This window comes from Bradyrhizobium sp. USDA 4353 (assembly GCF_054063215.1).
The window spans coordinates 7,135,185-7,246,946 of sequence record NZ_JBSSGB010000001.1; the positions used below are offsets into that span (position 1 = coordinate 7,135,185).

The window sequence follows — 111,762 nt, forward strand, 5'->3', positions numbered from 1 at the left end:
GCCTATGCGACGTCGAAGGCGGCGCTCGCCGCGCTGACCCGCGAGATGGCCTCGGATTTCGGTCGCGTCGGCGTGCGCGTCAACTCGATCGCGCCAGGCGAGATCGACACCTCGATCCTGTCGCCGGGCACCGAGAAGATCGTGCAGGAGCAGATCCCGATGCAGCGCCTCGGCACGCCCGACGAGGTCGCCAAGATCATCTACGTGCTGTGCAGCGAGACCAGCTCCTATGTGAACGGCGCCGAGATCCACATCAACGGCGGCCAGCACGTCTGAGGGGCGATCGCCAGCGGCAAGAGGACACCGTGCCGTCTCCGCGGATTGGTTCACGCCGACTTGCGCCGTTCGACGAGTCGTCCGGGCCTCGCGCCAAGGCGGGATTAACGCCGTCTGCAGATTGATGCCAAGGGGTCGCGCGCACAAACTAACAGTATGCGAACCGAGCGCTGCTGGATGCGCTGAACGAGGCTGACGGAAGCTCGGGTTTCGAGTTGTTAGGGTTCGCCAAGACGCTCGCCCCGCACTCCGCCGTCGTCCCGGCGAAAGCCGGGACCCATACGCCGCAGCGGATGTGAGGAACGGAGGGCTTAGTCGCAGCCCGCTCGGCCGTTACGCCGGCCTGTGGTTATGGGTCCCGGCTTTCGCCGGGACGACAGTTTGGTGTGGCGCAGGCGGCTGGGCAAAATTCCAGGATTGTAAGCCTACAAAAAGAACGCCGGTTCAGCCTTCGCACACCAGGCCACGCAGGATCTGCGCCGCGCGCCAGCGCAGGCGGTCGGTTTCGACGTTGAGCGCGCTGGAGCAATCGTCCTCGCGCTCGTCGTCCTCCAGCTCTGCACCGCAATAGCTGCAGGTCCGGGGCGACAGCGCATGGGCCACGACGGTGCCGGCGCGGCCGCGCTGATAGCTGGCGAGCTCGACCACGTTGTTCGATGCCGTTATGCGTTTCTCAACCATTGCCGCCTCTTCGCCCCGGGCACGATCAACGCACCCTCCAGCTTCGCCTTGCATGCCAAGCACCGAAGCGCCCGTTGTCGGTCATGCCTACGTGCTGACTTATCGCAGAGAAGTTTCGATCAAACGTTCAGCGTTCCCGTCAAATTTTACCTGAGGAATTGAGGCGCCTTTGCAGCGGCGTTGCGGCAGACCTAACAACTATTTCCAGACATGTCTTGCCGCATGCCATGTGTGTCGGCTGAAGTGCATAGCGCCATACCAGCGACCGGGATTTCGATGAGCGAACATGTCCTGAGCTGCTAACAGCGAAGCGCTGTCGGCGCGCTCGCCGACATGTTGCCGCTCTCTCACCGAGACAAGTGCTTCATCCGCCGTTGCGTCGATACAGCTCCTGCTACAGCCACTTCTTGAGCTTGAAGATGTAGTACGGCACGATCGCGCAGATCAGCATCAGCACCAGCGCCATCGGATAGCCATGGGCCCATTCGAGCTCCGGCATCGCCTTGAAGTTCATGCCGTAGATCGATGCGATCAAGGTCGGCGGCATCAGCACCACCGCCATCACCGAGAACAGCTTGATGATGTTGTTCTGCTCGAGATTGACGACGCCGAGCATCGCATCGAGCACGAAGGTGATCTTGCCGGCGAGATAGGACGCGTGGTCCGTCAGCGAAGCGACGTCGCGCTGCATGGTCTTGAGCTGCTCGCGCATGTCCTTCGACCACTTCACGCCTTCGACGACCGCCGAGAGGAAGGTGACGAGGCGGCCGATCGAGACGAGGCTTTCCCGCACCTTCGAGGTTAGGTCGCCCTTGCGGCCGATCGCGATCAGGATCTGCGAATACTGCTTGGCGTGGCCGTGCCGCTCATTGTTCGGCTCGAAGATCTCGTGGCTGACCTGGTCGATATCGGCGCCCACCCGCTCCAGGATGTCCGCGCAGCGGTCGATCACGGCGTCGAGCAGCTCCATCAGCACCATCTCGCCGGTGATCCCCGGCGCGCAGCTGCGAGCGAGCTTGGCCTCCACCACCGCGAACGGCCGCGGCTGATCGTAGCGCACCGTCACCAGGCGGTGGCCGGTGAGGATGAAGGTCACGGCCGTGGTCCTGGGCATGTCGGTGTCGGAGTGACACATCAGCGTCGCGGTCATGTAGCGCGCGCCGTTCTCGATGTAGAGCCGGCTGGAGATTTCGATCTCCTGCATGTCCTCGCGCGTCGGCACCGCAATCCCGGCCAGTTGCTCGACCGCCCGATCCTCGGCGCTACTCGGGTTGACCAGGTCGACCCAGACCGCATTCTCCGGCAGCGCTGCGGGATCGGTGACGGCCGCCTTCTTGAGCGAGGATTCCGACGGGACGAACACCGAGAACATAGAGAAGCTCCGAATCGCGAGACGTGGTTTTCGGCGGATTTACCGGCGGGGTGCTGCCGCCTTGTGACGCAGCTTGCCGGTACGGTCCATCGGCATTTTTCGATCACGCAGCCATAGGCCTGAAACGGTGCGACCGTGCCATTCGGAGCACAGCTGTGGATGGCCGGCCGGATTCTTGCGACAAAAAAGCAACAATCACGGCGCTGCAGCGTGACTTGTGCGTGTATCGGCTGGAATCGAGATGGATTTTGACGATAATGGGACATCCGGAATCGCGATGCAGTGGTATGACCGCGGCATTGCAACGTCAGCTATCAATTGGAATTGGTGAGATGTCGCTGAAGGTGAAACTCGGACTCCTGGCCGCCGGCCTGATGCTGTCGGGCTGCATGCAGGCCACGACCTATGAGGCGACCAACACCCAGGCTTTCAAGCCGAAGGACAAGGAGCTTCTCGCGAAGATCCGCTACACCAACACCCCGGTGGCCGAGCCATATCGCCGCGCGATCGTCGACTATCACCGCAAGGAAGCCCCGGGCTCCATCGTCGTCGATTCCGACGCCCACTACCTCTATTACGTGCTCGATAACGGCAAGGCGATCCGCTACGGCATCACCGTCGGCGAAGAGGCCATGGCCTGGTCCGGCATCGCCAAGGTCGGCGCCATGACCGAGTGGCCGGCCTGGCATCCGACCAAGAGCGAGATCGAGCGCCTGGGCGTGCCGACCTTCGTGGCTGCGGGCCCGGACAATCCGATGGGCTCGCGCGCGATGTACCTCTATGCCAACGGCAAGGACACGCTGTTCCGCATCCACGGCACCAACCAGCCGGAATATATCGGCGCCTCGATATCCTCGGGCTGCATCCGCCTGACCAACGAGGATGCGATCGATCTCTATAACCGGGTCAAGGTCGGCACCATCGTCGTCGTGCTGGACCCGAAGAAGGGCGATTCGCCCTACAAGCCGCAGATGGCCCTGCAGGGCGGCGGCACCTACGCGGCGATGCAGTAAGCGTCGCCGACAGACGAGATCAAAAGCCGAGAAACGCGTTTAGCATCCTTTCAAAGGCGCCGGTCATCCGGCGCCTTTTTGTTTTGCAGCTTTGCTGAAAGCGCCCGCCGTCCGCCCATCAAGCGATCTCGCGGGCGATCGAGGGCCGATCTGCACGCTCAGGATCGGCTCTTGTGCTTCTTCTTGCCGTTCTTGGAGTGGGCTGGCGGCGACGCCGGTGCGGGCGGCGCAGGCTCCGTCTCGTCAGCCTCGGCCGCATCGCTGGGGGCCGGCTCGGCGTTATGCTTGTCCGTCTCCGCCGCACTGGATGAGCCGGTCGGGGCCTTCTCGCCCTTTCCTGCCCCATTGGCCTCCGCCGTCTCCCGCGGCGGCGCATCATCCGGCCGCACCGCCGGCATCAGCGGCGCGACCTTGGGCATGGGATCGAGCACGTCCCACTGGCAGATGCGGTAGTTGCTGCGCCGCTCGGCGAGATCGAGGTGGATGTGATCCTCGTGATACCAATCCGAATCGGGACCCAGCACGGTCGTGAAATACGTGCACACGGAATGCAGCACGGTCTCGCGCAGGTCGCGCGGCTGGGTGCGATCGGTGAGTTCGATCATGCGGCCGTCGGCGAGCTTGAAGCCGCGCACATCCAGCGCATTGGCGCGGCCATGCTCCGACATCTGCGCGCCCGCGATGTTGTTGCGGCCACGGCATTGGTACGAATCGTAATTGTCGAGCGCAGCGAGCGGGCTGCCGAGCCGGGCGGCGATCGGGACCAGATCGCTGCGGACCCAGTTCGCCACCGCGGTGGCCATCGTGCAGCGCATGGTCGCCGCCGGCGTCAGCGCCACCCGCCGCTTGTCCGGCAGCACCACGGCCTCCAGCCGCACCAGATCATCGCCGCCGCAGGCGCCGGGGCCCTTGATCGGCGGGATCGACGGCGCGATCGCGATCTCCTCGGTCAGCGCTTGCCGGCAGGCGGAAGGCTGCGGCGCAGGCGGGGCCTTCGCCTCGCGATTGGCTTCACGATTGGTCTCGCTCGGCTCCTTGCCGGGCTCGCGCGCCTCCTTCTCAGCATTGGCCGGTTTGCCGGCCCCGTCAGCCGAATCGGCCGGCGCGTTCGCCTTGGCACCGGCGCGCAGCGGCGCTGTCTCTGGCCGCGGCAGCGGCAACGGTACGACAGGATGATCGCGCCGCACGGCCGATGCGGTAGCGCCATGCGCGTGCGCCTGTCCGCCATCGCGCGACCGCGCCGCAGCCGGCGCAGCGGCCATGAGGCAGCTCAATGCGAGCGTCGCGGCAGCCACGCTAACCATCGCGCCGGGCGCGACGGTTTGGCCGCGACAAGCCCATTTGCGCTTGCTGTGGCGCGCGCTAAAATTCACAAAACCGACCAAAAGACCCTCGCTGCCTAAAGCGAAACCCACCGGAGGAACGACCTGATGCTTGGATTGATGCAAGACTGGCCCCTGCTTTGCCACCGGATCATCGAGCATGCAGCGACGATCCACGGCTCCCAGGAGGTCGTGACGCGCTCGGTCGAAGGCCCCATCGTTCGCACCACCTATCGGCAAATCCACGACCGCGCGCTCAAGGTGTCACAGAAGCTGTCGCGCGACGGCATCAAGCTCGGCGACCGCGTCGCCACCATCGCCTGGAATACCGGCCGCCATCTCGAGGTGTGGTACGGCATTATGGGAATCGGCGCGATCTGTCACACGGTCAATCCGCGGCTGTTCCCCGAGCAGATCGGCTGGATCATCAATCACGCCCAGGATCGCATCGTCATCACCGATCTGACCTTCGTGCCGCTGCTGGAGAAGCTCGCCGACAAGCTGCCGAGCGTCGAGCGCTACGTGGTGCTCACCGACGCCGCGCACATGCCGGAGACGACGCTGAAGAACGCGGTCGCCTATGAGTCGTGGATCGGCGAGGCCGACGGCGATTTCAAATGGGGGACCTTCGACGAGAACACCGCAGCGGCGATGTGCTACACCTCTGGCACCACGGGCGATCCCAAGGGCGTGTTGTATTCGCATCGGTCCAACGTGCTGCATGCGTTGATGGCCAATTCCAGGGATTCGCTCGGCACCTCGGCCGCAGACACAATGCTTCCGGTGGTTCCGCTGTTCCATGCCAACAGCTGGGGCATCGCATTCTCCGCGCCCTCGATGGGCACCAAGCTGGTGATGCCCGGCCCGAAGCTCGACGGCGCATCGGTGTACGAGCTGCTCGACACCGAGAAGGTGACCTACACCGCCGGCGTGCCGACGGTGTGGCTGATGCTGCTGCAGCACATGCAGGCGCATAAGCTGACGCTGCCGCATCTGAAGATGGTGGTGTGCGGCGGCTCGGCGATGCCGCGCTCGATGATCCAGGCGTTCCTCGACATGGGCATCGGCGTGCGCCACGCCTGGGGCATGACCGAGATGAGCCCGATCGGCACGCTCGCGACCTTGAAGCCGCCGTTCCTCGGCGCCGAGGGCGACGCCAAGCTCGACATCCTGCAGACCCAGGGCTTCCCGCCATTCGGCGTCGAGATGAAGATCACCGACGATGCCGGCAGCGAGCTGCCATGGGACGGCAAGACGTTCGGCCGGCTCAAGGTGTCCGGTCCTGCGGTGTCGAAGGCCTACTACAAAGTCGACAACAAGATCCTCGACGAGGAGGGCTTCTTCGACACCGGCGACGTCGCCACCATCGATGCCCATGGCTTCATGCGCATTACCGACCGCTCCAAGGACGTCATCAAGTCCGGCGGCGAATGGATCTCGTCGATCGATCTGGAGAACCTCGCGGTCGGCCATCCCGCCGTCGCGGAGGCTGCCGTCATCGGCGTCTACCATCCGAAGTGGGATGAGCGGCCGCTTCTGATCGTGCAGCTCAAGCAGGGCCAGAGCGCGACGCGCGAGGACATCCTGAAATACATGGAAGGCAAGATCGCCAAGTGGTGGATGCCCGACGACGTCGCCTTCGTCGACGGCATTCCGCACACCGCGACCGGCAAGATCCTCAAGACGGCGCTGCGCGACCAGTTCAAGGCGTATCGCTTCCCGAACGCAGCGGCCTGACAGGCAGCATAGGACTGCGATCCGAACGGCCCCTCCAGAGATGGCGGGGCCGTTTCCGTCTCGATCCGCCGCGCGCCGCGCCTTTGAGATGTGTCATCTCGTTCATGAACCCTGAGGATGCCGGCAAAGGCCTTGAATTTGCATCTTCAGCATGGTCTCTCAGATGGCGACGGCCATCGCCCGTGATGGTCCAACCCGGCAGCTCCTGACACGATGGCCCGCAGGTTTCACGCCCCCTATCTGTCGGAGCCGACCTCGAGCCTCGCGACATGGACCCGCAACCTCGCGGTGTTCTCGGTCGTCGCCGTGCTGGTCTCGATCCTGATCCTGCGCTTCGACTTCCTGGAGATGAAGCCGGCGCTCGCGACGTTCTTCGGCGCCCTGGGCCTCGCCGTGCTGTCGATTCTGCTCGGGCTCGCCGCCTTCGTCGCGATCTGGCGCAATGGCAGCCGCGGCATGAGCCGGGTGCTGCTCGCATTCGTGATCGACGCCGTGGTGCTGGCCTACCCGGCCTATCTCGCGCTCCAATACCGCAAGCTGCCGAAGATCTACGACATCACGACAGACCCGATCGATCCGCCGCGGTTCGAGGCGCTGGCCGCGCTGCGCAACGGCGACGGCACCAACACCGCCGTCTATGCCGGGCTGTATTCGGCCGAGCAGCAGCAGAAGTTCTATCCGGACATCGAGCCGGTGCAGATCGAGCTGCCGCCGGATCGCGCCTATGCGATCGCGCTGAAGCTGGTCAACCGGCGCAAATGGTTCGTGGTCGACGAGCGCGCGCCGCAGCCGCCGCGCCGGATCGGCCACATCGAGGCCGTCGCCCGCACGCCGATCATGGGCTTCCGCGAGGACATCTCGATCCGCATCCAGCCTGACGGCGAGGATTCCCGCATCGATGTCCGCTCCGCCTCGCGCTATTTCGATTCCGATCTCGGCAGCAACGCCGCGCGGGTGGCCAAGCTGATCGAGGATCTCTCGAACGCCGGCGAGGCCGAGGCGCAGAAGCCGGTCAAGAAGGTCACGCCGCCGCCGGTGGCCGCGAAGGGCAATGCGAACGCAAAGACGGTGAAGAAGTAAGAGGGCGAGTAGCGAATGGGGAGTAGCGAATAGCCTACTCGCTACTCCCTATTCGCCATTCGCTTACACCAACCGATAAGTCCCGCCGATCACCGGATCGCCTTCCGTCGCGACGATGCCGCGGGCAACCAGATCTTCCAGATGCGCGAGCACCGAATAACCGGCCGCCGTGGTGAGCCGCGGATCGATGCCGATATAGATCGCGCGCACCATGGTCGGGATATCGGCCTCGCCCTTGGCGAGGCGATGCAGAATCGAGGCCTCGCGCGCCTGGCGGTGCCGCATCAGGAAGCGCGTGTAGCGCGGGCCTTCGGGAATTTCGGGGCCGTGACCTGAGAAATACAATTCCTCCGGCCGCGCGGCGAGGCGCTCCAGCGAGGCCATGTAGTCGACCATCGATCCGTCGGGCGGCGCCACGATCGAGGTCGCCCAGCCCATCACGTGATCGCCGACGAAGGTCGTGCTGCGCTCGCCCCAGGCGAAGGCGAGATGGTTGGCGGTGTGCCCGGGCGTCGCGACCGCTTCGAGCTGCCAGCCCTGCCCTTCGATCACGCCGCCGTCGGCAACGGTGACGTCAGGCATGAAGTCGCGATCGACGCCGGACTCCGGGTTGTGCTTCTCGCTCTCGTAGCGCGGCCGCGACGCGCGATGCGGGCCTTCCGCATAGACCGTGGCGCCGGTTGCAGCCTTGAGCCGTCCTGTGTTCGGCGAGTGGTCGCGGTGGGTATGGGTGACGATGATATGCGTCACCGTCTCACCCCTGACAGCATCGAGCAGCGCCTGCGCATGCGCCTCGTTGTCCGGGCCGGGATCGATGATCGCGACGTTCCCTTTGCCGACGATGTAGCTGACGGTGCCGGTGAAGGTGAACGGGCTCGGATTGTTGCAGAGGACGCGGCGGATGCCCGGACGCACTTCATCAACGACGCCCGCGGCAAGCGGGAAGTTGCGGTTGAAGGGGACGTCGTCCTCGGCCATCTGCTGCCCTTACTTTCCACGGGCACGTGAACGGCCCGCTTCCTCCGCCGTCATGCCCCGCGAAGGCGGGGCATCCAGTACGCCGAGACGTCTCGGCTGATCACTGTCGTCTCGGCGTACTGGATCGTCCGCTGTCGCGGACGATGACAGTTGAGAACTCAAGACCCGTGTCCGAGAACGACCAGCCGAACTAGAAGAACGCCTGGATGCCGGTGATGGCGCGGCCGAGGATCAGCGCGTGGACGTCGTGCGCGCCCTCATAGGTGTTGACCGTCTCGAGATTGGCCGCGTGACGCATCACGTGATACTCGATCTGGATGCCGTTGCCGCCGTGCATGTCGCGAGCGACCCGGGCGATGTCGAGCGCCTTGCCGCAATTGTTGCGCTTGACGATCGAGATCATCTCCGGGGCCATCTTGCCCTCGTCCATCAGCCGGCCGACTCGAAGCGAGCCCTGCAGGCCGAGCGCGATCTCGGTCTCCATGTCGGCGAGCTTCTTCTGCACCAGCTGGGTGGCGGCGAGCGGCTTGCCGAACTGCTTGCGGTCGAGCGTGTACTGGCGGGCGCGATGCATGCAATCCTCGGCGGCGCCGAGCACGCCCCAGGAGATGCCGTAGCGGGCGCGGTTGAGGCAGCCGAACGGGCCCTTCAGGCCGGACACGTTGGGCAGCAGCGCGTCTTCCGGCACCACCACGCCGTCCATCACGACCTCGCCGGTGATCGAGGCGCGCAAGGAGAGCTTGCCGCCGATCTTCGGCGCCGACAGGCCCTTCATGCCCTTCTCGAGGATGAAGCCGCGGATCTGGTTGTCATGCGCGGCCGACTTGGCCCACACCACGAACACATCGGCGATCGGCGCGTTGGAGATCCACATCTTGCTGCCGGTCAGGCGATAGCCGTCGGCAACCTTTTCCGCGCGCGTCTTCATTCCGGCCGGATCGGAGCCGGCGTCCGGCTCGGTCAAGCCGAAGCAGCCGACCCATTCTCCGCTGGCGAGCTTCGGGAGATATTTCTTGCGCTGGTTCTCGTCGCCATAGGCGTAGATCGGATACATCACCAGCGACGACTGCACCGAGTTCATCGAGCGGTAGCCGGAATCGACCCGCTCGATCTCGCGTGCGACGAGGCCATAGGCGACGTAGCTCGCATTGGCGCAACCATATTCCTCCGGCAGCGTGATGCCGATCAGGCCGAGCTCGCCCATCTCGTTGAAGATCTCGCGATCGGTCTTCTCCTCGAGATAGGCCTTGGCGACGCGCGGCAGCAGCTTGTCCTGGGCATAGGCGCGCGCGGTGTCACGCACCATGCGCTCGTCTTCGGTCAGCTGCTCGTCCAGCAGGAAGGGATCGTCCCACTGGAAGCTCGACTGGGCCGGCTTGTCCTTTGCCTGAGGGCGCGCGCTCATGAATGGTCCTTTCGCGTCTTGCTGCGCACGGAGCACAGCCTTCTAGAGGTTAAATCCCGGGAGTTCAGCCTTCAAGCCGCTCATTGGCGACGATCTCGATGCCGAAACCCGACAGTCCTTTGTAATCATGGACCGACGAGGTCAGGTTCCGGATCGACGTCACGCCGAGATCACGCAGGATCTGCGCGCCCACGCCGACCTCGCGCCACTGGCGATGGCGATCGGCCTCCGCGGTATGCGGCTCCGTGACGGGCTCAACCGGAACACCGGCAGCGCCATCCCGCAGATAGATCAGCACGCCTCGGCCAGCATTCTTGAAGTGCTGCAGCACCGCTTGAATACGCTGCGGACCCGCAATCAGATCCTTCACGATGTTGGGCTTGTGCAGCCGGGTCAGCACGTTCCGGCCGTCGCCGATGCCATTGTAGACGAAGGCGGCGTGGGTGATCGGATCGAACGGTGAGCGATAGGCGTAACCCTGCAATGGGCCGATCGGGCTCTCGGTCGTGAACATCGAGACGCGCTCGATCAGCTTCTCGCGCGCCTGCCGATACGAGATCAGGTCGGCGATCGTGACGTGCTTGAGATTATGCGCGGCGGCGAAGCGCACGACCTGCTCGCCCTTCATCACCGTGCCGTCGTCGTTCATCAACTCCGAGATGACGCCGACCGGCGGCAGCCCCGAGAGCTTGCAGAGATCGACCGCCGCCTCGGTGTGGCCCGAGCGCAGCAGCACGCCGCCGTCGCGCGCGATCAGCGGGAAGATATGGCCGGGACGCGCGAAGTCGCTGGCGCCGGCATTGGGATTTGCGAGCGCCCGGCAGCAGGAGGCGCGCTCCTCGGCGGAGATGCCGGTGCCGCCGTCCGGCTTGTAGTCGATCGAGACCGTGAAGGCCGTCGTGTGGTTGGAGTCGTTGTGCGCGACCATCGGGTCGAGCCGCAGCCGCCGCGCGTCATCCGCCGTGATCGGCGCGCAGACGATGCCGGAGGTGTGGCGGATGATGAACGCCATCTTATCGGGCGTGCACAGCGAGGCCGCAACGATCAGATCGCCCTCGCCCTCGCGATCGTCATCGTCGGTCACGACGACCATCTCGCCCTTGGCGAAGGCGTGCAGAACGTCCTGGATCGAGTCGGCCATTGCAAAATCTCGCTGCTTTTTCCGGGGGCTGCTTTAGCCGGGATCGCAGGCGCACGCCAGAGCAGCGGAACCGCCGCTCGAAGGTCGCCTTCCCCGGGAAAAGAACCTGTCCTGTCGGGACAAGCACCCTGGTATCTGTTTAAAGTCGCGCCAATTCGAGAACAAGGGAGCCGCGCTCATGGCCGCATTCGATTTTGCACCGCTCCTGGCGGCTGGGCTTCCCGCGCCGGCCGGCCGCTGGACGGGGCTGGCCAAGTACAGCTTCGTCGGTGGCAACAATGATGCCGATGCCGTCCCCGTGGACGATCTGCGCGCCGCGGCGGATGCCGTGCTCGGCCGCGAGGGACGCTCGCTCGCCACCTATGGCCTTGCGCATGGGCCGCAAGGCTACAGGCCGTTGCGGGATTTCCTCGCTGCAAAACTGTCGCGCGACGCCGGCATGTCGGCACGCGCCGACGACATCATGATCCTCTCTGGCTCGCTTCAGGGGCTCGATCTCGTCAACCAGGCGCTGCTCGCGCGGGGCGACACCGTGATCGTCGAGCAGGACAATTACCAGGGCACGCTGACGCGGCTGGCGCGGCTCGGCGTCAGGCCGATTGGAATTCCGCTGGACGGAGACGGGATGCGAACGGATGTGCTGGCCACGGTGCTGGCCGACCTCAAGGACCGCGGCATCCGGCCGAAATACATCTATACCATTCCGACAGTGCAGAACCCGACCGGCACCATCATGCCGGAGAACCGCCGCGCCGAGCTCCTGTGGCTGTCGCGCGCCTATGGCGTGCCGGTGTTCGAGGACGATTGCTACGCCGACCTGATCTGGGACGGCAAACGGCCGCGCGCGATCTACGGCCTCTCCGACCATGGCGGCGTGATCCATCTCGGCTCGTTCTCGAAGTCGGTCGCGCCGGCGCTGCGGGTCGGCTTCCTGGTCGCGCCCTGGGAAATCATGTCGGTGCTGCTCGCGCTCAAGACCGATGCCGGATCAGGTGCGCTGGAGCAGATGGTGCTGGCGGAATACTGCAAAGCGCATTTCACAAGCCATGTGCCGCAGCTCGTGCGCGGGCTGCGCGCCAAGCTCGACACGCTGATGGAGGCGCTCAACGCCGAGTTCGGCACATCAGCCGAGTTCGAGGCGCCGAAGGGCGGCATCTTCCTGTGGGTCAAGCTGCCGGACCAGGTCGACGCGATGAAGCTGTCGCAGGCCGCGTTGAAGCGCGGCGTGTCGATCAATCCGGGGCCGGAATGGTCCACCGACGCCGCGCATGCAAAGAGCCGGCTGCGGCTGTGCTTCGCCAGCCCCTCGCACCAGGAGATCCGCGAGGGCATCGCCGTGCTGGCCGAAGTCTGTCACCAGGAGTTCGGCGTGCCCCAACGGTCGGCCAACAAGGCGCGCAGCCGCGCGGGCGAGTAATCGCGCTGGTTCAGCGCACCGAGAACGGCGACTGATAGGGCCGCCCGAACGGCACGCCGTTGATGACGGTCTGCACCGGCTTGAGCTGCAGCTTGCCCTCGCGCTTGTTGCCGCGGGTGTCGACGAAGGTCACGGGGCCCTCGACCAGATCGACGATTGCGAGATCGGCCGGCGCCCCGACCTGGAGGGTGCCGAGCTTCGGCGTGCGGCCGATGATCTTGGCCGGCGCCGTGGTCGTCATGCTGACCACCTGATCGAGCGAGAAGCCCATCGCCAGGAACTTGCCCATCACGTTGGGCAGGAACGGCATGCCCGGCGTATTGCCGGAGAACACGTGGATGTCCGAGGAGATCGTATCCGGGCCGCAGCCGCCGGGGATCGCAACCTCCGCGACCGTGAAGTCGAAGCTGCCGCCGCCATGACCGACGTCGAACAGCACGCCGCGCTGCTTCGCGGCGAGCGCTGATGGCAGCAGCTTGCCGTCCTGCACGATGTTGGTGAAGGCGCCGCCGAGGTTCGGCGCGCCGGAATAGGCATGAGTCAGGATATCACCGGGCCGCAGCAGGTCGAGGATCTGCGACATCAGCTCGCCGGTCTCGACGCCGCCGATATGCACCATCATCCGCGCCGGCCAGCCGCACAGCTCGCAGGCCTTGATGCCGCGCTTCAACGGCTCAAGACCGTGCTTGAAGATGACGTTCTCCGACATCCGCACTTTCACGCCGAGCAGGAAGTCCGGGTTTTCGGCCAGCGCCATGGCGCAGGCGTCCACCTGGGCGTTGTCGATGTTGTAGAGCTCGGCGACGGGGAATGCCGACAGGCCGTTGTTGGCGATATGGACGAAGGCGTAGATGCGCGCCCGCGACTGGCCGACGATGAAGCGGCGCAGCGCCGCGAGATTGTTCACGCCGGCGTCGCCGGCCGAGACCACCGTCGTGGTCCCTTGGAACTGCACCAGCTCATCCGGCGGAATACCGATCGCAGATCCGTAGGGGTAGACGTGGCTGTGGAGATCGATGAGACCCGGCATCACCAGCCGGCTGTTGGCGTCGATCGATCGCAGCGCACGCTCTGCCGGTATTTCGGTCTCGATCGCCTCGATGACGCCCCAGCGAATGCCGATGTCGCGCTTGCCCCGTAGCGACTGGCTGGGATCGATGACATCGCCGCCCTTGACCACCAGGTCGAACTTGTCCGCAGGACCCATCGCAGCAAGAGAAGGTACTGGCAGCGCAGCCATTGCGGCCGCTCCGGACGACAACAGGAATTTGCGGCGCGACAACGCGGGCATGGTCAGCCTCCCCTTTTGATTATTTGTAGTTACGCGGAGCATGCGCCTGGTTGCTTGAACCAGCAAGGCTGTCTCATCAAGAATGAGACTTTGTGCCAACGCGGAAAGCGCCGCTCCATCGTTGCGCCGTTGACGCAGTGCATTAAGATGGCGCGGCAGCCATCTCTGCGAGACCTGATGTCCTCGATCTCCCGCCCCCTGCTCGCGATCATCCTATGCGCATCCTTCCCCCCCGCCGCAGCGGCGGACGAAGCCGCCGACGTCGCGCGCGCCTGGGGCCTGATCGGGACCTGGGCAGCCGATTGCAGCGCGCCTGCCGTGAAGGGGCGTGGCGCCATCGTCTCCTACGAGGTCGCGCCCGACGGGAGTCTGATCTATCGCCGCGACCGCGATCCGTCCGACGTGAACGCGGTCGCAAGCGCCCGCGTGGAGTCCGATCAGACGCTGGTGCTGTCGATCATCCTGCCCAAGGCGCGGCAGACGCGCGAGAACGGAATCGCCAGGGATGCCGACGGCAGCATCCGCGCGCTGTTCAATCGCGGCGAGGACGACAGCTACAGCATTCGCGACGGCCGCTTCGTCGCCAACGGCAAGCCGACGCCGGTTCTCAGGAAGTGCGACTGATCGCGCGGCGCAGCTTCAACTGCCCTTAGGTCCAGCAGCGTCCAGCCCAAATCTTAACGTCCGTTCAGCCACTTCGCGGAAGTTCCTGCGGAACGATCTTTCACACTTCAAGTTGACCTCGCGGAATTCATCCTGGAGGACAACATGAAGAAACTGGCTCTTGCACTCGCCTCGCTGTCGGTTCTCGCACTGGCGGCGCCGTCGATCGCCAACGCCGAGACCGTGATCATCAAGCGTGGCGGCCACCACTATCATCACGGCTGGGATCGCGGCCATCGCGGCTGGGACCGCTCGCGAGCTGAATACCGCATGCATCGCGAGTTCAGGCCCTATCATCGTCATCACGACCGCACCGTGGTCATCAAGCGCTACTGATCTGCTCAGCAGACAAGGAAATGGCCCCGCGAGGGGCCATTTTTCTGCGGCAAGTTCTGGAGGAATTCTTAGCGATCCCAGTCCGGCGCAAAGCCCGGATTGACGAATCGCTTGTCCTTCGGCAGCTCTGCGATCGTCTTGCGATCCTCATCATCCAGCTGAACTTTCATCGCGTCCCAATTGGCCTGCTGGCTTTCCTTGCGGCCAGCCTTCGGGATCGCCGCGACGTTGTCCTGGTCCAGCAGCCACTTCAGCGCGACCTGCGCAGCGCTGGCGCCGTGCTTCCGGCCGATCTCGGCCAGCGTCTCGTCGGCGGCGGCGCGGCCCTGCGCGAGGGGACAATAGGCGACCAGCGGGATGGCTCTGCTCTTCATGTAGGCCATCAGCTTCGACTGGTCGAGCATGACGTGATACTCGACCTGATTGCAGGCGACCGGCGCCTGGATGTCCTCGACCGCCTGCTTCAACAGCGCAACGGTAAAATTGGCCACGCCAATGGCCCGCGTGCGCCCCTCCTCCTTCAGCTTCAGAAGCGTCTCCAGCGCAGCCGGAAGATTCATTCCCTTGGCCGGCCAATGGATGAGGTAGAGGTCGACGAAGTCGAGCCTGAGCTTCTTCAAGCTCGTGTCGAACGCGCGGCGGATCGCGTCGGGCGCGAGGTTCTCCGGCCAGACCTTTGTGGTGACATGCAATTCTTCGCGCGGCACATTCGCCGGGGCGAGCGCAGCGCCGATCGCATCCTCATTGGCATACATCTCGGCGGTGTCGATGTGGCGATAGCCGAGCGCCAGCGCGCTCTCCACCGCCTCGCGGCACACGGTGCCCTGCATGCGAAACGTGCCGAGCCCGAGCTTTGGCAGACGGATACCCTGGGTTTCGATGACGTTCATGGATTCTCCTGGGAAGCCCGGACCGCCGGCGAGCGGCGACCAGCGACAGCGTCGATCAAACAAGACCTTGGCGGACTACGCTCAGTCTGCCTGCGCCGTGCTTTCGAGTTCAAGCGAGCCGACTGCCGACCTCAATCAAGATGTCGGCAGATCGGTTCCGGACAGTGGGATGCGGTGGAGCCGCGCTCAGCGCCAATTGCAGATGCCGCCGCTGCCCGGCTTGCACGGCCAGGTCTGGATGCGCGTGTCCATCGCCTGCGCATCCAAGGGATTGCTGCGGCGCTGGGCGAGCTTGGCGCGGGCGGCACCGCGGGGCCGCTCCGCCAGCTTCGCCGCGTGGCCTCGGCGCGTCGACGCGGCATGCGGAGTCACCGAGCCCACATCGTCGCCAGGCGAACGCGAGGCGAGTGCGGGACGGTCGGTGCGGGCTTCGATCGGCACGGGCTCGAAATGCGCTTCGGGGCCGAGCGGCTCCGGCGACAACACCGCCTTGGACAGATCGAGCCGCAGGAAGTCGCCGCGCTCATACGGGGTCGCGACGGCCTGGCTGGCCGTGAGCAACACGGCGCATGTGATCGTGCCGACCAAACCTCTCGAGACCATCCTGTCCTCCCGTCGTCCCACACGATCTCAATCGCGCGCCCCTGCTGCGAGATCCCTGGCCGCGGCAGGCGAAGGCTTCAACAAGAGCCTTTCGCATTCTCATCCGCGCTCCATGATGTTCGTTGTTCGACCGTTATCAGTCTGGAGAAAAGCTCCGGATCAGCCGGCCGTTGCGACGATCATAGCCAAAGTTCCGCTGGCGTCTCTCATGTAGGACACACGGCCGCCATGTCCAGGCCCAAAACCGCGAGTCACGGTTACCGCTGTGCACGGCGCTGGGCGCAAGCCGGATAAGTCATACTTATATTAAGTCATACTAATTGGATGACTCGGCACGGATCCGGCAGTGCAGCGTCTCCGCACTGCTTGGCGCGATATGCATCAGCCCAGGCTTGGTGATGAAATCGGCATCGACATCCGCGGGGCTCGCGAAGCCCCGCCAAGGCTCGATGCACAGGAATGGCGCACCACCCGGCTTCGACCAGATGCCAAGCTGCCGGAAATTATCCCAGGATAATTCCAACGCCGGCCCCCTGGTTCCGACAAAGCGAACCGAGTGACTGGCGAGCTGATGGAGGATCATCGCATCATCGGCAAACAGACCTTCGTTCAGTGACAGAACGCGTCCCTCGATCGGTGACGCCTCGGGCTCCGCGCGCAGCAATCCGGCGGACAGCCGCCGGATCGGCGCCGGCTCCGGCTCTGCAAAGACCAGCCGGTAGCTGTCCTTCGCCTCGCCCGGGAGCAGCGGCCAGTTGAATGCCGGATGGGCGCCGAATGAGGCCGGCAGCATGTCGTCGCCGGGATTGGCGATCTCGATCTGCATGTCGAGCGCATCGGCCGTGATCCGGTAGGTCAGGGTCAGGCTGAAAGCGAAGGGATACCGTGCGCGCGTGGTCTCGTCATCGGTCAGGCGCAGCACGCAGATTTCGGCGCTGCGCTCCAGCCAAGCGAAGCGCAGGTCACGGGCAAAGCCGTGCTGGGTCATCGGATAGGTTCGGCCGCGATGCTGCAGATGGTCACCCTTGAGCCGGCCAACGATCGGAAACAGCCAAGGCGCATGGCGCGGCCAGGCGGGGCCGGCCTGCCAGATGAGCTCCAAGCCTTCGGCCGTCTTCAGCGAGCAGAGCTCGGCGCCATCAGCCTTGATGCTGGCAGTGATGCCGCCGGCGCTGATCGTATGGAGGTCGTCGCTCATGTCGCGTCACCGCTCTGCGAAGGGATTGACCGGGTGATGCCGGATTGCGCGGGCGGCGTCCAGAGCCGTCCCCGCACGCTCGGCGCTCGCCGCAAGCACCTGAACGATGGAAGCGGGTCCGCCCCTGTCATCGCAGCGCAGTCGAATGAGGCAATCCGCGCCTGATCTTCGTGCAGGGCCTCCGCTTGCCGGGACCATTCATTCGTGTACGAATGAATGCAACCGGCTTGATGCTGCGCCGCATGCAGGCGCAGACTGCCGCAAAATGCTTCGCCAGGAGAGAAGGATACCCCGATGGCTCACGACGCGCCGCAAGCGACTGGTCCCAGCAAGCTGGTCATCCGCAACATCGGCCTGACGCTGTCCGGTGCGCTGGAGCGGCCGATCCTGGATGCCGATACGATCGTCGCCGAGAACGGTAAGATCACTGCCATCGGCCGGTACAAAGACGTGGACGTCGAGGGTGCGACCACCATCGTCGATGCACACGGCACCACCGTCGCGCCCGGACTGATCGACAGCCACGTGCATCCCGTCGCCGGCGACTGGACGCCGCGGCAGAACCAGAGCAACTGGATCGACTCCTACCTGCATGGCGGCGTCACCACGATGATCTCCGCCGGCGAGGTGCACATGCCCGGCCGCCCGCGCGACGTCGTCGGCCTGAAGGCGATGGCGATCTTCGCGCAGCGCGCATTCTGGACGCTGCGTCCCGGCGGCGTGAAGGTGCATGCCGGCGCGCCTGTCATCGAATGCGAGATGGTCGAGGACGACTTCAAGGAGCTCGCGGCCGCCGGCGTGAAGCTGCTCGGCGAGGTCGGCCTCGGCGGCGTCAAGGACGGCCCGACCGCGCGCAAGATGGTCGGCTGGGCGCGCAAGTATGGCATCCAGAGCACGATCCACACCGGCGGTCCCTCGATCCCCGGCTCCGGCCTGATCGACAAGGACGTCGTGCTGGAAGCCGGCACCGACGTGATCGGGCACATCAATGGCGGCCACACCGCTTTGCCCGACGATCAGATCCGCTGCATCTGCGAGGGCTGCAAGGCGGGCCTGGAACTGGTGCACAACGGCAATGAGCGCTCGGCGCTGTTTACGCTCCGCACCGCGCGCGAGATGAACGAGCTCAACCGCGTCATCCTGGGCACCGACGCGCCGGCCGGCTCCGGCGTGCAGCCGCTCGGCATTCTCCGCATGGTGTCGCTATTGTCGTCGCTCGGCGACATCCCGGCCGAGATCGCCTTCTGCTTCGCCACCGGCAACACCGCGCGGATGCGCGAGCTCGATTGCGGCCTGATCGAAATCGGCCGCTCCGCCGATTTCGTCATCATGGACAAGGCGCAGCATTCGCCGGCCAACACCCTGCTCGACAGCATCCAGCTCGGCGATCTCCCCGGCATCGGCATGACCATCATCGACGGCATCGTCCGCACCCAGCGCAGCCGCAACACGCCGCCGGCGACGAAGATCCCGGAGATCGTGGCGAAGTAGTTGCGACGATTCAATTTCCGCCGCAACAGTTGAGCGCGGTGCTCGTGAATGCGCCCTCTCCCCTTGTGGGAGAGGGCATGTAGGACATAGCAGCAAACTCGGTTGGGTGAGGGGTCCTCTCCGCGAGCGCCACTCGCGGAGAGGACCCCTCACCCAACCGCATGCATGGATGGGCCGTCGATGCCCTCTCCCACCCTGGCGAAGCTTTGCTTCGCCTTGGGGGAGAGGGCGCTGTATCTGACAGGCGCTCCCAACGACGCGATGAGTTTGGCGAAGGACCGTAGGGTGGGCAAAGCGATGCCGTCAGGCGGCGCGTGCCCACCATTGGCAGATGTGGTCGTGAAGATGGTGGGCACGCTGCGCTTTGCCCACCCTACAGGATTTGAGCGCGTTGGACTACCGCAGTCGGCTCAACAGCGACAACAGCGTCTCGCGCTCCTTCGCGTCCAGCGGCGCTAGTGTCTCCTTGGAGATCGCGAGCGCCAGCGGCGCGGTCTTCTCCGCAAGCTGCTGCCCCGCGCGCGTCAGGCTAACGAGGAGCCGCCGACCGTCCTGTGGATCCGCGCTGGTCTCGGTCAGCCCTCGCGCGGTCAGGCGATCAATGACGCCCTTGATGGTCGCAACATCCATCGCCGTCAATCGGCCGAGCTGGTTCTGCGAGCACGGGCCGGTCTCGACGAGCTTCGACAACGCCGCCCATTGCGTCGGGGTCAGGTTGCTGCCGATGTCGCGGGCGAAGATCATGGTATGGCGCTGCCAGACCTGGCGCAGGATGAAGCCGATCTGGTCGTCCAACACGTAGGTCGACTTCGCCGGCTTGGCGGCGGTTTTCACGGCCGTCTTGGCCGGTGGCTTCGGCGTGGCCTTGGTGCCTGCCTTTGTCGGCCGCTTCAACGTAGCGGTCTTTGCCATGATCGCCCTCGCCTCAGATCGACAGATGCGCGTCGCGGATATCGGGCCGCGCGTCGAGCTCGGCCATGGTGCCGGCAAAGCAGATGCGGCCGCGCTCGATGATGTAGGCGCGATCCGAGATCAGTTTTGCGAAATGCAGGTTCTGCTCGGACACCACCAGCGACACGCCTTCCTTCTTCATCGTCAGGATCGCATCGACCATCTGCTCGACGATCTTCGGCGACAGGCCTTCCGAGGGCTCGTCGAGCAGCACCAGCGACGGATTGCCCATCAGGGTGCGTGCGATCGTCAGCATCTGCTGCTCGCCGCCGCTCATGCGCCCGCCCGGCCGGCTCTTCATCTCGCCGAGATTGGGAAACAGCTTGTACAGCTTCTCACGCGTCCATTGCGGCGCGCCCGGCCGCGGCTTCTGCCGGCCGACTTCGAGATTCTCCTCGACTGTCAGATCGGTGAAGATGCGCCGTTCTTCCGGCACGTAGCCGAGACCGGCGCGGACGATCTCATGCGTCGGCGCGCTCGAAATGTCCTTGCCCTCGAACATGATCTGCCCCTCGCGCAGCGCGACGAGGCCGACGATCGAGCGGAAGGTGGTCGACTTGCCGGCGCCGTTGCGGCCGAGCAGCGCCACCACCTCGCCCTCGCCGACCTCCAGCCCGATGTCGAACAGGATGTGCGCCGGGCCGTAATGGCTGTTCAGATTGGAAACGGACAGCTTCATGCCGAGGCTCCCTCGCGATGCCTTGCATCGTACAGCAGGCCCTCGCCGAGATAGATCGCCTGCACCTCGCGATTGGCGCGCACCTCGGCCGGCGAGCCCTGCGCGATCAGGCTGCCGCGGTTGAGGACGAGGATGCGATCGGCATGCTCGAACACGACATCCATGTCGTGCTCGGTGAACAGCACGCCGATCGACTGCTCACGTGCGATCTTTGCGGTCAGCCGCATCAGCTCGACGCGCTCGCGCGGCGCCATGCCGGCGGTGGGCTCGTCCATCAGCAACAGCTTCGGCTGATTGGCCAGCGCGATCGCGAGTTCCAGCCGCTTGAGGTCGCCATAGGCGAGCTCGCCGCAGGGCCGCTCGGCATAGCCGGCCATGCCGACGAGATCGAGCAGACGATCGGCTTCGCCGCGTTCGATGCCAATCATCGGGCTCCAGAAATCGAACAGGCGGCGATGATGCGACACCAAGGCAACCTGGATGTTCTCGCGCACCGTCATGGTCGGATACGTCGCGGTGATCTGGAAGGTGCGGCCCACGCCGAGCCGCCAGACCTCGCGCGGCTTGCGCCCGGTCGTCTCCTGCTCCATCACCGTGATGCGGCCGCTGTCCGGCACGTTCTGGCCGTTGAGCATATCGAAGCAGGTGCTTTTCCCCGCGCCGTTCGGGCCGATCAGCGCCAGGATCTCGCCGGCCTGCAGCATGAACGACACGTTGCGCACGGCATGAATGCCGCCATAGGATTTCGTGAGGCCTTCGACCGAGAGCAAGGACACACCGAGGCTCATTGCGCGCCCTCCATCTCCGCCGCCAACGCCGCCGGCTTGGGGGCCGTTGCCCGGCGCCGGTGCATGACGCTCTCGACCACGCCGACGATGCCCTTCGGGAACACCACGACGATCAGCACGATGAAGATGCCGAGCACGAGCTTGGACCAGTCGGTCTGGCTGACCAGCCAGATGTTGAGCGCCTTGTAGACGATGGCGCCGAAGATCGCGCCGGGCACCGTCTCGACGCCGCCGAGCAGCACCATGACCAGCGCGTCGACCGACAGCGAGATGCCCATGTTGTCCGGGAACACGCTGCCCTTGAGATAAGCGAACAACGCGCCGCCGATGCCGGCCGTGGTGCCGGCGATGATGAAGGCCGTCCACTGGATGCGCTTGCCGTTGATGCCGATCGACTCGCTGCGCAGCGGCGAGTCGCGCATGCCGCGCAGGGCATAGCCGAACGGCGAGAAGGTGATGAGACGCAGCGCGCTGACGACGAAGGCGGAGACGCCGAGCGCGAGCCAATAGAAGTGCGACGGCGAGGCCGCCCATTTCTCCGGCCATAGGCCGAGAATGCCGTTATCGCCGCCGGTCACGGCCACCCACTGGAACGCGATCGACCAGACGATCTGGGCGAACGCGAGCGTGAGCATCGCGAAGTACACGCCCGAGAGCTGCACGGCGAAGGCGCCGAACACGGCCGCGCCCGCCGCGCCCAACAAGGGTCCGAGCAACAGGCAGGCGATCATCGGCAATCCCGCCATCTTGGCGAGGAACGCGACACCATAGGCGCCGAGGCCGAAATAGGCGGCGTGCCCGAACGAGGCGAGGCCGCCCACCGCCATCAGGAAATGCAGCGACGCGGCGAAGATCACGAAGATCGCGATCTCCGAGCCGACGGTCAGCGCGTAGTTGCCGGCGATGAAGGGCAGCATCGCGGCAAACGCCAACGCGACGAGAGAGGCAAGACGCTCGACCGAGTTGAGGGGACGCCAGGGAATGACGGTGAGACCCGGCGTGCGGCGCGCCGGCGCCTCCTTCTTGCCGAACAGGCCCCAGGGACGGACGACCAGCACGACGGCCATCACCAGGAAGACGAGGATGAGCGAAATGGTCGGGAAGATCAGAATGCCGAAGGCGTTGAGCTCGGACACGAGAACGGCGGCGACAAAGGCGCCCAAAATGCTGCCGAGACCGCCGATCACGACCACGACGAACACCTCGACGATGATTCGCAGGTCCATCGCGTGATGGACGGCGTCACGCGGGATCTGCAGCGCGCCGCCGAGCGCGGCCAAGAAGACGCCGACGGCGAAGACCGAGGTGAACAGCCATTTCTGATTGACGCCGAGTGCCGCCACCATGTCGCGGTCCTGCGTCGCCGCGCGCACCAGGACGCCCCAGCGGGTGCGCTGGAACAGCAGCCACAGCGCGCCGAGCACGACGGGTCCGAGCACGATCAGGAACAGGTCGTCGCTCGGAATGTTCTGGCCGAAGAAATCGACGGCCCCCTTGAGGCCAGGCGCGCGGCGGCCGACCAGATCGTCCGGACCCCAGATCAGCACGACGAGGTCCTCGACCATCAAGGTGAGGCCGAACGTGCCGAGCAGCTGGAACAGCTCCGGCGCGTGATAGATCCGGCGCAGCAGCACGATCTCGACGAGGACGCCGATGACGGCGACCGCAAGCGCCGCGACGACGATGCCGCCCCAGAAGCCGAGCGGGCCGGACAGCCGCTCGGTGAGCGAGAACGCCACATAGGCGCCGAGCATGTAGAACGCGCCGTGCGCGAAATTCACGATGCGGGTGACGCCGAAGATGATCGACAGTCCCGACGCCACCAGAAACAGCGAAGCTGCACTGGCAAGGCCGGTCAGGAACTGGACGAAATAAAAGGCCATGGGCGGTCCGCGTGAGGAGATCGTCTGTGTCGAATGAGCCGCGTGGAAGCTTGCATGATGAGCCGCAAGCGTGGGGTGAGGGCCCTCGGCCTGAACCTGTAGATCAGGCGTCACAATCCCTCACCCCGCCCGCTCTCCCCCGCGGGAGGGGAGGCAGGAAGACGTAGATCAGTCTTTGGGTCGCAGCTTGGCGACTTCAGCGTCGCTCGGGAGATAGTCCGAGCCCTTGCGATAGACGCTGTCGACCATGATGCCCTTGCCGTCCTTCAGCGCAGTCTTGCCGACGAAAGCGCCGAGCGTCGACTGGTGGTCGTTCTTGCGGAAGGTGATCTCGCCGAACGGCGACGGCACGGAGAGGCCTTCGGCGGCGGCGATCAGCTTGTCGGCGTCGGTCGAGCCGGCCTTGGCAAGAATGGCGGCGGCCGACTTGATGGTCTGGTAGCCGACGATCGAGCCGAGGCGCGGGTAGTCGTTGTACTTGGCCTGATAGGCCTTCAGGAACGCGTCATGCTCGGGCGTCTTGATTGCGTACCAGGGATAGCCGGTGACGATCCAGCCTTCCGGCGTCTCGTCCTTGAGCGGATCGAGATATTCCGGCTCGCCGGTCAGGAAGCTGACCACCTTACGGTCCTTGAACAGGCCGCGGGTGTTGCCCTCGCGGACGAGCTTCACGAGGTCGGCGCCGAAGGTGACGTTGAGGATCGCCTCCGGATTGGCGGCGGCGACGGCCTGCACCACCGGGCCGGCGTCGATCTTGCCCTGCGGCGGCCACTGCTCGTCGACCCACTGGATGTCCGGACGCTTCTCGGACAGCAGCTTCTTGAACACGGCAACGGCCGACTGGCCATATTCGTAGTTCGGCGCGATCGTCGCCCAGCGCTTGGCGGGCAGCTTGGCGGCTTCCTCCACCAGCATCGCCGCCTGCATGTAGTTCGAGGGACGGAGGCGGAAGGTGTATTTGTTGCCCTTCGACCAAGTGATGGCGTCGGTCAGCGGCTCGGCCGCCAGGAAGAACACCTTCTTCTGGTTGGCGAAGTCGCTGACAGCCAAGCCGATGTTCGACAGGAAGGTGCCGGCGAGCATCGCGACGTTCTCGCTCGACACCAGCTCGTTGGCAGCGGTCTGGGCGTCGGCCGGCTTTCCGCTGTCGTCCTTGGAGACGACGACGAGCTTCTTGCCGTTGATGCCGCCCGCCGCGTTGACCTCTTCGACCGCGAGCTGCCAGCCCTTGCGATAGGGCTCGGTGAACGCCGGCAGCAGCGAATAGCTGTTGATCTCGCCGATCTTGATCACGTCCTCGGCGCGCGCCGCGCCCGTCAGTCCCGCGACGGCAAGGCCCAGGCCTGCCGCAAGCATCGTTCTCCGTCGCATCCCTTCAGCCTCCAGTTTGATTTGACTTATCGTAGACCGTCGTCGCCCTTGATCTCGGCGACGGTGAGCCCGCCGACGCGCGGCAATGGACGTCCGCTGTCAGTGACGGCGAGCGCGACCATGATCTCGTTGGCACGCGGCGCATCGTTGATCTGCACCTCCATGCCGTCGAAATGGCTGCGCACGAAGGCGGCGTCCTTGTGCCCGAGCGGAATGTCGAGCGTGCAGCCGACGCCGCCGCGCTTCTTCGACGACGGGATCAGCGCCGCGCCCTTGCCGAGCACCTTGCGCACCGGCGCCCCCATCTTCGGATGCAGGATCGCCGCCGCATGCTCCAGCTCGCCGTCGCTACCGACGGCGGCAGCCTTGCCATAGCTGTGAGCAGCCGGCCCTTCGATCCCGAGCGCAGCCACCGCGCGCTTGGCCAGCATCTCGCCCAGCTCCTCGCCGATCGCGATCAGCGGCGAGAGATCCTCGACATAGCGTCCGGCGAACGGGTTTTCGATCACCGCCACGGCGGCGGCGCGCCGCGTCGGCGGCGAGATCGTCCGGCCCATCTCCTGATGGACTTCCTCGACCACGGTCAAGATCTTGCGGATGATGGCGCTCATCGTCGGCAGTTCCTCATGTTCCAACCCGGCATGGATCAAACCTCACGCCGCCGCCGCCCGCAACCGCGACGGATTGACGATTTCGATCGGGCGCGGACCGACGACGCGGATGGCCCCGCCGAGCTGGAGGACCGCGCCTTCGATCAGGCCCGCCGCCAGCAGGGCCCGCGCAGAGCACTCGCCCGACGTCAGGGCCGTCGCTACATCAGTATCGCTGAGGTCGCCGACCTCGCGCGTGACGAGCCGCTGACCCAGATCGCTGTCGGGCTGAAGTTCGCAGGCCGGACGGCGGATGACGGCGGGATGGCCGGGCAGATCCACCGCGTTGCCGATGACGGTCGCCGCGGCGTCTGCCTGCGCGGCGGTCTTGGCCAGCACCGTGACAGCATCGGCGATGCCGAGCGAAAAGCTGCGGCCATGACGGCCGGACGTGGCAACGCCACCGATTTCATCATTGGCGCGCAACGTCATTCGGCGCATGGTTCCGGCGCTGTCCGGCCGATCCATGAGCCCGACGCTGAACGTCGCGGCGTCCCGCAGATGCAGCGCGATGTCGCCGCCATTGTTGACATAGGCGCGCGTCAGCTTCGCCGCGCGCAGCATCGCGCCAAGAATTTCTTCCGCCACCGCACCTGCGACCGCCGCCATCGGCGTGATGAACATCTCGGCCGTGAACGGCGCCACCGCTGCATGCATGCGACGGGCGACGACACCGCTCAGAGAACAAACATCCCGATCGGCGGCCTTGCGCAGCTCCCGCAGTTCCGAACAGAGCTCATCGAGCAAACCCGTGAAGCGCTCCGCGGCCCCCTGATAGGCGGCGCGGATCTCGGCCTCGGGACCATCAGCGCCGATGATCAGATCGATCGGCCCATCCTGAAGATGCAGCCGCCGGTCCGGCAACAGCGCGATCTGGGGCTGACGGCTCATACGCCCTGCCCCGGCCACGGCAGTTGGCGGATATCCTTGCTGACATCCTTGAGCGACGCCAGCGGCTGGACATAGTCCATGTGGCCGCCAAGCGCCTCATAGTCCGACAGCTTCATGGTGAATTCGATTGGCGCCACCAGCGCCGGTGTCGGCACATAGCCGAACGCTCCCGCGGGCATTTGCGTTACGTCGACCATGTAGGTGATGCCGCCGCCCGGCCAGACATAGACCGGCGCGCCGCCCGAGGTGACGCGCGTCAGCGCATCCTTGACCGAGCGCGTCAGCCGCACCGGATTATCGGTGACACCCGCGCGCAGCGAGCCGCCGGCGCCGGCCATGAAAAGCACGGTGCACAGCGCCGGCTCGCAATTCTCCTGGATGCGATCGACCGAGAACTGCAGCTCCGGCGGCATCTCGCGCTGCACCGGCTTCAACGATTCATCGAGGACGTAGTAGCCGGCATGCTCGCCGGTCGTCGACACCATCAGCAATGTCGTGCCGGGCTTCGCCGTCTTCGGGTCGAACGGCCCGAGAATGGAAAGCGGATCGGAGATGTCGGTACCGCCCCAGCCTGTACCGGGCTGCGCCACCTGGAAGTAACGGCCCGGCGTCGAACGCCGGCCCTTCATCTTGATCCCCGTCGAGGGAATGTCGAGCAGCTTGCCGGCCTGGTGCTCAGACAGCACACCGGTGATGTGGTCGTCGACCACGACGACCTCGTCGACCTTGCCCTGCCACTGCTTGGTGAACATGCCGATCGTCGCCGAGCCGCAGCCGACGCGCATGCGCTCTTCCTTGACGCCATTGACGACAGGCGGCTGCCCGGCCTGCACGATCACGCTGGCGCCGCCGTCGATGGTGAGCTCGACCGCCTTGCGGTTGCTGAGATCCATCAGCGCATCGCAGGTGACGCGCCCCTCCTTCTTCGAGCCGCCAGTGAGGTGATGCACTCCGCCGAGCGACAGCATCTGCGAGCCGTATTCGCTGGTCGTGACGTGACCGACCGCCTCGCCATCGACGCGCACGGTCGCAGCCTCGGGGCCGAGATAACGGTCAGTGTCGATCTTCACCTTGACGCCGCAATAGCTGAAGATGCCCTCTGTCACGACGGTGACCATGTCGACGCCCTCGACCTGCGACGACACGATGAACGGGGCCGGCTTGTAGTCCGGATAGGTCGTGCCGGCGCCGATCGCGGTGACGAACAGCTCCGGCTGATGCACGATCTTGCCGTCCCAGTCGCCGCTGGCCTGAAACGGCACCAGCTTGCCGCCATGCGACACCGTGCGCTCCAGCAGGATGTGCGGATCGACGCGCACCAGCACGCCGTCCTGATTGGCGTAGCGATCGCAGGCGCCGGCCGCACCCGGCTTGATGTAGCACATCACCGGACAGGCATCGCAGCGGATCTTGTCCCCTGCAGCGTCGCTCGCCGTCTCAGTCACCATGCGGAGAAGCCCATCTTGAAGCCGTGGCGGCGGCCGTCGCCAGCACGCCGCGGCAATTCGTTCGTACACGAATGATGTCGCGCCGCTTCGCCGACTGTCAAGCGCCGCCGCGAGCGAAAAGCAGGTTTGCCGGATAATCGATCAGTTTGCCCTGCACAATGACGACAAATCGTGCACACGCTGCAATGCGAAACGCGGTACTTGCATGTTAGTACACAAACGATAGGCTCCCGGCGATCGCGATCGCATCCTCGTTAACGATACCATAGCGGACGACAGAAGGGCATGACGCCAGCACCGATTCGGCTGACCGTGAACGGACAGACGCATGACGTCGCCGCCGCGCCCGACACGCCGCTGCTTTATGTGCTGCGCAACGATCTCGCCCTGAACGGTCCGAAATACGGCTGCGGCCTCGGCGAATGCGGCGCCTGCACCGTGCTGATCGACGGCCGCGCCGCACGCTCCTGCGTGATTCCGATCGAAGGCTGCGCAGGTCGCAGTGTGACCACACTGGAAGGACTCGGCTCGCGCGAAGCGCCCGATCCCGTGCAGCAGGCCTTCATCGCCGAGCAGGCCGCGCAATGCGGCTATTGTCTCAACGGCATGATCATGACGACCAAGGCGCTGCTGGCGATCAAGCCGGATCCGTCGCTCGACGAGATCAAGCAGGCGCTGCGCTACAATCTCTGCCGCTGCGGCGCCCATGTCGAAATTCTCCGCGCAGCAATGCGCGCGGCCGGCCACACGCTCGAGGCGCTTGACTGATGACCGAGCGAGCCACGGCCGATCATCTGCGCGGCATGCTGACCGTCGAGCGCCGCATCGCCGACGGCCCGTCCGAAACCTTCATCAGAATCACCGCGGCAGGCGAGGTCTCGGCCTTCAACGGGCACGTCGATCTCGGCACCGGCATTCGCACCGCCCTGGGACAGATCGTCGCAGAAGAGCTCGACGTCTCGTTCGCGCGTGTCGTCGTGGTCCTCGGCGACACCGCCGTCGTGCCCAACCAGGGCGCAACGATCGCCAGCGAGACCATCCAGATCACCGCGGTGCCGCTGCGTAACGCAGCCGCGCAGGCGCGCGCCTTTCTGTTGGCGCGCGCGGCGACGCAGCTTGGACTTGCCGTCGACGATCTGACCGTTGAGGACGGCCTGGTTCGCGGTCCCAACAATCGCGTGCTCAGCTACGGCGAGCTGATCGGCGACGACACCATCCGCCTCGAATTGGCCGACGATGTCGCCGTCAAATCCGTCGACAACTATCAGGTTGTCGGCCGCTCAGTGCCGCGCGTCGACCTGCCGGCGAAAGCGACCGGCGAGCTGACTTACGTCCATGACGTGCGCGTTCCCGGCATGCTGCATGGCCGCGTCATTCGTCCACCTTATGTCGGCGTCGATGCTGGTCCCTTTATCGGCACCAGCCTGATTGGCGTCGACAAGGAGTCGGTGCGCGATATCGCTGGCTTGGTCGACATCGTCGTGATCGGCGATTTCATCGGCGTCGTCGCCGAGCGCGAGGAGCAGGCGATCCGTGCTGCCGAGCGGCTCCAGGTGAACTGGAAACCCGTGCCGACCTTGCGCGATCTCGACGATGTCGAGAATGCGCTGCGGGCCAATCCATCCGAGCCACGCCGGCTGCTCGACAAGGGCGATGTCGACACGGCCATCGAAGGCGCCGCGACGCCGATGCGGCGGACGTATCTTTGGCCGTATCAGATGCACGGCTCGATCGGTCCCTCCTGCGCGGTCGCCGATGTTCGCGACGGCCACATTCGAATCTATTCGGGCACGCAGAACCCGCACCTCCTGCGCGCCGATCTCGCCAAGCTGATCGACTGCCCCGAGCACCAGATCGAGCTGATCCGGCTCGAGGCCGCCGGCTGCTACGGCCGCAACTGTGCCGACGACGTCACCGCCGACGCGCTGCTGCTGTCGCACGCCGTTGGTCGGCCGGTGCGCGTGCAGCTGACGCGCGAGCAGGAGCATGTCTGGGAGCCGAAGGGCACCGCGCAGCTGATGGACGTCAATGGCGGCCTGAATGCCGACGGCTCCGTGGCGGCCTACGAGTTTGCCACGCGCTATCCCTCGAACGGCGCGCCGACTCTGGCGCTGCTGCTCACCGGCCGCATCGCGCCGGAGCCGGCCGTGTTCGAGATGGGCGACCGTACGGCGATCCCGCCTTATGATTACGACCACATGCGCGTGACCGCGCATGACATGCCGCCGATCGTACGCGCGTCCTGGATCCGCGGCGTCTCGGCGCTGCCCAACACCTTTGCGCACGAATCCTATATCGACGAGCTCGCCGCCGAGGCAGGCGTCGATCCGATCGAGTACCGGCTGCGCTATCTCAAGGACGAACGCGCGCGCGATCTCGTCAACGCCGTTGCCGAACGCGCCGGCTGGACGCCGCGTCCGGTGCGAGAGGAGAAGACGCCGGAGAATGGCGTCGTTCACGGCCGTGGCTTCGCCTACGCACTCTACGTCCACAGCAAGTTTCCCGGCTATGGCGCGGCCTGGTCGGCGTGGATCGCCGATGTCGCCGTCAACACCACGACCGGTGACATCAGCGTCACACGCGTGATCGCGGGCCAGGACTCCGGCCTGATGATCAATCCGGACGGCGTGCGCCATCAGATCGAAGGCAACGTCATCCAGTCGACCAGCCGCGCGCTGATGGAAGAGGTCCCATTCGCGCGCGGCAAGGTGGCGGCACGGGAATGGGGCGCCTACCCGATCATCACCTTCCCGGACGTACCCAAGATCGACGTGCTGATGCTGCCGCGGCCGGACCAGCCGCCGCTCGGCGTCGGCGAGTCGGCCTCGGTGCCGAGCGCCGCCGCCATCGCCAACGCGATCTACGACGCCACCGGCGTTCGCTTCCGCGAGCCGCCGTTCACGCCGGAACGCATTCTGAGAGGCCTGCGCGGCGACCAGGTCGAGCCGGCAAAGCCGCAGCCGCTGCCTGCGCCAGAGAAGCCCGCGGCTACGTGGCTCAAACCGTTTGCGAAGCGTGGCGGCCTGATCGCCAGCGCGGTTGCGGCCTGCGCCGCGGCCATCGGGGTGGCGACGGCCGTGCTGCCCTGGCGCGCCATCGCGCCGATCACGCGTCCCGATCCCTCGGTCTACTCAGCGGCGACCATTGCGCGCGGCGAGGCGCTTGCTGCGCTCGGCAATTGCGCCGTCTGCCACACCTCGGATGGCGGCTTGATCAACGCCGGCGGCCGCCCGCTGGAGACGCCGTTCGGCACCATCTTCAGCACCAACATCACGCCGGACGTCGAGACCGGCATCGGCGCGTGGTCCTATCCCGCCTTCGAGCGCGCGATGCGCGACGGCGTGCACCGCGATGGCCGACAGCTCTATCCCGCGTTTCCCTACACGCATTTCGCGCGGACCAGCGATGCCGATCTGCAGGCGCTCTACGCTTATCTGATGGCGCAGCAGCCAGTGCGGCAGCACGCGGCAGACAATCAGCTACGCTTTCCGTTCAACCTGCGGCCGCTGGTCGCCGGCTGGACTGCGCTGTTTCACAGCACTGAAGCCTTCAAGCCTGATCCCACCCGATCAGAGCAGTGGAATCGCGGCTACTATCTCGTCGAAAGCCTCGGCCATTGCAGCGCCTGCCACTCGCCGCGCAACACGCTCGGCGCCGAGCAACGCAATGCTTATCTCGCCGGCGGCTTCGCCGACGGCTGGGAGGCGCCGGCGCTGACGGCGCTATCGTCATCGCCGATCCCATGGACCGAGGACGAGCTCGCCACTTATCTCCGCACCGGCCAGTCGCGCTTCTACGGCGTAGCCGCCGGTCCAATGGCGCCGATCGTCAAGGATCTCGCCAAGCTGCCCGACGCTGATATTCGCGCGATGGCAATCTATCTGGCCTCCTTCCAGCGGGCAGCGCCTGAACCTGCGAAGTTGGAAACGCTTGCCTCAGAGCTAGAAGCGCGCACCAAGGTCACCTCCGCGTCCTCCCCGGCCGCACGGCTCTATCTCGGCGCCTGCGCCGTCTGTCATGAGGTCGGCGGACTGCCGCTGTTCGGCAGCCGGCCTTCGCTCGCGCTCAACAGCAACCTGCACAGCGCCACGCCCGACAATCTGATCCAGGTGATCCTGCACGGCATCATGAAGCCGGCATCGTCCGACCTCGGCTACATGCCAGCGTTCAAGGACCATCTCAGCGACGCCCAGCTCGCCGAGCTCGTCTCCTATCTCCGCGGGCAGTTCGCCCCGGACAAGCCAGCCTGGACCGCTGTGGATGCTGCCGTCAGTCGCATCCGGTCGGCCACGCCGCATTGAGACCGACGATGCCATCGCCGCTGGCGCCAAGACCACCACCCTGACGCGCATTCGGGCAGCGTTCTGCTCCTAATTTCGCCTTGCGGCAGACGCCCTGCCGCTTCTAGAATTTGGCACTACGTTCCGAAATATGGAACTAACGGTATCATCATGAGCGCCCTGACCAACGCCATCGACATCCTTCGCTGCTTTTCGACGACGCGGCCCGACCTTTCCTTCGCCGACGTACAGGTCCTGACCGGGAAGCCGAAGAGCTCGACTTCACGCCTGCTCCGCTCGCTGCGCGACTGCGGCTTGCTCGAGCAGGACCCGCATTCCCGCCGCTATCGGCCCGGCCTGCTCACCTTCGAGCTCGGCCGCCTGCACCGCGCCCACGACGACCTGCTCGCCATCGCCGAGCGCGAGCTGCGCGACGTTTGCGCGCGCACCGGCCACACCGGCTACATCGCGGTGCTCGACGGCTATCAGCAGGTCGTGCTGCGCATCGTGCCCGGCTCCAACCCGCTGCGCGTCGTCAACCCGCCGGGCCAGCGCACGCCCGCGATCGTCACCTCCAATGGCCGCGCCATGCTGGCGCGCCTGTCGGATCAAGAGATCCGCGCGCGCGTGCCGCTCGACTATCCCAAGGTCCCGGCCAACTCGCCGCAGAACTTCAATGAGCTGATGGCGCGCCTCAACGAGATCCGGCGCACCGGCATCTCGGACGCCGCCGATGAGGCCATCGAAGGCGTGGGCTCGCAGGGCTTTGCGCTGTCGAGCGGCGAGAGCGGCGAGCTGATCGGCATCGCCGTCTCCTATTCGGTGCAGGCCACGACCGAGATCGAGCGCGCCAATGTCCGCCGCGAGCTCAACGCAATGGCCACGAAGCTGCGGCGCATGACCGGCGACCCGCTGGGCCAGACCATCGAGCAGTTGGCCGGGCTGGCTTCCTGATGCCGACGACCAGTGCGCCGCGCGTCAACAGCCTTGGGCTGTTGATCCTGCCAAGCGCGCTGCTGTTCGCGTTGTTCTTCTTCCTGCCGATCGGCCTGATGGCTGTCATGAGCGTGCTGACGGGAAATCCCGTCGTCATGCCGAATGTCGGCTTCACCACCAAGCATTATGCCCGCATGGGCAACGACAGCTACTATCTCGAGGTGATCTGGACCACGCTCCGGATCGGCCTGTGGACGACGCTGGTCGCGCTCGCGATCGGCTATCCGCTGGCGCATTGGATGGCGCGGATCAAGAGCCGCACCGGCCATGCCTTGCTGCTGATGGCGGTGCTGGCGCCGATGCTGACCGGCATCGTCGTGCGCACCTTCGCCTGGATGACGCTCTTGTCCGACAAGGGCGTGATCAACCAGACGCTGACGTCGCTCGGGCTGATCACAAAGCCCTTGCAGCTGATGTACAACGAGACCGGCATCGTCATTGGCCTCGTCCACATCTACGTGCCCTTCATGGTGCTGACCCTGACGGGCGTGATCGGCCGCATCGACGAGCGGCTGGAGCAGGCGGCCGAAAATCTCGGCGCGAGCCCCTGGCGCGCCTTCCTCGAAGTCACCCTGCCGCTCAGCCTGCCCGGCATCCTCGCCGGCTCGCTCTTGGTGTTTGCGCTCGCGATCAGCGCCTATGTCACGCCGATCCTGCTCGGCGGCTTCCAGATCATGACCCTGCCGATCCTGATCTACCAGCAGATCTCGGCGAACTTCAACGTCGGCTTCGCGGCGGCGCTCGGCATGGTGCTTCTCGTGATCTCGCTTTCGCTGGTCATCGCCTATAATCACGTGCTCGGCCTCGTCTCCGGCCAGCGCGAGCTGCAGTGAGGCGGGCGATGACGGGTCTCGTTTCCCCGCAGCAAACACCGCTGGCTCGTCCGATCGAGCTTGCGGCAGCGTCCGCCCAGCGCAGCCCAGCGACGTCGCGGCGATGGGGACGCCGATTGTATCTGGCGGCGAACATCGCGGTCCTGATCTTCCTGCTGGCGCCGATCGCGATCGTGATCGTGTTCGCTCTCAACCCCACGCCGTTCATCCAGTTTCCGCCGGTCGGCGTCTCGCTGCGCTGGTTCGAGAAGTTCTTCGCCTCGCGCGACTTCATGCACGCGCTGCTGTTCAGCCTCGAGGTCGCGGCGATGACGACGGTGGCGGCCACCGTGCTCGGCGCGTCCGCGGCGCTCGCCATTGCCCGTGGCAACCTGCCCGGCTCGCGGCTGATCGTCGCGACCATGCTGTCGCCCTTGATGCTGCCGGCGATCCTCACCGGCCTCGCTTTGTTCCAGTCCTACGTGCTGCTCGATGTCGGCCGTCCCGTCTGGGGCCTCGTCGCCGGGCACACGCTGGTGACGATCCCCTACGTCGTCCGCACCACGCTCGCCGTGTTGCATCATTTCGACGTGCGATTGGAGGAAGCCGCGCAGAACCTCGGCGCCAGCCCGACCAGGACGTTCTTCGAAGTGACGCTGCCTCTGGTCAAGCCCGGCGTGATGGCCGGCGGGATCTTCGCCTTCATCGTCTCGTTCGACCAGTTTCCGGTCTCGCTGTTCCTGGTCGCGCCCGGCAGCGAGACCCTGCCGATCACGCTGTTCAACTACCTCAAATTCGATCTCGACGGCACCATCGGCGCCGCCTCGGTCGTCTCGATCCTGCTCTCCTTCATCGTCGTCATCGCGCTCGACCGCACCGTGGGCCTGCGCTCCACCGTCAAACTCTAACGGAGATTTCTGGCATGACCGCCTCATCGCGTCGCTTCCCCCTGAGCCGCCGGCGCCTGCTGACCGCGGCGGCCTCGCTCAGTGCCGGCGTTATCGCGGCGCCCTATGTCGCGAGCGCCGAGGAGCCGGTGCTGAACATCACCGGCTGGGGCGGCAAATGGGGCGACGTGATGAAGGCCGAAATCGGCCCGGCCTTCGAGGCCGAGTTCAAGTGCAAGCTCAAGACCGACACCGCGCTGCCGTTCCTGCCGAAGCTGCAGGCGAGCTCGCGCTCGGCGCCGATCTACGACGTGCTGCACACCAACTCCAACGAGCAGTGGGCGGCCGTGGAGATGGGCCTCGTCGAGCCCAAGGTCGATCCGAAGCTCGTGCCCAACATGGCGGACGTCTATCCCTACGCCGTCAGCGACAAGATCGTCGGCGTCTGCATCTTCACCAGCGCGATCGGCCTGGGGATGCGCACCGACAAGGGCTATTCCAACATCTCCTCCTGGAAGGAGCTGTGGGACGCGAAGTACAACGGCATGCGCGGGGGCTACGTCATCCCGGTCAACAGCCTCGGCCAGGCCTTCCTGATGATGTGCGGCACGCTCTTCGGCAAGGGCCAGACCGATCTCGACGCCGCCTATGCGGCACTTGAGAAGCTGAAGCCGATCAAGCTCGTCGATTTCACCGGCGCGATGGAGAAGCTGTTCCTGTCCGGCGAGGTCGGACTGGGCGTCATCCACGACTCCGGCATCTATCGCTACGACGGCCAGAACCAGCCGATCGATTTCATCACGCCGAGCGAGGGCGTGCTGTCGCTGGAGCAGGTGCTCAGCATCACGCCCGGCAGCAAGATGAAGGAGCTCGCCAATGCCTACATCAACTACATGCTGCGGCCCGAGGTTCAAAAGCGCCTCGCCGAGACCGTGTGGTATTCGCCGGCGAACAAGAAGGTGAAGCTCGACGCCAAGTATGACGTCAAGCTTCTGACCACGCCGGAGAAAGTCAGCAAGCTGATCCAGGTCGACTGGAAGTGGTACAACGCGCAGAAGGACGAGATCGACAGCCGGGTGAACCGGATTTTCCGCGCATGAGCGCTGCCATCGAGATCGCCTCGGTCAGCAAGATCTATGACGGCGGCGTGCGCGCCGTCGACGCTGTGGCCATGGACATCCGGCCGGGCGAGTTCTTCTCGCTGCTGGGTCCCTCCGGCTGCGGCAAGACCACGACATTGCGCATGATCGCGGGCTTCGACAGCCCGAGCACCGGCGAGATCCGTCTCGACGGTGCCGATATCACCCATGTGCCCGCGCACAAGCGCGACATGGCCATGGTGTTCCAGAACTACGCGCTGTTTCCCCACCGGACGGTGGCCGAGAACGTCGCCTTCGGCCTGCGCATGCGCAAGGTCGACAAGGCCACGATCGCCGCCAAGGTGAAGGCGGCGCTGGCGATGGTCGAGCTGTCTGGGATGGAGGATCGCCGGCCGGCGCAGCTCTCTGGCGGCCAGCAGCAGCGCGTCGCGCTCGCCCGCGCCATCGTCATCTCGCCGCGCGTTCTCTTGTGCGACGAGCCGCTCGGCGCGCTCGACAAGAAGCTGCGGCAGCAGATGCAGTTCGAACTGAAGCAATTGCAGAAGAACCTCGGCGTCACGCTGGTCTTCGTCACTCACGACCAGGAAGAAGCGCTGGCGATGTCCGACCGCATCGCGGTGATGAATGCCGGCCGCGTCGAGCAGATCGGCACGCCCGTTGAGATCTACGACCAGCCGCGGACGCGCTTCGTCGCCGACTTCATCGGCGATACCAACATCTTCCGCGGCCAGCGCGTGACCATGGACCATGGCGCAGGCATCGCGGTCGGCAACAGTCTCGCGCTGGCGCTGCCCCGGCCGGTCGCCGCTGCGGAAGGCGAAGTTGTCTCGGTCGCCCTGCGCCCCGAAAAGATCACCATCGCGGCAGCCGATCAGCCGGAGAGCAGAAACAGCGGCACGTCGGCGCGCGGTACGGTCGAGAGCACCAACTTCCTCGGCGGCGCCGTGCTCTACCGCATCGTGCTCGACGGCGGCCAGCGCGTGCTGGCGCAGCAGCCGAATTCCGGAGCCGTCCCTCTCCATAGGCCAGGCCAGGCCGTCGCGCTCGGCTGGCGGCCGGCCGATCTCGTCATTCTCGAGGATTGATATTTTGAACGTCATGCTTTCAGCCCCGCCCCCAGACCACGTCACGCCACGGCGCATGGGCGTCGTCGTCATTGGACAGAGCCCGCGCCCGACAATGCAGGCCGAGATCGCCGCGGTGCTGTCGCACGGCATCATGATCGAGCTGCGCGGCGCGCTCGACGGCATGAGCCGGGCCGAGATTGATGCGATTCCGCCGGTCGATGGCGCCGACGCGCTGTTCACCTTGCTGCCGAACGGCGACGATGTGCGGCTCAGCAAGAAGGCCGTTGAAGCCCGCGCCAATGCGCAGCTCGCAAGGTTTCGACAAGAAGGCATCGACGTCGCGATGCTCGCCTGCACCGGCAAGTTTCCCAACCTCGCGCCCGAAGGCCTCGTCGTCCTGCCGTCGGCCGTTCTGCACAAGATGGTCGAGGCTGTGCTGCCGAAGGGCCGGCTCGGCGTGTTCTCGCCGCTGCAGGAGCAGACCGCCCTGATCGCCGGGAAGTGGCAGCGTGAGGGCGTCGAGGTCGTCGGTGTCACGCTGCAGCCGGGCTCGGATGACGCCGCCGTCGACGCCGCGGCGCGCGAGATGGCGGCCCAGCAGCCCGACCTCGTCGTGCTCGACTGCATGAGCTATTCCAGCGCTAACAAGGCCCGCGTGCGTCGGCATTATCCGGGCCCCGTGATCCTGTCGATCGCAGCGGCCGCGCGCGTGGTCGAGGAGCTGGTGTCGTGAGCGAAATCGAGATGAAGACGATCAGCCTCGACGACATCGAGGCGCTGGCGGTCGGCGCCTGGATTCTCGGCACCGGCGGCGGCGGCAGTCCCTATCTCGGCCTGCTCAATCTGCGTCGTTTGTATGCGGAAGGGCATCGCGTGCAGTTGATGTCGCCGCTCGATCTCGGCGACGACGACTGGGTCGCGGTGGTCTCCAACATGGGCGCGCCGCTGGTCGGCCAGGAGCGCCTCGCCGACAGCCGCAGCATCGCGCGCGCGGTGCGGATGCAGGAAGAGATCAACAACATCAAGTTTCGCGCCGTGATGTCGGTCGAGATCGGCGGCGGCAACGGCATGCAGGCGCTGATGGCGGCTGCGCATCTGAACATCCCTGTCGTCGACGCCGACTGCATGGGTCGCGCCTTTCCCGAGGCGCAGATGACGTCGGTGGCGATCGGCGACCTCAAACCGTATCCGTGCACGCTGTATGATCCGCGCGGCATCGAGGCCGTCGTGACTAAGGTGCCGTCGTGGAAGTGGATGGAGCGCGCCAGCCGCAAGATCTGCGTCGAGATGGGCTCGATCGCCTCGACCAGCAAGGCGCCGCGCACCGGGCGCGAGGTCAAGGACTGGGGCATCCATTTCACGACGACGAAGGCGATCGCGATCGGCCGCGCCGTGAACGCCGCCAACAAGAACCACCAGGATCCGATCGCGGCGATCCTGGATTGCGAGGGCGGCCAGCGCCTGTTCACCGGCAAGATCGTCGATGTCGAGCGCCGCACCACCGAGGGTTTCCTCCGCGGCTCTGCCGTCATCGAGGGCAGCGACGCCGATCGCGGCACGCAGCTCAAGCTGTCGTTCCAGAACGAGTGGATCGTGGCCTGGCGCGATGATCAGGCGATCGCGATGTCGCCCGACCTGATCTGCGTGCTCGACAGCGTCAACGGTCACGGCATCGGCACCGAGACCGTGCGCTACGGCCAGCGCGTCACCGTGATTGCCCTGCCCGCGCCCGCGGTGCTGACCAGCCCGCGCGGCCTCGATTTCGTCGGCCCCCGCGCCTTCGGTTACGACCTCGATTTCCGGTCGCTGTTTGCGATCGCTGGAGCCTAATGAATGAAGCGGATTGGTATTGACGTCGGTGGCACCAACACCGACGCCGTCTTGATTGCCGACGACAAGGTTGTTCATTCCGTCAAGGCCGCCACCACCGCCGACGTCACCTCCGGCATTCTCGCGGCGTTGAAGGCGCTGCGCGACAATCCCGCAGCGGCCGTGCCGGTCGATGCGGTCGTGATTGGCACCACGCATTTCATCAATGCGGTGGTGCAGCGGCGGCATCTGCACAAGATCGGCGCCATCAGGATCGGCATGCCCGCCTCCGCCTCGCTGCCGCCGTTCTGCGACTGGCCGGCGGATCTTGCCGAGCTCGTCAGCGGCGAGACGTTCATGCTGGAGGGCGGCCATGACTATGACGGTCGTCCCTTCATGCCGCTCGACACCGACGGCCTCAAGGCCGCCGCGCGCGCGATCAAGGACAAGGGTCTGCGCTCGGTCGCGGTCGCCTCGTCGTTCTCGCCGCTCGATCCGAGCTGCGAGATCACGGCGCGGGAGATCTTCGCCGAGATCTGCCCTGAGGTCGCGGTCACGCTGTCGCACGACCTCGGCCGCATCGGCCTGTTGGAGCGCGAGAACGCCGCGCTGCTGAACGCTGCCCTCCACGACCTCGCCGTCACCACCGTCGCTGCCTTCCGCAAGGCGATCGCGGACTCCGGCATCGATGCGCCGCTGTTCCTGACGCAGAACGACGGCACCGTGATGCAGGCGGAGATCGCGACCGCGTTTCCGGTCATGAGCTTCGCCTCCGGCGCCACCAATTCGATGCGCGGCGCCGCGTATCTCTCCGGCCTCGACGACGCCATGGTCGTCGATGTCGGCGGCACCACCTCCGACATCGGCCAGCTCCGCCACGGCTTTCCGCGCGAGGCCAATGCCGTGGTCGAGGTCGGCGGCGTGCGCACCTTGTTCCGCATGCCCGACCTGCTCTCGATCGGCCTCGGCGGCGGCAGCCACGTCGCGCGCGAGCCTATCAGCGTCGGCCCGGTCAGCGTCGGATATCGGCTGACATCCGAGGCGCTGGTGTTCGGCGGCGACCAGCTCACCGCGACCGACATCGCGGTCGCCGCCGGGCTGATCGACATCGGCGACCGCGCGCGCGTCGCGCATCTGCCGAAAGCCCTGATCGACGCCGCGCTCGCCGATGCCCATCGCCAGCTCGAAGGCGACATCGACCGCATGAAGACCGAGGCCGGCGACGTGCCGCTGCTCGCGGTTGGCGGCGGCGCCTTCCTGGTGCCGGAGCGGCTCGCCGGCATTTCGAACATCGTTCGCGTGCCGCATGGCGATTGCGCCAACGCGGTCGGCGCGGCCATCGCCCAAGTCTCAGGCGAGGCCGACCAGGTGTTCCGCGACCTGACCCGCGACGAGGCCATTGCGGCGGCCCGCGGCATCGCCGAGGACCGCGCGGTGCAGGCCGGCGCCGAGCGCGGCACGCTCAAGACGGTGGACGTCGAGGACATGCCGATCGCCTACCTCCCCGGCAACGCGCTCCGCGTCCGCGTCCGTGTCGCCGGCGCCATCGCCGAGCCCAGCATCGGCGCCGCGGCGTAGTTGGGTCGCATCGGTGTTCTGCTCTTCATGAGCACCTGAACCCCTCACCCGGATCGCATCTTGCGATGCGATCCGACCTCTCCCTTCGGGAGAGGTGGTCGTCGAACACGCTCACCGGGTCAAGCCTCACGATCCGACCTCACACAAGCTCCGCGACCCTGATCACGCCCGCCTCCGCGCCTTCGGCCTTGGCGGCGGCCATCGAGCCGCCGAGGTCGATGCCGCGGCAGGCGCTGTCGATCACGATCGCCTCGAAGCCGAGCCGGCGCGCATCGACGGCCGAATAGTGCACGCAGAAATCGGTCGCGAGCCCTGTCAGAAAAACCCGCTTCAAGCCGCGCTCGCGCAAATAGCCGGCGAGCCCGGTCGGCGTGGTCTTGTCGTTCTCGAAGAATGCCGAATAGGAATCGATGCTGCCGCGAAACCCCTTGCGGATGATCATCTGCGCCTTGTCGGTCGAAAGCCCTGGATGAAACGCCGCGCCCGGCGTGCCCTGGATGCAGTGATCCGGCCACAGGGTCTGCGGCCCATAGGGCATCGTGACGCTCTCGAACGGCGCCTTGCCGGGATGGCTGGAGGCGAACGAGCTGTGTCCCGCCGGATGCCAGTCCTGGGTCAGCACGATATGATCGAACATCGCGCTCAGCCGGTTGATCACTGGCACCACGGCGTCGCCGTCGGCGACCGCGAGCGCGCCGCCCGGACAAAAATCGTTCTGCACATCGATGATGAGGAGCACATCCTCGTTGGTCTTGATCTGCATCCCTGTTTGTACCCCTGTCACAAAGCTCCGCCCAGGATGGCCCCGGCCCGCGGTAATCTCAAGCCGCAAGCGCCGCCCCCTCTGACAGAACCCAGCCCTTCCATTTTGGAATCCCTGCCCTGCAGGCGGAGCCTGGAAACGCCGGAGGATTCATGGATTCTCCATGGCTGGAGAGAGCCGATGCCGGTCCAAACCGGCTACATAGGTGACAGAACAAACCGACGACATGGGTGACAGGTTGAGGTGATCGGCAGGAGGACTTGCCGATGGGCTGGAAGGAAACCTGCGCTGTGGACGAACGGATGCGTTTTGTGTTGGCAGTTGAAGCGGGAGAGAAGTCGTTTGCGGCACTCTGTCGGGAGTTCGGGATCAGCCGGCAGCAGGGCTACAAGTGGTGGCACCGCTACCAGGAGGAGGGTTTGGAGGGTCTGTTCGACAGGTCCCGAGCGCCTTTGCATCACCCCCAAGCAATCTCGGGGAAGATCGCCGAGCTCTGCCTCGAAGTCCGACGGGCTCATCCGACCTGGGGACCAGCGAAGGTACGCGCCTTTCTCAAGCGGAAGCGGCCCAGCACGACATGGCCCGCGGCCAGCACGATCGGAGCGCTGTTTGACCGCGAGGGTCTCACGGTGAAGCGGAAGATTCGTCGCCGCAGCCCTCCTTCGAGCTTTCCATTTGCCGATTGCGAGCAAGCCAACGATGTCTGGTGCATCGACTTCAAGGGCTGGTTTCTGACTGCGGATGGCACCCGTTGCGAACCGCTCACGCTGACGGACGCAGAGAGCCGCTGTCTGCTGCGGTGCCTGCCGTTGCAGCGTACCGACGGTGAGCATGTCTGGCCCGTGCTGGATGCGGCATTCCGCGAATTTGGCCTGCCGCTGCGGATGCGATCGGACAATGGCGCACCCTTCGCATCACAGGGTGCGGGCGGGTTGTCGCGGCTATCGGTGAAGCTGATCAAGGCCGGCGTCACACCGGAGCGCATCACGCCCGGCAAGCCGCAGCAGAACGGCCGCCACGAACGTATGCACCTGACGTTGTTGCAGGACACCGCGAAGCCGCCGGCCCGAACGTTGCGCGAGCAGATCAAGCGCTTTCAGAGCTTCCAGCGCATCTTCAACGAAGAACGGCCGCACGAGGCTCTCGACAACGCAACGCCAGCCGAGCGCTATCGTCCCTCGCCGCGCGCCTATCATGGCGTGCTGCGCTCACCCGAATACGAAGCGGACAGGGATGTCCGGCGTGTTCGCCACAATGGCGAGATCAGGTGGGGCGGCGAAACGATCTACATCAACCAGGCGCTCGCGGGTGAGCCGGTCGGCCTCTTGGAAACCGAGACGGGCTGGACTGTGAGCTATGGACCCGTCCTGCTCGGTACCATCGATCCAAAGAAGCACCTGCTCAGGCCGCCGAAGCGAAAGCGCCGTGGACTTGTGGACAACGCTACGCGTTGCCCACAGGGTCCACAGCGGCAAACGCAGCAAAAACCACAACAATTGAAGATCTGAACAAAACGAGAATTGTGTCAACTATGTCGTCGGTCAGATCTGTCACCTATGTCCCCGGTTGCTCATGCCACCTGTCCATCCGCGCCGCCAAGCGAGCCCAAATCTCGAACGCTGGGCGATCAGCATCCTGCGCGACGCCGGCGCGATCAGCGAATGCGAGGAGCATGGCTGGATGCGCGAGCGCGGCGATCCCCATGCCGTTGCCCGCGCGCGTCGCGCCGCCAGCGACGATCCGCCGCGCGGCGTCTTCAGTTCTGAGGCGCTCGCTGCGATCGAGGACGTCCTCGGCGCGATCGGCGACAGCTGTCCCGACTGTCCGACGCCAGACGAACCGGAAGATTTGCCGCGATTCAAATAAGTGATTCCGCCACGGCCCGAAGATGTCCTAGCCTGAATATTCAACCGGGAGACGTCGTCGTGCTGAAACGTCCTGCCCAATGGCTCATCCGTAAGCCTTGTCCGACCTGCGGCCGTCCGCTCGCAATCCGTGAGCGGCAGCACGATGCGATCTCGGACGGAAAGGCGGATGTCGGACTCGGCGCGACAGCCAGGCCGCGTGAGCCGATCTGTCCGGTCTGCGACGGGCCTGATCCGCTGCATTCGCCGAAGGCGCTCGGCTGGGCCAGGGGATCGCTCCGGCCGCCGCAGCGGCCGAAGCCGAACTGACGATCCTAACGCGCGAGCTTGCGCTCGACCTTCTTGCGGCTGTTGCCGACCTTCTTGACCGCCTTCTTCACGGCCGATGCCGAACGACCGGTCTTCTTGGCCTCGTAACGCACCTCGTAGTCCTGACCGCTTGCGACGCGGGCGCGATCCTGCTTGCGTCCGCGTGCCGATTTTTCCGCAGACTTGGCGGTCGAGGTCTTCTTCTTTGCTGCCATGGTGCATCTCCTTGTCAGCGCGCAACGCGCAACGCGGCGAAGCAGTTCCGCTGACAGCAAACATCGCAGCGATCACCCCAGGTCGAACTTGACGCCCTGCGCCAGCGGCAGGCTGCGTCCGTAGTTCACGGTGTTGGTGGCGCGGCGCATATAGGCCTTCCACGAATCCGAGCCTGACTCGCGGCCGCCGCCGGTCTCCTTCTCGCCGCCGAACGCACCGCCGATCTCGGCGCCGGACGGCCCGATATTGACGTTGGCGATGCCGCAATCCGAGCCGCGCGATGAGACGAACAGCTCGGCCTCGCGCAGATCGTTGGTGAAGATCGACGAGGACAGGCCCTGCGGCACCGCGTTGTGCAGCTCGATCGCGGCATCGAGGTCGCGATACGGCATCACGTAGAGAATGGGCGCGAAGGTCTCGCGCTCGACCGGCCCCGCTTGCGTGGCGATCTCGACCAGCGCCGGCCGCACGTAATAGGCCTCGTCGAGACCGCCGACGCTGATGCGCTCGCCGCCGAAAACACGGCCGCCGTGATCCTTCGCGGCGCTCAGGGCATCCTGCATGGCATCATAGGCGCCACGATCGATCAGCGGGCCGATCAAGGTGCCCTGCTCCAGCGGATTGCCGATCGCAACCGACGCGTAAGCCTGCTTCAGCCGCGGCACCAACTGCTCATAGACGTCGGCGTGCACGAACAGCCGGCGCAGGCTGGTGCAGCGCTGGCCGGCGGTGCCCATGGCCGCAAAAGCGACCGCGCGCAGGGTGAGATCGAGATCGGCCGTGGGCGTCACGATCGCAGCATTGTTGCCGCCGAGCTCGAGGATGGCGCGGGCAAAACGGCCGGCGAGGCAGGCGCCGACGACGCGGCCCATCGCGGTCGAGCCCGTCGCCGACACCAGCGGCACGCGTGCATCGTCGACCAGCATCTCGCCGACGGCCCGGCCGCCGAGCAGCAGCCCGGAAAGTCCCTCCGGCGCCTCACCGCCCTCGCGGCGGAAGCGGGCGATGGCCCGCGCCAGCAGCGCGTCGGTCGCGAGCGCCGTCAGCGGCGTCTTCTCCGACGGCTTCCAGACGACGCTGTTGCCGCACACCAGCGCGATCGCAGCGTTCCAGGCCCAGACCGCGACCGGAAAATTGAACGCCGAGATGACGCCGGTCACACCGAGGGGATGCCAGGTCTCCATCATGCGGTGCTCGGCACGCTCGGTCGCGATCGTCAGGCCATAGAGCTGACGCGACAGGCCGACGGCGAAATCACAGATGTCGATCATCTCCTGGACCTCGCCGAGGCCCTCGGAGACGATCTTGCCGGCCTCGATCGACACCAGCCGGCCGAGCGCCGCCTTGTTGGCGCGCAGCTCCTCACCGAGCAGCCGCACCAGCTCGCCGCGCTTCGGCGCCGGCAACAGCCGCCACTGCAAGAAGGCGGCATGGGCGCGGGCGATCACGGCGGTCGCGTCCGCGCTGGCGTCGTCATGGACTTGCGCCAGCACCTCGCCGGTGATCGGAGAGCGCGCGGCACGCGTCCCGCCGCGCAGTCGCTCCGGCGCAACGCCGAGCGAGGTCAGGATCCCGGTCGTTTCCGCAGCGAGGGTGAGAGGCGAGGCTTGGCTGGACATATGCAACTCCGGATTTGTCCTTCAGCGCCGGTGCGCGCGAGACGTCATGAACGGTCCATCGTGAACGCCTCCGTGTAGATCAAATCCGGCCGCGGCGCGAGCACCCGGCGCTGGGCAATCGGCCACCGGCTGCCCGCCTTTCGGATGGCGATCGGGTCTCCTGGCCTTGATCGGAAGCGGCGCTTGGCGCCGAATGCTCGCTCTGCCGTGTCGGTCGAGCTTTCGGACGCGGCAGTGTGATCCCGCGACGCCATGCGCCCGGGGGATGCAGATCGACAGCCCCTCGGAGGATCACGAGGGCGCAGGGAATGCCGGGCGCTGGCCGCAACCCATGGCCCGCCTGCAGCAAAAAAGCAGGCGGCAGTCACCACAGGTTCAGCCGAACTCCGGCATTCCCTGCGCGATGGTCTTCACGCTTATATCGTGATCTCCTCGGTGTACGGCTCTTTAGCCACCGTCGCCGTCGGGATCATCGCCCGACAGCTTGGCGCCAGCGTCGCGGCGCCAGGACCACACGACTTCGCGTCCGCCAACTGCCGTTCGTCCGCGCACGGATATGCGCTGCGGCAAGCCAGCGGCCATCGCCTCCCCGCCTCACATGTCGTGACGATCGCGATACGCCCCTCGTGGCGAAGCAGGATGGAGGCAGTAGAGCACATTTTCTGGAAAAGCGAAAGCGAAATCTTCATGATCGCCGCCATTTGCCGCCTTGGCCACCACCCGCTAGGCTTGCAGTCCGATGCCCCTGCCATGATCAGGAAATCGGCCATGTCCTTGCCCGTCGTTCGCGTGTCCATCCTGCGATGTCCGCCCGACAAGTTCGCAACCATGCAGGCCATGAACGTCGCGACGATCGCAACACGAGCCTCACCGGCTCAGCCACCTGCGTATCACCACGTGCGGCAGAGCTGCGTCTTCCAAATTCGTACCGAGAGCTGTGGGACGAACGCGAATGACTGCACCCCGGCCGTTCGACGCCATGAACGGAATCCAAGCCGCGGCTTGCACAATCTTCGATCAGACATTCATGACAGGCTGCAGCCTTCGGCGCCACGAGCGGCGAGGGACAACCCGCTCCAGCAAACGCGCTGTCAATAACGCCACCCCTCGATAACGACAAATCGCGCGCGCCTGCCGACGTGTCGTGCTAGAACGCGGTCCTCGATAACTACAGAGGTCCACGGTGGATATTAGACAAGACGATCCCACGGCGCCGTATGTTGCTCCCCTGTTGGCACATCACCTGGCAGAACTGCAGAGCGTCATGGGCGAGCATGCGCAAGCGCTCGATGCCAGCGGCCTTTCGGCAGCAAGCGTGACGTTCTGGACAGCCTGGCAGGGCCAGACACTGCTTGGATTTGGTGCGCTGAAGCAGCTCGATGAAGCACATGGCGAAGTGAAATCGATGCGCGCTGCCCCCGCTGCACGGCGCACCGGCGTCGGTCGCGCGCTTCTGCAGCATATCGTCGCCGAAGCTCGCAAGCGGAAATATGCAAGACTCAGCCTGGAGACCGGGACTGCGGAGCTGCATGCCCCTGCCGTCGCACTGTACCGCAGCGTCGGCTTCGTCTCCTGCGAGCCGTTCGCCAGCTATCAGGCCAGCCCGCACAACCAGTTCTTGACCCTCCGCCTGGCCGATTGAGCAACTTGTGCCTGCAGGCGTCTGCCATCGGCGGACGCCTGCGGCATGGGCCGGAGCCAGACCACGATGAAAGAAGACGAGGACAACCGAGCGCGATAGACAACGGTTGCCCTCGACAGCGTCAAAGGTCAGTCTTTCGTAAACGCGACGACCAACACATCACGGTAGGCGACGGATTTCTTCTTGTTGATGATCTGGATCGGGCTCACCCCATGCTTGGTGGCATTGTCATCGCCGATCACGATGTCGCCGGGCATCTCAAGCGTGACCCGGGTCAGCTCTTTCTCCTCGGCGTCAGTCACGGTTGTTACACCACCATCGACGTTACATTTCCGCACTAAGAATGAGCAAATGTAGTCGACGCCGTCGCGATGCAGCCCCTCGGGGCTAGGCTCCCCAGCGCCCTCGGTTGCGACAATACGGTAGGGATGCAGCTTGATGTTCCAAGCTCTGTGACCAGAAGCCGCACTATAGCTGCTCCCCAGCCAACGCATCAGCCCCTGGAAGAAGGCGTTCTTCAGGAACCGATCCTCGATCGGTTCGAAGTACCGCAAGAAGCCTCCATTCAGCTTATTTATCATCGCAGACTGTTCGTAGGGGGCGTGGGGGAGCAGAGTCATTTCCCCGCTATTCCCATCATAGCGAAGCTGGCTGTACCGGCGAAAGCGGTATGTGCCACCGTCGCGCATATACTCGTCGAGCAGGAGATCATCCCAACATCCGGCGAATTCGTGCCAGCTCTGCGGGTCGTAAAAGTCCCAATCTTTGAAGTTCGTTGGGCCTTGGCCCGTCCAGTAACCCGCCCCTACCAATGCATCAATAAGCGGAGAGGCAGCGGTTTTGGTGTTCATAGCAGCCAACATCAGGCGACACTTTCCACGACAGAAGGACGGTTGTTGAGTTCGAGAGAAACGTCTGAATAGTTCCGCAAGAAGTCGGCGCGGGAGCGCGTACCACGTTCCCGGGCCTTGTCGATTTCCCAAGCGTCGCGGTCCGTAATGTACAGGGGCTTTTCAGCGCGAATTGAGCTCGGCAGGCAGGACTGATAATCGACATCGAAGCGAACGGCGCCGGTTACACGTTTCGCGAGCGACACGATACCTGCTTCCGCCGCCAGTTTTACGTCCGACTTCCATCGCCCTTCCACGGCTTCGAGCGTCCAGCTCCTCTCAAGGGCCTGTTTCAGAACAATGGAGTTCGCAGACAAAGTTGCAGTTTCGAGATGCCGAAGCGCCTTCATCAAGATGAACGCCGCCGGCGCTTCGCGCACTTCAAGAACCTTTTCACCTTCGTCGAGGTGCTCCAGTCCGAGAAACCGGCCGAAGCCGTAGGATCCGACGAGCTCATTGAGCCGAGCGATTGCATCGGCAAAAGCCACCGATTGCCCGTCGATCTCGACAAGCTCGCCTTGCTCAATACCGAGAGTGATCGAGCACGGCGCGAGGCCGTCTCGACGTCGCGACCACGTGAATGCTTCTTCGGGCAACTTGAAGTTCTCGGGATTGTCCAACGGCCCCGACTCGAACTCCCTGCACCAGATGTTCGCATCGCCGCTTAACTTTCGACCGGTGTAATAGGCGAGGCCGTAACGCGCCAACGACCTCGCCTTGTCTTCGCGCGACAGAGCACTGTATTCGTAAGGACTGCCAAAGAGCCCCGAATAGGGTTCGGCCGCAATGGCCGTATTCAGACGGCGCAAGCTGTTTTGCGACTGGTTGGCCGTGTGCAACACGGCCACCGCGTCGCGTTCAAGCGCTGCGCTGACCGCACGCTGCGCGATCAAGGGACGCGCAAGCGACGAGCTCACAGGAAATATATCGAGATATTTCGCGTGCGCTTTAAGTGCAGGTTTCACGTACCGATCCGCAAACTCGACTCTACCGTCTTGGATCAGAAGCTCCGCACCAAATCGCTTGGCAGTCCTCTCTAGCGTCTCGACCTCGACTCCCTCGCCGAGATCGACACAAAGCGCAGTCACATTGGTGAATCCCGCCTCAAACATGAAGGACAGTAGATACGAGCTGTCGAGACCGCCACTAAACAAGGTTACGATTGGTGCTGCCTTGTCTGGAATGGAGCGCAGATCGTCGAAGCATCGTATCTTTCGAATTGCCATATCGATCGTCTTTCGTCTTGCCCCGGTGTGCCGCTGCCGCATATCGGGATTTCCATCTAGATTCTAAATTCGCTGATCGAGTCCTGCGAAGCTCCCTAGGCACGCATTCTCCTTCACCTCCGATAGCCTCTGGTGAGATGATGCCATGAGTGCGCGAGACAACGCCAAGAAGACCGCCGCAGGATCCTTAGGCGTCGCTCCATATCGAGTTGTAGGGCTCTCATCGGCCAATCCGCGAGCGCCGCGATCATCTACTTTAGGGTGCACCTTAACGCAAGCGCACCTCATCAAAAAAAACGACGAAGGGAATCGAATTGAAATAATTAATCGTAACACCCGACATGCGTGACAAACTCAGCAATACGCTGCACGCAGGACACACTGCAGACATATTAGTTGCTATCGACACAAACTGGTCTATAGACCGGACGGAAATAGGAACGGGTTGCAATAGTGAACCATTTCAACATCTCGATGATAAGCCGACGGTTCACGATATTGTGCGCAATGAGCAGAGATCTCATCGCGAGTATGGCGGTAACTATGCTCGTCCATGTTTTCTGTCGGACCGTGCGCGCGTGATGCTCAAGCGTAATGCTTACATTGCCGCATTCTGTGCAGCCGTTCTTTTTGGAGGCAATTTTGTTGCCGTACGAATCGCTCTTGACTACTTCGATCCATATCTGTTGACGACATTGCGCTTTGCTCTCATTGCCGCGCTGGTTCCTTTTGTCGGCTGGCCCGACGTGTCTGCGCGTACGCTGATCACGTACACGATCGGCTCTGGCATCGGACAGTACCTGCTCTCCACCTTTGCAATTCAGCTGGGCTTGTCACCCGGGCTCGCAGCGTTGCTGCTCCAATTCCAGGTCTTCATCTCTCTGGCTCTTGGCTTCCTGTTCTTGGGCGAAAAGGTGCGCGCGACCACCATTTTGGGAAGCGTGATGGGCATAGCTGGTCTTGTCGGCGTGCTGGCTGCCGGCGGAAGACAGGCGCCGATGGTTGCGAGCTTCGTATGCTTGCTATCGGCCGCGGGCTGGGCCGTGGCGAACATGACCTTGAAGCAAACGTCTGAGCGAGTTATCCGTTTGCAGAGCGCGAGCGCGTTGATCTGTCTCCCTGCCGTGTGGGCCGCCCGCACGTTGATGCTGCCGGAGGCCCCGCAGGTCGCAGAGGCGCTGACGCGAGCGCCGCTCGTTGGCTGGCTGGCCGTCGCCTATGTCGCGATTGCATCATTCGTCGTGGCACAGATATTGTGGGCACGAGCCATTGCGTCGATTGGGCTAGCGTCCACCTCCCCTGTCGCACTCTTGATCCCCGTATTCGGCGTTGCGCTGGCTGCGCTCCTACTGGGAGAGCACCTGAATGCACGCGTCCTGATGTCCGCCGCTATCGTTCTCGCGGGCGTCGGCATGCATGTGGTGCCGATCGCCTTGAGACCCTCGAAGGATCCAATCTCGCAATCATGACGCGAGCCTGGTCCGCGTATAGCGCAAGAACGTCGTTAGAGCCGCCACCGCGCTACTGTCGGATGCGTGGCAGCCTGCACCACGTCATTTTGCGACAGTCTTGAAGGCAACGCAGACCGCGGCGGCGGAGAAGAATGCCATCCCCGAGCCCTTCGCTCAGAAGCCGCTGACGGGAATGCGCCGCGGTCGAGAGGCAGCTCGTCCTGACGAACGCCCAATCATGAACTACGCGACCTTGTGGCAACTTGGGGCAGCGCAGCCTTTATCATCGCGACGATCGCAACGTGAGCCTCACCGGCTCAGGCGCTTGCGCATCACGACGTGCGGCAGGCCGGCGTCTTCGAACGACGCCCCTTCCTCATCATACCCGAGCCGCCGGTAGAATTCGCATGCCGAAAGCTGTGCGCTGAGGACGATTTCCTCGACGCCGCGTTGACGTGCGACAGCCGCAGCGAACTGCATCAACTCCCGTCCGAGCCCCTGCTTCCGCGCTGATGCCGCCACCGCCATTCGGCCGATCTTTGCGGTGGCGCCATTGGCCAGCATGCGCAAGGTCGCGATGACGCGGCCATTGCAGACAGTTGCAAGATGCAGGGCGGTCTCATCGTGAACGTCGATTTCCATATGTTCCGGAACTCCCTGTTCGACCACAAACACACTGTGGCGTAACGCATAGACCTCCGGCATCAGTGGGTCTGACGCTTGGATTTCGACAATCGTTCTCATGCCCTCTCCCGGATGTAACACGTTTATGAGCATGGGCGCGGGGCCGCTCCTCGATGTTCTCCAATGCGGTCTCACGAAGGAGAAGCGTCGGAGGATTACCGCCGTCGCGCTCATTGTCCGGCCCTTTGCTCACGGCTTCTTGCCGGACAATTGGAAATGGGCGGCGAGTGAGGGCGCGACCTCCGGACTGTGATGTTGATCCATTCGGACGGCAAGACAATGGAGCGTCGCTTGACCAAAGTCTGGACGCCGCTCTATGCTGATTTATCACATCCTGCGGTAGAGATCATCAAATCAGAGCTAAAGCGGCTGGCATGGAAGTGTCCTTGACATGCGATTGATCATGCTTTTGGCCCTGATGGGCGCAATGCTCGCTTCGACCGCGGCCGAGGCCACCGATTGGCGGAGCCGGCGCATCTGCGAGACCCTGGTTCAGCACAACTATTTCGCGGATCTCCGCGCGTGCAGGGTCGCACAGCACGAGGTGTTTCTGACAGTCTGCCGGTTGCGGCAGGAGAAGGGCTTGAAGCAGTCGAACGCCTGCCGGAGATCGCACGCCTAGAGTGGCCGACGGATAGCAAAACGACGCTGGGTCGGATACGGTCTTGATGACGTACCGTAGCGTCCGCCAGAGGCGATCACCGGCTTCGCTGCCTTGATGGGGCTCCGCTCTGGCGTCTCTCTGCGATGAGGAAAACTGACCATGTCATTGCCGGTCGTTCGCGTCTCCATCCTGCGATGCTCACCCGACAAGTTCGCGACCTTGCGGGCCATGATGATCGAGGCCGATCCGATCTTGCGGCCGGGGATCGAAGCGATGAGCGGGCTGCTCGCCTATTATGCCGGCGCCGATGAGGCGACGTCGTCATTGAGCAATGTTAGCGTCTGGACCGATCTTGCCGCCGCCAAGCAGATGGACACGTTCCGACCGATGATCGAACTTGGGCAGAAGTTCGCCGCGGCCGGCGCCGTCTTTGAACGCCCGATCATGAACTACGCGACCTTGTGGCAACTGGCGCCGGACAAGGCGTGATCGCTAGGACGTCGCCGGCAAGTCTATCGTCCCTCATCGGAGATGCGAAAATGCATCAGCGAGGTTGCCGCTCTGCGACAGGCGCTGTCAGACGAGAGCACGCCGCGATTTATGGAGTTGATCCATGACGCAAGTGGTCGTGATCAGCGGGGGCGGCACGGGGATCGGGCTTGCGACGGCGCGAAGCTTTGCGAGGCGCGGGGCTCAAATCGTGATCATTGGCCGCCGCGCAGGCGTGCTCGAAGCCGCAGCCGCGTCGATGGCCGCGGAGCAGCCGGAGGCGCCGGCGCCGCTGGCGATCACCGCCGACCTCGCCGATGTGGGCGAGGTCGAAGCCGTGCGAACGACGCTGGAGCAGCGGTTCGCAGCCGTCGACGTGCTCGTGAATGCCGCTGGCGGCCATGTGGCGCGGCGCGCCCCCGCCGGCACCTATGAGGACGGTCTGGCGGGCGTGGCGCGGCGCTGGATCGACAATCTTCGTGTCAATACGCTCACGGCCGTGCTGCTCACCGAAGCGCTCGTTCCGCGCCTGCGTGCGCCGGGCGGCCGGATCATCTTCGTCAGCTCGATCGCGGCCTATCGCGGATCGGGCGAAGGGTCTTACGGCGCATCCAAGGCCGCCCTGCACCCCTACTCCGCCGACCTTGCCAAGCTGCTTGGACCGCGCGGCATCACGGTAAACGTCGTCGCGCCCGGCTACGTCGCCGACACGGAATTCTTCGGCGCGGCGGTGAGCGAGGCGCAGTTGAAAGCGAGGATCGACGAGACAATGAATGGGCGCGCAGGCACGCCCGCCGACATCGCGGCGACGATCGGCTGGCTCGCCTCGGCGGAAGCCGCGCATGTCACGGCGCAGATCATTCAGGTGAATGGCGGAGCCGAGCGCGGGCGCTAAGATCGGAGGTTTCCTCCTTCGTCTCCGACCCGCCAAACTGCGGTCAAAGTTGCGATGCCGCCGTCACCACCCGCTCAGCAAGCTCCTCGATCGGACGTTCGCCGTCGAGGCGCAGCACAGGACATGGCAGCGTGGCCAGCCACGTCTCGTGCTTCGCCCGCGTGCGGCTGACGCTGTCGCCCTCGTCGTAAGCGGCGGCCCAGGCGACGAAGTCTTCGGTGTCGCGATGGCGTGCGCCGCCGGGTGCAACGGCGGCAGCACCGTAGCGCGTGGCTTCGCGAGCCCGGACGCGCTGCAGCCGGAGCTCCTTGGCGATGGTGATGAAGATGACGAGGTCGAACTGGGAGATCAGCGGATCACCCCAGCCCGCCAAGGATCCGCTCAGCACCCATCCGGGACGCGGCACGAACATCTCGGCCATCAGCCGCAGCCGCTCGGACGCCGGCCGCATCTCGACATAGGGCGGATCGGTGGGCTTCCAGAAGTAGTCGTCCGTGTCGTGATGCGGGATGGCGAGCACTGACGCAACGCGGCGGCCGAGCGTGGTGGTCCCGGAGCCGGAGGCGCCGGTGATGTGAATGCGACGGGGCAAGGCGATCACCGCTTAACGGCCGGTCGTGGCCAGCCGGGATTTTGATGAAGCTGCGTCCATGTTACCGTGCTCGCTCGTTGGTCGGCAACCGAGGAGCCTGATCATGGTCGCCCTCCCGAACGCGCTCAGCCGCTCGCTTTGGCAGTCGATCCTGCGCGAAGCCCGGTCGAGCGCGGCTGCCGATCCCGTGTTCGGCCGGGCCGTGTCGGCAGCAATCCTCGACCATCCCGATCTCGGCAGCATGATCGCGCACCAGATCGGCGCACGGCTGGCCAGGCATGATGCCGAGCGGACGCGTCTCGCCCGCATCGCGCGTGACGCGCAGCATGCTGCGCCGGCGCTGATCGACGCCGCGGCGGATGATCTTCGCGCGATCGCGGAGCGCGATCCCGCCACCACGGCATTGCTGCCGCCGCTGCTGAACTACAAGGGATATGTCGCGCTGCAGGCCTATCGCGTCTCGCATTGGCTGTGGACGAACGACAGGCCCGATCTGGCGCTGCTGCTGCAGGCGGAGTCCTCCACATCTCTCCAGGTGAGCATCCATCCCTCGGCCCGGCTTGGAGCCGCTGTTTTCCTCGACCATGCCACCGGCATCGTCATCGGTGCGTATGCGGATGTCGGCGATGACGTCACCATCCTGCAGAACGTCACGATCGGACGGCAGGATGCGCTGCCCGGCCGCGCGCCGCGGATCGGCCGGGGGGTGCTGATCTCCTCGGGCGCGACGATCCTGGGCGACGTCGCGATCGGCGACTCCGCCAAGATCGGCGCCGACGCGCTGGTCACCCGTGATGTGCCGGCCGGCTGCACCGCCGTCGGCACGCCGGCGCGACTGACGAACTGCCCGCAGACGCTTGCACCCGGGATCTAAGCTCCCGGCGGCGCCGATGAAAGCGATCCGCGCGACAGATCCCGGTGCTCGTCCGCCCTGGGCGGCCGTGAGCGGATGACGGAGGTTGCGGCCGTCCACCTTACACTTGGTCGGTTCCGCGAGGCAGCGTCAGACCTTTGGCGCAATCGGCACCGTATTATACCGAATTGCGCGGATGAACTGATCCGACGATTGATCTCGTGAGTTGTGGGATCGTGATGTCAGACGTGTCGAAGACCAACAATAGCCGTCTCAGCGGCAATCGGACCGATCCGCCCCCATGCCGGAGCTGCGGTCAGCCCGCGGGGCCTCTGCTGAGCATCCTGAACCCGCGCACGGGAGACGCGGAGCGCATGTTCAGATGCACCGCCTGCGGAATTCTGAACTGGATGGAACCCGGCCGATAAGCGCTGATCGCTCAGCGCGAGTCCCTTCGCCGCCCTTCACGTTTGCATGCTGTCGGAGCCGCCTCGCACGATCCGCACCGGCGGAACCCCCACGATCTCGAAGGTCGACGAGGCGATCTCGATCCGGTTGGCCTGGAGCTCGGCCAGGATCTCGCGGCTGATGGCGTCCTTCAGGCGGCGGACCGACAAGGCATCGGCCAGGAAGCGCAAGGTCAGCTCGATCCAATTGTCGGTGAGGCGGATGAAGACGACGGGATCGACCTCGGCGCTGCGGACGAAATAGCGCGCATGCATCTGCGCCAGAGCCTCCGCGCCGAGCCGCGCCTGCGTCGCCGCATGCCTCTCGGCCGCCGCGAGCAGGATCGCTTCGGCCTTGGCGCGATCGGCCTTGTAGCCGATCGGAATGCGGATCTCCTCCCAGATGAAGGGAAAGTCGCGCGTGTAGTTGTAGATCGGCTCGTCGAAGATCTTGTCGTTGGTGACGGTGACGATGCGCCCGGTGAACTGGCGGCTGCGCACCCACACCGCGGGCTCGGCCGATTGCACGTCCGGCGGCTCGCCCATCTCCATGATGGTGGTCTGGATGAAGCCGAGCGCGATGACGTCACCGCGCACGCCGCCCATGGTGATGCGGTCGCCGACCGAGAAGGTGCGCCCGCGCAGGATCACGAGATAGCCGGCAATCGAGGTGATCACCTTCTGCAGCGCGAACGCAAGGCCCGCGGTGATCAGACCCGCCGCCGTGGTCAGCCGCGCCGGATCATCGAACCACACCGACAGCACGCTGAGGATCAGCAGAACGGCAATCGCAAGACTCGTCGCCTGATGGCTCCAGAACGCGGCGCGCTCATGGTGGCGCTGCAGGAAGAGCGAGATCACAAGCGTGGCTGCGCGGCGCAGCAGCAGTGCGGCGAACACCAGTACCACGGTCAGAATGAGCTTCTTGCCGTTCTCGGCATTGAGGCCGATCAGCGGCACGCCAAGCAGATCCATGTCGTTCCGGTCCGTTCCTCACGCAATGACACTCGGCGAACACAAAATCCGCTCGCAGGCCGGCGTTCCAACGCGATACGGCGGTCGGCCCCGGAACGGCTCAGGATGCGCCGAGGTTCGACAGCGAGAACGCGACCAGCAATCCGAGCACGACGAGGCTGCCGGTGAGATTCCGGTCGCCTTTCACGGCCTCGGGGATCATGGTGTTCACCACCATCGTCAGCAGCGCGCCTGCGGCGACGGCGTTGACCGCGGCGACGAGTTGTGGCGGCGCGCCGCCGAAGGCCGCGGCGCCGATCGCGGAGGCGAGCGCAGAGAGCACGACGATCGCAGCCCACAGGCCGAAGATGTAGCTCCTGCTGCGCCCCGCGGCCTTCATGCCGAGCGCGCTCGACAGCCCCTCGGGCAGGTTCGACAGGAAGATCGCCGCGAGCATCGCGAGGCTGACGCCCTGGCCGGCGAGCAGACCGAGGCCGAGCACGATGCTTTCGGGAATGCCGTCGAGCAGCGAGCCGATCGCGATCACGAGGCCGCCGCCTTGCGCCGCGCTCTGCTGCTCGCCCTCTCCGGACTGCTTGCGATGATGCGCGCCGTTGCGCGACACCAGCCAATCGGCCAGCGCATAGGCGATCGAGCCTGTGATCGCGCCGCCGACGATCGGCCAGATGCCGCCTTCCTGAAAGCCGTCCTCGAGCAGGTCGTAGGCGACGGCCGAGATCAGCACACCGCAACCGAACGACATGATGCCTGCGGTCGCCCAGCGCGGCAGCTTGACGATGTAAGCGAGCGCCGCGCCGACGAGCAGCGAGGATGCGCCGAGCAGGCCCCACAGGCCCGCGGACAACCAGACCGGCATGGATTCCGCCTCGGATGCACGCAGATGACGCGAGGAGAACGGCGCGCACCGCGAGGCGTTCCGAGGAAGCCGCTCGACCCGAAAACACGAGAGCCGCACGAGGGCGGCTCTGATTGTCTGAGCTGTCGGCGCGATCAGGCCGCGGCGCTTGCGGGCATGGCGCTGACGCGCGGCTTGGCCTGGGCGAGATGCGCCTTCCAGGCCTCCAGCGCGACCACGAAGGAGGTGATCGCCCAGAACACTGGATACTCATAGCCCCCGGTGTTCCAGGTCCAGCCAAAGCCCTTCACGACCTGCAGCGCGTAGACGGCGAACAGCAGCAGCGCGGTGGCGCCGAGGGCGGCGAAGCGGGTGCAGATGCCGAGCACCAGCGCGATTCCGGCGGCGCTTTCGGAGGCGGCAGCGATCACAACCCAGACCTCCGGCGGGTGGAAGCCGGCCTTGGCGAAGAAGCCGGCAGTTGCAGCAGACACTGTGCCGGCGGCGAATTTTCCGGCAACGTGCGGAAACAGAAACAATCCGCAGATGATGCGAAGAATGTTCTGGCCATTCGATAAATCAAAATTGTCCGCCTTGATGCGGAAGTCGTCCTTGCTGAGCCACATGACTCGATCTCCTTTCCGTTGACGGCAATGTTCCGGAAAGGAGAGCCGCTGCCGTTGCGGCAAATCAAAATCGTCCCGCGTTCCACGCAGGACTGATTTGCAGACGCGCTTAGTTGGCCGCTGCGCGCGGCAAGGTTACGGTAAACGTCGTGCCAACGCCGGCCTCGGAGGTGAGCGAGATGCTGCCGTGCATGCGCCCGACCAGCGATTTCACATGCGCAAGCCCGATGCCGTCGCCCGGCTGGTCGCGCTTGCCGACGCGCTGAAACAGCTCGAACACCCGCGCCTGGTCCTCGGGCCGGATGCCCCTTCCATTATCGGCGACGCGAAACACCACCTCGCGGCTGCGCGCCTCGCCCGAGATCGTGATGCGGCCCGGACGCCCGGGCTCGAGATATTTGACCGCGTTGTCGAGCAGATTGCCGAAGATCTGGCCGGCCGCGAGCGGATCGGCCACCAGGCGGGGCAACGGCTGGATCGTGATCACGGCGCCGGCCGTCTCGGTCTGATGGCGGATGGAATCGGCGAGCTTCTTCACCAGCGCCTCCATGTCGAGCGGCTCGGGATGCAGCGGCTGCTGGCCATGGCGCGAGACTTTGAGGATGGCGTTGATCAGCCCGTCCATCTTCTGCGTCGCCGCGCGGATGAAGGACAGCGACTCGTCGAAGTCGCGCTCGGCCTGCTGGCGCTGCGGATCGGTCTTGGGCAGGCGGCCGGCGTCGAACATCTCGTCGCGCTGGCTTTGCAGCTCCTGGGCAAAACCCATGATGTTGACCAGCGGCGCGCGCAGATCATGGCTCACGACATGGGCGTAGCGCTTGATCTCCTCATTGGCGACCTCCAGGCTGTCATTGAGATCGCGCAGGCGCGCTTCGGCCTCCTTGCGTGCGGTGATGTCGATGGCGGTGCCGATCAGGCGCACGCAATGGCCGGCCTGATCGAACAGGCCGCGGCCCTTGGCGGCGAGCCAGCGGATTGCGCCATCGTTCCTGCCGATGGTGCGAAACTCGACGTCATAGAGCGCGCGGCGGACGGGATCGGCAGCGGCTGCAAAGGCTGCGGTCGTCGGCTCGCGATCGTCGGGATGCAGGCCTTCATAGAAGTCGGCGATCGTGACCGGCACGTCATCGGCGACGCCGAACATTGCCCTGACGAGCGGCGGCCAGATCAGCACGTCGGTCGCGGGATCGTAGTCCCAGAACCCGATCTCCGCGACTTGGGTTGCGAGGCGCAGCCGCTCCTCGGCCTCACGCAGCGACGCCTCGGCGGCGTGACGCGCATTGACATCGAGAAGGACGCCGGGGAAGCGCAGCGGCTGGCCGTCGCGCAGCTCGACGCGGCCGTTGGCCTCGATCCAGTGATAGCGACCGTCACGGCGGCGGACGCGATATTGATGCGCGTAGTCGCCGCCGCGCGCCAGGGCGTCCCGGATCGCCGCCGCGAGCCCCGCCTGGTCGTCCGGGTGCACGGTCATGGTGACCTGCTCAAGGCTCAGGCCTTCGCGTCCGAGCTCCGGATCGAGACCGAAATTGACGGCGAAATTGTCGTCGATGGTGAAGCGGTTGGCGGGGATGTCCCAGACCCACGTGCCGATGATGGCGCCGGCCGCGAGCGCGAGCTGGACGCGCTCGGCGTCGGCACGGGCCTGGGTCTCACTGTCGCGCAGCGCCTGCTCGGCCTGCATTTGCGCGGACACTTCGGTGTTCACGCCAAACCAGCGCCGGATGCGGCCCGACGCATCGCGCATCGGCTGGATGCGGGTCAGGAACGGCCGAAAGATGCCGTCGGCCCCGCGCAGCGGAAACGTCATCTCGAACGGCTCGCCGGTTAAGATCGAGGCCTGCCAGCGCTCCATCACCGAGGGAAGCTGCGCGGGGTCATGCACCGATTGCCAGCCCCAACCTTCCATCTGCGCAGGCGTGCTGCCGCAGTATTCGTGCCAGCGGCGATTGTACCAGACGATGTAGCCGTCGCCATTGGCGATCCAGCACAGCGTGGGAATGCCGTCCGCGAGCAGCCGGAAATCATGGTCCTCGAGATGGCCGGCAGCGAGGTCCGGAAGCGCGTAGTCGACGGAGGTTTGATTGCGCCAGAATGTACGCCCGAACTCGCGACTGATCATCCATCCCCCTGGCCGGCAGCGACAGTGCCACCTCATCGCGCACCAACGCGTGCAGGCGGGAGCGGACATATCGACGCAACGGCGGCATCGGGGCAAAGTTCCCGGACCGGAACAAGAATTTTGGCCCTCGCGGCCAATTCGCCTATGGTGGCTCTCGTTCGGGCGTGACGCGCGGTCTGCGTAGCATCGCGGCGCGCCCGGCCATTGGCTTTGATTGCAAAGGTTCGTTACGCATGGATACCCCGCTGTGGCGCTGGTCGGCCACGCAACTCGCTTCCGCCATCCGCAACAAGACGATCACCAGCCGCGAGGCGGTCACGGCCTGTCTCGACCGCATCGCGGCGGTCAATCCCGAGCTCAACGCCGTGGTCTCGGTGCAGGCCGAGGAGGCGCTGGCCGCAGCCGATCTGGCCGACCGCATGGTGGCCGCCGGCACCACGCTCGGGCCGCTGCACGGCGTGCCGGTGACGACCAAGATCAATGTCGACCAAAAGGGCTTGCCGACCACCAACGGCGTTGTCGCCTTCAAGGACAACATCGCCAAGGACGACGCCCCCGTCGTCGCCAATCTGCGCAAGGCCGGCGCCGTGATCATCGGCCGCACCAACACGCCGGCGTTCTCGATGCGTTGGTTCACCGACAATGAGCTGCATGGCCGCACGCTCAATCCGTGGCGGCCCGATCGCACGCCGGGCGGCTCCAGCGGCGGCGCGGCGGTGGCCGCGGCCACCGGCATGTGCGCGATCGCGCATGGCAATGATGGCGGCGGCTCGATCCGCTATCCCGCTTATTGCACCGGCACGGTCGGCCTGCGCCCGTCCTTCGGACGCGTCCCGGCGTTCAACGGCACGGCGCCATCGGAGCGGCAATTGTCGCTGCAGCTGATCTCGGTGCAGGGCGCGATCACGCGCAATGTCGAGGATGCAAGGCTGGCGCTCGCGGCCATGGCCGCGCCCGATCCGCGCGATCCCTGGCACGTCGCGATGCCGCTGGAGGGGCCGCGCCTCGATCATCCCGGCGTCGCCGTCTGTCTCGATCCCGCCGGCGTCGGCATCGCGCCGGAGGTCGAGGCCGCCGTGCGCAAGGCCGCGGAGATTCTGCATCGCGGAGGCTATGAGGTGAGCTGGCGCGATCCGCCGGATGTTGCCGCGGCGGCAAAGGGGTGGAATGATTTCGCGCAAGGCGAATCGCGCGCGACGCTGGCGGCGCAGGTCGAGCAGCATGGCGATGCGCTGGCACGGCGCGCCTTCGCGCTGATGATGAACCGCACGCCGGAGCTCGACGTGCCCGGCCTGATCAAGGCGTCGTCGGCGCGCGCGACCTATCTGCGGCGCTGGCAGGCGTTCATGCAGGACCATCCGCTGGTGCTGTGCCCGGTCGCGATGGAGACGGCCCTGCCCTATGGCGTGGATCTCGAGAGCGATGCCAGCGTCGACCGGCTGTATCGCTCGCACGTCTTCCTGTTCGCGACCGCCTATCTCGGCCTGCCGTCGATCAGCGTGCCGACCGGCGTCCATGATGGCATTCCGATCGGCGTGCAGATCGTGGGACCGCGCTTCCGCGAGGACCTCGTGCTCGATGCCGCAGCGGTGATCGAGCACGCCGCCGCGGAGGCAGCACCCTCGCTGTCCTGAGCAAACTCCGCGGAGCTCTTGATCGGTACGCTCAAGAGCTCCGCGCGCGGGACGGAACGCTTTCCGTCTTGGCGGCGTCGATGGCGGCGGCGAGCTCATCGACGCCGTAGGGCTTGGACAGGATGCGCACGCCCGCCTCCTGAGCGGCGTGAACGGCGGTCCCCGAATAGCCGCTGGTCAGAAGAATCGGCATATCACCGCGCCGCTTCTGGATCTCGCGCGCCAGCTCGACGCCGTTCATGCCGCCGGGCATCATGACATCGGAGAAGACGAGATCGACTGCGCGTCCGTCGGCCAGCGCGCCGAGCGCGGCCGCAGCGCTCGCGGCATGCGTCACCTCATAGCCGAGCTGGCGCAGCATCTCGCTCACCAGCGCGGCGACCTCCGCGTCGTCCTCGACCAGAAGAATTCGCCCCTGATCGCGGTGCCGAGCGCGGGCGTGATGGAAGTCGACGAGATGGCGCTGAGACGTCGATGCGGCGCGCTCGGATCTCGGCAGATACAACGCGATCGTGGTCCCCCGCCCGAGCTGCGACTCGATCCGCACCGTGCCGCGCGACTGCTTGGAGAATCCATAGACCTGGGCGAGGCCGAGACCGGAGCCCTTGCCGATATCCTTGGTGGTGAAGAACGGCTCGAACACGCGCAGCCGAACGTCGTCTGACATGCCGACCCCGCTGTCGATCACCGACAGGCGGACGAAATCGCCCGCGATCTCGTCATCGCGCCAGTCCGCAAGATTCTCGCCGCGCACCAGGATGCAGCCGCCGGTCGGCATGGCGTCGCGCGCATTGACGGCGAGGTTGAGCACCACGAGCTCGAGCTCGCCGGGATCGACCTCGACTGGCCAGAGCCCGTCGGGAAATTCGAACTGCACGTGGACGTCGCCGCGCAGGCTGCGGTCGAGCAGCTCGCGCATGCCGCCGATCTGGCGGGCGATGTCGACCGGCTCGGGCCGCAGCTCCTGCCGGCGTGAGAATGCGAGCAGTTGCCGCGTCAGGCTGGCGCCGCGCTGCGCCGCCTGGATCATGCCGTCCATCAGGCGCCGCCGCCTCGCTGGATCCGTCTGGCGGTCGAGCATGTCGAGGCCACCGGAGATCACCATCAGCAGATTGTTGAAGTCGTGCGCGACGCCGCCGGTCAGCCGGCCGATCGCCTCGATCTTCTGCGCCTGCCGCAGCGTCTCCTCGACCTGCGCGCGCTCGGCCATCTCGACCCGCAGATGCTCGTTGGATTCGGCGAGCGCGCGCGTCCGCTCCACCACCAGCCGCTCCAGCTCCTGGGCGGCCTGCTCGCGCGCGTGGATCAGCGCGCGGATCTCATACTGACGACGCCGCGCCCGCATCGCCGATTGCACCGCGCTGAGCAGCGTGATCGGCTGGATCGGCCGCTCGAGCAGCGAAACGTTGCGCAGCGAGGCCACGAGATCGCGTCGCCAGGCGACGACCGCCGGATGCTCCCTGTGGCTGGTGAGCACGATGAAAGGCAGGTCGGACCAGGCGGGCTGCCGTGCGACCCAGTCCGTCAACGGCGCGGGATCCCTGGCGAACAGCCCCTCCTCGGCGATCACGACGGCGCCGACGCCTGCGCTCAACTGAGTGACGAGGTCGGACAAGGAGGAGCAGACCGACGTCTCGAGCCGCGCATTGCGAAGCAGCTCGGCGGACGCAGGGCCGTCGCGCCCGATCGGCGCGAACACGAGCACACGCTGATCGCCCTCAGCGCTCATCGCGCAGTCCTATGTCTGGAAGGACGGCGCCTGAAAAGCGCGGATTGCCCAGGAAGATCCCGCTGAAATCGGTGAGCGGCGGTCCGAGGGTGATGCCGTCGCTGCCAAGGCGAAACTCCCGAATGGTGTGCTCGTGCGGACCGCTCCGCTTCTTCACCACCGATAGCGCGCGGCGCACGGTTCCCGCGACCTCGAAATAGCGCAGCATCAGCACGGCGTCGCTGAGATAGCTGATGTCCAGCGGCGTATCCATCGGGCCGACGAGACCATGCTGGGCGAGCACGAGGATGGTCAGCACGCCCTGCTGGCCGAGATAGCTCAAGAGCTCGTGCATCTGCAGGATGAGAAAGCGCTCGTCGGGCATCGCATTGAGATAGCCGTTCAGACTGTCGATGACGATGACCCGGGCATTGTGGCGCTCGACGCTGCGGCGAACGATTGCGCCGAACTCGCCGGGCGACAGCTCGGCGGGATCGACCTGCTGAAAGCGGATCAGGCCGGAGTCGAGGTGCTGCTGCAACGGCAGGCCGAGCGTTCGCGCCCTCGCCTCGACCGTGCCCCGGCCCTCGTCGAAGGCGAAGAAGACGGCGTGCTCGCCACGCTGCGCAGCCGCAATCACATAGCTCAGCGCGACCGACGACTTGCCGACGCCGGCGGCCCCGATCAGCAACGCATTGGTGCCGCGCTCCAGTCCGCCGCCCAGGAGCTGGTCGAGCTCGGCATTGCCGCTGGAGAGAACCTCGCCCTGGAAGGAGCGGTGATGCTCCGAGGCAACCAGGCGCGGGAAGATCCGCAAGCCGCCCTCGGCAATGGTGAAATCGTGAAAGCCGCCGCGAAACGCGATGCCGCGCATCTTGATGACGCGCAGCCGTCGACGTTCGGCGCCATAGTCGATGGCCAGTTGCTCCAGCATGACGACGCCATGGGCCACCGAATGCAGTTGCAGATCGTCCTGCGACGACGAGAGGTCGTCGAGCAGCACGACGGTGCAGTTGCGCTTGGCGAAGAAGTGCTTCAGCGCCAGCACCTGGCGGCGATAACGCAGCGGGCTTTGCGCCAGCAGCCTTAGCTCCGACAGGCTGTCGATCACGACCCGGGTCGGATCGATCCGCTCGACCTCCTTGAACATCAGGCCGGTGGTCTCGCTGAGCTCCACCTCGGCCGGATGGAACACCGTCAGCTCGCGCTCGGGATCGAGCGTCGTCTCCGGCGGCACCAGCTCGAACACATCGACGCCCGCCAGCGACCAGCCGTGGCGCTCGGCGACGACCTCCAGCTCCCGCTTGGTCTCGGACAGCGTGATGTAGAGCACCCGCTCGCCGAGGCTCTTGCCCTTGAGAAGGAACTGGAGCGCGATCGTGGTCTTTCCGGTGCCGGGCCGTCCTTCATAGAGATACAGCCGGTTGGCATCCAGGCCGCCGCCGAGAATGTCATCGAGGCCGTCGCTTCCGGTGGAAATGCGGGAGAGACCCTCGCGCTGACGCGCGCCGCCAGCAAGCTCCTCCGTCATTCAAAGCTCCCTCTTGAGTATGGACGCAACGGCAATGGTCGGCCGGGCCGCGGCCCTGCAGCCCGGCACAGTCCAACGAATGGAGGAACACGGTCGAACCGCCTTGGGTTCCCAGGAACCCAAGTCTGAACTCTCCGAGCGAGGAGTTTCCTGCGGCGCCGTCAGGTCGAACGACCGACGGTGTCGGCCATGGTGGCGCCGCGCGTGCCGAGCGGCCTCTCATGGCCGGTGGTGGTGTCGCGCAGCGTCTGATGCTCCAGCTCGGCATCGAGCTCCGCGCCGATCAGGATGACGATCGCCGAGATCCAGATCCAGGTCATGAAGCCGATGGCCGCGCCGAGCGAGCCATAGGTGGCGTTGAAGCTGCCAAAATTCGCCGCATACCAGGAGAACAGTGCCGAGCCGCCGAGCCACAGCGCCGCGGCGAGCGCGCTGCCCCAGCTGATCCAGCGCCATTTCGGCTCCTCGCGATCCGGACCATAGCGATAGATCAGCGCCAGGCCGAGCGAGACACAGATGAAGATCGCGGGCCAGCGGCCGATGCGCAGCAGGAGATCGGCCGCATCCGACAGGCCGACATATTGCAGGATGACCGGGACGACGACGATGGCGCCGATGGCGAGAAGGGCAAACAAGATTGCCCCTCCCGTGAACAGCAGCGAAATCGCATTGAGCTTGATGAAGCCGCGGCCCTCCGGCTCGCGATAGACGATATTCAACGTATCGAACAGCGACTTCATCGCCGCGTTAGCGCTCCACAGCGAGATCGCGAGGCTGACCAGGAAGGTCACGCCCAGGGCCTGGCTGCCCTTCGCCGAGACGCGCGTGAGCTGGTCACGCGCGATGTCGATGGCGCCGCCCGGCATCAGGCCTTGCAGCTGCTCCAGATGGCCGGTGATCTTGGCGGGGTCTGAGAACAGTCCATAGATCGCGACAAGGGCTGCGAGCGCGGGAAAGATCGCCAGCAGCGTGTAGAACGTCATGCCCGCGGCGAGCGCGACGATCCGATGCTCGGTGACGTTCTCATAGACGCGGACCAGCACATCCTTCCAGCCCCGCGCGGGGATCTCGGAGGGCGAGGAGGCCAGCCTGCCACGCCCGTCATCGGCAGCGCCGCGCGCACGACCGCCGCGCCCGGCCTGCTCGGACCGGTGATCGAAATATTGGATCAGGAAGGCCAGCCCCAGCAGCGCCAGCATGCCTCCAGTGCCTGGGCCGCGCACCCGTCCTGCACCGAACAAGGATGCCGTCTCCCGACGTGCAGCATCCGACTTCCTGGACCGACCGAACATGGCAAGCATCCGCTGTTGACGGGTGAAGCAACATGAGGAGTCTACGAATGTTCCGGCCATCTCCGAGCCGATCATCCGGCGACGCAGCCCGATACCACCTGCGCGCGACATCGTCTTCTCATAAGATCGAAGCCGCAAATCATCCGCTCGCGTGAACGCGACGCCGCGAAGGCCACACAACAGCTCAGGCAACACAACAGTTAATGTTGCGCGTGAGGAACGGGCCTGCGCAGCCTCGCGTTGCAACTGAGCTTTTCAACGCAAGGATAAATACATGCGCCGTCTGCTCTTTGCCTCCTTCTCTGCCGCCGCCGTGCTCGCCAGCTTCTCCGCGATCTCCCCCGCCTCCGCCGCGCAGGATCGTTTCTGCCTGCAAGGCAGGATGTGGGGCTATCCCGGCAACTGCCAGTTCGCGACCTATCAGCAATGCCAGGCTGCCGCCTCCGGCACCGACGCCGGCTGCGGCATCAACCCCGCCTACGCCTATGCGCGCCAGCGCGGCTACTACCCGCGTTATTGATAGGTCCAACGCAAGCGGCGTGCGACATAGCTCGATCGCCGCCGGACAACCGCAACGTGCAATCGGCGGCAGCCCGTGGACTGCCACCGTTTGCGAGACGCCCTGAGGCGTCGCGCGTTTCACGATAGGTGAGGCGCCCGACGTCCACGACCCCAGCTCTTCGATCCAAGTGGCAGCTCCATGCTGCATCGCGACGCCATTCCCTCCTCCGCCGTCAATGGGTCCTGACACCATTTGACGGGCGGAACATTGCGCCTCGCCGTCGCTTATACGGCCGCGTGTCTCAAACGGAGGAGGAAATCATGGACGGACTGATTTATCTGGTGGGCTTGATCGTGGTGATCATGGCCATCCTGTCGTTCTTCGGCCTGCGCTGAGACGACACGATGAGCATGGAATCTGCGCCGGTCGCCACGTCGCCTATCGGGCGCGTGGCCACCGAGCGCTGGACGCTGCAATGGACTCCGGTCATTGCAGGCGCCCTCACCGCCGCCGCCGTCTCCTCGATCCTCATCAGCTTCGCGATGACGGTCGGGCTGGGCGTCAGCTCGACCGCGCCCACCTGGCGCGACGCCTCGGTCGCGCTGTGGCTCCTGTCTGGCCTCTATCTCGTGTTGCAGGCGCTGGTCAGCTTCGGCTGCGGCGGCTACATCGCGGGGCGCGTGCGCGCGCCCTATGATCCCACCGACAGTGACGAGACCGAGAAGCGTGACGGCCTGCATGGCGTCGCGGCATGGGCGCTCGCGGTCGTGCTCGGCACGGTGCTTGCGGCGATGATCGCATCGGCGGCGACGCGGCCGAATCCGACCAGCACGCCACCGGCCGCCGGCGAGCCGTCGGTGCTGAGCTACGAGCTCGATCATCTGTTCCGCGCGCCGCGGCGGGCCCCGAGCCCGGAGCTTGCGCCGGCGCGCGCCGAGGCAGGTCGCATTCTGCTCACGGCCTCCAGCCACAACGGCGTCAGCAGCGATGATCGCAACTATCTGGTGCAGCTCGTCAGCACGACGACGGGCCTCACCGGTCCCGACGCCGAGCGTCGCGTCGACGGCACGATCGCCAACGCCAAGACGGCCCTGTCGCGCACCCGGGCGAGCACCACGATCCTCGCCTTCTCGGTGGCCACGGCGCTGCTGCTCGGGGCCGTCGCGGCCTGGATGGGCGCGGAAAGCGGCGGGCGTCACCGCGATGGCAAGCCCGTCAGCGGCTGGATGCTGCACGCCAACCGCTTCAGCCGGCGGCGCGACCTGTGGCGACGCCCGGTCTCGATGCCGGAATGATTGGCTGACACGAGCCGCAACGGCCCGGTCGATGACCGGGCCGTTCGCATGTCGCAGGCTCTGCACTGTCGATTGTGGCGCTCAGGCGAGGTGACGCACCATCCGGCGCGCATCGTCTCCGTAGCCCGTCGCATCCTGGTCTTGCGCGACGACAAAGCCCTGCCTCTCCCAGAACGGCACCGAGCCGTTGACGGCGACGAGCGACAGCGAGGGAAGCTGAAGCCGCCGCGCCTGTTCGCTGAGTTGTTCCACGATGCGAGCAGCGGCTCCGCTGCCGCGAGCGGACGGCAGCAAAGCAAGGTCGTGGATGTAGTAGGTGCTGGGCTCGGGAGGGATGCGCTTGATGAGGCTGTTCAACGACGGCGGCTCGCCGAGATGCCACGGATGGCTGATCAGATAGCCGACGCAGTTGGCTGCCGTCACTAGTACATGGCAACCGTCCGGATCCAGCCTCAGGCGCTCGGCGAAGACGGCGGCATCCTCGGGAAAGTCAGGGTGCACGCGCGCGGCGATCGCATCGACCGCCGCGAGATCGCCGATCGCCATCGCGCGCCAGACAAGGTGGCCCTCGGCGGACCGTACCTCACCCACCTTGCGCGGCACTCATCTGGCGAGCCGCAGCCAGCGCTCGCTGGCCGAGACCGCCGCGGGCCACAGCGCCTCGGTCGGCTGTCCGCGATGCAGCGCCTTGCCGACCTCGCAGATCGACATGAAGGCGGAGGAGCGCGCTTCCTCGGTCTCGAATGGCTGTGCGTCGCTCGGGGCTCGCACCAGGCCCATCAAGCCGTTCAGCATCTGCAAGGCAGCGTCCGGCGCCGCCGCCTGCGCCGATCGCAACGCGGTCACGACCTGCTCGGCCTTCTCCTGCTCAGTCATCGCTCGCCATTCGCCCGTCCATGTTCGGACAGGAAACTACCAGGGCGGCGAAAGCCGGGCAATGTCGATGGCGCAGAGCCGCAAGGCGCGGCCGGGATACCGCGAGCTCTATTGTTTCGCGGTGCCCGGCTCGGCCATCTTGCGATGCTGCTTGGCCAGCGTCTCCGCCGGCGTCACATTGGCGACCGTGGTCTGCAGCTTGTTCTTCATGCCCGTGACGACGTCGCTCTCGCCGTCCATCATCGCCTGGAAGCCCTGACGCGCCACGTCGCCGGCATCGTCCTTCTTCTCGGTACCGATCTTGGTGTCCATCATGTCGGCACGGCGGAAGAAGTCGGTCTCGGTGGCGCCCGGCATCAGGCAGGTGACGGTGATGTTGGTATCCTTCAGCTCCTCCCGCAGCGCAAAGGAGAGCGAATTGAGGAAGGACTTGCTGGCGTTGTAGACCGCCTGGAAGCTGCCGGGCGAGAAGCCCGCGATCGATCCGGTGATGAGGATGCGGCCGGCATTGCGGCCGCGCATCTGGTTGCCGACCTTGTGGATCAGCTCCACGGTGCCCATGACATTGGTGTTGATGAGCCGGCGGATGTCGGCGAGATCCTGGTCGAGAAAGGCATGGCCGAGACCACGTCCGGCATTGGCCAGCAGCGCATCGACCGGACGGCCCTTGGCGGCCGCATACAGCTTCTCGACGCCTTCGCTGGTCGAGAGATCGGCCTGCACGGCCTCGACCTTGGCGCCGTCGGCGCGCAGCGAGGCGGCCGCCTGCTCGATCTCCGGCTCGTCGGCGGCGATCAGGAGATCGAAGCCTTCGTCGGCGCAGCAGCGCGCGAGCTCGAGGCCGATGCCGGTCGATGCGCCGGTGACGATTGCGAATTGGCCCGATGATGCCATGAGAAACTCCTGGGATGCGCGCGTGAGCTGGTGATGTCGGCCAATCGCAGCGCGTGCTGATCGTTCCTGAGAAGACTCGCGCCGCGTGCGCATCCCCGTGAATGGAACCAATGAACCTCTCTCCGCTTGGAGGCGCGACCTCATTCTGCCGAAGGTAACGACCTCAAGCATGCCGCCTGCTCATTCGAACTGGATCGCCGCCGCCAAGCTCGGCCTGGTCAGCAGCACCTTCTCGACGATCGTCAGCCAGCTCGCCGCGGCTCAGCTCGGCCGCGACGCGGCGGTGGACTGGATGACGGTCGCAGCGATCCCGCTGCGCGACGGCATCCTCGGCGCCGAGCCGTCCTGGGGCGCGATCATCGGCGGCATCGCCTTCCACCAATGGGCCGACTTCTCCTGGGCGCTGGTGTTCTTCGGACTGTTCGGGCGCTGGACGGCAGATTTGCGGCCGCTCACCATTCTCGCGCTCGCGCTGCCCTGGGCGGTGTTCACGTCGGCCTCCGAATGGTTCGTGCTGGTGCCGCTGTTTCCGTTCTTCCAGCCGATCTTCACCTTGCAGCAGCCCTATTGGATCGGCCTTCTGGTGCACGCGTCCTCGGCCGTGATGTACCCGTTGTTCGTCTGGCTGCGCTTTCCGTTCGCGACGGCGCCGCACATCAGCGACGTCCATGTCGCCAAAGCCTGGGCCGTCGGCGGAGTGGCGATCGTTGCGGTGCTCGGCAGCGTCGCGGCGCTCGGCACGCTCGGTCATCAGTTGCCGTGGATGGGAGCAGATCGGACCGGCGATCAGGACTACATGCGCCACATGAGCGCGCATCATCGCCAGGGCATCGCGCTGGCGCGGCTCGGCGCCGAGCGCGCACAGGATCATCAGTTGAAGGCGCTCGCCCGCCTGATGGTCGCAAGCCAAGCCGGAGAGAACCGCATCTTCGAGGCGTGGTGGCAGAGCTGGTTCGAGACCACGATGCCGGCCTGCTCGACGCGGGAGCTTGCCGAGATGCCCGGCTATCTCACCGACGCGGAGATGGCCGAGATCAGCGATGCGGCTGCGGACCAGTTCGACACGACCTTCATCCGGCTGATGAGCCGGCATCACGCCGGCGCCGTTCGAATGGCGGATGCCGAATGGCACGGCCGCGGCGACATGCGCCTGCGCATCATGGCGCATGCCATTCGTCACGAGCAGCAGGGCGAGATCGCGCTCATGAACAAGGCGTCGGGCCTCGATGCGGTGCAGCAGGCGGTGCGCAACATGCTCGCTGACAATGTCAACCGCGCGGACGCCGGAACCCGATAGGAACCGATCGAACGGAGAAGGATTGTACGTTCCGTTTGATGGATCTCACCATGCGGATCGTCGTGAGCTTAATCTGCATCGTGATGCTGTGCGGATGTCAGCGCGAGGAGCGGCAGCTGCGGCTCGATCCCGCAGCGGCCGCGGCGCTGGACAAGATTGCTCTGATGCCGAACAGAATCGGTGGCGCGCCGCCGCAGATCTATTTCGCGCTCGATCAGCCCTATGAGACCAACGCCTACAATCTGAGCCAGGGCAAGCGGCTCTATACGTGGTTCGGCTGCAAGACCTGCCATGGCGACGGCCAGGGCGGCATCGGGCCTTCGTTCCTCGACGGCTGGTGGTCCTACGGGCCGGAGGCGGTCTCGATCTTCGCCTCGATCCGCGATGGCCGGCCGCACGGCATGCCGGCGTTCAAGGACAAGATGACGACCGAGCAGATCTGGCAGCTCGCGGGTTATATCCAGACCATCGGCGCCTATTCGGCGCGAACCGCGGCGACCTCGCGCGACGACGACAAGCAGACGCGGCCGGCGGAGAACCGCGCGCCGGCCGCGATCCTCTTCGACGAAGGACCGACGCCGGTTCATCCCGATCAGGGACCTCAGCCGTGATGCGCCGCATCAGGCCAGTGCTGCCGACACTGTCGCTGCTGCTGCTCGGCGGCTGCGACAATTGGCAATCTGCGATCGAGGTCCGCGGCGCAGCGGCGATCAGCCTCAAGCATCTCATCGTCCTGATCGTCACGGTGTGCTCAGTGGTCTGGGCGCTGGTAATGATCGCGATGATCCATGCGCTGTGGCGCCGCCGCACGACGTGGCGGGCGCCGCTGGACCTGCGCGCGCCGCGCGAGCGACGGATGGGATGGATCGTGACCATCTGCGTCGGACTGACGGCTGTGATCATTGCGGGCTTCACCGTCGCGAGCTTCTTCACCACGCGCACCATCAGCGTCGCCGGGCAGGACGACCTCACCATCCGCATCGGCGGATTGCAGTGGTGGTGGAGCGTCGAATATCTCGGCCCCGATCCGGCAAAGGGCGTCGTCAGCGCCAACGAGATTCACATTCCGACCGGACACAACGTGCGTCTGCTGCTGCAGGGCGACGACGTGATTCACTCGTTCTGGGTACCGAGCCTCGCCGGCAAACAGGATCTGATTCCCGGACGCAGCAACGAGATCACCATCCGCACCGACCGACCCGGCACCTATCGCGGCCAATGCGCCGAGTTCTGCGGCCTGCAGCATGCGCATATGGGATTTCTGGTGATAGCCCACACGCCGGAGGATTTCGCGAGATGGACGGAGGCGCAGCGCGCCCCTGCCGCGACCACGGCCGATGACGAGGAGATCGCCGCCGGCCGCGACACCTTCATGCGCAAGCCGTGCGCTGCCTGCCATGCGATCCGCGGCACGCAGGCGACCGGCACCAGCGGTCCCGATCTCACCCATGTCGGCAGCCGCGCCTTCATCGCGGCCGGCCTGCTGCCGACCTCGCGCGGCGCGCTCGCCGCCTGGATCGCCGATCCGCAGACGCTCAAGCCCGGCAACAACATGCCGCTGGTGCCGCTGTCGCCCGATGAGCTGCGCGCCGTCTCGGCCTATCTCGCGAGCCTGAAATGACCGATAGGATCACCCGCGCTCAGATCCTGGACAGGGATCTGGAACGTCCCAAGCTCACAAGCCAGCTCGCGGAGACATGGAAAACCCAGGGCGGCCTGTGGGGCGCATTGTCCACGGTTGACCACAAGATCATCGGCCGCCGCTACATCGCCACGGCTTTCGTGTTCCTGCTGCTCGGCGGCGTGCTGGCGATGCTGATGCGGCTGCAGCTCGCAGGGCCCGAAGGGCGGCTGATCGGTCCCGACCGCTACAACCAGATCTTCACGATGCATGGCGCGAACATGATGTTCCTGTTCGCGGTGCCTGTCATGGAGGCGATGGGCGTGTATCTGGTGCCGCTGATGGTCGGCACCCGCAACATCGCCTTCCCGCGGCTGAATGCGTTCTCCTATTGGATGTTCCTGGCGGGCGGCCTCGTGCTGTGGATCTCGTTCGCGCTGGACATGGGACCTGACGTCGGCTGGTTCGCCTATGTGCCGCTGTCCGGTCCGCAATATGCGCCGGGCAAGCGCGCCGACATCTGGGCGCAGATGATCACCTTCACCGAGGTTGCCGCGCTCGCTGTCGCCGTCGAGATCGTCGTTACCGTGTTCAAGCAGCGCGCGCCGGGCATGTCGCTCGACCGCATCCCGCTGTTCGTCTGGGCGATGCTGGTGACGTCCTTCGTCGTCATCATGGCGATGCCGGCGATCATGGTCGCCAGCTCCAGCCTCATCCTCGATCGCCTCGTCGGCACGCATTTCTACAATCCGGCCGAAGGTGGCGACGTGCTGCTATGGCAGCATCTGTTCTGGTTCTTCGGTCATCCCGAGGTCTACATCATCTTCATCCCCGCGGTCGGCATGGTCTCGACCATGGTCGCGACGTTCTCGCGCCGGCCGGTGTTCGGCTATCTCCCGCTGGTGGTCGCACTGATCGGCACCGGCATCCTCGCCTTCGGCCTCTGGGTGCACCACATGTTCACGACAGGGCTGCCAAGGCTCGGCGAGAGCTTCTTCACAGCATCGAGCATGGCGATCGCCATTCCCTCCGGCGTCCAGATCTTCTGCTGGATCGCGACCTTGTGGGACGGCCGGCCGGTGTTCAAGACGCCCTTGCTGTTCGTGATCGGCTTCATCGTGACCTTCGTGATCGGCGGCCTCACCGGCGTGATGGTCGCCTCGGTGCCGTTCGATACCCAGGTGCACGACACCTATTTCGTGGTCGCGCACTTCCATTACGTGCTGATCGGCGGCGCCGTGTTTCCGCTGCTCGGCGCGGTGTATTACTGGTTTCCGAAGTTCACCGGACGGATGATGAGCGAGCGGCTCGGCCGCTGGGCGTTTGGGCTGATCTTCATCGGCTTCCATGCCACGTTCTTTCCGATGCACATCCTCGGCCTTGAGGGAATGCCGCGGCGGGTCTACACCTATCAGCCCGATTTGCCATGGCATGGGCTCAATCTGTTCGTCAGCGGCAGTGCGGTCATTCTCTCCCTGGGCTTTCTGATCTTCTTCATCGACGTCGTCAGGAGCGCCCGCTCCGGCAATCTCGCCGGTGACAATCCCTGGGATGCGCCGACCTTGGAATGGGCGACGTCCTCGCCACCGCCGGCCTACAACTTCGCCCACATTCCGGTCGTCAGCGGCGGCGACCCGCTATGGGAGCAGCCGGGCGCGCTGAACGTCGCCAATGGCCTGCACACCGACCGGCGCGAGGTGCTGGTGACGACCATCGCGACGGCGGAGCCGCAGGCGCGCGAATCCTCGCCGCAGAACTGCATCTGGCCGCTGTGGACGGCGATCGCCACCAGCATCATGTTCATATGGTCGATCTTCTCGCCCTGGGGCGTGGTGTGGGGCTCGATTCCGATCGCGATCACCTTGATCGGCTGGTTCTGGCCCAAGGGCACGCCGGAGGACGAGGCATGAAGGAGCGTGTCGTCCTCGATCTGTCGAAGCTGCCGCTGCACGCGCTCGGCACAGCCAGCGTGACCTGGTGGGGCACGCTCGGCTTCATGCTGATCGAGGGCACCGGCTTTGCCCTCGTGATCGCGGTCTATCTCTATCTGATGAGCCTCGCGCCGATCTGGCCGCTGAATGCGCCGCCCCCTGATCTGCTGGCGGGCACGCTGATGACCGTCGTGCTGGTTGCGAGCGTGGTGCCGAACATCATGCTGTCGCACTGGGCCGACCGCCAGGATCTGCGCAAGGTGCGCATCGGCATGGTGGTGATGTCGGTGATCGGCGTCTTGCCGCTGATCATCCGCGTATTCGAGTTCGCGGCGCTCAACGTCGAATGGGACAGCAACGCCTATGGGTCCGTGGTGTGGACGCTGCTCGGCCTGCACACCACCCACATCATCACCGACCTGGTCGACACGCTTGTCCTGACGGCGCTGATGTTCACGCGCCACGGCGACAATCTGCGCCGCTACGGCGACGTCCAGGACAACGCGATGTATTGGAACTTCGTCGTGGCGGCGTGGCTTCCGATTTATGGCTGCATCTATTGGCTGGCACGGCTATGACGGCAACGACGACGAGACAACTGACCGCCTGGGCCGGCCTCGTGATCGGCGGCCTCGCCTGGGCAGCGAACACCCAGCTTGGAGAGATGCTTCCGACCACCGACTGCATCAGCACGGCGCGGCCGTCGGCGATCGTCTCCGCAGCCCTGCTCGCGGTGGTTCTCGCCGCCGCCGGCCTGTCATGGTGGCTCGACAGCAAGCCGTCGGCGCAGGCCGACCGCACGCTGCCATTCGCGTCACGATTGAGCGCGCTGACCGCGCTGCTGTTCGCCTTCGCATTGCTGCTGCAGGCGATCGCCTCCCTGGTGCTGAGCGGATGCGAGCGCTGATCCTCTTTGCCGTCATGCTCGCGTCCAGCAACGCAGCCTGGGCGCATGGCGGGACGTCTGATGGTGAGGGCGCGTCATGGACGTTCGATCCCTGGATCGTGACGCCCCTGCTCATCACCGGCCTGCTCTATGCGGGCGGCAGCGTCAGGCTGCTGCGCCGTGTCCGTCGTCTGAATTCGGTTCGCGCCGGCGCCTTCTGGGCCGGCTGGCTCACACTCGCGGCGACGCTGACCTCGCCGCTGCATTGGCTCGGCGAGCACCTCTTCACCTTCCACATGATCGAGCACGAGATCCTGATGGCGATCGCAGCGCCGCTGATCGTTGCAGCCCGACCGCTCGGAGCGATGCTGTGGGCGTTGCCCCGCGGCACAAGACGATGGAGCGGCCGGATGTTGAACCTTGCGATGCTGCGCGAGACCTGGTCATGGCTCGTGCGCGGCGGCAACGCCACCCTGCTCCACGGCGTCGCGATCTGGGTCTGGCACGTCCCCGTGCTGTTCGACGCGGCCGTCGACCAGGTGGCGCTGCACCGGCTGCAGCATCTGAGCTTCTTCGGCACCGCCGTGCTGTTCTGGTGGGCCGTGCTGTGGCGCAGCCAGGCCGGCGCCGCGGCGTGGCACGTGGTGATCACGATGCTCCACACCAGCGTGCTCGGCGCGCTGATGGCGCTGGCACCGCGCGTGCTCTACAGCGCCCAGACCGCCAGCTCAGCCGCATGGGGACTGACGCCGCTCGAGGATCAGCAACTGGCCGGGCTGATCATGTGGGTGCCTGCGGGCACCATCTATGCCGGCGCGGCGCTGGTGCTCATCGTGCTGTGGATCAAGACCTCCGGCGAGAAAGCGAGGCCCTCCGATGTCCTCCCTGCTGTCTAGACCGGTGCTGATCGGCGCCGCAATCGTCGTGCTCGTCGCCATCGCCGGTCCCGCCGCGATGGCCTGGTCGTCACGCCAGCAGAGCGAGCGCGCCGCCCGCGCGATGACCGGCGGAGATCCGGCCCATGGCTCCGAGCTGATGCGGCGCTATGGCTGCGCGGGATGCCATACGATCGCCGGCATCACGGGCGCCGACGGCCAGGTCGGACCGCCCCTGACCGGTTTGCGCCAGCGCGTCTATATCGGCGGCGTCGCCAACAACTCGGCCGACAATCTGGTGCAGTGGATCGTCTCGCCGCAAACCTTCTCGCCGCGCACCGCAATGCCGGCAACGGGAATCACCGAAGCGGAGGCGCGCGACGTCGCGGCCTATCTCTATTCGCGCTGAGCATCATGGCTTCGGCGTCGGCCGTGGCGGAAGCGCCTTGATGTAGGCCGCGATCGCGTCGCGATCCGCTTGCGGCAGTTGGGCGGTGTTGGTCACGACGTCGGCCATCGACGAGCCGACGCGGCCATGATCGGGCGTATCGCCGGATCTCAGCATCTCCGCAATCTCGCTTTGCGACCAGTGCCCGATCCGGGCCGGGGTGATGTTGGGATAGAAGCCGGTGCCGACGGGATCCTGGCCCCCGGCGAACCGCGTCTTGTCCTTGATGCCGCCGAACAGATCGCGCGACGAGTGGCACTCGTCGCAATGTCCGAGCGCTTCGACCAGATAGCGGCCACGATTCCACTGCGGGTCGTGCGCCGGCTCAGGCTTGATCTCGCCAGGCCTGAAATAGAGCAGCTTCCAGAAGCCGACGAAGCGGCGAATCTGGAACAGCGGATCGAGCTCATGCGGCGGCGCCCGGCCATGCACCGCGGGCAAGGTGCGAAGATAGGCCATGAGGTCGGCCACATCGGCCAGGCTCATGTGCGAAAAGCTCGGATAGGGAAACACCGGATAGTAATGGCTGCCGTTCGGCGAGACCCCGCTCAACAGCGCGTTGGCGAGGTCCTTCACGGTCCAGGCACCGATCCCGTCTGTCGGATCGCTCGAAATGTTCGGCGCTCGGAAGGTGCCGTAGGGCGAGGCCAGCGCAATGCCGCCGCCGAGCTTCAGCCGGTCCGACTGGCCCGGGGAGGCGTGACAGGACGAGCAGTCACCGGCGAGAAAGACCTGCTCGCCGCGCATGGGATCACCCGACTGATCATACAGGCCCGTGGCATCCGCCGATATCGCAGGCCTCGGCGCCGTGATCAGCCATGCGGCCGCCGCGCCGAGCGCGATCATCCCCAGCGCTGTCGCCGACAGCCAGATCCACAGCCGCTTCCACCGCCGCGTCAATGCGCTTCACTCCCAGACCGGACGCGAGCGCCAACGCGGTCGAGGACGCGGATGTTCCTACGCCGGAACACGAGCGGTCGCGCGCGCCGGGAACATTAGGAACGATTCGACCTCCCGATGTTGAACCTGATTGCGAGTGGGAATGAGCCGTCGCACGATGACGGTTGATGAGGACGATGCCGGATGCAGGCAGGTTTTGCGTTCACGAAGCTGGCGGATCGGCTGACGAGTCTGCTGGAGTTGTCGAGCGACGATCTCGAGTTCCTCGCGCAGATGCCGAGTTCGATCCGCAGCTTCGCTCCGCATGAGGATGTCTGGCGCAAGGGCGATGAACCCTCGACCTGCTGCCTGCTCCTGCAGGGTTATCTCTGCTGGAAGGACACCGATGCCGGCGCCGGCCAGATCACCGCGATCTACGTGCCCGGCGACGTTCCCGATCTCTACACCACCATCGTCCCGGGCGTGACGGCGCAGCTCAGCGCCCTGAGCCCCGTCGTGGCGGCCTTCGTGCCGCATGCCTTCTTCCGCGAGGCGCGTGCGCGCTCGGCACGATTGGCCAAAGCGCTCTCGCTGCTGATGCTCGCCGACACCGCCGCGCTGCGGACCTGGCTCACCAATCTGGGCAGCCGCGATTCGCTGAGCCGGGTCGCGCATCTGATCTGTGAGATCACCGTGCGGCTGCGCGCCGTCGGACTCGGACGAGACCTGCGCTTTCCCTCGCCGTTCACGCAATCCGATCTCGCGGCGATCTGCGGCATCTCGCCGGTGCACGCCAATCGAACGATCCAGGACCTCCGCCGCCGATCACTGCTGCACTGGCATTCGCGCACGATCACGGTCACGGACTGGGACGGCCTGACGCGGCTGGGCGGCTTTCGTCAGGACTATCTGATGCTGCGCCAAACGCCGGCGCTGGAGCCGCATACTCCCGGGCCGCAGGGCGGGAGTTCTCCGCTCGCATCCTCAGCGCCGAGCTGAGCGCAGCGGCGCGGTCACGAAGCGATTGCCCGACCTCGGCCACGACGCCGACCCAGTCTCCCGGCTTGCGCTGGTGAAACAGCCGCGCCCGCGGATACCAATAGGTGGAGCGCTCCGCGGCCGGCCAGCGCCAATCGCACTCGGCGTGCAGCATGATCCAGGCTTCGCACCCGAGCGCACCAGCCAGATGCGCCACCATCGTGTCGACGGTGATGACGAGATCGAGCGCACGCAGCGTGCTCGCGAGAACATCGATGTCGGGCGAGCTGACGTCCCGGGCGCCAATATAAGTGACGTCTTCGGCCGAGAGATCGGGTTGTAACGAGAACGCGGCCACGCTGGGAACGACGAGCGCGCGAACGAGGCTCGCCGGCAGCTCGCGCCGCTTGTCCCAATTGCCGCCCCGCCACACCAATCCGACCGCGAGACCATTACTGTCCGCGAGCGACACCGGTGGTCCGGCCGGTGTGAGATATGGCCCGGGCATGGCGATGTCGTCCCGATCTACACGGAGCGCATGCGCAAGCTCCATGATCTCGATGTCGACATCGAACGGAACATCCGGCGTACCGTCATGCAGGGGAAGAGCACGCGCCACGCCTGGGACCCGTCCGATCAGGCCGCAGAGCGGCGGCTGGCACCACACGATGACCTCGCGAGCGATGCGCGCCAGCGCTGGCAGGAAGCGGGCGAATTGAAGGGTGTCGCCGAGCCCGTGATAGCAGCGCACCAGCACGACCCGGTCGGCAAGGTTTTCGCCGCGCCAGATCTTCTGCAGGTGACGCGGCCCCTCATGCTTGGGGGGACCGCCGGCTTTGAGCTCCGCCACATCGCGGTCCGCGATCACCCATGCGCGGGCAAAGTCCTGCGCGCGCATCGCGGCGACCCAATCATTCTCATCCGAGCAGTGGCCTCCCACCTCGCTCACGCGTCGCGGCGGACGAATTTGTGGAACCGGCTGATCTTCCCGTCCTTGGTGCGGTCCTGATACAGGAAGGCCAACTCCGACTCGTCGAACTTGCGGAAGAATTCGTCCCAGCCGATCTCATCCAGCGACTTCTCCTTTGGGCCGAAGTCGATGCGCAGGATGCCTGCGTGACCGTTTTCCTCCGTCGACGCCACGGTGGACGGGCGCCCGTCGCGCTCCTCGGCCCATTTGCGGATCTTGCGATGGTCGGTGGTCGTTGCGCTTTCGCTCATGGCGGGCTCCTCACAAGACGTGCGAGGCCGATCGGGCCCCGCTGCTGCCACCAAACGCGAGAGCGCCTGAAACGTTCTTAAGCGGGAATGCCTCGGTCGCCTGAGCTTCTTCTTCATCAACGAAGAAGATCGTTCCTGAGCGACACGTGCCGATTCTAACGTAGATCAGCTTTTTCGCTCTTTTCCTGTCCAAACACGGCAGCGTCCCCGGCGAGGGTCATGCCGACAGGAACGAACATACCCTGGGCACGTTCGCCGACGTACTTAGGTTTCATTCGCGGCACGTCGCGTAGCTATCGCCGGAGGACGACACTCGATGCACTCCCGTCTTCAAGACAGACGCCGCGTCCGTGTCGGTGTCGTCGGGGTCGGCAATTGCGCCAGCTCCTTCATCCAGGGCCTCAGCTACTACCGTGATGCGAAGTCGAACGAGCCCGTTCCCGGGCTGATGAACGCGGAGATCGGCGGCTATCACATCGGCGACGTCGAGATCGCCTCCGCATTCGATGTGCATGCCGACAAGGTCGGCCGCGATGTCGCTGACGCCATCTGGGCTCGGCCGAACAACACCTACCGTTTTTCCGACGTCGGCGAGACCGGCGTGAAGGTCGCGCGCGGCCCCGTGCTCGACGGCATCGGACGCTATCTCGAGGATGACGTGCCGCTGGCTGACGAGCCGGAAGCCGATGTCACCGATGTCCTGAAGCGCTCGCGCACCGATATCGTGGTCTCCTATCTCCCCGTCGGCGCGCAGAAAGCAACCGAGTTCTATGCCGCCCGCGCCATCGAAGCCGGCTGCGGCTTCGTCAACTGCATTCCGGTCTTCATCGCCTCCGATGCGTCCTGGCGCGAGCGCTTCGAGCAGGCCGGCCTGCCGATCGTCGGCGACGACATCAAGAGCCAGGTCGGCGCCACCATCGTCCACCGCATGCTGGCCAATCTGTTTCGCGAGCGCGGCGTCCGACTCGACCGCACCTATCAACTCAACGTTGGCGGCAATACCGACTTCAAGAACATGCTCGAGCGCGAGCGGCTGAGCTCCAAGAAGATCTCGAAGACGCAGGCCGTCACCAGCCAGTTCGACGTGCCGCTCGAAGCCGACAATGTCCATGTCGGCCCGAGCGACCACGTCCCCTGGCTGACCGACCGCAAGCTCGCTTATATCAGGCTCGAAGGCACGACCTTCGGCGGCGTGCCGCTGAGCGCCGAGCTGAAGCTGGAGGTGTGGGACTCGCCAAACTCCGCAGGCGTGGTGATCGACGCCGTGCGTTGCGCCAAGCTCGCCATGGACCGCGGCATCGGCGGCGCGCTGACGGGGCCGTCCAGCTACTTCATGAAGTCGCCGCCGCAGCAGTTCACCGACGAGGAGGCCCGGCGCCGAACGCGGGCCTTCATCGACGATGTGCCTGTCGACGACGCCGGCTGAGGGCCGCTGATGACGACCACGATCCACATGATCCGGCACGGGCATCACCCCCTGCTCGGCCGCATCCTCTGCGGCCGCATGCCAGGCGTCGAGCTCGACGACCAGGGCCTCCGCGAGGTCGAGATCTGCGCCGCGCTGATCGATCCCGTTCCGACGCTGATCCAGTCGAGCCCGCAGTTGCGCGCGCAGCAGACGGCCGACATCATCGCCACCCGCTACCGTCTTCCTGTCGAGATTGTGCCAGCCCTGGACGAGCTCGATGCCGGCGACTGGACGGGCCGCAGCTTTGCCGAGCTGGATGCAGACCCCGCCTGGCAGCAATGGAATGAGACGCGCGCATCGCGCCGGCCTCCGAACGGAGAGAGCATGGCAGCGGTGCAGCAGCGGATCGTCTCTCACATCGAGCACCTCTGTCGTGAGCGCAGCGGTGAATGCATCGTGCTCGTCAGCCATGCCGAGCCGATCCGGGCTGCGATCATGCATTGTGCGCGGATTGCGCTCGACGACTTTCATTCGGTCGAGGTCGCGCCGGCCAGCATCAGCACGCTGGTGGCGGACTCCACCGGCATCAAGCTCGACCAGGCCAATCAGAAGGTGCCGGCGTGAAGATCGTCATTTTTGGCCTGACCATCTCGTCGTCCTGGGGCAATGGTCACGCCACGCTGTGGCGGGGACTGTGCAAGAACCTGATCCGCGCCGGACACAGCGTGGTGTTCTTCGAGCGCGACGTGCCCTACTACGCCGACAACCGCGACATGGCCGAGCTCACCGGCGGACGCCTGGTGCTCTATCGGTCCTGGCAGGATGCCGCGCCGGTCGCCGCAGCCGAGCTGCGCGATGCCGATGCCGTTGTCCTGACGTCGTATTGTCCGGATGGACATGAGGCAACGGAGCTGCTCCTCGATCGCGCGCGCGGGCTGAAGGTGTTCTATGATCTGGACACGCCGGTGACGCTCGATCGGCTACGCGCCGGAGAAACTCTCTCCTACATCGGCCCGCGCGGGCTTGCCGATTTCGACCTCGTGCTCAGCTTCACCGGAGGGCCGCGGCTGGTCGAGGAATATCGCAACCTGCTCGGCGCGCGCCACATTGCGCCGCTCTATGGTCACGTCGACCCTGACGTGCACCGTCCGGTGGCGCCGCAGCCGCATTACCGGGCCGCGCTGTCTTATCTCGGAACGTACTCGGCTGATCGTCAGGCCGCGCTCGCCGAACTGTTCGTTGATCCGGCCCGGGTCCGCGGCGACCTGCGCTTCCTGATCGGCGGCGCGCAGTATCCGCAAGACTTCCCATGGTCATCCAACATCTACTTCGTGCGTCATCTGCCGCCGGCAGAGCACGCCGCCTTTTTCGCCTCCTCGCGGCTGACGCTGAACGTGACCCGGCGCGCGATGGCCGAGATGGGCTGGTGCCCCTCGGGCCGGCTGTTCGAGGCAGCCGCATGCGGCGTGCCGCTGCTCAGCGACCGCTGGGACGGCATCGAGCAGTTCTTCACACCGGACGCGGAGATCATCCTGGCGGGACGCGCGCAGGACACGCTTGAAGCGCTGGCGCGCGACGATGGCGAGCTGGCGCGCATCGCAGCCCGCGCCCAGCAACGCACCCTCGACGAACACAGCTCACAGAAGCGCGCCGCCGAGATGATCAGCCTGTTCGAGCGGGCGGACCGGCGCGCACCGGCATTCACGGCACAGGAGGCCTGACATGTGGGGCATCGTCCCAGCCGCCGGCCGCGGCAGCCGCATCCAGCCCCTGGCGTTTTCCAAGGAGTTGCTCCCGGTCGGCAGTCGCAGCGACAACGGCACCGAGCGGCCCTGCGCCGTGTCGGAATATCTCGTCGAGCGGCTGATCCTCGGCGGCGCCGACAAGATCTGCTTCGTCATCTCGCCGGGCAAGTCGGACATTCTCGAATATTTCGGCGACCGCTATGGCAGCGCGCGTCTGGCTTATGTCGTGCAGCCCGAGGCCGCCGGCCTGTGCGACGCCGTGTTCCGCGCCTCGACCGTGATCGGCGAGCGAGAGGACGTGCTGGTCGGGCTGCCGGACACCGTGTGGTTTCCCAAGGGGGCGCTGGCGAGCCTGCCCGATGCCGATCTGTCCTTCCTGCTGTTTCCGGTCGAGCATCCCGAGTTCTTCGATGCGGTCGTGCTCGACGGCGACGTTGTGAAGGAGATCCAGGTCAAGCAGCGCGACGCCACGTCAAACTGGATCTGGGGCGCGTTCCGCATGTCGGCGCGCGGCTTCCACGATCTCAATACGCTCTGGGAAGCCCGCAATCGCAACGACGAATATTTCGGCACGCTGGTGAACAGCTATCTCGCCGCCGGCGGCGCCGGTGTCGGCATCAAGGCCGGCGAGGCCTATGTCGATGTCGGCACCATCAACGGCTACCGCACGGCGATTGCGTTGCTGGCCGCATCCCAGGACGGGGTCGAGCCGCGACCGACGGTGCGCGCCGCCGTCCGGACCGGCGCACTTCCCGTGCTTGACGGAGGCCGGGCATGACGAGCGATTTGCTCTCGCGCGACGAGATCCGCCGCCGGGTCGATGCGCTCGGGCCGTGGTTTCACAACCTCGACCTCAAGGGCGTGCCGACCGCGCCGACGCACTTTCTCGGTGACTATCCGAATGTGAAGTGGCGTCGCTTCGCCGAGATCATTCCGGACGACCTCTCGGGCAAGTCGGTGCTCGACATCGGCTGCAATGCCGGCTTCTACGCCATGGAGATGAAGCGTCGCGGCGCGTCCCGCGTGCTCGGCGTGGATACCGACGACGACTATCTGGCGCAGGCGCGCTTTGCCGCCGACGTCAACGGCCTTGACATCGAGTTTCGCAAGCTCTCCACCTATGACGTCGGCCAGCTCGGCGAGACCTTCGATCTCGTGATCTTCATGGGCGTGCTCTACCACCTCCGCCATCCACTGCTCGCGCTCGATTTGATCCGCGAGCACGTCGTCGGCGACCAGCTGCTGTTCCAGTCGATGCAGCGCGGCTCGTCCGAGGTCGACGAGATCGCCCGCAACTATGATTTTTGGACGACGAGCCCGTTCGACAGTCCGGGCTTTCCCAAGATGCATTTCATCGAGCACAAATATGCCGATGATCCCACCAATTGGTGGGCGCCGAACCGCGCCTGCGTCGAAGCCATGCTGCGCAGCGCCGGCTTTGCGATCCTCGCCCATCCCGAGGAGGAGGTCTATCTGTGCCGCAAGGCGCCGCGACCGCAGTTGGACGGCCCGGTCTATCCAGCACGAGGTGAGCGATGATCGAGGCGGCGAAGATCTGGAACGAGCCCAACAACAAGTCGCATTGGGATCTTCAGCTCGACCCCGACTGGGCGCGCTTCGCCGAGACCGCGATCGCAGCCGGCAAGGCGATCCGCTCGGCGCATGCGACATTGCCACGCGTACTCGGCGGCATCTCGCCGATCGATCCCGCCTTCATCAATAACATGAAGGCGCGCGGCGTGCTCGATCATGTCGATGCCGTCGCGGTGCACGGGTTTCCGCTGGATTGGAATCTCTGGAAGATCGACGAGTGGCCGGCCAAGCTGGCTGAGATCCAGGCGCTGGTTTCGGTGCCGGTCTGGGTCACCGAGGTCGGCGTCTCCTCGTTCGGCGCCGACGAGGTGCAGGCCTGGGGATTGCAACGCACCGCCGAGTTGCTCAACGGCCGTGCGCCGCGCGTTCATTGGTACAGCCTCTACGATCTGCCGACGGCGTGGGAGGCCACGACACGGCACAAGGAGGCGGAAGGCTCGTCCTACTACCGTCACTTCCATATGGGCCTGTTGCGCGAGGACGGTACACCGAAGCTGGCGGCCGAGATATTTCCCGAGCATGCCCATGGCATGGGCCTGTGCCAATGGTTTCATTTCGAGGACCATCGGCTGACCGACGCCGTCCGCTGGCTGCGCCGGCTCGGCGTCCGGCACCTTCGCACCGGGCTGTCCTGGGCCGACAGCTTCCGGCCGAACGCACTCGACTGGTTCGATCGCCAGATGGAGGCGCTGGCGGAGTTCGACGTCACCGTGACGTTCTGCTTCACGCCCGAGCATCGCGGCATCGCTCCGCATCACACCAGCCCGCCGCTGGACGTCAATGAGTTCGCCGATTTCTGCGCCGGCATGATCTTGCGCTATTGCGCCACGACCGGCGTGGCAGCTGCGCCGCCGACGCTGCCGGAGCCGCTGCCATGCGCGCCCTGATCGTGGTGATGGATTCGGTCGGCATCGGCGGTGCGCCGGATGCAGCCAGCTACGGCGACGAGGGCGCCGATACGATCGGCCACATTGCCGAAGCCTGCGCGGAAGGCCGCGCTGATAGTGATCAGCGCCACGGGCCGCTGCATGTGCCCTATCTGACCGCGCTCGGACTTGGCGAGGCCTGCGAACGCGCCACCGGGCGGACGCCTCCCGGTCTGCAGCAACGAGCGGGAGCCGGCGCGGCATTCGGCGTCGCCCACGAGGAGTCGCGCGGCAAGGACACGCCATCGGGACACTGGGAAATCGCCGGCGTCCCCGTTCCGTTTGACTGGGGTTATTTCCCGAAGACCGCTCCCAGCTTTCCGCCCGACCTGATCGAAGAGCTTTGCGCATCCACCGGCCTCCCCGGAATACTTGGCGATCGCCACGCCTCAGGAACCGAGATCATTGCCGAGTTGGGCGAAGCGCATCTGCGGACCGGCCGGCCGATCTGTTACACATCAGCCGATTCCGTCTTCCAGATCGCCGCGCATGAAGAGACGTTCGGGCTCGACCGGCTTTATCAGCTCTGCGAAGCCGCGCGGCCGCTGGTCGATCGCTTCAACATAGGCCGCGTCATTGCGCGTCCCTTCGTCGGGCATTCCGCCGCCGATTTCAGACGAACAGCGAACCGCCGCGACTACGCCGTGCCGCCGCCGGAGCCGACGATCCTCGATATCGCCACCGCCGAGCGGCGCCACGTCGTCACCATCGGGAAGATCGCCGACATCTTCGCGCATCGTGGCACCGGGCATAATCTCAAGGGCGAGAACAACGACGCGCTGTTCACGCGCATGCTCGAGGGTCTCGAGACGCTCGAGCATGGCGGTCTGCTGTTCGCCAATTTCGTCGACTTCGACACGCTCTACGGTCATCGCCGGGACGTCGCGGGCTATGCCTGCGCGCTCGAAGCCTTCGATGCGCGGCTGCCCGCGCTGTTGAACGCGCTGCGCAGCGCCGATCTCCTCATCATCACCGCCGACCATGGCTGCGATCCGACCTGGACCGGCTCCGACCATACGCGAGAGAGTGTTCCCGTGCTGATCGCCAATGGCCGCAGCGCCGGACCGATCGGAGCCCGCAGCAGCTTTGCCGACATTGGCGCAACGGTGGCGCGGCATCTGCAGATGGCGCCGGCGGCTCACGGGCGTCCGTTCTGGTGAGACGCGCCCTCATCTACGTTATTGATCTAGGTTAGAGAAATTATTGTTTGTACGTGGCGTAGGAACCAACATTCGTTGCGCCGCTTCTCACCGGGAGAGTTCGTTCCAAAATCAGTGAGAGGGAGTAGCTCGGCATGACACGTGTCCTGATTACCGGAGGCGCAGGGTTCATCGGCTCCCATACCGCCGATGCTCTGATCTCCGCGGGCTACGAGGTCAGGCTGCTCGACTCGCTCTCTCCCCAGGTGCATGGCCCGCAGCGCCAGCGCCCGTCTTATTTAAACGCGGACGCCGAGCTGCTGATCGGCGACGTCACCGATCCGCTCGCCGTCGAGCGCGCGCTCCGCGGCGTCGACAAGGTGCTGCATCTCGCCTCCAGCGTCGGCGTCGGCCAGAGCATGTATGACATCGAGTCCTACGTGCGCACCAACGAGCTCGGCACCGCGGTGCTGCTACAGGCGCTCGCGAACAGGCCCGTCGCACGTCTAATCGTCGCATCCTCCATGAGCGTCTATGGCGAAGGCGCCTGCCGGGCGGCCGACGGCTCCATCGTCGCGCCGGACGAGCGTACGCTCGATCAGCTCAAGCGCGGCGATTGGGAGCTCACGGACGCTGTCGGTGGCACGCTTGAACCGATGCCGACCCCCGAGACCAAGCAGCCGACGCTCAGCTCGATCTATGCCTTGAACAAATACGCGCAGGAGCGGATGTGCCTGATCACCGGCAAGGCCTACGGCATCCCGACGCTGGCGCTGCGCTTCTTCAACGTGTTCGGCCCGCGCCAGGCGCTGTCCAATCCCTATACCGGCGTGCTCGCGATCTTCGCGGCGAGGCTGCTCAACGACCGCCCGCCGCTGGTGTTCGAGGATGGCCGGCAGCGCCGCGACTTCGTCCACGTCCATGACGTCGCCCGCGCCTGTGTGCTGGCGCTCGAAAGCGACCATGCCGACGACGTGTTCAATATCGGCTCCGGCCAGAGCCGCAGCATCGTCTCCGTCGCGGAGGATCTCGCGCGCGTCATGGGTCGCTCGCAGATGACGCCGACGATCACCGCAAAATATCGCGCGGGCGACATCCGGCACTGCTTCGCCGATATCAGCAAGAGCGAGCGCCTGCTCGGCTTCAAACCAGCGGTGCGCTTCGAGGACGGGCTCGACGAGCTCGCGCATTATCTCGCCGATCAGATCGCCGACGACCAGGCGGAGAAGGCGACCGAAGAGCTGTCGCGGCGCGGGCTGGTTGCATGATGGACGCGGCATCGAACCAGGCTCCGATAGTGATCACCGGCGGCTGCGGCTTCATCGGCTGCAATCTCGCCGACCGGCTCGCGACCCGCGGCGACCATGTGCTGATCCTCGACAATCTCATCCGCGCCGGCGTGCGCGAGAACGCGCAATGGCTGAAGTCGCGCCACGGCGACCGGATCACCATCATCGTCGGAGACATCCGGGAGCCGATTACGGTGATCGACACGGTGAAGCAGGCCAAGGCCGTGCTGCACCTCGCCGCACAAGTCGCCGTGACCTCCAGCCTCGACAGCCCCGTGGACGATTTCGAGATCAACGCACGCGGCACACTCAATGTGCTTGAGGCCGTTCGCCTGCATAATCCGGACGTGCCGGTGCTGTTCGCCTCGACCAACAAGGTCTACGGCCGGCTGATCGGCGACGACGAGATCACCCGCATCGGCCAGCGCTATCGGCCGATCAGCGACGTGCTGGCGCAAGGCGTCTCCGAGCGGGCGCCGCTCGATCTCTACAGCCCCTATGGCTGCTCGAAGGGCGCCGCCGACCAATATGTTCACGATTATGCCCGCGTCTACGGGTTGAAGACCGCCGTGCTGCGGATGAGCTGCATCTATGGCCCGCGGCAATTCGGCAATGAGGATCAGGGCTGGATCGCCCATTTCGTGCTCTCCGCGCTGCGCGGCGCGCCATTGACGATTTATGGCGACGGCTGCCAGGTACGCGACGCGCTCTATGTCGCCGATGCGGTCGACGCCTGGCTCGCGGTGCTCGATCAGATCGACACCACGCGCGGCCACGTCTTCAACCTTGGCGGCGGACTGTCGAATGCGATCAGCCTGCTGGAGCTGATCGACCAGATCGGGCAACTCTCGGGACCGGTCGAATACAGCTTCTCGGATTGGCGCCCCGGCGACCAGCCCTGGTACGTCACCGACATCAGCGCGCTGGCCGGCGCGACCGGATGGCGGCCGCGCACGTCCTTTGCCGATGGACTTCGCGGGCTGCATGGCTGGCTTGCTGGCCGCTTCAGCGAGCAGCGGGGCCAGGAGGCGCTGGCATGACCCGCGTCGCTCTGATCAATCCGAACTGGACGTTCGACGGCAGCATCTATTTCGGCTGCCGCAGCCCGCATCTGCCGATCGAGCTAGGCGTCTCCCAGCATCTGCTGCGCGAGGCCGGTCACACGACGCTGCTGCTTGACGCCCACATGTTCGACCTGTCGGCGTCGGACATCCTCGCCGAGCTCGCCGCATTCCGGCCGGACATGATCGTGCTGACGACGGCGCCGACCTATCTGTTCTGGCGCTGCGCGCCGCCCGAGCTGCGCGTGCCGCAGCAGCTCGTGATGACGCTACGCGACAGCGGCGCTGTCCTCGTCGCGGTCGGCCCGCACGGCTCGACCACACCACGCATGACGCTGCGCAAGCTCGGCGTCGACGTCGTCGTGATAGGTGAATGCGAGCACAGCGTGCTGCGGCTGGCGAATGGCGAGCGCGACTTCGCCGGCATCTGCTTCAAGGCCGCCACTGGCGACATCGGCATCAACGGCGGACCGCAGGCCACCGTGTTCACCGATCAGCCGGCGCTGCAATGGCCGGACGAGATGATCCGCCGGCACCATCATCACCATCACCGCTTCGAGGCGACGCCGACAGGCCCCGGCGCGGAGGTCGAGGCCTCGCGCGGCTGTCCCTATCACTGCACGTTCTGCGCCAAGGACAATTTCCGCAACGCCTATCGCAAGCGCCCGCCGGCCGTCATTCTCGACGAGGTCGATCGCCTGCGCGCGCAAGGCGTCGAATATGTCTACTTCATCGACGAGATCTTCCTGCCCAATGCCGAGCTGCTGCACGGCCTCGTCGCGCGCGGGCTCAAATTCGGCGTCCAGACGCGCATCGATCTGTGGAAGCCGGAGATGCTGGAGCTGCTCGGACGCGCCGGCTGCGTCTCGATCGAGGCCGGCATCGAGAGCCTGACGCCGGAAGGCCGCGCGGCGCTGGCCAAGAACTGCCGGATGACCACCGAGCAACTCGCCGACCGCCTGGTCGAGGCGCGGCGGCACGTGCCCTTCGTGCAAGCCAATCTGATCGAGATGCCGCAGGACGACGATCCCGTCGTGCAGCGCTGGCGGCAGCGGATGCAGGATGCCGGCGTGTGGGCCAACGATCCCGTGCCGCTCTATCCCTATCCGGGATCGCCGGACTATCAGAAGCTGTGGGGCGTGCCCGACGACCAGGCCTGGGAGCGCGCGCACGCACACTACCTGAAGCTGTTCAGCCAGTTCAGCGACGTGCAGAACGAACGCCCGATCCCGCTTACTGCCCTCGAGCTGCAGGTCGCGCCATGAGCACGCTCGCCGGCGTCCGCATCCTGATGACGACCGACACTGTCGGCGGCGTGTGGAGCTATGCGACGTCGCTGGCGACGACCTTGGCCGCGCGCGGCGCCGACATTCATCTGGTGACGTTGGGTCCGGCGCCGCGGGCGGATCAGCGCGCGATGCTGCAGGGCACGAGCGTCCAACTCGTCGAGACGAACCTCGCGCTGGAATGGCAGGACCCGGACGCCTGTGATCTCGACCATGCGCGCCGCGTGCTGCTTACGCTTGAACGCGAAATCGAGCCGGACCTCGTCCATCTCAACAGCTTTCGTGAGGCCACATTCGACTGGCGGGCGCCGGTGTTGGTGGTCGCACATTCCTGCGTTCATTCGTGGGGACTGGCCTGTCAAGAGACCGATTTCCTGGAGGAGCCACGCTGGCAACGCTATCGCGCACTGGTCGCCGAGGGCCTGCGGCAGGCCGATGCCTGGGTGGCGCCCAGCTGCGCCTTTGGCGAGGTGATCGGTCGCATCTACCAGCCGCATCGTCCGGGTGCTCTGATCTGGAATGGCACGGCCGCCGTCGGCCAAGCGCCGACGTCGAAGGACACATTCGTGCTTGCGGCGGGGCGGATGTGGGACAAGGCCAAGAACCTCCTTGTGCTCGCTGAATGCGCAGACGGTCTGCCCTGCTCGGTTCGCGTTGCAGGGGCCGGCACCGACACGACCGATGCTCCGTCATCATTGCAGCAGCTGGGTGAGCTTGCGCATGCCGAGCTGCGCGACTGGATGAGCCGCGCCGCGATCTTTGCAAGTCCGGCGTTGTACGAGCCGTTCGGCCTGTCCGTGCTCGAGGCGGCGTCTGCCGGCTGCGCGCTCGTGCTGGCCGATATCCCGACCTTCCGCGAGCTCTGGCAGGATGCGGCGCTGTTCGTGGTGCCGACTGATAGCCGCGCGCTCAGGAGCACGCTGAGCTGGCTCGCAACGGATCATCGCGCGCGCACCACCTTGCAGGACGCCGCACGCCAGCGTGCCGCCCGCTACACGCTCAGTCGCATGGCCACGTCCTATGGCGAGCTCTACGGCAACCTGCTCGCGCAAGCCGCGCCTGATCACCGTCCGAACATTCTCGCCGAGGCCTGTGCATGAAGTGCGTGCTGTTCTACCATGCGTTCTCGTCCTGCTGGAACAATGGCAATGCCCATTTCCTGCGTGGCGTCGCGCGCGAGCTGCATGCACTCGGCCACGAGGTCGTCGTCTACGAGCCGGCTGACGGGTGGAGCCGCCTGAACGCGATCAAGGATGGCGGCAATGCCAGCCTGCGCGCGGTCCCCGCACTGTTCTCCGGCGTCGACGTCAGAGCCTATGATGGCACGCTCGATCTCGACGAGGCGCTCGATGGCGCCGATCTCGTCATCGTGCATGAATGGAACGAGCCCGACCTCGTCAAGGCGATCGGCCGTCACCGCATCGCGACCGGGCGCTTCGTGCTCCTCTTCCATGACACGCATCACCGCGCCGTGACCGCGCCGCACGAGCTCGGCCGCTTCGATCTGACGGGCTATGACGGCGTGCTCGCCTTTGGCGAGGTGCTGCGCCAGATCTATCTGACGCTCGGCTGGACGTCGCGCGCCTTCACCTGGCACGAGGCGGCGGATACTGCGCTGTATCGTCCGCTAACCGATGTCATCGCGCGGCACGATCTCGTCTGGATCGGCAATTGGGGCGACGATGAGCGCAGCGCCGAGCTCAGGGAATTCCTGATCGCTCCGGTCGCCGCGCTGCAGCTCGACGCCACCATCTATGGCGTCCGCTATCCCGATGATGCGCTCACGGCGATGCGGCAGGCCGGCATCCGCTATGGCGGCTGGCTGCCCGCACACCGCGCCCCCGAGGCATTCGCCAAGGCGCGCGTCACGGTGCACGTGCCACGTGCTCCGTATGCGCGATCGCTGCCGGGCATCCCGACCATCCGCATGTTCGAGGCGATGGCCTGCGGCATTCCGATCGTATCGGCGCCATGGGACGACGCTGAGGCGCTGTTTCCGAGTGAGACCTATGTGCGCGTGTCATCGGGGACCGAGATGCGCGACGCATTGCGCACCTTGCTGTCCGATTCCGATTACGCCGCCGACATCGCCGCAAGAGCACGCAGCGCTGTGCTCGCGCATCACACCTGCCGCCATCGCGCGCGCGAGCTGCTGCAGATCGCGCAGCGGCTCAGGGACGGCGATGAGCCCGCGGCCGCGACAGAATTCGAAGGAGCCGCATCGTGAACATCTGCTTTTTCGGCTCCAGCCTTGTCTCCTCCTATTGGAACGGCGCCGCCACCTATTATCGCGGCATGCTGAAGGAGATCGCAGCGCTCGGCCACCACGTCACCTTCTACGAGCCGGATGCATTCGAGCGGCAGGCGCATCGCGATATCAGTGATCCCAGTTGGGCCAGGGACGTCGTGTATCCGGCGACACCGGACGGATGGCAGCGTGCGCTCGACGAGGCGGTGCGATCGGCCGACCTCCTGGTCAAGGCCAGCGGCGTCGGCGTGTTCGATGCCGAGCTCGAGGACGCCATCGCGACGGTCTCGACCGATGCCCTCCGCATTTATTGGGACGTCGATGCCCCCGCGACCCTGGACGCCATCGCCGCCGATCCGCAGCATCATTTGCGCACGGCCATTCCCCGCTATGACGCGGTCCTGACCTATGGCGGCGGCGATCCGGTCGTGCGCGCCTATCGCCTTGCCGGCGCCCGCGCCTGCGCGCCGATCTACAACGCGCTGGATCCCGAGACGCATCATCCAGCGCCGCCGCGCGCCGAGTTCGAGTCCGATCTCAATCTGCTGGCCAATCGCCTGCCGGACCGCGAGGCGCGCATCGAACGCTTCTTCATCGAAGCCGCAGCGCAGCGTCCGGAGCAGACGTTCGTTCTCGGCGGCTCGGGCTGGCACGACAAGCCGATGCCGCGCAACATCCGCGCGGTCGGCCATGTCGGCACTGCCGATCACAACGCGTTCTTCTGCTCGGCGCGCGCCACCCTGAACGTCAATCGCGACAGCATGGCGGCCTACGGTTACTCGCCGCCGACGCGCGTATTCGAGGCCGCAGGCGCCGGCGCGTGCCTGATCACGGATCAATGGGAGGGCATCGATCTGTTTCTTGAGCCCGACCGCGAGGTCCTGGTCGCCGCCGACGGCGCCGCGGTGGCGGCGCATCTCGACGCGTTGTCCCCCGAGCGCGCTCGCGCCATCGGCGAGCGCGGCCGCGCACGCGTCCTGGCGCATCACACCTATCGCCAACGCGCCCATCAGTTCAACAATCTGCTCGAGGGCATGAGCACCCGGATCGAGGCTGCAGAATGAACCTGAACATCGTCGTCATCGGATTGTCGGTCACATCGTCCTGGGGCAACGGCCACGCCACCACCTATCGTGCGCTGCTGTCGGCGCTGGCGCGGCGCGGCCACAGCGTGACCTTCCTGGAGCGCGACGTGCCCTGGTATCGCGACCACCGCGACCTCACCGATCCCGACGGCTGGAGCGTCAAGCTCTATCAATCGCTGCAGGACCTGCCACGGCTGTTCGGTGCTGCGATCCGCGACGCCGACCTCGTCATCATCGGCTCCTATGTGCCGGACGGCATCGCCATCGCCGACTGGGTGACCTCGCACGCTCGCGGTGTCACCGCGTTCTATGACATCGATACGCCGGTGACCCTGGCGCAGCTCGAGCATGGGCTCGACTATCTGTCGCCGGCGATGATCCCGCGCTTTGATCTTTATCTGTCGTTCTCCGGTGGCCCGGCGCTGGCGATGATCGAGGATCTCTATGGCAGCCCGCTGGCGCGCGTTCTCTATTGCAGCGCGGATCTCGAGCTCTATCAACCGCGCGAGACGCCGGAGCGCTGGACGCTGGGCTATCTCGGCACCTACAGCGCCGACCGTCAGCCGCAGCTCGACCGCTTCCTGATCGAGCCGGCGTGCGGGCTTGCCGACGATGATTTCGTCGTCGCCGGCGCGCAATATCCCGACACGATCGCCTGGCCCGCCAATGTCGAGCGCATCGCGCATCTGGCGCCGCGCCAACACGCCGAGTTCTTCTCCGCGCAGCGCTTCACGCTCAACGTGACGCGGGCCGACATGCGCGCCCTCGGCTTCTCGCCAAGCGTGCGGCTGTTCGAGGCGGCTGCGTGCGGCACGCCGGTGCTGTCCGATCACTGGCCCGGGCTCGAGACGATCTTCGTGCCGAACAGCGAGATCCTGGTGGTGTCCACGCCGCAGGACGTCACCAGCATTCTCCGGGAGATGCCGGAGGACACGCGGCTCGGCATCGCCGAGCGCGCCAGCCGTCGCGTTCGCCGCGACCACACGCCCGATCACCGCGCCCGTCAGCTCGAAGACTACTACCGCGAGGCGCTGGCCCGCCGAGCGCGCCCTGCGCGACAGCCGAAGACCGCTGCGACCGAAGCCCCCGTCGAATTGAAACTGGGATTGTCATGACCATTCAGATCTCCATCCCCACCCGACGCTCCCTCCGCACGCTCGTGGCCGGCGGCGCGGGATTCATCGGCTCGCATATCTGCGACACCTTGCTCAGGCGCGGCGACACCGTGATCTGCATCGACAATCTGCACACGGGCTCGGTGCGCAACATCCGTCCGCTGCTCAATCATCCCAATTTCAGCTTCATCGAGCACGATGTGCGGGAGCCGCTGGAGATCGAAGGACGGCTCGACCGCGTCTACAATTTCGCCTGTCCGGCATCGCCGCCGCACTATCAGCAGGATCCGGTCGGCACCATGAAGACCTGCGTGCTCGGCACGCTCAATCTGCTGGAGCTCGCGCAACAGAAATCCGCGCGCATCCTCCAGGCGTCGACCAGCGAGGTCTATGGCGATCCGGAAGTGCATCCGCAACCGGAGAACTATGTCGGACACGTCAACACGATCGGCCCGCGCGCCTGCTATGACGAAGGCAAACGCGCCGCCGAGACCTTGATGTTCGATTATCAGCGCATGTACGGGACCGAGATCAAGGTCGCACGCATCTTCAACACCTACGGTCCGCGCATGCACGAGAATGACGGCCGCGTGGTTTCGAACTTCATCGTGCAGGCGCTGCGCGGCGCGCCGATCACGGTCTATGGCTCCGGCAATCAGACGCGCAGCTTCTGCTTCGTCGACGACCTCGTGCGCGGGCTCGAGATGCTGATGGAAAGTCCGGCCTCGGTCACCGGCCCGGTCAATCTCGGCAATCCGCATGAGATGAGCATCGAGGCGATCGCGCGCGAGGTGCTGACCTGCACGCAGTCGAGCTCGACGCTCGAGTTCAAGCCGCTGCCGGTCGACGATCCCAAGCGCCGCAAGCCGGTGATCAGCGCGGCCGAGCGGCTGCTCGGCTGGCGTCCGCAGATCCCGCTGCGCAAGGGGCTGGAGGCAACGATCGCCTATTTCGCACTGGAAGTCGCCGGGCGTGCCCCCTCCGGTCCGGATAAGCGGCCGCAACGCCGGCAGGGCCGCGCGCAACTGGCCATCGCCCGCTCGCAATAGGAAAGAAGTTGGTGCCCGGATCGAGCCGGGCACCATGAAGGGTCACTTGCCGAGCGATTTGGCCATGTCCAAGTGCTTCTGCAGCACGGGAACGGTCTGCTGGGCGAAGTCCGACAATGGCGAGTTCGCTGCAGCTTCCTTCTGGTACTTCTTGATGTCCTTCTCGTGATCGCTGACCATCGCTTTCGCGAAGGCGCGGTCGAAACGGTCCCCGGACATGCCTTCCAGCTTGTTGTAGATCGCCTGCTGCTGCTTGTTCGGCTCGGACGGCACCTTCATGCCGTTCTGGCTCGCCAGTTGCTGAGCCTTCTGCAGATGGTCGCCATGATCCTGCTGCAGCGCCTGTCCGAACTGCTTGACCTGATCGCTTTGGCCCTTCTGCTGCGCCAGCTTGCCCATGTTGACCTCGGACAGATCACCCTCGATCGCCTCCGTCATGAAATGCTGATCCTTGGCCGGCGACTGGCCCTTCGGGGCAGCACCGGCGCCGCCGACCATGAGCAGGGTCACGGCGCAGGCGGTAGCGAGGGCCGGCAAGGTTCTGTTGCGAACAGCGCTGGTCGTCTTGGTCATTATCCATCTCCGGGTTGGAGCCTGTGTCGCGACTGCAAGAGCGGCGGCCCGAGATGGTTCCTATGGGTGCAGGCCATGGGTCACGAGTTGGCGAGCCGGATCGACACAACGCAACTCGACGCCGACCGCCGCACCAAGACGACTCGATTTCGATCCCTCGATCGGCTCAGACCAGCGCAGAGAAACCGTCCAGCGACGCAGCGCCTCGGGTGGCCATCGCGGCGTGGCACCGAGCCCGGGCGAGGAGATCATCGATCAGGAAACGGCCGAGCGTCCGCAAGCGAACGCACGCGGGCGCGGCTCCGTCGATCGCGGCGAGCCGGGCTGCCGACCAGCCGAGCGCAGCGTCGATCGCGAGGTGCAGAAAGGCCGTGGCGCCGGCCTCGGCGTCGCGCGGGCGATCCGTCATGCGCGCGAGCTGCTCCGCCGTCGCATCCAGCAATTCGACGATCTCGCCTGCAGCCTTGGCTGCCTCTGCGTCGTGCGAAGCCATCGCCGCGATGTCGGCCTTCGCGCGCGTCAGGAACACACGCAGTCCCGCGCCGCCGTCCTTCCACAATCGGCGATGCAGCAGGTCGAGCCCTTGCATCCCGGTGGTCCCTTCGAAGATCGGCAGCACGCGCGAGTCGCGCAGCAGCTGCTCGACGGGCCAGTCCGTCGTGTAGCCGGCGCCCCCGAGCACCTGGATGGCACTGTCCGCGGTCGTGAAGGCAAGCTCGCCGCCGAGCGTCTTGATGATCGGCAACAGCCATTGTGTCAGCGCCGAGCTATCACGCCGCGCCTCCGCATCGGTCTCGGCGCGTGCGAGATCGGCCTCGACCGCGGCGGCATAGATGAGGGCGCGCGCGGTCTCGACATTCGCCTGCATCGACATCAGCATGCGCTGAACGTCGGCATGCGCCGTAATCGGCAATGGCTGCGCGCCGGCTCCGCCCTGAAGGCGCTGACGGGCATAGCCAAGGGCAGTGTCGGCAGCCGCCGATGCGATGCCGAGGCCCATGGCACCGACCGCCATTCGCATGTTGGTGATCATGACGAACATCTGCGACAGGCCGCGGCCTTCTTCGCCGAGCAGATAGCCGGTGGCGTTCTCAAAACCCATCGCGCAGGTCGGCGACAGATGCAGGCCAAGCTTGTGCTCGATGTTGCGGACGACGATGCCGTTGGCCGCGTCATCGATGCGATCGGGAACGAGGAAGAGCGACAGTCCCTTGGCGCCATCGGTGCGCGCCAGCAGGCAATGCACGATGCGGCCGGTCAGATCGTGGCCGCCGAACGAAATCCATTGCTTCTCGCCGGTGATCGACCAGCGCCCGTCGCCGCGGGTAACGGCCTTGGTCCGGATACGGCTGGCATCCGAGCCGGCGCCGACCTCGGAGATGCAGATCGTCGCGCCCCACTCGCCCGCGACCAGCTTCGGCAGCCATTCCGCGCGGATGGCCTCGTCGGAGGTCCAGGCATCGATCAGCCTCACCGCCGAGCGCATCGGCACCGGCAGCATGCCGAACGCCGCGCAATGACGATCGAACACCTCCTGCACCGCCACGGCTATGACCAGCGGCAGCCCCTGCCCGCCAAGCTGCTCCGGGAGGTCCAGCGCGATCCAGCCGCCCTCGGCATAGTCGCGCCAGACCTCGCGGTGCAACTGTGAGGTCGCGACCACGCCATCCGTCAGCCGCGGCGGCGCACTGTCCGATTGCGCGTTGAGGGCTTCGAGCCGATCGGCCGAGAAGGCGGCCGCCTGCTCGAGAATGGCTGCGATCGTCTCGTCGGACGCTTCGGCAAAGCCGGCGGACAATTGCCGCAGCCGAGCGAGACCCGGCAGGGCCGCGAGCTGGACTTGAAGGCTGGTGCAGTCGATCGGCGGAATGCTGGCGCGGGTCATCGGAGGCTATTCGAGGGGTGAGTTCCGGAGCAGCCTTCGCTGTGCCAGGGCGCGGCATGCCCGGCAATCCGCCGATAGTCTCGCCGGATCCGCGCCATCCCGACGACGGCCACGCTCCAGGCGCGAGCTGTCGCCATGGCCTTCCCGTCGGCGGAAAGCCGTCTAACGGATGATGATGGGAGATTGATGCAGGGATTCGAAAGAATGGTCGGAGCGGCAGGATTCGAACCTGCGACCCCTGCGTCCCGAACGCAGTGCTCTACCGGGCTGAGCCACGCTCCGACTTGGGAAGCCGGCTTATAGCGTCGGGTTTCCGTCTCCGCAAGGCACACGAGGCAGGAATTCGCATCGAAATCGCAGATCGCGGGCGGATGGGTTAACTCCTTGGCGCAGCGTGGCTTTACCCCACAGCTATGGCGCAGGCGCAAGACGCCGGGCGATTTGCGCGCTTCATTCGCTCCGCCCCAGCCGCTATAGCGGGCGCGCAAAGCTACCACCGCCGGCCCATGATGTCCGAGCTTGAGACGACAGCGCTGAACACGCAGGTCCTGCCTGCCGACGCGAGCGGGATCGCCGCGGCGGCGGCCGTGCTCGCACGCGGCGGGCTGGTCGCGTTTCCGACCGAGACCGTCTACGGCCTTGGCGCCGATGCGAGCCATGCGACCGCGATCGCCCACCTCTACCAGGCCAAGGGGCGGCCGGCGTTCAACCCCCTGATCGCCCATGTCGCCGATGTCGCTGCTGCCAGGCGAATCGGCCGCTTCGATGCCATGGCCGAGCGACTGGCTGCTGCGTTCTGGCCGGGGCCGCTGACGCTGGTCGTCCCGCAGGCGGACGGGTGTCCCGTCGCCGATCTCGCCACCGCCGGTCTCGAGACGGTCGCTATCCGCGTACCCGCCCATCCCATTGCGCGGGCGCTGCTCGCGGCCTTTGGCGGCGCCGTGGTGGCGCCCTCGGCGAACATCTCCGGTCACGTGTCGCCGACGACGGCAGCCCATGTCGCGGCCGATCTCTCGGGGCGAATCGACCTGATCCTGGACGGCGGGCCGGTCGAGGTCGGCGTCGAATCGACCATCATCGGCTGCTTCGAGGCGCCCACACTGCTGCGCCCCGGCGGGGTTCCCAGCGAGGCGATCGAGGCGGTGCTCGGCCAGCCTCTGGCGCGGCCAGCAGCTGCCGAGATGCATGCCGCCGAGCAGCCGCTCGCGCCGGGCATGCTGGCCTCGCATTATGCGCCACACGCCACCGTCCGCCTCGAGGCGACCGACCTCGCGGCGGGCGAGGCGCTGCTCGCCTTCGGCCCCGCAAGCCTGCCCGGCGCCGCTGGCGCTGCCGCGATGCTGAACCTGTCGCCGTCGGGCGATGCCGCAGAGGCAGCCACGCATCTTTTCGGCTATCTTCGCAGCCTCGATGCGAGCGGCGTCCGCAGCATCGCCGTGATGCCGATCCCGAACGAGGGCCTCGGCGAGGCGATCAACGACCGGCTGCGCCGCGCCGCCGCGCCGCGATAACTCTGGAAGCAACCGACCATGAACATCAGCCCGCCTGCTTTGCCCCCGCTGCCTCCCGAGCTGATTGCGCAATTCGCCGCCATCGTCGGCGAGCGCCAGGCGTTGACCGCGGAGACCGACGTCGCGCCTTACGTCACCGAGGAGCGCAATCTGTTCCACGGCCGCTCGCCGCTGGTGCTGCGCCCCGGCTCGACTGCGGAGGTCTCCGCAATCTGCAAGCTCGCCAGCGAGCACCGCATCGCTCTGACGCCGCAGGGCGGCAACACTGGTCTCGTCGGCGGGCAGACGCCGCACAATGGCGAGGTCGTGGTGTCGTTGAAGCGCATGGACAAGATCCGCGACATCGACACCGCCTCCAACACCATGATCGCCGAGGCCGGCGTGGTGCTGCAGACCGCGCAGCAGAAGGCCGCCGAGGTCGATCGCCTGTTCCCGCTGTCGCTCGGCGCCGAAGGCAGTTGCACCATCGGCGGCAACCTCTCGACCAATGCCGGCGGCACTGCCGCGCTCGCCTACGGCGTCGCGCGCGAGATGGCGCTCGGCGTCGAGGTGGTGCTGGCCGACGGGCGGGTGCTGAACGCGCTGTCGAAATTGAAAAAGGACAACACCGGCTACGACCTGCGCAATCTCTTCATCGGCGCCGAGGGCACGCTCGGCATCATCACCGCAGCAAGCCTCAAGCTGTTTCCGAAACCGCGCGCGATCGAGACCGCGTTCGTCGGACTCAAGTCCCCGGAGGACGCGCTGAAGCTCTTGTCGATCGCGCAGCGCGAGGCGGCGGGCAGCCTGACCAGCTTCGAGCTGATCGCCCACATCGCGCTCGACTTCTCGATCCGCCACGTCGCAGGCAACCGCGCGCCGCTGTCCGGTCCGCATCCGTGGTTCGTGCTGATGGAGCTGTCGTCGTCGCGTGACGATGCGCGCGCGACGCTGGAGACTATTCTCGAGCAGGGCTTGGAGGCCGGCATCGTCGACGACGCTGCGATCGCCGAGAATCTCACCCAGCGCATGGCGTTCTGGAAGCTGCGCGAGGACATCTCCTGGGCGCAGAAGCCGGAGGGCGGCTCGATCAAGCACGACATCTCGGTGCCGGTCGCCGCGGTGCCCGCCTTCATCGCCGAGGCCAATGAGGCCGTCGTCAGGAAGGTCCCTGGCGCGCGGCCGGTGCCGTTCGGCCATCTCGGCGACGGCAACATCCACTACAATGTCAGCCAGCCCGTGGGCGCCGACACCGCCGACTATCTGGCGCGCTGGCACGAGGTGAATGCGGTCGTGTTCGAGATCGTGCTGCGCATGGGCGGCTCGATCTCGGCGGAGCATGGCATCGGCGTGCTCAAGCGCGACGAGCTGCCGGACGTCAAGGACCCGACCGCGATCGCGCTGATGCGCGCGATCAAGGCGCAGTTCGATCCGCTCGGGATCATGAACCCCGGCAAGGTGCTCTAGGCTCTCGATACCCACATGCAAACTGCTCTCGCCATCTCCGACATCACCGACGCCGACGTGCCCGCGATCATCGCACTGTGGCAGCGCTGCGGCCTGACGCGGCCGTGGAACGATCCGGCTGCCGACATCGCGCTGGCCCGCCGCGGCAACGAGTCCACCGTGCTCGTTGGTCGGCTCGATGGAGCCATTGCGGCATCCGCGATGGTCGGCCATGACGGCCACCGCGGCTGGGTCTACTACGTCAGCGTCGATCCCGACCATCGCGGCCAGGATCTCGGCCGCGCGATCATGGCCGCCGCCGAGGATTGGCTGCGCGAACGCGGCATCGCCAAGCTGATGCTGATGGTGCGCGGCGACAACACCAAGGTGCAGGACTTCTATCAGGCGCTCGACTATGCCGTGCAGGACAGCGTCGTGTTCTCGAAATGGCTCGACGGCCGCCCGCCGACCCCCGGAATGAAATAGAGGTCTCCCATGAGCATCTCCGACCGCATCCGCGTGCATGAGCGGCGCGTGCTCTCCGACCATTACGGCACGCTGACCTCGACCAAGTTCGAGTGGCGGCGCGACGACGGCACGTGGCAGATGCAGAGCCGCGACGTGTTCGAGCGCGGCAACGCCGCTGCGATCCTGCCCTATAATCTGGCCCAGCGCAGCGTCATCCTGGTCAAGCAGTTCCGCTACCCTGCGTTCATCAACGGCTACGATGATCTCTTGATCGAGGCTGCGGCCGGGCTGCTCGACGACGCCTCGCCGGAGGAGCGCATCCGCCTCGAGGCCGAGGAGGAGACCGGGTTCCGGCTGCACGACGTCAAGTTCCTGTTCGAGGCGTTCATGAGCCCGGGCGTGGTCACCGAGAAGATCCACTTCTTCGTCGCGGCCTACGAGCCCGAGATGCGCGTCAGCGCCGGCGGCGGGCTCGCGCATGAGGGCGAGGAGATCGAGGTGCTGGAAGTCGGAATCGACGAGGCGCTGGCAATGATCGCCGACGGGCGCATCCAGGACGCCAAGACGATCATGCTGGTGCAACACGCGGCGCTGCGGATTTTTGTTTGACGGCTGAGCTCTCACATCGCTACCGCTCGCACCGTTCGTGCGGCTGCCCCTCACCCCAACCCTCCCAGCGCGAGCGAAGCTCGTCGCGCCCCCGTGAAGGACGGGGAGAGGGAGTCCACGCCTTTGCGGCGAGGGTTCGCGTGGACCCATGTGCACGCCTAGCCTCAGAACAAACTCCCCTGGCCGTCGTCCGCTGAATTGGTTGTATTCTTGCGTGACGCAACTTTCTTCGCCGGCTTGCGCTGCGCGTCCTCGGCGGCGCGCATCTCCTCGGTCATTGGCAGCAGCAGTTGCTCGTCGTCATTGGCCACCGCGTTGACGCGCGTGGAGACCTCGTACCAGGCGAACTCACCCTCCTTCGGCGCCACCATCAGATGCATCACGTCGTCGGCATCGTGTGCGCGGCAGTCGAGCCAGAGCGAGAAATCATCCGGGCTGATCGTCACGGGAACTCGATGATGCAGGGTGGCGAGATCGGCGCTCGCGGCGGCGGTCAGGATCGCGACCGTGTCGACCTCCTCGCCATTCGGCCCCATCCATGTTTCTGAGAGAGCTGCGAAGCCGAACGGCGCGCGGTCGCTGCGGTGGATGAAGAACGGCCGCTTGCGGCCGTCGATCACCTGCCACTCGTAATACCCATCAGCGGGCACAAGCACGCGCCGTCGACGAATCGCGTTCTTGAAAGCGGGCTTCTCGCGCACGGACTCCGAACGCGCATTGATCACCAGCGTGAAACTACGGGGATCCTTCACCCAGGCCGGCATGAAGCCCCAGCGCATCAAGCGAAAATGCTTGATCTCCTGGTCCAGCAAAACTACGGGAATCGGCTGCGTCGGAGCGATATTGTGCCGCGGCGGAAAGTTCGGTTGCTCCTCGTAGCCGAAGATCCGCCTGATCGCTGCGGGTGGTGAAGTGATCACAAAACGTCCACACATAATCTCACTCAAATCCTGATGTGTTCAGCACCTTTTAACCGGGGTTGGGAACACTGCAGCGGATGACCGCAGCGGCGACCCATTCCGTGCCTTCCGATCGCACGACCCAACGACCGGCTGGCAGCGCTATCGATCCGGCGCGCGCCGCGATCCTGCGTGCCGCGAACATCAATCCGCGCACCGGCCTCGCCACCGACTATCTGAATCATTTCAACGAAGCCGTGATGCTGCTCGAAATGATTCCCGATATCCCGGAATGCGCCGAGGACTTTCTGGCGTGGACGCCGCTGACCTATCCAGAACATTTCACCCACACCAATTTCAAGGCCCGCGATCTCGTCATCGAGGCCTATGAGCAGGCCGATCCGGCGATCCGCGATCGTTTCGACCATCTCACCAAATCCATGACCGACATCCTGCTCGCGGTCGGCAGCGCGATGCGCGACGCCAAGCAGGACTCCACCAAGGCCAAGCTCGCCGAGCAGGCGGCAGGGTGGGTCAAGCCGCTGGTGTCACAGGCCGGCGGCATCATCAATGGCGACATCGAGTTCGATCCGGAACCGGTGGCGGAGGTCGACGAGGTCGACGCCGTCGATGCCATCATGGCAAGCTTCTAGCGTCTCCCGACGGTCCCCTCGATCGTCTTCACGTTAGCGTGCATATTCTGCCCCGGATAGACTTGCCATGACCGCCGCCTCTCCCCGCCATCCTCAGCTCGCCGTCAGCGCCGCGATCTTTCGCGACGGCAGGATCATGCTGGTTCGCCGGGCGCGGTCGCCGGCCAAGGGCGCCTACACGCTGCCGGGGGGCCGGGTCGAGCTCGGCGAGAGCCTGCATGAGGCGCTGGCGCGCGAGGTGATGGAGGAGACCGGGCTGTCGATCGCCATCATCGGCCTGGCCGGCTGGCGCGAGGTGCTGCCGGCCAGCCACGGCGGCAAGGGCGGCGACGGCCATTACGTGATCCTGCCCTTTGCCGCGCGCTGGCAGGCCGGCGAGCCCGTGCTGAACGAGGAGCTCGACGATGTGCTGTGGCGCGCGCCCGATGAGCTGGACGGCCTGCCCCTCACCGACGGCCTGCCGGACATCATCGCCGCCGCCCGGGCGCTGGTATAGCCGCCTCGTAGAGCCGCCTTGCGTCCGCCACCGCGCAAAGGCATATGACGGCGGTGCTCCCGATGTTCCCCAGACGCCTGCTGGCCATTCTCGTCCTCGTTGCGGCCTGCGCCGCCGCGCCGGTGCGGGCGCAGGATGCCGCCGCGCCGTTCGATGGCGACCTGCAACGGCTGGCCGAGATCCTCGGCACACTGCATTACCTCCGTGGGATCTGCGGCAGCAACGAGGGCGCGAAATGGCGCAACCAGATGCAGGCCCTGATTGACGCCGAGACGCCCTCCGGCGAGCGCCGCGCCCGCATGATCGCCGGCTTCAACCGCGGCTATAACGGCTTCCAGCAGACCTACCGGACCTGCACGCCGGCGGCGATGGTGGCGATCCGCCGCTACATCGACGAGGGCTCAAAGATCTCGCGCGACCTCACGGCGCGCTACGCCAATTAACGGGGCCGGCGCGTTATCCACGTTTGCGTTAACCTTGTTAACCTTTCCTAAAGAACTGGCCTAGGCGTTCCCGCCTCGCGTGGTAATGCTCACTTGTCCGGCGCGCCCGCGTTCGGACATCAACGCGCCTCGCGGCCCCGCCAGACTGAATTCAATGAGCTATCCCCTCACCTTCAGCGCCCTCCCCGCCGCCTTGCCCGACCATGAGCAGAAGCAGGCCGCGCTCAGCTATCTCAACGAAGCCTGGGCGGAAGCGCGCCATGACGGCGTCGACGGCGACTGCCTGGCGCAGGCCAGCCTGTTCGCAGCCCTCGCCGAGCTCGTGACGACCTATGGCGAGGACGCGGTCGCGACCTTCGTCGAGGGCTTTCCCGAGCGCATCCGCAACGGCGAGTTCTCGCTGTCGCGCGCGACGCAGTAGGTTTTTCGCGTCGGCTGTAGGGTGGGCAAAGGCGCGCCCTGCTGCCGCTGACAATGCCGCGCTCTCGCGCGCGCCGTGCCCACCGCACTCCGCGTTCGCCTTCCGACGGTGGGCACGCAACCACCCTGCGGGCGGCCGCTTTGCCTACCCTACCGCTCAAATGCTCGGCGGCGCCGTGGTTACGACGGCGTCAGCGCTCACCCGCATCGGCATCCAACCTTCACATGTCAAAGAGCGATGAGCACGTCTCATCGTCCTCGCGGCGCAAGCGCCCGAGCGATGACCGGCGTTCGTCCCTCGCAAGATCGAGGGCGCAGGGAAGGCTGAGCGTCGGCTGACGCCCATGGCCCCCGTGCGAACAAGAATGCACGGGGCAGGAACCACAGGTGCAGCCGGATGAGCCCAGCCTTCCCTGCGCGATGGGTTTAACGCTTACTCCGTGCTCTCCTTGGGGACCGGCTGTCTTGCCCCCATCATCAGCGCCGACGCTCTCGCATCGACAGCCGACTTGACCTCGGCACCGGGAGGTCAGGACCACACGGCTTCACGTCCGCATCAAGATTGTTCGTCCGCGCGGACAAGCCACGCTGCAACCCGACACGGCCACCGCCTCCCCGCCTCGCGTCTCGTGACGACCGCGCGTACGCCCCTCTCGTTGAGGCGGGATGCGAGAGGAGGGACACGAATTCTGGAAAAAAGAAAGACGAAATCTGCAGCCACGCGGCGCTGCGACCGCGATCGCATTGAGGCGACGTGCAAACTTGCCGTTTCCGCGCCTGGGTTTTGGACAGTCGCGGAGGCCGAGAGCGTCGACACGCTCTACGAAATTGCACACTGATTTGCCCGACGAGCAGCAGGGCGCAGCAGCCAGCTCGTTTGATCGCGCGACGCCTGGAAACATTTCGACTGATCGCGCTGAATTGGCCGGAGAGCACACGCCACGGAACCGCGCTGCGGCTCTCAGGCTGGCACCAGCGCACGCTGCGTCAGGGATCGCGATGCTCGAGGAATTCCTTCACCGGCCCGACGAAGGGGTGCATGAACTGGCCGAGCATGCCGCCGGGGATCGGCTTCACCGTGCCGTATCTGACCGGCCAGCGGTCCTTGGGCAGATGCCAGGTGCCGCCGAGCATGTCGAACAGCGGCGTATGCGCCGCGTAGTTCTTGTCGAGGGCCTCGGCGTCCGACGCGTGGTGCCAGTGATGGAATTGCGGCGTGACGATCACGTAGCGCAGCCAGCCGACATCCATCTTGATATTGGAATGGATCAGCACCGATTGCACCGAGATGAAAATGAGATAGGCGAAGATCGTGTCCTGCGGGAAGCCGAGCAGGACGATCGGCACCAGCACGAGGGCGCGCGTGGCCAAGGGCTCGAGGAAATGCAGGCGCGATCCCGAGAGCCAGTCCATGTGCTCCGGCGAATGATGGACCGCATGGATCCGCCACAGCCACGGCACCTCGTGATAGGCGCGATGGGCGATGTATTCGACCGCATCGGCGGCGAGGATCACCAGCACGAAGCGGACGATCGCCGGCAGGGCCACGACATGCGCCTGCAAGGACGGGCTGATCGCCCAGGCGAAGTAGTCGTGGGCAAAATGGGTCGAGACCACCAGGAAGACGCCGATCAGCAGATGGTTGACGCCGAAATAAGCGAGATCGAGCCTCCAGCCCGGGCTGAGCGGCCCCTGCTCCGGCCGCACGCGCGGGAAGACCCATTCGAGCAGCACGAAGGCAGCCCCCGTGAAGAAGAGATCCAGCACCAGCCAATCCAGCCCGAGATAGAAGCGCGGCTGGAGAAAATCCGGCGTCGGCACATAGGGCCCGCCCAGCAGCATCGCGAGGAACAGCGCGCTGAGGCCGATCGCAGCGCTCAGCCGCAGGCCGCCAAGCACGATCCCGATGACGCCGAGCCAGGCCCCGACCACCATGGCGATCGCCAGCGTCAGGCGGAGCAGCTCGACGTCGTAATGAACGCGCAACTCGGGCGTCGTGAGAAAGGCGGGATAGCGCAGGCACAGCACCGCAGCGACGCTGAGCACGCCGATCGCCGCGCACAGCGAACTGCCGATGCGCCCTTCCCCGATGCGCGGCCTGGAACTTTCTCGAGCCATCGACGGTCTCCTAACAAAGATCCTCAGGCGCGTCAGCGTAAACATGAGAGTTTACGGATGAAATGACTGGGGGAAGGAGATGGCTGATAATAGTTAAATTACAGGAAGTCACAGTCCGCCTTGGCCAGAAGCGGCCCTTACTTGCACATTATTCGTCGCGATGTAGTCCGGAATCCAAGAGCGTCACACTTAGTCTTGTGCTGAATTGCTTGCGCCTAATCCTCGCCAGACCGCGCTCCACGCAATAGCGGACGACGGGGTCTAGACGCCGGCGCTCGATTCTCATCAACCCCTTTGAGGAGCCTCGCCGCTCCGCATTAAGCCAGCGCAAAAATTCCATCGCGCATGTGCCTTTTTCGCTTGTCGCCGCTCATTGCGCATCACATCATTCGACTACCCAACGAAACTTCTATCGGATTACTCAATATCAGTCCACTACCTCACATCGTAGGATCGACATGTCCGCTCCGGGTCAGCAACTGCACAGAAGTTAGCCGCATGCGCCAGCCTGTCTCTACCTCTTTGGCAGCACGTCGATGGCCGCCCAATACGAGTCTGCTGATCGCAGAAGCCTGATGGCCTGTGCAGCCGGCGCCCTGTCGGAGTCATATCGATAGCGGCTCGTGATTGCGCCGGTCAGTTCTTTCTTGAACTCGGCCAGTGACAGTCTCGTTTCATTGGCTAAGACCGGGATTGCAAAGATCGAGCGGAGTAACCAGGGCCCGATGGCTCTGATGCCGCCGAACGGGCGAACGCGGACCCAATCTAGCACATCGAAGGACCGGCCGTCGGCGTCAACCAAGCGCCATTCGCCCGAGCGGGCGCGTTGGACCGTTTCCTCAAACATCGAACTTGGATGTGTACAGAGTTCGAGCGGCGTCGCAGCGAGATAGATGTAACCTTTGCGCCAAAGGAGAGCAGGGTACGAGATCTCCGGAAGATCGGTCATCTATTGACTCATTGATTGGCGCTAAGCGACAGATTGCCTGTGCTCCAGGGGTCGTATTTGCTGAGCGGCTCTCCTGAATATACCACCAAGCAATGACTGAGGTTTTGCAGCCCAGATGGAATCGGCAAGAAAGTCCGCTCTAGGACGCAATCGGAAGCCCCAAACCGTCAAGCGCGTGCGTCCTCGTGGGCAACGCGGATTATGTGTTCGATGATAGCTGAACAGATCGCCGGCCCATCATCCGCGATGACCAGACGATCCGAGCTTGGTCAATGGACGACCTTCGTTGGGACAGTGCCGAGCGAAAGCGGATGAGCGAAGCCGATTTCCGGGCAGCATTGGGAACCCGGATGTCGCCACGCCCATCCGGGCTAAGAGGTCTGCGCGTGAAGGCCCCCTCTTCGAACGCCGCCAAGTCACGTCAGAAATCCTTCACCATTCAATCGCCTTGGGCCGCATGAACATTCGCCCTTAACAAAATTGGGAAAAACTAGGTCGCTGATCTTCACCGACCTGACCACAGTACCGGTTCGAGCTGACGCGAAAACTCGATAGCCGTGTCGCGACCTGGTCATCGCCGGACCAAGATCCGAAATGCCGTCACGGACGAGCAGGCGGAGCTTGAAACTGCCGCGTGAAGACTCTGGTTAAGGAAACGTTTAGGGAAAAGTCGGGGATTTCTGATGATTGCGCCGGAAGAAGAGAGGATGCTGAAGACGCTGTTGGTCGAGATGTTCGGCAACATTAGCAGCATGCGGCGCGAGCTCGCCGCCCTTCAGGGCGACAAGGGCAGCTTCGCGTCGATGACCGACACCCTCGACGCGATCGTGGAAAATACGGAAGCCGCCGGGAATACGATCCTCGAAAGCATGGAGTCGATCAGCGCCAGCGTCGGGAAGCTGCAGGGCGTCAAGGACCCCGCGACTGCGGCGGTCTGCGACGAGATCGTGGACAGCACCAACAAGGTGTTCGAAGCCTGCGCGTTTCAGGACCTCACGGGTCAGCGGATCACGCGCGTCGTCAAGTCGCTGAAATTCATGGAGGACCACATCAACCGCCTGGTCCGCATCTGGGGCAAGGAGGAGCTGGCGCGGATGGCCGCCGAGCTCACGGCTCCGAGCGCGCCGAGCCTGCTGAATGGGCCGCAGCGGACGGGCGTGGCGATTTCCCAGGACGACATCGACAAACTGTTCGGATGAGTTGCGGCGGGGCGGCATAATGCCAGCTCCACGTCATTGCGAGCGCAGCGAAGCAATCCAGGATACAGCAAGGACTCTGGATTGCTTCGCTGCGCTCGCAATGACGGAGCAAATAACAAGCAACCGCTCATCCGGGCTAAGAGAGTTGAGAGCTGCAAACGCGCTGCTCGTGACTGCGCCCTCTCCCCTTGCGGGAGAGGGCATGTAGGACAGAGCGGCGAACTCGGTTGGGTGAGGGGTATCTGTCCACGAGCGCGTGCGCGGAGAGATACCCCTCACCCAACCGCACTTGTGGATGGGCTGCACATGCCCTCTCCCGCAGGGGGAGAGGGCGCTGTATCGGGCAGCTCGAAGCGACAGGTGAGATCAGTCCACTCGTCTGCGTTGGCTGAGCTAACAGGTGGCAGCGCGCCTTACGGCCGCAGCGTCTCCATGAAGCGCACCGGCTCGCCGGTGGCCGGCGTCAGCAGTTCGCCCTGCCACATCACGCGCTTTCCGCGCACGAATGTGCCGACGGGCCAGCCCGTGACGCGCACGCCGTCATAGGGCGTCCAGCCGGCTTTCGAGGCGACCCATTTGTTGGTGATGGTCTCGCTGCGCTTGAGGTCGACGATCGTGAGATCAGCGTCGTAGCCGGCGGCGATGCGGCCCTTGCGGGCGATGTTGTAGATGCGCGCGGGGCCGGCGCTGGTGAGGTCAACGAAGCGTTGCAGCGACAGCCGGCCGGCGTTGACGTGGTCGAGCATGATCGGCACCAGGGTCTGCACGCCGGTCATGCCGGAGGGCGAGGCCGGATAGGTCTTGGCCTTCTCTTCCGCCGTGTGCGGCGCGTGATCGGAGCCGAGGATGTCGACGATGCCCTGGTGCACGCCCCACCAGATCACGTCGCGATGGTCGGCCGAGCGCACCGGCGGATTCATCTGCGCGTAGGTGCCGAGCCGCTCGTAGCACTCGGGCGCAGCAAGCGTGAGGTGGTGCGGCGTCGCCTCGACGGTCGCGACATCCTTGTGGTCGCGCAAATAGACGATCTCTTCCTTGGTCGAGATGTGCAGCACGTGGATGCGCTTGCCGGTCTCGTGCGCGAGGTTGACGAGCCGCTGGGTGGCGCGCAGCGCCGCCTCCTCGTCGCGCCACACCGGGTGCGAGCGCGGATCGTTCTCGACGCGCAGACCCTTGCGCTCGTTGAGGCGGTATTCGTCCTCGGCGTGGAAGGCGGCGCGGCGGCGGATCACCTGGAAGATGCGGCGCAGCGAGTCATCGTCCTCGACCAGCAGCGAGCCGGTGGAGGAGCCGACGAACACCTTGACGCCGGCGCAGCCCTCGGCGCGCTCCAGCACCGGCAGCTGCTCGACGTTCTCGCGGGTGCCGCCGATGAAGAAGGCGAAATCGCAATGCATGCGATGACGGCCGGCGTCGATCTTGGCGGTGAACGCCTCCTCGGTGACTGTCAGCGGATTGGTGTTGGGCATCTCGAACACGGCGGTGACGCCGCCCATCACGGCGCTGCGCGAGCCGGATTCGAGATCCTCCTTGTGGGTCAAACCAGGCTCGCGGAAATGCACCTGGGTGTCGATCACGCCGGGCAGCACGTGCAGGCCCTTGCAGTCGATGATCTCGGCGGCCGAGGCCGCGCCGAGATCGCCGATCTCGACGATGCGGCCGGCCGTGATGCCGATGTCGCGGACGCCCTCGCCGTCCTGGTTGACCACGGTACCGGATTTCAGAATGACGTCGAACCGCTGGCTCATGAGCCCCTCTAGGATTTCATTCTCCGCATTCATCGGAGACAGAGCGAACATGCTGCGCGCCTGCCCATTTGCTGGTCCGAGAGGCTGCGGATGTCTCGATCTTTAGGATGAAGCCACCGCAGTGCGGCGTTTCAGCCTTGTGGTTTATGCCAGGGCGGCTTACGTTTCAGTGCGGCGTGTCGCAAGAGGTTTTTCGAATGAAAGCGACGTTTCTCGACGACCGGGGCGTGGTCCAGGTCAGCGGCGACGATGCACGCAAGTTCCTCAACGGACTGGTCACCACCGATGTCACCAAGCTCGTTCCGGGCGAGGCCCGGTTCGGAGCATTGCTGACGCCGCAGGGCAAGATCATCATCGATTTCCTGGTGGCGCAGGCGCCTTCGGTCGAGACTGGTGAGCGCTTCCTGCTGGATGCCCCGCGCGCGCTGGCGCAGGCGCTGACGGACAAGCTCAACCTGTACAAGCTGCGCGCCAAGGTCGCGATCAGCAATCTGTCCGACCAGTCCGGCATCATCGCGGTCTGGGACGGCGCTCCGGGTGTGGCGCTCGATCTGTGCTTCAAGGATCCGCGCCACGAGGCGCTGGGCTGCCGCGTCATCGCGCCGCAGGCCGAGCTCGCCGAGATCGCGGCGCGCCTGGGCGCAGAGGTCGTTCCAGCCGCAGACTACGAGGCGCATCGGATCGATCTCACCGTGCCGCGCGGCGGGCTCGACTTCATGTATGGCGATGCGTTTCCCTACGAGACCAACATGGACCGGCTGCACGGCGTCGACATCGGCAAGGGCTGCTATGTCGGCCAAGAGGTGGTGAGCCGCATGCATCATCGCGGCACGACACGGACGCGCACCGCGCAGGTCGTGCTCGATGGGCCGAGCCCGGAGCCGGGCACGCCGATTCTCGCCGGCGAGAAGAGCGTCGGGACGATGGGCTCGGCCGCGCAGCAGAAGGGCTTGGCGCTGGTGCGCATCGACCGCGTCGCCGAGGCGATCGAGGCCGGCACGCCGCTGACGGCGGGCGGTCTCACTCTCCGCATTGCCGATCCCGAGGCGCTGCAGGGCGCGCCGAAGCAGACGGTCGCCTGAGCCGCTGACATGGGTCGCGCCGCGATCGTCCATCCCGATGGTCTGACGCGCTGCCCCTGGCCGGGCAGCGATCCGCTCTATGTCGCCTATCACGACACCGAGTGGGGCGTGCCGGAATATGACGACCGCGCGCTGTATGAGAAGCTGATCCTCGACGGCTTTCAGGCCGGGCTGTCGTGGATCACGATTTTGCGCAAGCGCGACAATTTCCGCCGGGCCTTCGATGACTTCCAGCCGGAGAAGATCGCGCGTTACAGCGACAAGAAGATCCACGCGCTGATGAACG

General features: G+C 65.6%; 107 protein-coding genes, 1 tRNA gene and 1 pseudogene (2 of these 109 running past the window's edge). 64 read left to right on the plus strand and 45 right to left on the minus strand.

All coding sequences use genetic code 11. From position 1 onward, the window contains the following. Window positions 1-276: the 3' portion of an SDR family NAD(P)-dependent oxidoreductase gene (locus ACVILH_RS32095; RefSeq protein ID WP_456716470.1), read on the plus strand. The gene continues 477 nt to the left of window position 1, outside the view; 276 of the gene's 753 nt are visible here — the last part of the coding sequence; the start codon falls outside the window, past its left edge; it ends in the stop codon at window positions 274-276. 444 nt (window positions 277-720) lie between these two features. On the opposite strand, the gene ACVILH_RS32100 is transcribed toward ACVILH_RS32095, so the two are convergent. After that, complete coding sequence (locus ACVILH_RS32100; RefSeq protein WP_257165865.1) at window positions 721-957, minus strand: hypothetical protein; 237 nt, start codon at window positions 955-957, stop codon at window positions 721-723. 394 nt (window positions 958-1,351) lie between these two features. After that, window positions 1,352-2,329 (minus strand): magnesium transporter CorA family protein, encoded by a 978-nt coding sequence (locus ACVILH_RS32105; protein ID WP_456716471.1) that lies wholly within the window; start codon window positions 2,327-2,329, stop codon window positions 1,352-1,354. Between the two features lie 332 nt (window positions 2,330-2,661). Here ACVILH_RS32105 and ACVILH_RS32110 point away from each other — a divergent pair, with 332 nt between their 5' ends. Continuing rightward, window positions 2,662-3,342 (plus strand): L,D-transpeptidase, encoded by a 681-nt coding sequence (locus ACVILH_RS32110; protein WP_456716472.1) that lies wholly within the window; start codon window positions 2,662-2,664, stop codon window positions 3,340-3,342. A 158-nt stretch (window positions 3,343-3,500) separates the two neighbouring features. Here the strand turns inward: ACVILH_RS32110 and ACVILH_RS32115 are convergent, their stop codons facing one another. Then, window positions 3,501-4,646 carry an extensin family protein gene (locus ACVILH_RS32115; RefSeq protein WP_456716473.1) on the minus strand — a complete coding sequence of 382 codons (1,146 nt, stop codon included), beginning with the start codon at window positions 4,644-4,646 and terminating at the stop codon, window positions 3,501-3,503. Between the two features lie 126 nt (window positions 4,647-4,772). Between ACVILH_RS32115 and ACVILH_RS32120 the strand changes: the two genes are divergently transcribed. Together ACVILH_RS32120 and ACVILH_RS32125 are read left to right on the plus strand one after the other, a co-directional pair. Beyond that, a complete protein-coding gene (locus ACVILH_RS32120; RefSeq protein WP_456716474.1) occupies window positions 4,773-6,401 on the plus strand; it encodes a fatty-acid--CoA ligase in 1,629 nt (542 codons plus the stop codon). Between the two features lie 213 nt (window positions 6,402-6,614). After that, window positions 6,615-7,481: a DUF1499 domain-containing protein gene (locus tag ACVILH_RS32125; RefSeq protein ID WP_456716475.1), complete on the plus strand. Its 867-nt coding sequence runs from the start codon at window positions 6,615-6,617 to the stop codon at window positions 7,479-7,481. 63 nt (window positions 7,482-7,544) lie between these two features. On the opposite strand, the gene ACVILH_RS32130 is transcribed toward ACVILH_RS32125, so the two are convergent. From ACVILH_RS32130 to ribB, 3 genes are all read right to left on the minus strand, one after another. Further along, entirely contained in the window at window positions 7,545-8,459 is a 915-nt protein-coding gene (locus tag ACVILH_RS32130) for an MBL fold metallo-hydrolase (protein WP_456716476.1), read from the minus strand. A 190-nt stretch (window positions 8,460-8,649) separates the two neighbouring features. After that, on the minus strand, window positions 8,650-9,864 hold the full coding sequence (locus ACVILH_RS32135) for an acyl-CoA dehydrogenase (RefSeq protein ID WP_006609424.1): 1,215 nt from the start codon (window positions 9,862-9,864) through the stop codon (window positions 8,650-8,652). Between the two features lie 64 nt (window positions 9,865-9,928). Next, window positions 9,929-11,005 carry a 3,4-dihydroxy-2-butanone-4-phosphate synthase gene (ribB, locus tag ACVILH_RS32140; protein WP_456716477.1) on the minus strand — a complete coding sequence of 359 codons (1,077 nt, stop codon included), beginning with the start codon at window positions 11,003-11,005 and terminating at the stop codon, window positions 9,929-9,931. Window positions 11,006-11,183: 178 nt separating this feature from the next. On the opposite strand from ribB, the gene ACVILH_RS32145 reads away from it, so the two are divergent. Beyond that, window positions 11,184-12,422 carry an aminotransferase-like domain-containing protein gene (locus ACVILH_RS32145; RefSeq protein ID WP_456716478.1) on the plus strand — a complete coding sequence of 413 codons (1,239 nt, stop codon included), beginning with the start codon at window positions 11,184-11,186 and terminating at the stop codon, window positions 12,420-12,422. 10 nt (window positions 12,423-12,432) lie between these two features. Here the strand turns inward: ACVILH_RS32145 and ACVILH_RS32150 are convergent, their stop codons facing one another. Beyond that, window positions 12,433-13,713, minus strand: coding sequence for an amidohydrolase family protein (locus ACVILH_RS32150; RefSeq protein ID WP_456716479.1), 1,281 nt, complete (start codon window positions 13,711-13,713; stop codon window positions 12,433-12,435). Between the two features lie 177 nt (window positions 13,714-13,890). Between ACVILH_RS32150 and ACVILH_RS32155 the strand changes: the two genes are divergently transcribed. Both ACVILH_RS32155 and ACVILH_RS32160 read left to right on the plus strand, forming a co-directional pair. Continuing rightward, window positions 13,891-14,337, plus strand: a complete 447-nt coding sequence (locus tag ACVILH_RS32155; protein ID WP_456716480.1) for a hypothetical protein — start codon at window positions 13,891-13,893, stop codon at window positions 14,335-14,337. Between the two features lie 144 nt (window positions 14,338-14,481). Next, on the plus strand, window positions 14,482-14,712 hold the full coding sequence (locus ACVILH_RS32160; protein WP_456716481.1) for a hypothetical protein: 231 nt from the start codon (window positions 14,482-14,484) through the stop codon (window positions 14,710-14,712). 68 nt (window positions 14,713-14,780) lie between these two features. On the opposite strand, the gene ACVILH_RS32165 is transcribed toward ACVILH_RS32160, so the two are convergent. The 3 genes from ACVILH_RS32165 to ACVILH_RS32175 all read right to left on the minus strand — a co-directional run bounded on the left by ACVILH_RS32165 (window position 14,781) and on the right by ACVILH_RS32175 (window position 17,403). After that, window positions 14,781-15,602, minus strand: a complete 822-nt coding sequence (locus tag ACVILH_RS32165) for an aldo/keto reductase (protein WP_456716482.1) — start codon at window positions 15,600-15,602, stop codon at window positions 14,781-14,783. A 186-nt stretch (window positions 15,603-15,788) separates the two neighbouring features. After that, on the minus strand, window positions 15,789-16,205 hold the full coding sequence (locus ACVILH_RS32170; RefSeq protein ID WP_456716483.1) for a hypothetical protein: 417 nt from the start codon (window positions 16,203-16,205) through the stop codon (window positions 15,789-15,791). A gap of 316 nt (window positions 16,206-16,521) precedes the next feature. Further along, on the minus strand, window positions 16,522-17,403 hold the full coding sequence (locus ACVILH_RS32175; protein WP_456716484.1) for an aldose 1-epimerase family protein: 882 nt from the start codon (window positions 17,401-17,403) through the stop codon (window positions 16,522-16,524). 294 nt (window positions 17,404-17,697) lie between these two features. Here ACVILH_RS32175 and ACVILH_RS32180 point away from each other — a divergent pair, with 294 nt between their 5' ends. Further along, entirely contained in the window at window positions 17,698-18,894 is a 1,197-nt protein-coding gene (locus tag ACVILH_RS32180) for an amidohydrolase family protein (RefSeq protein WP_456716485.1), read from the plus strand. A 396-nt stretch (window positions 18,895-19,290) separates the two neighbouring features. Here the strand turns inward: ACVILH_RS32180 and ACVILH_RS32185 are convergent, their stop codons facing one another. From ACVILH_RS32185 to ACVILH_RS32220, 8 genes are all read right to left on the minus strand, one after another. Continuing rightward, window positions 19,291-19,806, minus strand: a complete 516-nt coding sequence (locus ACVILH_RS32185) for a MarR family winged helix-turn-helix transcriptional regulator (protein WP_456716486.1) — start codon at window positions 19,804-19,806, stop codon at window positions 19,291-19,293. 13 nt (window positions 19,807-19,819) lie between these two features. Beyond that, entirely contained in the window at window positions 19,820-20,524 is a 705-nt protein-coding gene (locus tag ACVILH_RS32190; protein ID WP_456716487.1) for an ABC transporter ATP-binding protein, read from the minus strand. Then, the gene (locus ACVILH_RS32195; RefSeq protein WP_456716488.1) at window positions 20,521-21,312 is read right to left on the minus strand and encodes an ABC transporter ATP-binding protein; all 792 of its coding nucleotides are present in this window, start codon (window positions 21,310-21,312) and stop codon (window positions 20,521-20,523) included. Before ACVILH_RS32195 ends, ACVILH_RS32190 begins: the two co-directional genes overlap by 4 nt. Next, window positions 21,309-23,195 (minus strand): ABC transporter permease, encoded by a 1,887-nt coding sequence (locus ACVILH_RS32200; protein ID WP_456716489.1) that lies wholly within the window; start codon window positions 23,193-23,195, stop codon window positions 21,309-21,311. The genes ACVILH_RS32195 and ACVILH_RS32200 overlap by 4 nt, the downstream gene beginning before the upstream one ends. Before the next feature lie 168 nt (window positions 23,196-23,363). After that, the gene (locus ACVILH_RS32205) at window positions 23,364-24,566 is read right to left on the minus strand and encodes an ABC transporter substrate-binding protein (RefSeq protein WP_456716490.1); all 1,203 of its coding nucleotides are present in this window, start codon (window positions 24,564-24,566) and stop codon (window positions 23,364-23,366) included. A gap of 26 nt (window positions 24,567-24,592) precedes the next feature. Beyond that, a complete protein-coding gene (locus tag ACVILH_RS32210) occupies window positions 24,593-25,177 on the minus strand; it encodes an amino acid synthesis family protein (protein ID WP_456716491.1) in 585 nt (194 codons plus the stop codon). 42 nt (window positions 25,178-25,219) lie between these two features. After that, the gene (locus ACVILH_RS32215; protein ID WP_456716492.1) at window positions 25,220-26,107 is read right to left on the minus strand and encodes a UPF0280 family protein; all 888 of its coding nucleotides are present in this window, start codon (window positions 26,105-26,107) and stop codon (window positions 25,220-25,222) included. Beyond that, a complete protein-coding gene (locus tag ACVILH_RS32220; protein WP_456716493.1) occupies window positions 26,104-27,555 on the minus strand; it encodes a 6-hydroxynicotinate reductase in 1,452 nt (483 codons plus the stop codon). The genes ACVILH_RS32215 and ACVILH_RS32220 overlap by 4 nt, the downstream gene beginning before the upstream one ends. A gap of 285 nt (window positions 27,556-27,840) precedes the next feature. Here ACVILH_RS32220 and ACVILH_RS32225 point away from each other — a divergent pair, with 285 nt between their 5' ends. The 10 genes from ACVILH_RS32225 to ACVILH_RS32270 all read left to right on the plus strand — a co-directional run bounded on the left by ACVILH_RS32225 (window position 27,841) and on the right by ACVILH_RS32270 (window position 40,084). Further along, window positions 27,841-28,323 carry a (2Fe-2S)-binding protein gene (locus ACVILH_RS32225; protein ID WP_456716494.1) on the plus strand — a complete coding sequence of 161 codons (483 nt, stop codon included), beginning with the start codon at window positions 27,841-27,843 and terminating at the stop codon, window positions 28,321-28,323. Beyond that, the gene (locus ACVILH_RS32230) at window positions 28,323-31,856 is read left to right on the plus strand and encodes a molybdopterin cofactor-binding domain-containing protein (protein ID WP_456716495.1); all 3,534 of its coding nucleotides are present in this window, start codon (window positions 28,323-28,325) and stop codon (window positions 31,854-31,856) included. Before ACVILH_RS32225 ends, ACVILH_RS32230 begins: the two co-directional genes overlap by 1 nt. Window positions 31,857-32,006: 150 nt before the next feature. Further along, window positions 32,007-32,789 (plus strand): IclR family transcriptional regulator, encoded by a 783-nt coding sequence (locus ACVILH_RS32235; protein ID WP_456716496.1) that lies wholly within the window; start codon window positions 32,007-32,009, stop codon window positions 32,787-32,789. Next, window positions 32,789-33,664: an ABC transporter permease gene (locus ACVILH_RS32240; protein ID WP_456716497.1), complete on the plus strand. Its 876-nt coding sequence runs from the start codon at window positions 32,789-32,791 to the stop codon at window positions 33,662-33,664. The genes ACVILH_RS32235 and ACVILH_RS32240 overlap by 1 nt, the downstream gene beginning before the upstream one ends. A gap of 8 nt (window positions 33,665-33,672) precedes the next feature. Then, entirely contained in the window at window positions 33,673-34,551 is an 879-nt protein-coding gene (locus ACVILH_RS32245) for an ABC transporter permease (protein ID WP_456716498.1), read from the plus strand. A 14-nt stretch (window positions 34,552-34,565) separates the two neighbouring features. Further along, window positions 34,566-35,630, plus strand: coding sequence for an ABC transporter substrate-binding protein (locus tag ACVILH_RS32250; RefSeq protein ID WP_456716499.1), 1,065 nt, complete (start codon window positions 34,566-34,568; stop codon window positions 35,628-35,630). After that, complete coding sequence (locus tag ACVILH_RS32255) at window positions 35,627-36,715, plus strand: ABC transporter ATP-binding protein (RefSeq protein WP_456716500.1); 1,089 nt, start codon at window positions 35,627-35,629, stop codon at window positions 36,713-36,715. The genes ACVILH_RS32250 and ACVILH_RS32255 overlap by 4 nt, the downstream gene beginning before the upstream one ends. Before the next feature lie 13 nt (window positions 36,716-36,728). Next, entirely contained in the window at window positions 36,729-37,430 is a 702-nt protein-coding gene (locus ACVILH_RS32260) for an AroM family protein (protein ID WP_456716501.1), read from the plus strand. Further along, window positions 37,427-38,527, plus strand: coding sequence for a DUF917 domain-containing protein (locus ACVILH_RS32265; RefSeq protein ID WP_456716502.1), 1,101 nt, complete (start codon window positions 37,427-37,429; stop codon window positions 38,525-38,527). The genes ACVILH_RS32260 and ACVILH_RS32265 overlap by 4 nt, the downstream gene beginning before the upstream one ends. A gap of 3 nt (window positions 38,528-38,530) precedes the next feature. Further along, on the plus strand, window positions 38,531-40,084 hold the full coding sequence (locus tag ACVILH_RS32270) for a hydantoinase/oxoprolinase N-terminal domain-containing protein (protein WP_456716503.1): 1,554 nt from the start codon (window positions 38,531-38,533) through the stop codon (window positions 40,082-40,084). A 139-nt stretch (window positions 40,085-40,223) separates the two neighbouring features. Here the strand turns inward: ACVILH_RS32270 and pncA are convergent, their stop codons facing one another. After that, window positions 40,224-40,847, minus strand: a complete 624-nt coding sequence (pncA, locus tag ACVILH_RS32275; RefSeq protein WP_456716504.1) for a bifunctional nicotinamidase/pyrazinamidase — start codon at window positions 40,845-40,847, stop codon at window positions 40,224-40,226. 266 nt (window positions 40,848-41,113) lie between these two features. Between pncA and ACVILH_RS32280 the strand changes: the two are divergent. From ACVILH_RS32280 to ACVILH_RS32290, 3 genes and pseudogenes are all read left to right on the plus strand, one after another. Next, window positions 41,114-42,271 (plus strand): annotated as a pseudogene (locus tag ACVILH_RS32280) (helix-turn-helix domain-containing protein); the annotation flags it as partial. A gap of 256 nt (window positions 42,272-42,527) precedes the next feature. After that, the gene (locus tag ACVILH_RS32285) at window positions 42,528-42,713 is read left to right on the plus strand and encodes a hypothetical protein (RefSeq protein ID WP_456716505.1); all 186 of its coding nucleotides are present in this window, start codon (window positions 42,528-42,530) and stop codon (window positions 42,711-42,713) included. Window positions 42,714-42,772: 59 nt separating this feature from the next. Then, window positions 42,773-43,021, plus strand: a complete 249-nt coding sequence (locus tag ACVILH_RS32290; protein WP_456716506.1) for a hypothetical protein — start codon at window positions 42,773-42,775, stop codon at window positions 43,019-43,021. Between the two features lie 5 nt (window positions 43,022-43,026). Here the strand turns inward: ACVILH_RS32290 and ACVILH_RS32295 are convergent, their stop codons facing one another. From ACVILH_RS32295 to ACVILH_RS32305, 3 genes are all read right to left on the minus strand, one after another. Beyond that, complete coding sequence (locus ACVILH_RS32295; protein ID WP_456716507.1) at window positions 43,027-43,236, minus strand: DUF3606 domain-containing protein; 210 nt, start codon at window positions 43,234-43,236, stop codon at window positions 43,027-43,029. 72 nt (window positions 43,237-43,308) lie between these two features. Further along, window positions 43,309-44,856, minus strand: a complete 1,548-nt coding sequence (gene amaB, locus ACVILH_RS32300) for an L-piperidine-6-carboxylate dehydrogenase (protein WP_456716508.1) — start codon at window positions 44,854-44,856, stop codon at window positions 43,309-43,311. Between the two features lie 416 nt (window positions 44,857-45,272). Continuing rightward, window positions 45,273-45,653, minus strand: coding sequence for a hypothetical protein (locus tag ACVILH_RS32305; RefSeq protein WP_456716509.1), 381 nt, complete (start codon window positions 45,651-45,653; stop codon window positions 45,273-45,275). Between the two features lie 467 nt (window positions 45,654-46,120). Here ACVILH_RS32305 and ACVILH_RS32310 point away from each other — a divergent pair, with 467 nt between their 5' ends. After that, window positions 46,121-46,498, plus strand: a complete 378-nt coding sequence (locus ACVILH_RS32310; RefSeq protein ID WP_456716510.1) for a GNAT family N-acetyltransferase — start codon at window positions 46,121-46,123, stop codon at window positions 46,496-46,498. Window positions 46,499-46,626: 128 nt separating this feature from the next. Here the strand turns inward: ACVILH_RS32310 and ACVILH_RS32315 are convergent, their stop codons facing one another. Together ACVILH_RS32315 and ACVILH_RS32320 are read right to left on the minus strand one after the other, a co-directional pair. After that, window positions 46,627-47,349 carry a 2OG-Fe dioxygenase family protein gene (locus ACVILH_RS32315; RefSeq protein WP_456716511.1) on the minus strand — a complete coding sequence of 241 codons (723 nt, stop codon included), beginning with the start codon at window positions 47,347-47,349 and terminating at the stop codon, window positions 46,627-46,629. 11 nt (window positions 47,350-47,360) lie between these two features. Further along, window positions 47,361-48,656 (minus strand): argininosuccinate synthase-related protein, encoded by a 1,296-nt coding sequence (locus tag ACVILH_RS32320; RefSeq protein ID WP_456716512.1) that lies wholly within the window; start codon window positions 48,654-48,656, stop codon window positions 47,361-47,363. A 299-nt stretch (window positions 48,657-48,955) separates the two neighbouring features. Between ACVILH_RS32320 and ACVILH_RS32325 the strand changes: the two genes are divergently transcribed. Then, window positions 48,956-50,083 (plus strand): DMT family transporter, encoded by a 1,128-nt coding sequence (locus ACVILH_RS32325; RefSeq protein WP_456716513.1) that lies wholly within the window; start codon window positions 48,956-48,958, stop codon window positions 50,081-50,083. A 291-nt stretch (window positions 50,084-50,374) separates the two neighbouring features. On the opposite strand, the gene ACVILH_RS32330 is transcribed toward ACVILH_RS32325, so the two are convergent. Continuing rightward, a complete protein-coding gene (locus tag ACVILH_RS32330) occupies window positions 50,375-50,809 on the minus strand; it encodes a GNAT family N-acetyltransferase (RefSeq protein ID WP_456716514.1) in 435 nt (144 codons plus the stop codon). Between the two features lie 772 nt (window positions 50,810-51,581). Here ACVILH_RS32330 and ACVILH_RS32335 point away from each other — a divergent pair. Then, window positions 51,582-51,842 (plus strand): hypothetical protein, encoded by a 261-nt coding sequence (locus ACVILH_RS32335; protein ID WP_456716515.1) that lies wholly within the window; start codon window positions 51,582-51,584, stop codon window positions 51,840-51,842. A gap of 124 nt (window positions 51,843-51,966) precedes the next feature. Continuing rightward, the gene (locus ACVILH_RS32340) at window positions 51,967-52,737 is read left to right on the plus strand and encodes an SDR family NAD(P)-dependent oxidoreductase (RefSeq protein WP_456716516.1); all 771 of its coding nucleotides are present in this window, start codon (window positions 51,967-51,969) and stop codon (window positions 52,735-52,737) included. A 43-nt stretch (window positions 52,738-52,780) separates the two neighbouring features. Here ACVILH_RS32340 and ACVILH_RS32345 read toward each other — a convergent pair whose 3' ends face one another. Then, entirely contained in the window at window positions 52,781-53,338 is a 558-nt protein-coding gene (locus tag ACVILH_RS32345; protein ID WP_456716517.1) for an ATP-binding protein, read from the minus strand. Between the two features lie 94 nt (window positions 53,339-53,432). On the opposite strand from ACVILH_RS32345, the gene epsC reads away from it, so the two are divergent. Beyond that, window positions 53,433-54,203, plus strand: a complete 771-nt coding sequence (gene epsC / locus ACVILH_RS32350; protein WP_456716518.1) for a serine O-acetyltransferase EpsC — start codon at window positions 53,433-53,435, stop codon at window positions 54,201-54,203. A 443-nt stretch (window positions 54,204-54,646) separates the two neighbouring features. Here epsC and ACVILH_RS32355 read toward each other — a convergent pair whose 3' ends face one another. From ACVILH_RS32355 to ACVILH_RS32370, 4 genes are all read right to left on the minus strand, one after another. Then, window positions 54,647-55,603 carry a mechanosensitive ion channel family protein gene (locus ACVILH_RS32355; RefSeq protein WP_456716519.1) on the minus strand — a complete coding sequence of 319 codons (957 nt, stop codon included), beginning with the start codon at window positions 55,601-55,603 and terminating at the stop codon, window positions 54,647-54,649. A gap of 100 nt (window positions 55,604-55,703) precedes the next feature. After that, the gene (locus ACVILH_RS32360; RefSeq protein ID WP_456716520.1) at window positions 55,704-56,459 is read right to left on the minus strand and encodes a ZIP family metal transporter; all 756 of its coding nucleotides are present in this window, start codon (window positions 56,457-56,459) and stop codon (window positions 55,704-55,706) included. A gap of 134 nt (window positions 56,460-56,593) precedes the next feature. After that, the gene (locus ACVILH_RS32365) at window positions 56,594-57,064 is read right to left on the minus strand and encodes a DoxX family protein (protein ID WP_456716521.1); all 471 of its coding nucleotides are present in this window, start codon (window positions 57,062-57,064) and stop codon (window positions 56,594-56,596) included. 109 nt (window positions 57,065-57,173) lie between these two features. Further along, complete coding sequence (locus tag ACVILH_RS32370; protein WP_456716522.1) at window positions 57,174-59,186, minus strand: PAS domain-containing protein; 2,013 nt, start codon at window positions 59,184-59,186, stop codon at window positions 57,174-57,176. A 233-nt stretch (window positions 59,187-59,419) separates the two neighbouring features. Here ACVILH_RS32370 and ACVILH_RS32375 point away from each other — a divergent pair, with 233 nt between their 5' ends. After that, window positions 59,420-60,820, plus strand: coding sequence for an amidase (locus tag ACVILH_RS32375; RefSeq protein WP_456716523.1), 1,401 nt, complete (start codon window positions 59,420-59,422; stop codon window positions 60,818-60,820). Window positions 60,821-60,851: 31 nt separating this feature from the next. Here the strand turns inward: ACVILH_RS32375 and ACVILH_RS32380 are convergent, their stop codons facing one another. From ACVILH_RS32380 to ACVILH_RS32390, 3 genes are all read right to left on the minus strand, one after another. Next, window positions 60,852-62,549, minus strand: a complete 1,698-nt coding sequence (locus ACVILH_RS32380) for a response regulator (protein ID WP_456716524.1) — start codon at window positions 62,547-62,549, stop codon at window positions 60,852-60,854. Beyond that, window positions 62,539-64,059, minus strand: a complete 1,521-nt coding sequence (locus tag ACVILH_RS32385; RefSeq protein WP_456716525.1) for an ATPase domain-containing protein — start codon at window positions 64,057-64,059, stop codon at window positions 62,539-62,541. The genes ACVILH_RS32380 and ACVILH_RS32385 overlap by 11 nt, the downstream gene beginning before the upstream one ends. A 161-nt stretch (window positions 64,060-64,220) precedes the next feature. Then, window positions 64,221-65,282 carry a YihY/virulence factor BrkB family protein gene (locus ACVILH_RS32390; RefSeq protein WP_456717139.1) on the minus strand — a complete coding sequence of 354 codons (1,062 nt, stop codon included), beginning with the start codon at window positions 65,280-65,282 and terminating at the stop codon, window positions 64,221-64,223. A 343-nt stretch (window positions 65,283-65,625) separates the two neighbouring features. On the opposite strand from ACVILH_RS32390, the gene ACVILH_RS32395 reads away from it, so the two are divergent. Together ACVILH_RS32395 and ACVILH_RS32400 are read left to right on the plus strand one after the other, a co-directional pair. Next, window positions 65,626-65,871, plus strand: a complete 246-nt coding sequence (locus ACVILH_RS32395; RefSeq protein ID WP_257165923.1) for a DUF3551 domain-containing protein — start codon at window positions 65,626-65,628, stop codon at window positions 65,869-65,871. Between the two features lie 386 nt (window positions 65,872-66,257). Beyond that, window positions 66,258-67,148: a hypothetical protein gene (locus ACVILH_RS32400; RefSeq protein WP_456716526.1), complete on the plus strand. Its 891-nt coding sequence runs from the start codon at window positions 66,258-66,260 to the stop codon at window positions 67,146-67,148. Between the two features lie 81 nt (window positions 67,149-67,229). Here the strand turns inward: ACVILH_RS32400 and ACVILH_RS32405 are convergent, their stop codons facing one another. The 3 genes from ACVILH_RS32405 to ACVILH_RS32415 all read right to left on the minus strand — a co-directional run bounded on the left by ACVILH_RS32405 (window position 67,230) and on the right by ACVILH_RS32415 (window position 68,918). Beyond that, complete coding sequence (locus ACVILH_RS32405; protein WP_456717140.1) at window positions 67,230-67,694, minus strand: GNAT family N-acetyltransferase; 465 nt, start codon at window positions 67,692-67,694, stop codon at window positions 67,230-67,232. Between the two features lie 57 nt (window positions 67,695-67,751). After that, window positions 67,752-68,024, minus strand: coding sequence for a hypothetical protein (locus tag ACVILH_RS32410; protein ID WP_456716527.1), 273 nt, complete (start codon window positions 68,022-68,024; stop codon window positions 67,752-67,754). 108 nt (window positions 68,025-68,132) lie between these two features. Continuing rightward, entirely contained in the window at window positions 68,133-68,918 is a 786-nt protein-coding gene (locus ACVILH_RS32415) for an SDR family NAD(P)-dependent oxidoreductase (RefSeq protein ID WP_456716528.1), read from the minus strand. 169 nt (window positions 68,919-69,087) lie between these two features. Between ACVILH_RS32415 and ACVILH_RS32420 the strand changes: the two genes are divergently transcribed. From ACVILH_RS32420 to ACVILH_RS32455, 8 genes are read left to right on the plus strand one after another with little or no spacing between them, the layout of a single operon-like run. Continuing rightward, complete coding sequence (locus tag ACVILH_RS32420) at window positions 69,088-70,215, plus strand: DUF305 domain-containing protein (protein ID WP_456716529.1); 1,128 nt, start codon at window positions 69,088-69,090, stop codon at window positions 70,213-70,215. A 50-nt stretch (window positions 70,216-70,265) separates the two neighbouring features. Next, window positions 70,266-70,826: a c-type cytochrome gene (locus ACVILH_RS32425; protein ID WP_456716530.1), complete on the plus strand. Its 561-nt coding sequence runs from the start codon at window positions 70,266-70,268 to the stop codon at window positions 70,824-70,826. Then, window positions 70,826-71,836 carry a cytochrome c oxidase subunit II gene (gene coxB, locus ACVILH_RS32430; RefSeq protein WP_456717141.1) on the plus strand — a complete coding sequence of 337 codons (1,011 nt, stop codon included), beginning with the start codon at window positions 70,826-70,828 and terminating at the stop codon, window positions 71,834-71,836. Before ACVILH_RS32425 ends, coxB begins: the two co-directional genes overlap by 1 nt. Next, entirely contained in the window at window positions 71,833-73,746 is a 1,914-nt protein-coding gene (gene ctaD / locus ACVILH_RS32435; protein WP_456716531.1) for a cytochrome c oxidase subunit I, read from the plus strand. The genes coxB and ctaD overlap by 4 nt, the downstream gene beginning before the upstream one ends. Continuing rightward, window positions 73,743-74,345: a cytochrome c oxidase subunit 3 gene (locus ACVILH_RS32440; RefSeq protein WP_456716532.1), complete on the plus strand. Its 603-nt coding sequence runs from the start codon at window positions 73,743-73,745 to the stop codon at window positions 74,343-74,345. The genes ctaD and ACVILH_RS32440 overlap by 4 nt, the downstream gene beginning before the upstream one ends. Then, complete coding sequence (locus tag ACVILH_RS32445) at window positions 74,342-74,674, plus strand: hypothetical protein (RefSeq protein WP_456716533.1); 333 nt, start codon at window positions 74,342-74,344, stop codon at window positions 74,672-74,674. Before ACVILH_RS32440 ends, ACVILH_RS32445 begins: the two co-directional genes overlap by 4 nt. Then, window positions 74,662-75,549 carry a cytochrome c oxidase assembly protein gene (locus ACVILH_RS32450; RefSeq protein WP_456716534.1) on the plus strand — a complete coding sequence of 296 codons (888 nt, stop codon included), beginning with the start codon at window positions 74,662-74,664 and terminating at the stop codon, window positions 75,547-75,549. The genes ACVILH_RS32445 and ACVILH_RS32450 overlap by 13 nt, the downstream gene beginning before the upstream one ends. Beyond that, on the plus strand, window positions 75,530-75,937 hold the full coding sequence (locus ACVILH_RS32455) for a c-type cytochrome (protein WP_456716535.1): 408 nt from the start codon (window positions 75,530-75,532) through the stop codon (window positions 75,935-75,937). Before ACVILH_RS32450 ends, ACVILH_RS32455 begins: the two co-directional genes overlap by 20 nt. 3 nt (window positions 75,938-75,940) lie before the next feature. Here ACVILH_RS32455 and ACVILH_RS32460 read toward each other — a convergent pair whose 3' ends face one another. Next, window positions 75,941-76,822, minus strand: a complete 882-nt coding sequence (locus ACVILH_RS32460; RefSeq protein ID WP_456717142.1) for a c-type cytochrome — start codon at window positions 76,820-76,822, stop codon at window positions 75,941-75,943. A 237-nt stretch (window positions 76,823-77,059) separates the two neighbouring features. Here ACVILH_RS32460 and ACVILH_RS32465 point away from each other — a divergent pair, with 237 nt between their 5' ends. Continuing rightward, on the plus strand, window positions 77,060-77,854 hold the full coding sequence (locus tag ACVILH_RS32465; protein WP_456716536.1) for a Crp/Fnr family transcriptional regulator: 795 nt from the start codon (window positions 77,060-77,062) through the stop codon (window positions 77,852-77,854). 924 nt (window positions 77,855-78,778) lie between these two features. Here the strand turns inward: ACVILH_RS32465 and ACVILH_RS32470 are convergent. Continuing rightward, window positions 78,779-79,054 carry a hypothetical protein gene (locus ACVILH_RS32470; protein WP_456716537.1) on the minus strand — a complete coding sequence of 92 codons (276 nt, stop codon included), beginning with the start codon at window positions 79,052-79,054 and terminating at the stop codon, window positions 78,779-78,781. A gap of 316 nt (window positions 79,055-79,370) precedes the next feature. Here ACVILH_RS32470 and ACVILH_RS32475 point away from each other — a divergent pair, with 316 nt between their 5' ends. The 15 genes from ACVILH_RS32475 (at window position 79,371) to ACVILH_RS32545 (ending at window position 94,998) form a co-directional block, all read left to right on the plus strand. Next, entirely contained in the window at window positions 79,371-80,480 is a 1,110-nt protein-coding gene (locus ACVILH_RS32475; protein WP_456716538.1) for an inositol-3-phosphate synthase, read from the plus strand. Between the two features lie 27 nt (window positions 80,481-80,507). Next, entirely contained in the window at window positions 80,508-81,086 is a 579-nt protein-coding gene (locus tag ACVILH_RS32480) for a histidine phosphatase family protein (protein ID WP_456717143.1), read from the plus strand. After that, the gene (locus ACVILH_RS32485) at window positions 81,083-82,183 is read left to right on the plus strand and encodes a CgeB family protein (RefSeq protein WP_456716539.1); all 1,101 of its coding nucleotides are present in this window, start codon (window positions 81,083-81,085) and stop codon (window positions 82,181-82,183) included. The genes ACVILH_RS32480 and ACVILH_RS32485 overlap by 4 nt, the downstream gene beginning before the upstream one ends. 1 nt (window position 82,184) lies before the next feature. Then, a complete protein-coding gene (locus ACVILH_RS32490; RefSeq protein ID WP_456716540.1) occupies window positions 82,185-82,985 on the plus strand; it encodes a nucleotidyltransferase family protein in 801 nt (266 codons plus the stop codon). Then, complete coding sequence (locus ACVILH_RS32495) at window positions 82,982-83,746, plus strand: TIGR04290 family methyltransferase (RefSeq protein WP_456716541.1); 765 nt, start codon at window positions 82,982-82,984, stop codon at window positions 83,744-83,746. The genes ACVILH_RS32490 and ACVILH_RS32495 overlap by 4 nt, the downstream gene beginning before the upstream one ends. Continuing rightward, window positions 83,743-84,687: a beta-xylosidase gene (locus tag ACVILH_RS32500; protein WP_456716542.1), complete on the plus strand. Its 945-nt coding sequence runs from the start codon at window positions 83,743-83,745 to the stop codon at window positions 84,685-84,687. The genes ACVILH_RS32495 and ACVILH_RS32500 overlap by 4 nt, the downstream gene beginning before the upstream one ends. After that, a complete protein-coding gene (locus tag ACVILH_RS32505; protein ID WP_456716543.1) occupies window positions 84,675-85,886 on the plus strand; it encodes a phosphopentomutase in 1,212 nt (403 codons plus the stop codon). The genes ACVILH_RS32500 and ACVILH_RS32505 overlap by 13 nt, the downstream gene beginning before the upstream one ends. Window positions 85,887-86,020: 134 nt before the next feature. Continuing rightward, window positions 86,021-87,133, plus strand: coding sequence for an NAD-dependent epimerase/dehydratase family protein (locus ACVILH_RS32510; RefSeq protein WP_456716544.1), 1,113 nt, complete (start codon window positions 86,021-86,023; stop codon window positions 87,131-87,133). Beyond that, on the plus strand, window positions 87,130-88,194 hold the full coding sequence (locus tag ACVILH_RS32515) for an NAD-dependent epimerase/dehydratase family protein (protein WP_456716545.1): 1,065 nt from the start codon (window positions 87,130-87,132) through the stop codon (window positions 88,192-88,194). The genes ACVILH_RS32510 and ACVILH_RS32515 overlap by 4 nt, the downstream gene beginning before the upstream one ends. Then, a complete protein-coding gene (locus ACVILH_RS32520) occupies window positions 88,191-89,480 on the plus strand; it encodes a TIGR04295 family B12-binding domain-containing radical SAM protein (RefSeq protein WP_456716546.1) in 1,290 nt (429 codons plus the stop codon). Before ACVILH_RS32515 ends, ACVILH_RS32520 begins: the two co-directional genes overlap by 4 nt. Then, window positions 89,477-90,601: a glycosyltransferase family 4 protein gene (locus ACVILH_RS32525; protein ID WP_456716547.1), complete on the plus strand. Its 1,125-nt coding sequence runs from the start codon at window positions 89,477-89,479 to the stop codon at window positions 90,599-90,601. Before ACVILH_RS32520 ends, ACVILH_RS32525 begins: the two co-directional genes overlap by 4 nt. Further along, window positions 90,598-91,728 (plus strand): CgeB family protein, encoded by a 1,131-nt coding sequence (locus tag ACVILH_RS32530; protein WP_456716548.1) that lies wholly within the window; start codon window positions 90,598-90,600, stop codon window positions 91,726-91,728. The genes ACVILH_RS32525 and ACVILH_RS32530 overlap by 4 nt, the downstream gene beginning before the upstream one ends. Beyond that, complete coding sequence (locus ACVILH_RS32535; RefSeq protein WP_456716549.1) at window positions 91,725-92,813, plus strand: CgeB family protein; 1,089 nt, start codon at window positions 91,725-91,727, stop codon at window positions 92,811-92,813. The genes ACVILH_RS32530 and ACVILH_RS32535 overlap by 4 nt, the downstream gene beginning before the upstream one ends. Further along, window positions 92,810-93,949 (plus strand): CgeB family protein, encoded by a 1,140-nt coding sequence (locus ACVILH_RS32540; protein WP_456716550.1) that lies wholly within the window; start codon window positions 92,810-92,812, stop codon window positions 93,947-93,949. Before ACVILH_RS32535 ends, ACVILH_RS32540 begins: the two co-directional genes overlap by 4 nt. Beyond that, entirely contained in the window at window positions 93,946-94,998 is a 1,053-nt protein-coding gene (locus tag ACVILH_RS32545; protein ID WP_456716551.1) for a UDP-glucuronic acid decarboxylase family protein, read from the plus strand. The genes ACVILH_RS32540 and ACVILH_RS32545 overlap by 4 nt, the downstream gene beginning before the upstream one ends. Window positions 94,999-95,040: 42 nt before the next feature. Here ACVILH_RS32545 and ACVILH_RS32550 read toward each other — a convergent pair whose 3' ends face one another. The 3 genes from ACVILH_RS32550 to ACVILH_RS32560 all read right to left on the minus strand — a co-directional run bounded on the left by ACVILH_RS32550 (window position 95,041) and on the right by ACVILH_RS32560 (window position 97,738). Beyond that, window positions 95,041-95,571, minus strand: coding sequence for a DUF4142 domain-containing protein (locus tag ACVILH_RS32550; RefSeq protein ID WP_456716552.1), 531 nt, complete (start codon window positions 95,569-95,571; stop codon window positions 95,041-95,043). Window positions 95,572-95,737: 166 nt separating this feature from the next. Then, window positions 95,738-97,456: an acyl-CoA dehydrogenase gene (locus ACVILH_RS32555; RefSeq protein WP_456716553.1), complete on the minus strand. Its 1,719-nt coding sequence runs from the start codon at window positions 97,454-97,456 to the stop codon at window positions 95,738-95,740. A gap of 205 nt (window positions 97,457-97,661) precedes the next feature. After that, window positions 97,662-97,738: transfer RNA gene (locus tag ACVILH_RS32560), tRNA-Pro, on the minus strand. Between the two features lie 227 nt (window positions 97,739-97,965). On the opposite strand from ACVILH_RS32560, the gene ACVILH_RS32565 reads away from it, so the two are divergent. Genes ACVILH_RS32565 through ACVILH_RS32580 form a run of 4 tightly spaced genes read left to right on the plus strand, consistent with a single transcriptional unit; the run spans window position 97,966 to window position 101,469 of the window. After that, window positions 97,966-98,967, plus strand: a complete 1,002-nt coding sequence (locus ACVILH_RS32565) for an L-threonylcarbamoyladenylate synthase (RefSeq protein WP_456717144.1) — start codon at window positions 97,966-97,968, stop codon at window positions 98,965-98,967. Between the two features lie 18 nt (window positions 98,968-98,985). After that, the gene (locus ACVILH_RS32570) at window positions 98,986-100,413 is read left to right on the plus strand and encodes an FAD-binding oxidoreductase (RefSeq protein WP_456716554.1); all 1,428 of its coding nucleotides are present in this window, start codon (window positions 98,986-98,988) and stop codon (window positions 100,411-100,413) included. Window positions 100,414-100,428: 15 nt separating this feature from the next. Further along, on the plus strand, window positions 100,429-100,878 hold the full coding sequence (locus ACVILH_RS32575) for a GNAT family acetyltransferase (RefSeq protein WP_456716555.1): 450 nt from the start codon (window positions 100,429-100,431) through the stop codon (window positions 100,876-100,878). Between the two features lie 9 nt (window positions 100,879-100,887). Then, window positions 100,888-101,469, plus strand: a complete 582-nt coding sequence (locus ACVILH_RS32580; protein ID WP_456716556.1) for an NUDIX domain-containing protein — start codon at window positions 100,888-100,890, stop codon at window positions 101,467-101,469. A gap of 164 nt (window positions 101,470-101,633) precedes the next feature. Here the strand turns inward: ACVILH_RS32580 and ACVILH_RS32585 are convergent, their stop codons facing one another. Continuing rightward, the gene (locus tag ACVILH_RS32585; RefSeq protein ID WP_456716557.1) at window positions 101,634-102,404 is read right to left on the minus strand and encodes an SOS response-associated peptidase; all 771 of its coding nucleotides are present in this window, start codon (window positions 102,402-102,404) and stop codon (window positions 101,634-101,636) included. Between the two features lie 86 nt (window positions 102,405-102,490). On the opposite strand from ACVILH_RS32585, the gene ACVILH_RS32590 reads away from it, so the two are divergent. The 4 genes from ACVILH_RS32590 to ACVILH_RS32605 all read left to right on the plus strand — a co-directional run bounded on the left by ACVILH_RS32590 (window position 102,491) and on the right by ACVILH_RS32605 (window position 104,381). After that, window positions 102,491-103,021 carry a hypothetical protein gene (locus ACVILH_RS32590; protein WP_456717145.1) on the plus strand — a complete coding sequence of 177 codons (531 nt, stop codon included), beginning with the start codon at window positions 102,491-102,493 and terminating at the stop codon, window positions 103,019-103,021. Between the two features lie 67 nt (window positions 103,022-103,088). Then, on the plus strand, window positions 103,089-103,517 hold the full coding sequence (locus ACVILH_RS32595; protein ID WP_456716558.1) for an NUDIX hydrolase: 429 nt from the start codon (window positions 103,089-103,091) through the stop codon (window positions 103,515-103,517). A gap of 44 nt (window positions 103,518-103,561) precedes the next feature. Next, window positions 103,562-103,960, plus strand: a complete 399-nt coding sequence (locus ACVILH_RS32600) for a TIGR02301 family protein (RefSeq protein WP_456716559.1) — start codon at window positions 103,562-103,564, stop codon at window positions 103,958-103,960. Window positions 103,961-104,114: 154 nt separating this feature from the next. Next, window positions 104,115-104,381 (plus strand): hypothetical protein, encoded by a 267-nt coding sequence (locus ACVILH_RS32605; protein ID WP_006610703.1) that lies wholly within the window; start codon window positions 104,115-104,117, stop codon window positions 104,379-104,381. A gap of 986 nt (window positions 104,382-105,367) precedes the next feature. Here the strand turns inward: ACVILH_RS32605 and ACVILH_RS32610 are convergent. After that, window positions 105,368-106,498, minus strand: coding sequence for a sterol desaturase family protein (locus ACVILH_RS32610; protein ID WP_456716560.1), 1,131 nt, complete (start codon window positions 106,496-106,498; stop codon window positions 105,368-105,370). Window positions 106,499-107,012: 514 nt separating this feature from the next. Continuing rightward, window positions 107,013-107,447: a hypothetical protein gene (locus ACVILH_RS32615; protein ID WP_456716561.1), complete on the minus strand. Its 435-nt coding sequence runs from the start codon at window positions 107,445-107,447 to the stop codon at window positions 107,013-107,015. A gap of 683 nt (window positions 107,448-108,130) precedes the next feature. Between ACVILH_RS32615 and ACVILH_RS32620 the strand changes: the two genes are divergently transcribed. After that, a complete protein-coding gene (locus ACVILH_RS32620) occupies window positions 108,131-108,646 on the plus strand; it encodes a protein phosphatase CheZ (protein WP_006610699.1) in 516 nt (171 codons plus the stop codon). Between the two features lie 413 nt (window positions 108,647-109,059). On the opposite strand, the gene ACVILH_RS32625 is transcribed toward ACVILH_RS32620, so the two are convergent. Beyond that, window positions 109,060-110,394, minus strand: a complete 1,335-nt coding sequence (locus ACVILH_RS32625; protein WP_456716562.1) for a dihydroorotase — start codon at window positions 110,392-110,394, stop codon at window positions 109,060-109,062. 197 nt (window positions 110,395-110,591) lie between these two features. Here ACVILH_RS32625 and ygfZ point away from each other — a divergent pair, with 197 nt between their 5' ends. Continuing rightward, the gene (ygfZ, locus tag ACVILH_RS32630) at window positions 110,592-111,476 is read left to right on the plus strand and encodes a CAF17-like 4Fe-4S cluster assembly/insertion protein YgfZ (protein ID WP_456716563.1); all 885 of its coding nucleotides are present in this window, start codon (window positions 110,592-110,594) and stop codon (window positions 111,474-111,476) included. 9 nt (window positions 111,477-111,485) lie between these two features. Beyond that, window positions 111,486-111,762: the beginning of a DNA-3-methyladenine glycosylase I gene (locus tag ACVILH_RS32635; protein WP_456716564.1), read on the plus strand. 350 nt of this gene lie beyond the right edge of the window; the window shows 277 of its 627 coding nt (coding positions 1-277); it begins with the start codon at window positions 111,486-111,488; its stop codon lies off the right edge, out of view.

Excerpts from the sequence above, each read along its gene's own strand:
- ACVILH_RS32100 (WP_257165865.1), bottom strand. The coding sequence starts at position 957 with ATGGTTGAGAAACGCATAACGGCATCGAACAACGTGGTCGAGCTCGCC.
- ACVILH_RS32105 (WP_456716471.1), bottom strand. The coding sequence starts at position 2,329 with ATGTTCTCGGTGTTCGTCCCGTCGGAATCCTCGCTCAAGAAGGCGGCC.
- ACVILH_RS32110 (WP_456716472.1), top strand. The coding sequence starts at position 2,662 with ATGTCGCTGAAGGTGAAACTCGGACTCCTGGCCGCCGGCCTGATGCTG.
- ACVILH_RS32115 (WP_456716473.1), bottom strand. The coding sequence starts at position 4,646 with ATGGTTAGCGTGGCTGCCGCGACGCTCGCATTGAGCTGCCTCATGGCC.
- ACVILH_RS32120 (WP_456716474.1), top strand. The coding sequence starts at position 4,773 with ATGCTTGGATTGATGCAAGACTGGCCCCTGCTTTGCCACCGGATCATC.
- ACVILH_RS32125 (WP_456716475.1), top strand. The coding sequence starts at position 6,615 with ATGGCCCGCAGGTTTCACGCCCCCTATCTGTCGGAGCCGACCTCGAGC.
- ACVILH_RS32130 (WP_456716476.1), bottom strand. The coding sequence starts at position 8,459 with ATGGCCGAGGACGACGTCCCCTTCAACCGCAACTTCCCGCTTGCCGCG.
- ACVILH_RS32135 (WP_006609424.1), bottom strand. The coding sequence starts at position 9,864 with ATGAGCGCGCGCCCTCAGGCAAAGGACAAGCCGGCCCAGTCGAGCTTC.
- ribB (WP_456716477.1), bottom strand. The coding sequence starts at position 11,005 with ATGGCCGACTCGATCCAGGACGTTCTGCACGCCTTCGCCAAGGGCGAG.
- ACVILH_RS32145 (WP_456716478.1), top strand. The coding sequence starts at position 11,184 with ATGGCCGCATTCGATTTTGCACCGCTCCTGGCGGCTGGGCTTCCCGCG.
- ACVILH_RS32150 (WP_456716479.1), bottom strand. The coding sequence starts at position 13,713 with ATGCCCGCGTTGTCGCGCCGCAAATTCCTGTTGTCGTCCGGAGCGGCC.
- ACVILH_RS32155 (WP_456716480.1), top strand. The coding sequence starts at position 13,891 with ATGTCCTCGATCTCCCGCCCCCTGCTCGCGATCATCCTATGCGCATCC.
- ACVILH_RS32160 (WP_456716481.1), top strand. The coding sequence starts at position 14,482 with ATGAAGAAACTGGCTCTTGCACTCGCCTCGCTGTCGGTTCTCGCACTG.
- ACVILH_RS32165 (WP_456716482.1), bottom strand. The coding sequence starts at position 15,602 with ATGAACGTCATCGAAACCCAGGGTATCCGTCTGCCAAAGCTCGGGCTC.
- ACVILH_RS32170 (WP_456716483.1), bottom strand. The coding sequence starts at position 16,205 with ATGGTCTCGAGAGGTTTGGTCGGCACGATCACATGCGCCGTGTTGCTC.
- ACVILH_RS32175 (WP_456716484.1), bottom strand. The coding sequence starts at position 17,403 with ATGAGCGACGACCTCCATACGATCAGCGCCGGCGGCATCACTGCCAGC.
- ACVILH_RS32180 (WP_456716485.1), top strand. The coding sequence starts at position 17,698 with ATGGCTCACGACGCGCCGCAAGCGACTGGTCCCAGCAAGCTGGTCATC.
- ACVILH_RS32185 (WP_456716486.1), bottom strand. The coding sequence starts at position 19,806 with ATGGCAAAGACCGCTACGTTGAAGCGGCCGACAAAGGCAGGCACCAAG.
- ACVILH_RS32190 (WP_456716487.1), bottom strand. The coding sequence starts at position 20,524 with ATGAAGCTGTCCGTTTCCAATCTGAACAGCCATTACGGCCCGGCGCAC.
- ACVILH_RS32195 (WP_456716488.1), bottom strand. The coding sequence starts at position 21,312 with ATGAGCCTCGGTGTGTCCTTGCTCTCGGTCGAAGGCCTCACGAAATCC.
- ACVILH_RS32200 (WP_456716489.1), bottom strand. The coding sequence starts at position 23,195 with ATGGCCTTTTATTTCGTCCAGTTCCTGACCGGCCTTGCCAGTGCAGCT.
- ACVILH_RS32205 (WP_456716490.1), bottom strand. The coding sequence starts at position 24,566 with ATGCGACGGAGAACGATGCTTGCGGCAGGCCTGGGCCTTGCCGTCGCG.
- ACVILH_RS32210 (WP_456716491.1), bottom strand. The coding sequence starts at position 25,177 with ATGAGCGCCATCATCCGCAAGATCTTGACCGTGGTCGAGGAAGTCCAT.
- ACVILH_RS32215 (WP_456716492.1), bottom strand. The coding sequence starts at position 26,107 with ATGAGCCGTCAGCCCCAGATCGCGCTGTTGCCGGACCGGCGGCTGCAT.
- ACVILH_RS32220 (WP_456716493.1), bottom strand. The coding sequence starts at position 27,555 with ATGGTGACTGAGACGGCGAGCGACGCTGCAGGGGACAAGATCCGCTGC.
- ACVILH_RS32225 (WP_456716494.1), top strand. The coding sequence starts at position 27,841 with ATGACGCCAGCACCGATTCGGCTGACCGTGAACGGACAGACGCATGAC.
- ACVILH_RS32230 (WP_456716495.1), top strand. The coding sequence starts at position 28,323 with ATGACCGAGCGAGCCACGGCCGATCATCTGCGCGGCATGCTGACCGTC.
- ACVILH_RS32235 (WP_456716496.1), top strand. The coding sequence starts at position 32,007 with ATGAGCGCCCTGACCAACGCCATCGACATCCTTCGCTGCTTTTCGACG.
- ACVILH_RS32240 (WP_456716497.1), top strand. The coding sequence starts at position 32,789 with ATGCCGACGACCAGTGCGCCGCGCGTCAACAGCCTTGGGCTGTTGATC.
- ACVILH_RS32245 (WP_456716498.1), top strand. The coding sequence starts at position 33,673 with ATGACGGGTCTCGTTTCCCCGCAGCAAACACCGCTGGCTCGTCCGATC.
- ACVILH_RS32250 (WP_456716499.1), top strand. The coding sequence starts at position 34,566 with ATGACCGCCTCATCGCGTCGCTTCCCCCTGAGCCGCCGGCGCCTGCTG.
- ACVILH_RS32255 (WP_456716500.1), top strand. The coding sequence starts at position 35,627 with ATGAGCGCTGCCATCGAGATCGCCTCGGTCAGCAAGATCTATGACGGC.
- ACVILH_RS32260 (WP_456716501.1), top strand. The coding sequence starts at position 36,729 with ATGCTTTCAGCCCCGCCCCCAGACCACGTCACGCCACGGCGCATGGGC.
- ACVILH_RS32270 (WP_456716503.1), top strand. The coding sequence starts at position 38,531 with ATGAAGCGGATTGGTATTGACGTCGGTGGCACCAACACCGACGCCGTC.
- pncA (WP_456716504.1), bottom strand. The coding sequence starts at position 40,847 with ATGCAGATCAAGACCAACGAGGATGTGCTCCTCATCATCGATGTGCAG.
- ACVILH_RS32285 (WP_456716505.1), top strand. The coding sequence starts at position 42,528 with ATGCGCGAGCGCGGCGATCCCCATGCCGTTGCCCGCGCGCGTCGCGCC.
- ACVILH_RS32295 (WP_456716507.1), bottom strand. The coding sequence starts at position 43,236 with ATGGCAGCAAAGAAGAAGACCTCGACCGCCAAGTCTGCGGAAAAATCG.
- amaB (WP_456716508.1), bottom strand. The coding sequence starts at position 44,856 with ATGTCCAGCCAAGCCTCGCCTCTCACCCTCGCTGCGGAAACGACCGGG.
- ACVILH_RS32305 (WP_456716509.1), bottom strand. The coding sequence starts at position 45,653 with ATGGACACGCGAACGACGGGCAAGGACATGGCCGATTTCCTGATCATG.
- ACVILH_RS32310 (WP_456716510.1), top strand. The coding sequence starts at position 46,121 with ATGGGCGAGCATGCGCAAGCGCTCGATGCCAGCGGCCTTTCGGCAGCA.
- ACVILH_RS32315 (WP_456716511.1), bottom strand. The coding sequence starts at position 47,349 with ATGAACACCAAAACCGCTGCCTCTCCGCTTATTGATGCATTGGTAGGG.
- ACVILH_RS32320 (WP_456716512.1), bottom strand. The coding sequence starts at position 48,656 with ATGCGGCAGCGGCACACCGGGGCAAGACGAAAGACGATCGATATGGCA.
- ACVILH_RS32325 (WP_456716513.1), top strand. The coding sequence starts at position 48,956 with ATGCGTGACAAACTCAGCAATACGCTGCACGCAGGACACACTGCAGAC.
- ACVILH_RS32330 (WP_456716514.1), bottom strand. The coding sequence starts at position 50,809 with ATGAGAACGATTGTCGAAATCCAAGCGTCAGACCCACTGATGCCGGAG.
- ACVILH_RS32335 (WP_456716515.1), top strand. The coding sequence starts at position 51,582 with ATGATGATCGAGGCCGATCCGATCTTGCGGCCGGGGATCGAAGCGATG.
- ACVILH_RS32340 (WP_456716516.1), top strand. The coding sequence starts at position 51,967 with ATGACGCAAGTGGTCGTGATCAGCGGGGGCGGCACGGGGATCGGGCTT.
- epsC (WP_456716518.1), top strand. The coding sequence starts at position 53,433 with ATGGTCGCCCTCCCGAACGCGCTCAGCCGCTCGCTTTGGCAGTCGATC.
- ACVILH_RS32355 (WP_456716519.1), bottom strand. The coding sequence starts at position 55,603 with ATGGATCTGCTTGGCGTGCCGCTGATCGGCCTCAATGCCGAGAACGGC.
- ACVILH_RS32360 (WP_456716520.1), bottom strand. The coding sequence starts at position 56,459 with ATGCCGGTCTGGTTGTCCGCGGGCCTGTGGGGCCTGCTCGGCGCATCC.
- ACVILH_RS32365 (WP_456716521.1), bottom strand. The coding sequence starts at position 57,064 with ATGTGGCTCAGCAAGGACGACTTCCGCATCAAGGCGGACAATTTTGAT.
- ACVILH_RS32370 (WP_456716522.1), bottom strand. The coding sequence starts at position 59,186 with ATGATCAGTCGCGAGTTCGGGCGTACATTCTGGCGCAATCAAACCTCC.
- ACVILH_RS32375 (WP_456716523.1), top strand. The coding sequence starts at position 59,420 with ATGGATACCCCGCTGTGGCGCTGGTCGGCCACGCAACTCGCTTCCGCC.
- ACVILH_RS32380 (WP_456716524.1), bottom strand. The coding sequence starts at position 62,549 with ATGAGCGCTGAGGGCGATCAGCGTGTGCTCGTGTTCGCGCCGATCGGG.
- ACVILH_RS32385 (WP_456716525.1), bottom strand. The coding sequence starts at position 64,059 with ATGACGGAGGAGCTTGCTGGCGGCGCGCGTCAGCGCGAGGGTCTCTCC.
- ACVILH_RS32395 (WP_257165923.1), top strand. The coding sequence starts at position 65,626 with ATGCGCCGTCTGCTCTTTGCCTCCTTCTCTGCCGCCGCCGTGCTCGCC.
- ACVILH_RS32400 (WP_456716526.1), top strand. The coding sequence starts at position 66,258 with ATGAGCATGGAATCTGCGCCGGTCGCCACGTCGCCTATCGGGCGCGTG.
- ACVILH_RS32405 (WP_456717140.1), bottom strand. The coding sequence starts at position 67,694 with ATGGCGATCGGCGATCTCGCGGCGGTCGATGCGATCGCCGCGCGCGTG.
- ACVILH_RS32410 (WP_456716527.1), bottom strand. The coding sequence starts at position 68,024 with ATGACTGAGCAGGAGAAGGCCGAGCAGGTCGTGACCGCGTTGCGATCG.
- ACVILH_RS32415 (WP_456716528.1), bottom strand. The coding sequence starts at position 68,918 with ATGGCATCATCGGGCCAATTCGCAATCGTCACCGGCGCATCGACCGGC.
- ACVILH_RS32420 (WP_456716529.1), top strand. The coding sequence starts at position 69,088 with ATGCCGCCTGCTCATTCGAACTGGATCGCCGCCGCCAAGCTCGGCCTG.
- ACVILH_RS32425 (WP_456716530.1), top strand. The coding sequence starts at position 70,266 with ATGCGGATCGTCGTGAGCTTAATCTGCATCGTGATGCTGTGCGGATGT.
- coxB (WP_456717141.1), top strand. The coding sequence starts at position 70,826 with ATGCGCCGCATCAGGCCAGTGCTGCCGACACTGTCGCTGCTGCTGCTC.
- ctaD (WP_456716531.1), top strand. The coding sequence starts at position 71,833 with ATGACCGATAGGATCACCCGCGCTCAGATCCTGGACAGGGATCTGGAA.
- ACVILH_RS32440 (WP_456716532.1), top strand. The coding sequence starts at position 73,743 with ATGAAGGAGCGTGTCGTCCTCGATCTGTCGAAGCTGCCGCTGCACGCG.
- ACVILH_RS32445 (WP_456716533.1), top strand. The coding sequence starts at position 74,342 with ATGACGGCAACGACGACGAGACAACTGACCGCCTGGGCCGGCCTCGTG.
- ACVILH_RS32450 (WP_456716534.1), top strand. The coding sequence starts at position 74,662 with ATGCGAGCGCTGATCCTCTTTGCCGTCATGCTCGCGTCCAGCAACGCA.
- ACVILH_RS32455 (WP_456716535.1), top strand. The coding sequence starts at position 75,530 with ATGTCCTCCCTGCTGTCTAGACCGGTGCTGATCGGCGCCGCAATCGTC.
- ACVILH_RS32460 (WP_456717142.1), bottom strand. The coding sequence starts at position 76,822 with ATGATCGCGCTCGGCGCGGCGGCCGCATGGCTGATCACGGCGCCGAGG.
- ACVILH_RS32465 (WP_456716536.1), top strand. The coding sequence starts at position 77,060 with ATGCAGGCAGGTTTTGCGTTCACGAAGCTGGCGGATCGGCTGACGAGT.
- ACVILH_RS32470 (WP_456716537.1), bottom strand. The coding sequence starts at position 79,054 with ATGAGCGAAAGCGCAACGACCACCGACCATCGCAAGATCCGCAAATGG.
- ACVILH_RS32475 (WP_456716538.1), top strand. The coding sequence starts at position 79,371 with ATGCACTCCCGTCTTCAAGACAGACGCCGCGTCCGTGTCGGTGTCGTC.
- ACVILH_RS32480 (WP_456717143.1), top strand. The coding sequence starts at position 80,508 with ATGATCCGGCACGGGCATCACCCCCTGCTCGGCCGCATCCTCTGCGGC.
- ACVILH_RS32490 (WP_456716540.1), top strand. The coding sequence starts at position 82,185 with ATGTGGGGCATCGTCCCAGCCGCCGGCCGCGGCAGCCGCATCCAGCCC.
- ACVILH_RS32495 (WP_456716541.1), top strand. The coding sequence starts at position 82,982 with ATGACGAGCGATTTGCTCTCGCGCGACGAGATCCGCCGCCGGGTCGAT.
- ACVILH_RS32500 (WP_456716542.1), top strand. The coding sequence starts at position 83,743 with ATGATCGAGGCGGCGAAGATCTGGAACGAGCCCAACAACAAGTCGCAT.
- ACVILH_RS32505 (WP_456716543.1), top strand. The coding sequence starts at position 84,675 with ATGCGCGCCCTGATCGTGGTGATGGATTCGGTCGGCATCGGCGGTGCG.
- ACVILH_RS32510 (WP_456716544.1), top strand. The coding sequence starts at position 86,021 with ATGACACGTGTCCTGATTACCGGAGGCGCAGGGTTCATCGGCTCCCAT.
- ACVILH_RS32515 (WP_456716545.1), top strand. The coding sequence starts at position 87,130 with ATGATGGACGCGGCATCGAACCAGGCTCCGATAGTGATCACCGGCGGC.
- ACVILH_RS32520 (WP_456716546.1), top strand. The coding sequence starts at position 88,191 with ATGACCCGCGTCGCTCTGATCAATCCGAACTGGACGTTCGACGGCAGC.
- ACVILH_RS32525 (WP_456716547.1), top strand. The coding sequence starts at position 89,477 with ATGAGCACGCTCGCCGGCGTCCGCATCCTGATGACGACCGACACTGTC.
- ACVILH_RS32530 (WP_456716548.1), top strand. The coding sequence starts at position 90,598 with ATGAAGTGCGTGCTGTTCTACCATGCGTTCTCGTCCTGCTGGAACAAT.
- ACVILH_RS32540 (WP_456716550.1), top strand. The coding sequence starts at position 92,810 with ATGAACCTGAACATCGTCGTCATCGGATTGTCGGTCACATCGTCCTGG.
- ACVILH_RS32545 (WP_456716551.1), top strand. The coding sequence starts at position 93,946 with ATGACCATTCAGATCTCCATCCCCACCCGACGCTCCCTCCGCACGCTC.
- ACVILH_RS32550 (WP_456716552.1), bottom strand. The coding sequence starts at position 95,571 with ATGACCAAGACGACCAGCGCTGTTCGCAACAGAACCTTGCCGGCCCTC.
- ACVILH_RS32555 (WP_456716553.1), bottom strand. The coding sequence starts at position 97,456 with ATGACCCGCGCCAGCATTCCGCCGATCGACTGCACCAGCCTTCAAGTC.
- ACVILH_RS32565 (WP_456717144.1), top strand. The coding sequence starts at position 97,966 with ATGTCCGAGCTTGAGACGACAGCGCTGAACACGCAGGTCCTGCCTGCC.
- ACVILH_RS32570 (WP_456716554.1), top strand. The coding sequence starts at position 98,986 with ATGAACATCAGCCCGCCTGCTTTGCCCCCGCTGCCTCCCGAGCTGATT.
- ACVILH_RS32575 (WP_456716555.1), top strand. The coding sequence starts at position 100,429 with ATGCAAACTGCTCTCGCCATCTCCGACATCACCGACGCCGACGTGCCC.
- ACVILH_RS32580 (WP_456716556.1), top strand. The coding sequence starts at position 100,888 with ATGAGCATCTCCGACCGCATCCGCGTGCATGAGCGGCGCGTGCTCTCC.
- ACVILH_RS32585 (WP_456716557.1), bottom strand. The coding sequence starts at position 102,404 with ATGTGTGGACGTTTTGTGATCACTTCACCACCCGCAGCGATCAGGCGG.
- ACVILH_RS32595 (WP_456716558.1), top strand. The coding sequence starts at position 103,089 with ATGACCGCCGCCTCTCCCCGCCATCCTCAGCTCGCCGTCAGCGCCGCG.
- ACVILH_RS32600 (WP_456716559.1), top strand. The coding sequence starts at position 103,562 with ATGACGGCGGTGCTCCCGATGTTCCCCAGACGCCTGCTGGCCATTCTC.
- ACVILH_RS32605 (WP_006610703.1), top strand. The coding sequence starts at position 104,115 with ATGAGCTATCCCCTCACCTTCAGCGCCCTCCCCGCCGCCTTGCCCGAC.
- ACVILH_RS32610 (WP_456716560.1), bottom strand. The coding sequence starts at position 106,498 with ATGGCTCGAGAAAGTTCCAGGCCGCGCATCGGGGAAGGGCGCATCGGC.
- ACVILH_RS32615 (WP_456716561.1), bottom strand. The coding sequence starts at position 107,447 with ATGACCGATCTTCCGGAGATCTCGTACCCTGCTCTCCTTTGGCGCAAA.
- ACVILH_RS32620 (WP_006610699.1), top strand. The coding sequence starts at position 108,131 with ATGATTGCGCCGGAAGAAGAGAGGATGCTGAAGACGCTGTTGGTCGAG.
- ACVILH_RS32625 (WP_456716562.1), bottom strand. The coding sequence starts at position 110,394 with ATGAGCCAGCGGTTCGACGTCATTCTGAAATCCGGTACCGTGGTCAAC.
- ygfZ (WP_456716563.1), top strand. The coding sequence starts at position 110,592 with ATGAAAGCGACGTTTCTCGACGACCGGGGCGTGGTCCAGGTCAGCGGC.